This window comes from Pseudoalteromonas sp. SR44-5, assembly GCF_014163675.1.
Taxonomy (GTDB): domain Bacteria; phylum Pseudomonadota; class Gammaproteobacteria; order Enterobacterales; family Alteromonadaceae; genus Pseudoalteromonas; species Pseudoalteromonas rhizosphaerae.
In genome coordinates, this window is sequence record NZ_JACJDT010000002.1 from 1 (window position 1) to 115,343 (window position 115,343).

Here is a 115,343-nt window from a genome sequence, read left to right on the forward strand (position 1 = left end):
GTTCTAGGTTCTAGGTTCTAGGTTCTAGGTTCTTCAAAAATTTATAAACAACTATCTGTGTATCAAACTATTCTTAGAGCCTAGGGCCTATTTCTTCCTAGTACCTTGTCACTTTTGTATGTGACTTAGGCTAAATAAACTCATTAACGCAGCTAAAGCGAACTACACACAGCAGACGTTCACCTAAGTAGTTTAGTCTAAGATAAGGCGGACACTCGACTTATCCCTATGAGCATACGCTCTTGTATGTGATTAGGGTCAGTAACTAAGTGCCAAACTACACATCTGCAAGTGTAGGAGCGCTAGCAAGGCAGTGAGTTTATTTATGCCAAGGAGCATACGTATTTTGTATGTGACTTAGGCTAAATAAACTCATTAACGCAGCTAAAGCGAACTACACGCAGCAGACGTTCACCTAAGTAGTTTAGTCTAAGATAAGGCGGACACTCGACTTATCCCTATGAGCATACGTATTTGTATGTGATTAGGGTCAGTCGAGTGGACAACGCAGTATTAGATTAAAATACGACGGTGATTACATTTGCTCCATGACTTCGATGCCTAAAAGATCTAGGCCCGTTTTCAGCGTATCCGCTACCAAATTACACAGCACTAAACGGCTATCGCGTACACTTGGCTCTACGCCTTCTTTAAGTACTGGGCAAGCTTCGTAGAAGGTCATGTATAGGCTGGCAAGCTCGTATAGGTAACTACATAATACGTGCGGTGTTGCCTCACTGATCATTTGATCAAGTACTTCTTCTAATTGCAGTAGTTTAAGTGCAAGGGTTTTTTCTTGCGGTTCAACAATAGCGACATCTGCGTTTAAGCTTGCTGCGTCTACGCCTGATTTACGGAAAATACTGCGTACACGAGTATAAGCATATTGTAAGTAAGGTGCTGTTGCCCCTTCAAAGCTAAGCATACTGTCCCAGTTGAAAATGTAATCACTGGTTCGGTGCTTAGAAAGGTCTGCATATTTAACTGCGCCAATGCCTACTTTACGGGCAATTTCACTGCGCTCTTCATCAGTTAAGTCAGACTCACGTTCAGCAAGCTTAGCAGCAGCTCGAGTGATTGACTCTTCAAGTAAATCAGCAAGTTTTACCGTGCCACCTGTACGCGTTTTAAATGGTTTGCCGTCTTCACCCATCATGGTGCCAAATGGGCAAAATTCGTAGCTAGTTTCATCGCGTAGTAAACCGGCTTTACGTGCAGTAAGCTCTACTTGATTGAAGTGTAGGCTTTGACGCGCATCAACAAAAATTAAAATGCGGGCTGCGCCTAACTTGTTTGAACGGTAATCACAGGCGGCTAAATCGGTGGTTGCGTATAAGAAACCGCCACCTGATTTTTGCACGATAAACACTGATGGCTCACCATCTTTATTTGCCAGCTCATCTAAAAACACCACCTGTGCGCCTTGTGACTCAACAGCAATATTCTTATCTTGTAATAACTTAATGATATTGTTCAGTTCACTGTTATAAGCACTTTCAGCCATGATGTCGTCTGGTGTAAGCGTTACATTTAAGCGTTTATATACTTCTTCAGAATGCTTTACCGAGGTTGCGATAAACAACTTCCATAGTTTTTCACAATGCGCGTCGCCACCTTGTAGTTTTACTACGTAATCACGCGCTTTATCTGCAAAACCTTGTTCATCATCAAAACGCTTTTTAGCATCGCGGTAGAAGGTTTCTAGATCAGCAAGTGCCACAGAATCTAAATCAACACCTTGGCTGATTTGATCTTCCAGATGCGCAATCAGCATACCAAATTGCGTGCCCCAATCGCCCATGTGGTTTTGACGAATAACTGTATCGCCACGAAACTCCAGTGCGCGTACTACTGCATCGCCAATGATCGTTGAACGTAAATGCCCAACGTGCATTTCTTTAGCAAGATTAGGTGATGAGTAATCAACCACTACTTTTTGCGGTTGTGCATGCTCAGCAACAGCCAGCTTTGCATCTTGGTTTGCCGCTTTTAAGCTTTGCGCTAAAAACTCAGGTTTTAGGTGAATATTGATAAAACCAGGGCCGGCAATTTCTGTTTTGTCTGCGATATCACTTACATCTAAGTGATCAATAATTTGTTGTGCAAGCTCTCGCGGGTTGCTTTTCATTTTTTTAGCAGCGCCCATTGCACCATTAATTTGGTAGTCACCAAATTGTGGGCGGGTACTCTGTGTTACCGCAGGGTTAGTATCTGCAGGTAAGCCAGCGCCAGTCATGGCTGCGATGGCTCTTTCAATTAGTAGGGTACGAATATTCATGTAATTTATTACCTTTACCAACCCGCGTTAGCGGGCTTTAAATTAAAATTTGAGTCTAATTTTCACGCGTGTGGTTAAATGTCACTTCTGGATAGCGCTCAATTGATAAGTTAAGATTTACACGACTCGGCGCTATGTAAGTTAAGTTATCGCCGCCATCAAGCGCTAAGTTGCTTTCGCATTTACGTTTAAAATCTTCAAACTTTTTAACGTCAGTCGAACTTACCCAACGTGCGGTATTTACATTTACGCTTTCGTATAAAGCATCTACGTTATATTCTGCTTTCAAACGCGCTACAACCACATCAAACTGCAATATACCAACCGCGCCTACAATTAAGTCGTTATTAATAAGCGGTCTAAATACTTGTACTGCACCTTCTTCAGATAGCTGCACCAAGCCTTTTAATAATTGCTTTTGTTTAAGTGGATCACGCAGACGAATGCGGCGGAATAATTCCGGCGCAAAGTTTGGAATACCAGTAAATTTAAGCTTTTCACCTTGTGTGAAGGTATCACCTATCTGGATCGTACCGTGGTTATGTAAACCAATAATATCACCTGCAAAAGCATCACCTGCACGCTCACGATCACCCGCCATAAAGGTTACCGCATCAGAAATACTGACTTGTTTACCTATACGCACATGGTTCATTTTCATGCCTTGGCTGTATTTACCCGACACAATACGCATAAACGCAATACGGTCACGGTGCTTAGGGTCCATATTCGCTTGAATTTTAAATACGAAGCCAGTGAAGTTCTCTTCTGTTGCAACAACAGTACGGTCTTCTGTTTCACGCGGTAATGGCGTTGGTGCCCACTCAGTTAGGCCATCAAGCACATGATCAACACCAAAGTTACCAAGCGCAGTACCAAAGTACACTGGTGATAACTCACCCGCTAAAAATAGCTCTAAATCAAATTCGTGCGATGCACCAATAACAAGTTCTAACTCTTCACGCAGTTGCCCAGCAAGCTCATCGCCGATCGCTGCATCAAGCTCAGGATTATCAAGCCCTTTAATACTGCGTACTTCTTGAATAGTATGACCTTGGCCGGTTTTGTATAACAAGGTCTCGCCGCGGTGAATATGATAAACACCTTTAAACTCTTTACCACAGCCAATTGGCCATGTGATCGGTGCACAAGCTATATTTAGCTCTGTTTCAACTTCGTCTAACAACTCCATCGGATCACGAATATCGCGGTCACATTTATTCATAAATGTGACAATTGGCGTGGTACGTAAGCGCGTTACTTCCATTAATTTACGAGTACGATCTTCAACACCTTTAGCCGCATCGATCACCATCAAACATGAATCGACCGCAGTTAAGGTACGATAAGTATCTTCAGAGAAATCTTCATGTCCTGGGGTATCAAGTAGGTTTACTAGCGCTTTATTATATGGGAATTGCATAACAGAGGTCGTGACCGAGATACCACGCTCTTTTTCCATTTCCATCCAGTCAGACTTGGCATGTTGATTAGAGCCACGGCCTTTAACGGTACCCGCTTTTTGAATAGCTTGTCCGAACAACAGTACTTTTTCGGTGATGGTAGTTTTACCAGCATCCGGATGCGAGATGATCGCGAACGTGCGTCGCGTATTGATTTCGTTTAATAAATTAGACATGTAAGCCGCTTTAAGTCATAACAAGGCGCAACCAAAAACAAACCTAAGCACAGGTCTTCGCTACGCACTGTAAATATAAAATAGAATTAGTCACATTATACCTTGTTTGTCTTAGCCAAAAAAGCAACGATTGCAAGTAATTAGCCGATAACTTGGTTTAAAATCAGCTCAACCCGTTTGCTGCAGCGAACGCACTAAACTTGTGTAATTTTACGCTAACGCATACTATTGATAGATTACATGGAGGATATTTTGTTTGGGTATGAGAACAAGTAAGTTAAGTATAAGATTATTATGGTATATCACGCCTTTGGTGATTTTACCGTTATTGTTTTTAGGTGGCTTTACTCTCACCAACGTTACCAGCTCCACACAAAAACAAGCCGAGCTCATTGTTAGCCGTTTTGTTGAACAGCAACAACAAAAAATGTTCAATTACATCGATTCATTTCACTCTACTACAAAGTTACTCTCGGCCTCCCCTGTACTAAGTGACTTTTTAGCAGATGACTTACGCGATAACGGCAATTACACCCGTCGTCTAGGCGCACTAATGGATGTATTTGCAAGCTATTCAGAAGCTTACCCCGATATTGTTAGCGTAAATTTAGTCTCTCCGGATGGTCAAAGCGACGCCTATTACTCCAGTAATTTAAATACCGCACCAACCAGCTATCCATTTTTCTCACAAGTTTTACAAAGTAACTTACGCCAACAACAGTTTATGGTGCAAAAACAAGATGGCACTACCAGTTTGTATTTTATTCAACGTATTTACAGTGCTGATTACTACCTTAAACGTCCGCAACAATTAGGGTTTATTGTGTTGCATGTTGAGCCATCGATTTTAAATACCAGCATTTTAGAAGCGCCCTATAACAATACCTTAAATTTATTACTGACCAGCAATGGCAAAATATTATTTAGCTCAGACTACAATAAGCGCGGTCAATATATTAGCGAATATGAGCTGCAACAAATTCACGACTTAGCCGATCTAGGTAAGCTCTCAACCATAGAGTTATCGAGTATTGATAAAGTTGAACGGATGATTTACGCCATCCAAATGAGCGGCGGTTATTATTATGTCTCGACCATCCCCAAAGCCTTACTGTATCAATCGGGCAAAGCGATCAGTTTGATCACCGCCTTGATTGTGATTATTTCAGTGATCACCCTGCCGATGCTGATTTTTATTGTGGTACGTAATTTACTACTTAACCCAATTGAGTTACTTGGGGCAGCCAGCCATCGAGTAGGTGACGGCGATTTGTCGGTATATTTGCCTGCACATAATAATGATGAGGTGGGGGTATTATTTAATGATTTTAATCACATGGTGAACCAAATTCGTCATTATCAAGACGAACTTGAAGAATATAAACATCACTTAGAAGATAAAGTCGAAAGCCGTACCAAGGCACTTGAAACCATGAATAGTCAACTCGAGGTGGCCATTGCCCAAGCGGAACAAGCGAACCAATTAAAAAGCCGCTTTTTAGCCAATATGAGTCATGAAATACGTACACCACTAACCGCCATCATGGGCTTTACTGAGCAGCTATTACACAGCCAAAATACAACCGGCGACGCTTGGCACCTAAATACTATATTACGTAACTCTAAACACTTACTTGAACTCATCAATAATATTTTAGACTTGTCGAAAATCGAAGCCGAAAAATTAGCTGTTGAAAAAGAACCGCTAGATATTGTGCAGTTAGTTCATGATATTGATTCGATTATTCGTCCTTTATCACAAGAGAAAAAACTTAACTGCAATATCAATTTTCACTTACCATTACCGCGCATAATTAATAGTGATAGCACTCGTTTAAAGCAAATTCTCATTAATATTGCCAGCAATGCAGTGAAGTTTACCGAGCAAGGTTTAATTGAATTAGATATTACCTATAACAGTGATTTACAACTCATAGAATTTGCCATTAAAGATAGCGGTATTGGCATGTCAGAGCGAGAAGTTGAGCGGGTATTCAAACCTTTTGAACAAGCTGATACAACAACAACACGACGCTTTGGCGGCACTGGCTTAGGCTTATGTATTTCTAAAAATTTAGCACAATTGCTCGGTGGTGATGTTTATGTAACAAGCACGCCAGGCCAAGGAAGCTGTTTCTGCGTGCAAATTGCCTGTAACTTACCTGCTGATAAACAACAAACAGTGCCAATGCTGACTGAGTTAAGCCAATTAACTCCCGCTAAGGACTTACAGCTTTCATTCGCAGAAAATAGCTTTGATGCCAATATATTAGTCGCCGAGGATAACCCTGACAACCAAGTACTAATCAAGTTATTACTGCAAACATGGGGGCTTGAGCCTGATATAGCCAACAATGGTGCAGAAGCTGTTGAAATGGCGCTGGTGAATGACTATCAATTAATCATTATGGACATGCAAATGCCGGTAATGGGCGGCTTAGAAGCCACACAAATGCTCCGCCATGCAGCCTACGATGGGCCGATCATTGCACTTACCGCGAATGTTATGAAAGATGACGTAAACACCTATTTGCAAGCCGGTTGCGACGAAGCACTGGCTAAGCCTATCGATAAAGATGCCTTAGAAAGTGTGCTTGTTAGCTATTTAAATATTGAAAAAGACAGCCAGAATAAATGGGATAGCTTGCTAAACAGCGAAAAATTTCAACAGATCAACGACAACTATCGCTTAAAACTGCCAGGTTATTTAACCGACGTTACGCAGCTATACAATAATGGTGAGTGGGAGCAGCTCAGAGCGCTGGCCCATAGTTTAAAAGGCAGTGCTGGTTGTTTTGGTTTTAGTAATATTCACCATGCGGCGGCCACACTTGAAGATAATTTACGTGGCCGTGATCACAACCGCCGTGATTATTTAGCACTGAGCTTAATTGAAGCGATAAAATATACCTTGCAACAAGAACAGTCATTAACCAAAAAGTAATGTCATTCCCATTAAGATAGCATCTTCATGGCCATTTTTTGATGGGTCACTACTTGGGTAGTAATTTTTACGTACCGACATTTCACTAAAGCCTGCCTGCTCATATAAGGCGATGGCACGAGTATTGGTTTCACGTACTTCTAAAAATAAGTTTTCAGCGTGGTGTTTTTCGCCGTATTCAATAAACGCTGCAAGCAATTGTTTGGCAATCCCCTGCCCCTGAAAATCAGGTGCCACGCAGATATCCATTAAAGTAAAATCAGGCCCTGCTTTTTCACCGATATAAAAACCAATAATTTGCTGCTCATTAAACGCAGCTAAATTAAAGTAACGTCCAGCGAGACATGATTGCATAGTGTTTACTGTCCACGGATGAGTGTGACACGCGTTCTCAACACGCATCAGCGCATCAATGGATAATTCAGTAACAGATTCAAAGGTTATCAAGGTGTGTGCTCATCAGCGCCCATAGCGCGCGTTTATTATCAGCATTAAGCTGCTGGGTTGGTAAGCTCAATTGACCATCATGCCATGCAAGCTTATCGCTTTGCACTACTTGGCTAATTTTTAATGGCGCAATAGCGCGATTTAAATCAGCCAATAGCGTTGTACTTAGCTCTATATTTACCTGCGGCGCTGCACTTGGTGCATCAGAACGTTGTTCAGCGACTGGCTGTAATCGGAAATGCTGATTTAGTTCGAGGTTTTCTATACCAAAAATAGCTGCGTATCGTGGATGCATAAAAACTCAGTAGACTTAAACACTGGAACAATATAAGAAGTAATCAAGGCTATGTAAATAAGAAGTGGCAGGGGCGGAGAGACTCGAACTCCCAACCATCGGTTTTGGAGACCGCTGTTCTACCAATTGGAACTACGCCCCTGCAATGACGACGAATTATAGAGAAGTTTCGCTAAAGGTAAAGAAAAAAATCACTCTTTTAGTTTAACTGCTTTTTAAATAAACAAAACGGCGAATTAGTCAACTAATTCGCCGTTTTTATAATTACTTACCTAAACTAGGATAAGCCTTCATATATATCCATGCTCAGCATTTTTTACTTTTTGCTACTCGCAGACGTTTTAGTTCAGCTTTGGCCCAGACTGATGATTCGGCCATATCATAACGAAGCCCGTGTTGCTCTTCTGTAGTAAGCGCGGTTAGATTCAATTCTATTCACTTTTTATACTCAACTTGTTGTCCACTTTTAAAGCGTATCAAAACATGAGCAACCAGCTACATATCAAGTCATACTAAGTGATGCAGACTCTTGTTGTTAAAATTCATAACTCGCTTTTGCCCCAAAGTTATTTAACGCTCGTCGATATAAAAATATCCTTACTATTCTTTTCTTATTGTTTTTTAAACGAAACTTTGTTGTTTATGCATGTACATAAAACCTTTCAGGTTGCTTAATAGCATCGGCAGTACGATCAATGCGAAGGCAATGTTAGATAAAGGGACGGCTAACCAAACACCATCGATACCTAGGTATTTCGGCAAGATGAATAGGAAAGGAAACTGTATCAACATATTGCCGACGGAAACAAACAGGGCTTGTCCGCTTTTACCAACGGCGACGAAGTAGATGGACGCCAAGAATAAGAAGCCATCTAAAAACAATGCCATTAAGTGTAAACGAATACCGTTTTTGCTTGCTTCAAGTAATGCATCATTGCCTGTGGTAAAAATGCTGATAAAGATTTCTGGAAAAATATTAAACAATATTACTAAAGCAATACCGGACCCAACGGTAACAGAAAAAGCCAGTTTTACGGTTTCGCTAATGCGTTTGTATTGCTTGGCGCCTAAGTAGTAACTCACTGGTGGCTGCAATCCGCTGACTAAGCCTTCAGCGAAGAAGTAGTAACAGCTCGCTAAGTAGCCAACAATCGCAAATGCGGCTAACTGCGTGGTGTCCCCGTAGGCCATAAATTGCATGTTATGGAACGCCATGACGAAGCTGAAATAGATAAACATCACTAAGCTTGACGCTCCTAATTGCACGATATGAATGGCGATGGTCTTATCAAGTTGTTTAACCGATAGCTTGGTTTTAGCTTTTGACGACATAAAGTAACGTAAACATAATATACACGTGGCTAATTGAGCAATTAAGGTAGCAATGGCTGCACCTTTTAACCCCATATCAAGATAGCCTAATAAAGCATAGTCCAAGACAATGTTGGTCAAGGCACCAACAATGATGAAGATCGTCGCAAGGTTTGGACTATCGTCATTTCGAACTAACATCGGCATGGCACTGACACCAACCGAAATAAGCGCCCCAAACGACATGATCTGCACATAACCCCAACTCATCTCTAAGGTGACGCCGGTCGCGCCTTGAATATTGAGCAGACTCTGGCCAAAAACGATAAACACAATTGTGGCCAATAAGCCGATCAAAATAATCAAGAAAAGCGCTGTGATGAGTGTTGCTTGAGTGGCTACGAGGTTATTCTCGCCACGATATTTAGATAATACGCTGCCGCCTCCCATACCAACAAGCAAACCAAAACCCATGATTAAACCAAGCAATGGAATTGCCATGTTGATACCTGCTAGTCCGTTTGCACCAACATAGTGACCAACGAAGAAACCATCAATGATCTGATATAAACCACTGACTAACATAGCGACGATGGAAGGAATGGCGAAACGCCAAAACGTGCCTGCGACGGATTGTGACGGTTGAATTTGTGGAGCTGCTTGCATCTTAAATATCCAGAAGGTAATAATGTAATAATGTAATAATGTAGGCATAATATACTGAATTGAGATATCATAAAGTCAGTTACCATCCGCTTTAGAGATGGATTAAAAAGCTTAACTAGCCGCTAAATGGCCGTTTCGGAGATAGGAATGAATTGGACATTGGATCAATTACTGGCTTTTGTTACTGCCGCCGAGCAGGGTTCTTTCTCTGCAGCAGCAAGGCAATTACAAAAGGCACAATCACGAATTAGTAGCGCCATAGCCAATTTAGAATTGGATTTAGGGTTTGAGTTATTTGATCGCAGCTCTAAATACCCCGTATTAACGCCTCTGGGTAAAGAGATGCTTCCCGAAGCGCGAGCCGTGCTTAACCAATGCCTTCGATTAGATTCAAGAGCACTTACAGCTGCGAACAAAGAACCCATTTCGTTACGAATCGCCCTGGATGAAGCCTTACCACTGGAAACCATCCATTCTATTTTTTCTCAAGTAGGCGATTTATTTCCTAACACTCATTTGGTTATTACCAATGGCTCACAAGACGACATTGCCAATGCCATTGCTAATCAAAAAGCCGACATTGGTTTTATGATTAGCAACAGTGCCTTGCCACCCAAGTTAACCTTACAGTCTCTGGGGTATTTTAGAAAAATCCTGATTGTCGGTAACAAGCACGCTCTCGCTAAAGAAGATGTATTGACCCTTGCGCAACTACAACAATATCGTCAGTTCGTACTCTGCAACCGCTCAGGAGAAAACCGCGAAAATGCCCTAAGCCCAGATCATTGGGATTTAGACAGTTATTATTTGATTTGTGAATTGGTAACGCAGAATCAAGGCTGGGCCATCGTGCCTGAGCATATAGCCAAGGCGCATTGGTTTTTTGAACAAATAAAAATAGCTCAAGCCGACTTCTTAACGGATCTATTAATTGAAATAGGCATAGTAAAACGACTCGATAGCCCAAGCAATAAATTAACAGATTGGATTACTGAGCAAATGCGCCACTTAATGAACAATCACGCTATATAAAATCTTCCTGCGCAATCGAAAGGCTCTGATCTTATATTTTGACTTATAGAACAAAGTGTCACAGCATTTTTTCAGTGATGTTCCGAATAAAAAAAGTCCGCAATTACGCGGACTTAATTAAGATTTAATGCCTGTTAGTGCCAGACGTTTCAGGCCTAAAAATTATTCCCACTCGATTGTCGCAGGTGGTTTTCCTGAAATATCGTAAACAACGCGTGAGATACCGTCGATTTCATTAATGATGCGGTTTGAAACCAGACCTAAGAACTCATACGGTAAATGTGACCAACGTGCAGTCATAAAGTCGATAGTTTCTACACAACGAAGACTTACAACCCAATCATACTTACGTGCATCACCCATAACGCCTACAGACTTGACCGGTAAGAATACCGTGAACGCTTGGCTTACTTTATGGTAAAGCTCAGCTTTGTGTAGTTCTTCGATGAAGATAGCGTCAGCACGGCGTAATAAGTCACAGTACTCTTTTTTGATTTCGCCAAGTACACGCACACCTAGACCAGGCCCAGGGAACGGGTGACGATAAAGCATGTCGTACGGTAAACCGAGCTCTAAACCAATTTTACGTACTTCATCTTTAAATAATTCACGCAGTGGCTCAACTAAGCCCATTTCCATGTCATCTGGTAAGCCGCCCACATTATGGTGAGACTTGATCACATGCGCTTTACCAGTTGCAGACGCTGCTGACTCGATAACATCTGGATAGATAGTACCTTGACCTAACCATTTTGCATTTTTAAGCTTTTTAGATTCGCTATCAAATACCTTAATAAATGTATGGCCAATCGCTTTACGCTTGTCTTCTGGGTCTGATTTACCAGCAAGATCCGCTAAGAATAATTCCTCGGCATCCACTTTGATAATGTTTAGGCCAAACTTATTGCCAAACATATCCATTACTTGCTGACCTTCGTTTAAACGCAGTAAACCGTTATCAACAAATACACAGGTTAAACGGTCGCCAATCGCGCGGTGAATAAGCATAGCCACCACTGATGAATCAACACCACCAGATAAACCTAAGATTACTTCGTCATCACCCACAGTATCTTTAATGCGCTCTATGGCGTCATCAATGATTTTTGCAGCAGTCCACAGTTTTTCACAACCACAAATATCAATCGCAAAGCGTTCTAGCAAACGTTGGCCTTGATGAGTGTGGGTTACTTCTGGGTGGAATTGTACGCCGTAAAAACGCTTTTCTTCGTTAGACATTGCCGCATGTGGGCAAGTAGATGTTTTAGCTGTGGTTTTGAAAGTATCTGGAATTTCCATTACTTTATCACCATGGCTCATCCACACGTCTAAAATGCCTTCACCGCCATCGGTAATGCTGTCTTCAATGGCATCAAATAATGCACAGTTACCGACTTTTTCAACTTGCGCGTAACCAAACTCTTTCTTATCAGAGCTATGAACGCTACCGCCAAGCTGAGTAGCCATTGTTTGCATGCCGTAACAAATACCAAGTACAGGTACGCCTGCATTGAATACATACTCAGGGGCACGCGGGCTGTTTTCTAAGGTTGTTGACTCAGGGCCACCAGATAGAATGATACCTTGTGGATTGAACTCACGGATCTGCTCTTCCGTTACGTCCCATGCCCACAGTTCACAGTAAACACCAATTTCTCGCACACGGCGGGCGATCAATTGCGTGTATTGCGAACCAAAGTCTAAAATAAGAATTCGTGAATCGTGAATGTCTTTGCTCATTGAGGGTCTCGTTAGTCAAGAACTAGCACTCAGGTTACCTGAATGACTATAATAAATAAGGGCTAGCGAAGCTAGCCCAGTAATTTTAATAGATTTGAAGCTATTAACCTAAGCGGTAGTTAGGTGCTTCTTTGGTGATTTGCACATCATGAACATGTGACTCACCCATACCTGCTGAAGTAACACGTACAAACTGAGGTTTAGTGTTTAATTCTTCAATCGTTGCACAACCGGTTAAACCCATTGCGCTGCGCAGGCCGCCAACTTGTTGGTGAATGATTGTCGCGATTGGACCTTTATAAGCCACACGACCTTCAATACCTTCTGGCACAAGCTTGTCTGCTTGATTTGATTTTTGGAAATAGCGATCTGATGAACCTTCTTTTTGGTTCATCGCACCAAGCGAGCCCATACCACGGTATGACTTGTAGTAACGGCCTTGGTAAAGCTCGACTTCACCAGGCGCTTCTTCAGTACCCGCTAGCATTGAGCCAACCATCACACATGATGCACCAGCAACAAGTGCTTTTACAATATCACCTGAGAAACGAATACCACCATCAGCAATCACTGGAATGTCACGACCTTTTAGGCCATCAACAGCATCAGAGATAGCTGTGATTTGTGGTACACCACAACCAGTAACAATACGCGTAGTACAGATTGAACCTGGGCCAATTCCTACTTTAACTGCATCAACACCGGCGTCGGCAAGCGCAATCGCACCTTCAGCTGTTGCCACATTGCCTGCTACAATTTGTAGTTCAGGGTAAGTTTGACGAGTTTGTGCAACACGGTCGATAACACCTTGAGAATGACCATGTGAGGTATCAATTAGTAATACATCAACGCCCGCTTCGACTAATGCAGCAATACGCTCATCAGTACCTGGGCCTACACCAACAGCAGCACCTACACGTAAACGACCTTGTTCATCTTTACATGCATGTGGTTTGTCTTGTGCTTTTTGATAATCTTTTACTGTGATCATGCCTTTTAATTTAAACGCATCATCAACAACAAGGATTTTTTCGATACGGTGTTCGTGCATTAATCCTAAGATTTCATCACGCGCAGCACCTTCTTTTACAGTGACTAACTTTTCTTTTTTAGTCATCACTGTTGAAACCGGTTGCTCAAGCTTGGTTTCGAAACGCATATCGCGGCTGGTAACAATACCAACAAGGCCGTTTTCAGCGTCCGTTACCGGAAAACCTGAAAAGCCTTTTTCTTCAGCAAGTACAATTGCATCTGCAATGGTTAAATCCGCTGTCACAGTAACAGGGAAAGAAACAATACCCGCTTCATACGTTTTAACTTTACGTACGTTTTTGGCTTGTTCTTCAATTGTCATGTTTTTGTGGATAAAACCTAAACCGCCCTCTTGCGCTAGCGCAATCGCTAAGCGTGCTTCGGTAACAGTATCCATAGATGCTGAAACTAGCGGCAAGTTAAGTTTGATACCACGCGTTAAGCGAGTTGAAATGTTTGCCGTGTGTGGCAAAACAGTAGAATGACCTGGTACTAAAAGTACGTCATCAAAGGTAAGAGCTTCTTTAGCAATTCTAAGCATTTTGGCAACTTCTCACATGTGGATCTTGTTTAAGGAATTGCGGCCAAATTTTATCAGCGTTGTGGGCACGAGTAAATAAGATTTCACAATTATTTATGATAAAATACCCCCATCATCGCTTTTTAGAGTCGCTTTATGGCCGTAACATCCCAGCAGCAAACGATTTATACCGTTTCTAGGTTAAATAGAGAAATAAGAACCGTACTCGAACAAGGATTCGCATCGTTAAATTTAACCGGCGAAATATCAAATTTCATTACACCAGCCTCTGGTCATTGGTATTTCACGCTCAAAGATGATCGCGCTCAAGTAAAAGCGGCGATGTGGCGAGGCAACAATCGAGGCCAACGCTATCGCCCTGAAAATGGCGCACAAGTGACAGTTCGAGCCCGAGTATCGCTGTATGAACCGCGTGGTGACTATCAGCTGATTGTTGAACACATGGAAGCTGCTGGCGAAGGGCAACTAAAGCAACAGTTTGATGAATTAAAAATGCGCTTAGCCGCCGAAGGTTTATTTAGCTCCGCCCATAAACAACCATTGCCTGGGGTTGTGCATCGTGTTGGTGTTATTACATCAGCCACAGGGGCGGCTATCAAAGATATTTTAACGGTACTTAAGCGTCGAGCGCCACAACTTGAAGTCGTGATCTACCCTGCTATGGTGCAAGGTAAAGACGCGCACCTACAATTAATTGATAAAATCAATATTGCTAATGCCCGCAATGAAGTTGATGTAATTATTTTAGGCCGCGGTGGTGGATCACTAGAAGATTTATGGTGCTTTAACCATGAGCTACTGGCACGCGCTATTTTTGCCAGTAACCTACCAATTATCAGTGCTGTCGGTCATGAAATTGATACCACCATTAGCGATTATGTTGCCGATGTGCGCGCCGCAACGCCAAGCGCGGCTGCAGAGCTTGTTAGCCCCAATAGCAGCGAACTTTATAATCAAATCCAACAACAATTAAATCGCTTAGCCAATGCGTTTAAACATCAGTTATCTGCAAAGCAAAGCGTTGCAACAGCACTTGAGCACCGTTTAACATTATGTCACCCGCGTAATCAGTTAAATCAACAAGCGCAACGTTTAGATGAATTGACAGTAGCATTACAGCAGGCGATACAACATCGGCTCTATCAATATGAGCGCCGCTTAAATAATCTAACGCCGCGACTAATGCAGCGCTCACCAGATCGCAAAATTACTCAGGCAAGTCATCAATTACAGCAACTGCAAGGGCGTTTAACACAAACCATGCAGCAACAATTACACAGTGCCCAAAATACCCTCGCAATGCAGGCTAGCCGATTAGAATCTGTAAGTCCGCTCAATGTACTCGCTCGTGGTTATAGCATCACTAAAAATGAGCAAGGGCAAGTGATTAAGTCTATTAAGCAAGTAACTCAAGGTGATTTAATTGTAACCGAGCTTGCTGATGGCGTAATTCAAGCTCGTGTCAGCTGAGGCTCGTTATTCTGACTCAGTACTTAATAATAATGAAAAATCGCGATCGCTTGATTTTGAAGTACTGACTTTAAATTGCTGCCAAAAGTCTTGTTGTACCAACTTATCGTTGAGTTCGCGCCATTGGGTATGATCAAAATCATCTACATCCTTTGGCGCTGCAAGTTCAAATTTACATACCGAACTTTTACACTGCGCACTAACCAATTCAGGGGTGATGCCAAGATCAGCAATCTGTAAAAAGTCTTTCATGGCAGTCTCGGTACGATAAGCCCACTCTTCATTGCGACTTTGCTCAGTAAACTTGTCTAGCAAAGCTTGTTCAAAATCGGACGGTGCTTGCAATTGTTGTTCGTAAGCTTTTACTAATTTTTGCTGTTGCAGTAACTCACGCTTGAGCTGTTGCACTTGTTGCTCAAGCGGTTGCTCTTCTGCCATTTGCTGTTGTGGTGCAATGGCCATTTTTTTGCTATCAATCGCTTGTGCAAAATTTGCAGCTTGATTAGCAACAGCTGTTTCGTCCGTCGCCATTATATTGCGTTGCTGCTCAACCTCGTGTGTTAGCAGTGTATGAACAGGTGTTGTCTTGCTTGAGGTCAACTGAAAGTAACCCCAAGTTAAAACCACGCCAGCAGCAAACGCCAGCACACGAGAAAACAAACCATTATTACTCATTTATAATTCCATTTATGGTTAATTTTGATTTATAGCATTGCGCTGGTGTGCGATTCGTTTTCAGCTTCAACTTCTAAAAAGTTTTGATTCATGCTTTGCGCTGGACAGGGACAATTTGGTTTACCAACAATTTTAGCTGGCACGCCAACTACCGTGGTGTGAGGTGGTACGGCGCTCAATACCACTGAGCCTGCGCCAATTCGGGCGCCCTCGCCGACCTCAATATTGCCGAGCACTTTAGCCCCAGCACCAATTAAAACACCGGCGCGAATTTTCGGATGACGATCGCCTTTTTCATTACCAGTACCACCTAGAGTAACTGATTGTAAAATAGAGACGTTATCTTCAATAACAGCTGTTTCACCAATCACTATACCAGTTGCATGGTCAAACATAATACCATGGCCGACTTTACAAGCAGGATGGATATCAACGCCAAATACTTCTGAGGTACGGCTTTGAATAAAGCGAGCGAGCTCTTTACGGTTTTGTAACCATAAGCAATGGGCGAGTCGATGTGCTTGAATTGCATGGAAACCTTTTAAATTTAATATCACAGTTAAATATGTATCGGCAGCGGGATCACGATCTTTAACGGCTTTTATATCATGGGCGACATGAGTAAGCATTCGATCACATTCAACAAAAGCCTGATCAAATAACTCCCGGATAGTAAATGCAGATACCACTGCGTCTGCCAGCTTATTAGCAACAATAAAGCTCAACGCAGACCCTAAGCACTCATGATTTAAAATGCATGAATACACATGACTTGCTAACAGAGGTTCACGGGTAACGACTTCATTTGCTTCGGTGCGGAGCTGTTGCCAAATTTCATGACGCATAGGACGGCCTTAGATTAATACGAAGATAAGCTTTTATGCAGTTTAACGGATTTCAAGTCAGATGTGTTAACGCTGCGGTTATTTGTTCTAGTTATTAGATATAACTAAATTTCAAAATCATTCTTTAATAATCTCATTATAGTTTTACATAATGAGTTACGACAGTAGATAAAATTAACGTGTAGCCATAAAAAATATAAAACTTTAAAATTCAATAACTAAACATCAATGACAGTTATACTGTCATATGACAAAATAACAACTGGCGTAAAGCTGACGGCGTAAAAAATAATAATAAACGCTAAATTAGCATCATCAACTTAATAAGGAATACGATGATGAACAATGACATACTCAATACAAAGAAACTAGGCTATAAATTTTACTTTCAAGATGGCGACGATCAAATAGCCTGCTTTGGCAGTTACTTCACCGGTAAGGAAGAAGTCTATATTAATGATGAGCTAGTTAGTGAAAAGCGAAGTATTAATGTCACAAGTAAACACCAATTTGAACTATCAGGTAATACTTTTAATGTTAAGTTTGAAATGCACAATATTTTAACTGGTAGGCTTGAGTGCTCACTGTTTAAAAATAAAAAGTTAGTTAAAAGCTTAGAGCAAACAACTTTATTTAGTAACCCTAAAAAATCAGCTCTTTTTATTGCTGGGTGTTTTGTTGTTGGTTTTACTGTTGGGTATATTATTTCAACATTAGCTTTGGGGAAATAATCATGCAATTAAACCCCAAAACTATAAAAGCATTAAGGCAAAAGCTTGATTGGACTCAACAACAGCTTGCAGATGCCTGTGACGTAAGTTTACGAACTATTCAACGGGTAAAAAAAGAAGGCGCAGCGTCTAAAGAAACCACCATGGCCTTGTGTGCAGTGTTAGAAGTACGTCAAGGTGAGTTAATAAAACTTGAGGAAAATACAGTTTCAGTTGCTCAGACACATACTTTAAATACGCAAAGTATCACAACAATTTTAGCGCTGTCGTCCATTGCCAGCTTTGCGCTTGGCATGATCACCGTGTTTTTAATTATGAAATAAGGAGATTTAAACTATGTCAAAGGAATCGCGAGGACACATCACCTTAGTGCTTATCGTCAGTGCAATTATACTTTTTGGATTAGGTGTAAAAATTGGCGCAATGTTATAAAAATGCCCCAAATTTGGGGCATCTAAATTAAGCTTCTTAGTTATTTAAATGCTCGTTATTCAAACACCTTATCTACAGCAAGTACTTCAATATTTTTCGCTGGTATTGCCAGTTTGTAATCAGCGATTACTTTATCCTCAGCAACTAATTCAGCTGGTTTCTCTGCATTATATACCATAGGGGATGTTTGCTCTGACGCTAGGCGCTTTTGCATATCTTTTCCGTCGCCGGTGATAAACACATACTGAATATCATCCGTTTGTAAGTTCTCTTTTATGACACGATTTACATCAGCTACTGTCAGTTTTTCAAGCTTGCTCGTTACATATTTTACGAAAGTATCGGTGTTGTAAAACTCACTATCTAGCGCATACCCTAATTGACGGTTTTGGCTTGCTACCATTTGCGGCACAAAGTTAATTAAGAAGTTACGCGTTGCGTCAAAGTCTTTTTCTGTCATGCCATTTTTGATTAGCTTATCAAGTTCAAATAAAGCGGTACGCGTTGCAAAATGAGCGTCATTGTTCGAGCGCAGCGGGCGAAGCCATACTTGAAATATTTGCTCAGAGCGGCCTAAGTTTGCATCAGGCTTAGTCTGGAACATACCTCGTGGGAAATACTCAATATACGCGTAATCGCCGTAGTTCATACCGCGGGTTTGACGAATGCGCTCATAAAGATATGAGTTTGAACTGCGGTGCTCGCCAAAGTATGAGCGAACTAACCACAGTGCCGTCCAGTCTTCACTACTACGAATGGTATCAATTGGGAAGCCAAACGATACCGCAGTCGATTGCGCTGATTTTTCTACAATTGTAGCGTGATGACCTTTTAGCGCTGGTGCATCAGGAATCGATAAACGACTTTGCTGACCTTTAGGCAAAGCACTTAAATCGCTAAACATGGTTGCTTTAAGTGATTCAGGTACTGCGCCAATTAAACCGACAGTCAGTTTAGCTTGAGTAAATTCTTTCGCATAAAACGCTTTCACGTCATCAAGTGTTAATGCTTCTAAATCAGATAGATCACCGTAGTTATAGCTCTCATATGGGTGACCTTGATACAGCTTATGATAAAGCACTTCTTTACCTAGCTCTTCGTCATTTGAGGCTTTTAGGCCAGATTTTATACCGTCGATGAGCTCTTTCTTAAGGCGTTTAAAGTCATCTTCTCTAAAGCCAGGATTTAGTAACTGCTCACTAACCAGTGCATACCATTGTGTAGCGTTATCTTTATGGACACGCCCTTGTAGCGAAATCATTTCTTTATCTATCTGATAACCAAAGCTACCTGCCAATGGATAAAGTGCCTGTTTAATGTCGTTGTAGCTCTTCGCCTGTGAACCACCTTGAGCAAGCATGGCCGCAGTGAGTGCAGCTACGCCTTTTTGACCTTTAGGATCAGCCGCAGCACCGGTATGGAATAACCAGTTAATATCAATCAATGGCGAACTATTGGTTTTATCTAGCACTTTAAAATGACGCTGTTGCACAGTTTGCTTGCTAGCAACGAGAGTGTTTAAGTCCACTTCTTGTTCAAAACCAGCCACTTTATCCAGTGCAGACATAGTCACAGTAGTACGACCACTGTCTACAAAATACTTATTAGCAATGTCTTTAATATCTTGCGCGGTGATGCTATCTGCCGTTGCATATAACTGATTGACGACTTCTGGGTCGCGTTCAAAATGCATATAACTGGCAAGGGTTGAACCTATAGCTTGTGATGAGTCTAGGCCGTTAATAAAGCTGTATTTAAGATTGGATTTTAAATCAGCTAACTTTTGGCTATCAACCAACTCAGTGCGAGCTTTTGCGTAGGTGCTATTAATTGCATCACGAGCAACCGCTAAATCAGCCTCATTTTCAACTTTCACAAAAACATGTAATAAGCCGGGATCTTTGGTATCAGGGTTATAGCTAAACATTTGGCTAGCAATTTGTTTATCAACTACTAACTCTTGATAAAGCTCTGAGTTGGTTGAAAAATAAAGCTGTGACAGTAAATCAAGCGCGGCTCTGTCTTTTTGCTTTGGCTGCCAGGCTGTGCCTTTATAAGATACTAATAACCAATGCCCTGGTAAGCCTTCGTTTTGTTCATGTATATATTTCGCCGCTTGCTGTTTTGGTTCGGTTGGTATATCAGCAACGAAATCGCCTTTTTGCCATTGGCCCCAGTGTTTTTTAACCATATCCATAGTTTCAGCTGGATCAACATCGCCTACAATCACTAATGACACATATTCAGGTTTATAAAACTTAGCAAAAAACTCTTTACCGTATGCCATTTGCTCCGGCATGGCTTCAATATCTGCAAAAAAGCCCATGGTGGTATGTTTATAGGTATGTTTTTCAAATGCTTCATTACGTACTGCAGAAAGTAACTTACGAACCGGGCTGGCATTATTTTTAAGGTATTCGCCTTTAACTGTTAATGCTTCGGTACGAAATTGCTCTTCTGAATAAGTCAGGTTTTGAAAAATATCCGCTTCAATTTCAAGTACTTTATCAAGATGTTGCTTTGAAAAGTTTAAGTGATAGTTAGTGTAATCATTGGTTGTATAAGCGCGATTATCAACCCCTGAATTTTTTAGAATATCAGAATACACATCTTGCGGATATTTTTCAGAGCCTTTAAACATCATATGTTCAAAAAAGTGTGCAAAACCGGTTTTACCTGCTTCGACTTCATTACGAGAACCGACAGAGACTGGAATTTGTAGTGATACCACATCAGGGTAATCAGTTTTCACCACCATAACGCGTAAACCGTTATCAAGCTCTTCTAATAAATAATCTTGTGAGAACACCCGATCATTACTACTGGCAACCGTTGACTGCTCAATCTCAACCTCTTTGACCATGTTTGAGCCGCTGTTACTTGCACAACCGCCCAGTGCAAGCGTTACCGCAAGGCTGGTTGCTAATAATTTAAATTTCATTGCTATCCCTTGTTAGTTGAATAAATTTCTTGTTTTTAGTCATCCGATTATGCAACAAAGCAAGTCAATATAAGACCCCTGAGGCAATAAATTATGTAAACAGTTGTGTAACACAGAACTCTTCATTCAGAGCAACATGAATAAAACTCACCTTCGTTGAAAAAGTTTCACTAAAAAAATCTATCTAGACGTCTAAATGGCTGCTATATTATTTGCCATAGACACTAACTTAGCTGGAATGAGGATTATGGCTTTATCACTACAAGAGAAAATTGAAGACACCAATCAGGGTGTGTACTTAATTGGTACCACCCCACCACGTATTGGTACTGATAAAGCGCAGCTTGAAATTATCGCCCAAAAGCTCTTAGCTCGTTTGCATGAAATTGAATACGATGGCGTGATTATTTATGACATTCAAGATGAAAGTAGTCGCACTGAGATGCCTCGCCCTTTTCCGTTCAAGCAAACGGTAGATCCTCGAGAATACAGTAACTTACTACGTAATTTATCGCATCAAGAAGTGATCACTTATAAAAGTGTTGCACAGCGCGGTGTGGCCGAATTTAAACAGTGGTTAAGCGAAACTAAAAACCAGTTTAATTTAAAAAACCTAGTATTAGTCGGTAGTCCATCATCTGACGGGGATATTAAATTAAGCCTGCCTGATGCTTATAAAGTCTTAAGCGAACAGCCTCAAGACTTCTTTTTAGGAGGCGTTACCATTGCCGAGCGCCACGCAAGTAAACGTAATGAACATGAACGCTTACTTGAAAAAACCACGCAAGGCTGTAAATTTTTTATCTCACAAGCTGTGTATAACGCGCAAGCAACCGTGGATTTGATCACCAGTTATGCGCGCAGCTGTAAAGCTCAAGGTATCGAACCTAAACGTATTATTCTAACCTTTACGCCCTGCGGCAGTGAAAAAACCTTAGAGTTTATGCAATGGTTAGGAATTTCCGTACCTGATGCAACTAAATGGCGGATGCTTGATTCGCAAAACCCACTGAGTGAATCTGTACGTATTTGCCGTGAAAACTTAGATTTAATACTAAGAAGTTGCGCGCATTTAGACGTGCCACTGGGGTTAAATATTGAAAGTTTAACCAACCGTAAAGAAGAAATTGATGCATCAATTAATCTTTACCGCTTATTAAAAGCGACAATGGAATTAAATCTTGCTGAAAAACAGATTGCTTAATAGAGTTAAACTTGAGCCTGCCCATTATTTTTAAGTGAACTAGTGTTCATGATTGTTGTTTTTTTAGGTAATTTTAAGTATTCTTGTATGCTAATTAGGTAATACTATTAAAAGGAATTTTAAATGCCATTAAATCCACAGGTGAAATAAGAAGTAATTAAAAACATTATAAAATATGAGAAAAAATTAATCACTTTTATCTAGACTCTCAGGGCTATGTAACCACAGGCGTAGGTCATATGATAAAAAACAAACAAGCTGCAACCCTGCTCCCAATGAATAAAGTAGTTAACAATCAACCGGGTCCTCCTGCAACTCCTCTAGAAAAGCAAAAAGAATTTGAAACAATAGCTAAACAAAAAAGAAATTATAAAGCTGAATGGTATAAGCAATTTACTACACTCATAATTAAAGATGTAGAAATTACACGCCAACTAGACAAACATATGGATTCTTTTTACAGAGAGCTTTCTACTCTATATAAAAAGTCTAATGGTTATTATGATGATTTTGATAAATTAGACAAAAATATACAAGTCGCATTATTTGATATGATTTTTAACTTAGGTGCAGTAAAAATTGTCACGAAGTTTACTGAGTTTGATAAAGCAATCAAAACTGGAGATTGGATTAAAGCAGCTAAAGAAAGCTATCGTCCTCAACTCAGCGCAGAAAGAAATAACTACGTAAGAGCAAAGCTATCTGCGGCTAACAGCATAAAGGTAACGACACCGTGAAAAACTTATCATTAGTATTATCGATATTTATCTGTGTTAGCTGCTCAAAATTATCTGCTAATGAAATAAAACCTAAATTATTTACTAATTATTTTACAGGTTTAGAATCTGAAATTGTGATGGATTACCAGAGCATTAAATTAAATTATGATTTAACTTTACGTTCAGAGAAGAATGTACACTTTTCTACCTGTAAACAAGTAGAAGAAACCGCTTCTGATGATATAGCAGTGAGCGAATTTCATTTGTTACAGATGTTGAAAGCGAACTGTGCCGCATTAAAACAGTACTCCCAAGCTAAAAGTTCAAACGTCAGTTATTTACAGGAAATTCTTGATAAAAAGGATATTAGCAATCTTCCTGCTACAGCTTCCCCTTATGTTAATAAACATGATAAAAGCCAAAGGCGAGGTAAAACACTAAGTGAATACCATAAAAAGTTTAATACATCATTGGACATTAGTGGAGCAATAAAGGTTGAGACAGAAACAGATCAGATGTTTTACTACGTTGTTGCCACAGGCGATTTCAATGCTGATAAAGTTCAAGACGCATTAGTTCGTATTGACTGGCAGGTAATTGATGCATTTGGTAAAGGGTTTAAGCTTATTATGGTTACGAAAAAATCCGCAGATAAACCATATGAAATAACTACACTAAATTGAAGTAAGAACCTTTAGCTGCGATTTTAATTTAAAAATTTATCTTTTTAGAGGGCACTCTAGCTTAGTAAAGTTATATCGCGCTTTATTATTAATACTATTGACTACTGAATTTAGCATATAAAACAATAAAGCTACGGCGCTCGTTTTAGCGCCGTGCTAGAGCTTTACTGACAGCTGATAACTAAAAACTGAAAGCTTTTATTTACGGCGTCTACTAGGTGCTCTTTGCCCTGTAATACGTTTTTTATCTCGGTCTTTTCGCGACTTATTAGAGTTTTTGCGATTATCTTTGGGCTTTTTATTTAGATCCGGTTCATAGCCCGCTAACCACTGCGGCGTTAGACGAGTATCAAGCAACACTTCAATTTCTTCAAGTAACCACTGCTCGTCAAGGCTGACTAATGACATCGCTAAGCCTTGCTCGCCAGCGCGCCCAGTGCGGCCAATACGGTGGACATAATCCTCAGCTATATAAGGTAGTTCAAAGTTAATCACATACTTTAACGACGCTATGTCTAGACCCCGAGCTGCAACATCGGTTGCCACGAGTACACGAGTGGTACCTTCTTTAAAATCTTGCAGTGCTCTATCACGTGCACCTTGAGATTTATCACCATGAATTGACTGTGTTTTTAAGCCATCTTTACACATTTCTTTGGCGAGTTGATCGGCCATTTGCTTTGTGCGAGTAAAGATCAGTACTTGGCGCCAGTTTTTCATGCCAATCATGTGCGAGACAAGCTCACGTTTACGGTCTTCATCAACCGCGTAAATGATTTGCTCAACTTCTACAGCCGCAGAATTACGTTTATTGACTTCAACAAGTTTTGGATCTTTTAATAACTTTTTACTGAGCTCAAATACACTATCGTCAAAGGTCGCTGAAAATAGTAAGGTCTGACGATCACTGGGAACATGGCGCAATATACGTTTAATTTCGTCAATAAAGCCCATATCAAGCATACGGTCTGCTTCATCAAACACCAGTGAATCAACACTAGATAGTTTAATGCTGCCTTTGATTATGTGATCCAGCAATCGCCCTGGCGTTGCCACTACAACTTGTGCATCTTTCATGGCTTTAATTTGCGGGCCAATACTGGCACCACCATAAGCAAGCGCGCCTTTAATATCAGTACCTTGCGCGTATTTTTCAAAGCTAGCAAAGACTTGCTGAGCAAGCTCTCGAGTTGGTGTCAAAATAAGTACTCGAGCAGTACCTGGCTCATCTTTACTTGGTGTATTAAGTAATTTATGTAACAGAGGTAATACAAAAGCAGCTGTTTTACCTGTTCCTGTTTGTGCACTCCCCATAACATCATGACCAGCTAAAATCAGCGGAATAGTTTTTAGCTGTATCGCCGTAGGGGTATGATATTGATTTTGTTCAAGTGCATTAAGCAGTACAGGATCGAGTTTTAACTCAGAGAAAGTAGTCGCAGACATAAGTTTAGCTTTGTGTAACAAATAATGGCGCTATTGTACGCCCAAAGCGAATAACAAAAAAGGCGCTTTGCAGCGCCTTTCTAAGCTTGCTAAATGTTCAAGCTGGTTTGAGGGTTTCTTTTCGTTGGTTATAGAAGGTAATTAGATCATCCACCGTATCTTGGCAATATTGTTGAATACCTGATACCAACATGTGCTTTTCACCACAGCCGACTTTTACACCATTTTCTAACAAGTTAAAGCGCAAAGTGATTTTCCCACGCTTGCCTGTATATTCAAAACTCGGCTCTGCGTATTCTAACGTCGGTGCATGGATCTCTAATGTATCGAGATTAATCAACATTGACTCATAGATAATCATAGGGCGAGCTGGGTTGATCATGACATCTTGATTGCCCATAAGTGGAATAATAACATGCGGAAAAGTTGTACCTGAAAACTCAACATAATTTTTTATTAGACTATCGGTGAGTGTTTGGCACTGGCTAGTTATACCTTCGCGCTTAACCTTCAGCATGACTTTATCGCCACTGGTAATATCAAACTCATCTGCGCCCTCAGGGAAGTTGAGTTTGGTATTCTCATCAACCATGCCGGCAAAGGTAAATTCCATTTTTTCACTGATGCCATAACGACTTAATACCAATGAAAATAATAAATCTCCAGGCACACAAAAACGTTTTGCATCTTTATCATGAAGTGGATTGTAATCATCAGCAACGCACTTTGCGAAACGACACCCTTGTTCACGAGAAATAGAGACATAATCAGCATGTTGCTGATAAAAAGGACTTAACATAGTTGTTCACTGCTTAAACTGCTTATAACCTGCCTATTCTACCAGATAAAATTACAATAGAGGTCGAATCTGTTAAACTTTTGTTTCAGATACAAAAAAGCCGCGATATCGCGACTTTTTTAATGATTTATTATAACTTATAAACCAGCACGTTCTTTAATTGCTGGTATTAATGCAGAACCGCCATGACCATTTGCTTCGGCCCATGCTATATCTGCTCCATCTTCTAAAGAGCTTTTAGATAAGTTTTTCACAATATATTCACCGGTATCTACGGCATTACTGGCAACTGCATGACGTAGCAAGTTAAGACCATTACATTGTACTGCATCATAAATATTACGAATTTTTACACGTGAGCTTTTTAACTTATCACGTAAACGGTTTTTATCGTCCGCAGCTATGTATTCACAGATTGAAACAGCTAACTGATCATCCGCTTTTACTGGCGCGCTAAAAGCAACAGAACCAGAAATAACAGCTGCAGCAATAACGAGTGTTGATAATTTTATCATTGTAGACCCTTGTGTAATACTTTATAACTACCCTAGTTGTTTAATATTGTATCAACCTATAAGCCTAACCGCAATAATGTTACTTAACTTTATCCAATGTGACAAATTTATAACCATAAATATTGTTATCATCCGGTTGATTATACAGCTCTTCTACAACTTGCCAGTTTGCTGATTGTTCGTAATCAGGAAACTGTGTATCTCCTGCAACATCAAGATCAATAAACGTTAAATAAAGTGTATCGGCACTTTTTAAAAATTGTTGATATATATTCCCGCCACCAATCACCATTACTTCATCAGACTCACACACCAATGAAATAGCGGCCTCTGGGGATGCTACAACATCAATTCCAGCTGCAGTGTAGTCAGTGTTTCGGCTAATAACAATGTTGCGTCGACCAGGTAAAGGGCGACCAATTGACTCAAATGTTTTGCGCCCCATAATTACTGGTTTATTCATAGTAACCGCTTTAAAATGCTGTAAATCAGCAGGTAAATGCCATGGCATATTATTATCTTGGCCAATCACTCTATTTTTAGCCATAGCTGCAATCATTGAAATCTTCACATTAAAACCTAATACTTTTTTATTAAACAAGAAAAAAGGAGCACCAGCTCCTTTTAAAATAATTTACTTTAGTCTAACGCTCATAGACAACTTCAACGTCATAATCGTCATCATCCCAACTATCCCAGTCGTCGTCATCATTCTTCTTAGTGGCATCTTTATGATAAGTATCCCATTTGAATTCAACTTCTTCATCTTCAATTGGCACAAATTTTTCTTTTGGCATGCTATCGAGTAGCGTCATGATGTTATGAATTAATGGTTGAGTATTTAGCTTATTAATTGCAGAAATATGATAAATATTTTCAGTCTCGCCTAACTCTTCAGCAATTTGCTCACATAGCGCCTGTGCTTCATCTTCAGGTAATAAGTCTATTTTATTAAATACTAACCAACGTGGTTTTTCAGCCAGCTTAGGACTGTACTGGTGCAACTCATTGATGATTGCAAATGCATTGTCTACTGGGTTTGAACCATCGACAGGCATTACATCGATAATATGCAGTAATACACGGCAACGCTCTAAATGTTTCAAGAAGCGAATACCCAAGCCAGCGCCATCAGAGGCACCTTCGATTAACCCTGGGATATCTGCAATAACAAATGATTTATTTGCTTCTGGACGTACCACACCTAAATTTGGAATCAGCGTAGTAAATGGGTAATCAGCTACTTTTGGTTTCGCTGCCGATACACTACGAATAAAAGTAGACTTACCTGCATTTGGCAAACCTAATAAACCAACATCAGCTAATAATAATAGCTCTAGTTTAAGGTTACGTACTTCACCTGGTGTGCCCAATGTTTTTTGACGAGGCGCTCGGTTAGTACTTGATTTAAAACGCGCATTCCCCAAGCCGTGGAAACCGCCTTTTGCAACCAAAATTCTTTGACCATGTTGAGTTAAATCACCAAGACCTTCTTGGGTATCAACATCCATGATCCGAGTACCTACAGGCACCATCACATATAAGTCATCAGCCTTTTTACCGGTACAGTTACGACTGCGGCCATTAGTACCACGTTCAGCTCTATGAAAACGCTCAAACTGATAATCGATAAGGGTATTTAAGTTTTCATCAGCTTGTAGATAAACACTACCACCATCTCCACCGTCACCGCCGTCTGGTCCACCATCTGGGACATATTTTTCACGACGGAAAGATACGATGCCGCTGCCACCGTCTCCAGCTTCTGCGCGAATTTCTACTTCATCTACAAACTTCATGATTACTCACTTTAGGGATTGGCTTGTTAATTTCACTATTATATACCTAAGCCAAGCTGATTGCAGGCTTGGCTTAGGTATATATTTATTTTCAAAACAAAAAACCCCGCAAAGGCGGGGTTTTTTAAGAACCGATTCTGATTACTCAGATACGATGCTTACGTATTTACGGTTTAAAGGACCTTTTTGTTCAAACTGAACTTTACCATCTGCTTTTGCGAAGATAGTGTGGTCTTTACCGATACCTACGTTTGTGCCAGCATGGAATTTAGTTCCACGTTGACGAACAATGATGCTACCCGCTAGAACTGATTCGCCACCAAAACGCTTAACACCAAGGCGTTTGCTTTCTGAATCGCGACCGTTACGAGTACTACCAGCTGCTTTTTTATGTGCCATTTCTAAGTACCTCTAATTAAGCGCTAATGCCAGTGATTTTAACTTCTGTGAACCATTGACGATGGCCCATTTGCTTACGAGAATGCTTACGGCGTCTAAATTTAACAACCTTAATCTTCTCACCGCGACCATGTGAAACAACCTCAGCTGTTATTTTACCACCGTTTACGAACGGTACACCGATCTCGATTTTCTCACCATCAGCAACTAAAAGTACTGAATCAAATTCAACTGCTGCACCAGTCTCAACGTCTAATTTCTCAAGACGAATTGTTTGACCTTCAGTCACACGGTGCTGTTTACCACCACTTTGGAAAACCGCGTACATAATTAACTCCGTCTGTGCGCCCTCAAATCGACGCAACTAAAATATTATTCAATAGGGCGCGAAGTTTACGCTAATGTGCAAAAACTAGCAAGCCTGTTTTATTAATTAAATGAATAAAAAATAGCTGCATTGAAGGCGATTCAATATTTTCACCTATTTTATATTAAATTGGCATTATGCCAAGCCTTTTTAGCGTTTCATGACAAATAAATTACACCACGAACAAACACGCGCTAAGAATAAAAAACAACCATGTTGAATTACCGTAAATTTTCTCAAATATAAAAGTTATCTTTACTAATTAAGGCTAAATTAAGCTACTTAACCGTGTTTTTTCAGCGAATCGTCACAAACTGTCGAGCAAAGCTGTTTTTTGTTGTACAATCAGCCCCGTATACCCATTAAAATTGGCTCGGAGATCAATGGATATAAAAGCTATCCAGGCGTTAATCGAAAACGATATGAATGACGTCAATCAACTAATTTACGCGCAAATGCGCTCTGATGTAGCATTAGTCAATCAACTAGGCTTATATATAGTAAACAGCGGCGGCAAGCGTGTTCGCCCTATGTTGGCTATTTTAGCGGCTAAAGCACTTGGCTATGAAGGCAAAGATCATGTTACTTTAGCAACTATTGTTGAATTTATTCACACAGCTACATTACTGCATGATGATGTCGTTGATGAATCAAATTTACGCAGAGGAACACCGACAGCAAATGCTGAGTTTGGTAATGCAGCCAGCGTACTTGTTGGTGACTTTATCTACACCCGCTCATTTCAGCTGATGGTTGGTATTGGTAAAATGCAAGTTATGCAAATACTCGCTGATGCAACCAACGTGATTGCCGAAGGTGAAGTGCTGCAATTAATGAACTGTAACGACCCTGATACCACCGAAGATAGCTACATGCAGGTAATTTATTCTAAAACAGCTAAATTATTTGAAGCTGCAACAGGCCTTGCTGCGATTATTACCGAAAAAGACGACTCTACGCTGCAAGCGCTTAATCTTTATGGTATGCATTTAGGAACCGCTTTTCAATTAGTGGATGACGTGCTTGATTACAATGCTGATGCTGAGCAGTTAGGTAAAAACATCGGTGATGATCTGGCCGAAGGCAAACCTACCCTGCCACTTCTTTATGCTATGCGCCACGGTAATGCTGAGCAAGTACAGTTGATCCGTGATGCCATTGAGCACAGTAATGGTATGGACCACTTAGAAGCGATTCTAAGTGCCCTCAATGAAACCAAAGCACTTGAGTTTACGATGAATAAAGCCAACGAAGAAGCTGATAAAGCGATTGCGTGTTTATCTGTATTAGATGAATCACCGTATAAAGAAGCACTCGTTAGCTTGGCTCGTATTGCCGTTGATCGTAATCACTAATAAATACCTAATGTATAAAAATCCTTCGAGCATAAAAAAGCCTGCAAATGCAGGCTTTTTTGTATCAATCGACTTAGCAATTAAGCGTTGATGAAATCAACACCTTCTTGGATGTCTTTTTTCAGCGTATCAAGCATGTCGTTTTTAGCTTGCTCTTCAAATGCGCTTAGTTCACCGTAAGAAAGAATTTCTTCTACGCCGTTTTTACCTAAACGTACTGGGTGTGCAAAGTATGCAGCATCGCCATTTTCAACAGCAACGTAAGCGTAATCTACAACGTCTTCACCTTGTAAGCCTTTAACTAAAGACATACAAAAACGTGCAGCAGCAGCGCCCATTGATAATGTTGCAGAACCACCGCCCGCTTTTGCATTTACTACTTCAGTACCTGCATTTTGGATACGTGGAGTAAGCGCAGCAACTTCTTCATCAGTGAAAGTAACGCCTTCAACTTGAGATAGTAACGGAAGGATTGTTGTGCCTGAGTGACCACCAATTACTGGTACTTTCACAGTTGCAACGTCAACACCTTTAAGTTCAGCTACAAATGCTTCTGAACGGATCACATCAAGAGTGGTAATACCGAAAACACGTTTCGCGTCGTAAGTACCTGCTTTTTTGAATACTTCCGCAACAATTGGCACTGTGCCATTTACTGGGTTAGTGATAATACCAACTAATGCTTTTGGACAGTTAGCAACAATACCTTCTGCTAATGTTTTAATAATGCCAGCATTAACATTAAATAAATCAGCGCGGTCCATACCAGGCTTACGTGGCATACCAGCAGGGATAAGAACGATATCACAACCAGTTAACGCTTGATCTAGTGCATCAACACCAAAGCCTGCAACTTTAACGTCTGTTGGGATATGAGAAAGATCAACAGCAACACCAGGAACAACTGGAGCAACATCATAAAGTGATAATTCAGAACCAGCTGGTAAGCCTGTTTTTAATAATAAAGACAACGCTTGGCCGATACCGCCAGCAGCACCTAATACAGCAACTTTCATTGGAATTCTCCGTAATTTGAGGTAGGAAATATTTGTGGCTCTAAAGATAATGAAATTAACGACTAAAGACAAATTTATCCTGCTTATTTCACATATAATTTAGACCATAGTTGTAAACTTGCTGGTTTACAGCACTAAAATCCATCGCAAAAGCAAACAACTACTGCATAAGTATGCAATATTGTGTACAATTAGCGCATCACTTATGAATAAGAACCTATAATATGCAACCACAAGATAAACAAGAAGCATTAGTAAAGGCCTTTAAGGCACTTTTAAAAGAAGAAAACTTTGGTTCACAAGGTGAGATTGTTGACGCCCTAAAAGAGCAAGGCTTTGATAATATTAGTCAAAGTAAGGTGTCGCGGATGTTAAGCAAGTTTGGCGCGGTACGCACTCGTAATGCCAAACAAGAAATGGTCTATTGTTTGCCTGCTGAAATGGGCGTACCTACAGCGAAAAGCCCATTACGTCAGTTAGTGATTGATATAATGCATAACGAAATGATGATCATTATTCGAACCAGCCCAGGAGCTGCACAATTAATTGCTCGACTATTAGATTCATTAGGTAAAGCAGATGGCGTACTAGGCACCATTGCTGGTGACGATACTATTTTTATCGCTCCAGCTAAAGTATCTGAAATTGATGTAACTCTTGAACGCGTGCGTATTTTATTTGATACGGTATAAGTCTACCGATTCAAACTTTTTATAGCTGCTTTAAAAAGTTAATTGATGGGGCAAAAAACGCAGACCCCATATCGGCTTGAGTAAAATCAAGCCAATGATCGTAGCAATCGCCATCACCTAATCGACTTCGTAATACTTGCTCAAATGCATTTCCCTGTGCTGCATAACTAATCGCTAATATACCCTGTTCGTAAACGTCACCATAAGGCATGTTTTGATTTAATTGCAGTGGTTGCCCTTGCTCATCTTTTAACTCAGTGCGTACAGCATGACTATTTTCAGTCGCTGGCATAATCAAGGTATTATCTAAGCGAGTGCGTCCCATTATTTGTTCTTGCTCACTCAGTGGTAGGTTTTGCCACACACTTAAATCATGCTTATAGCGCTGTATATGTACGTAACTGCCTTGATCTTCAAAATGGTTGGGGTTATTGATTAACGCTGTGATGCGCTTTTGGCGACCATGAGGAGTGTCACCACCGAGTATAAAACCGTTAAAATCGCGACCATCTAAAAATCGAAAGTTTCGCACTTGCTCAACCAATTCAACATCGGGGGCAAATAACTTGAGAATTTGCAAAGCAAATAAATGGTTTACATCTTCCCTATCGGAACGAATTTGGACAAATAAATCAAAAGGCTGAGCCCCCATAATATGATCATTATGAGTAATATTAGGAAAGCTCTGTAATTCACTAGGCAGAAATTCAGGCAGAATGTGCGGCCAGTACTGTGCCCCCACAGCAACTAGGCTGGAGAGCATCGATTCAGAAAACTGATCTGAAAACTCATCTTGGATAGCGCTAACGTATTTTAATTTTTTGCGTAATGACTCATCGTGGCCATCAAATACATTAAAAAACAAATGTAAACCGTGCAAGTTTGCTTCAGCACAAATTCCAGATTGCGCTTGCGCCATGGTATTTCCTTAACTCAAAGTCTCATACACGGCGTTTTTAATGAAATTAAAAATACTAAAACACTTAATCTGCGAAAAAGTTAACCGTGTGTGGTGTTATTTTTATTGTCACCTACTCATTTGCTAAAATGATTGGCCCAACTAAGCAGCAACTTCAATTTATTGTCCATCGAGCATAACCTTATACACAAAATGCAGAACAACAAAACGATGATTTAAAATAGTCACCGTATTTGCACTACAGCCTTGTGATTGAAAAGGTATTAACTCAAGATGGTATGGGCGAACATAAAGTTACCCAACTTGCTTTACTCGACGATAAGTAACTAATGACTCAGCCCCCGTAAGCATTACTATATTCAGTTGCTGTTAATACATCTGCACCTAAGTATATGCCCTGACCAAGAAATTCTGCAACTACCTTTGAGCTTGAAGCGCTAAATAGCGGCTCAAACGTGTCTTGTTGAGCAATTTCCCCACAATTCATAGCCGCTTATTTATCGGCAAGTCGCATTTATTTTAAAGAATTACAAAGCGCCTTAATAGATATTGGTTTTTAATCATTTAAGGGATATATGCAATAAACTTAAACCATATACGATTAGAAATCGTCTAAGCAACACTACAATTACATCCACTATTAAAGGCAACCACGCCCATAATGGAAATCACTTGTGCGATATATCTCACGGTTATGACAGCTATTGAGTATAAAGCATCATAAAAAAAGTCTAAAAACAAACTAACCACATGAAATATAATAACTATTATTAAATTTCAAAATAATGACTGTATTTTCATTACTATTTTTAGCCTATTTTGTTTGCCGATACTCTCTATACTTACTTCATCGGTTAAGCAGTGACGCTTAAATGAGTAAACGGACAAGGAATGATTACTCATAAACCTCGAATTAAAGGTTACGTTAGGAAAAAATGGATTCACGGACAGGCTCAGGATGAGTAGCACTAAGGATAGTAAATATACGGACAGCGTCAAGATGATGCGAAAAGGAATAACAACAGGGCTCGCAAGAGAGTTGTTAAACAGGATGTTATAAAAGCGGACAGATGGACAGGCCCTAAAGGGTATCGCAATGGAACTGTTAACTAAGGGATAGCATCAGGACGATGCGTAAAGGACCGGTAATAGAGATTACCAAAAAGGATCAAAAGGAAGCACATAGGACAGAGGCACGGATAGCCTATATCACGCAGAACGAATAAGTAACAGTGTGATCACATGGATTAGTAAAGTTTAGGAGTTGATTAAGTTCAATTGCAGGATGCAAAAAATTAGAAGATTCCGCAAGCGCGACTAGAGATAGTTCGCGCTTTTCTTTTGCCCAAAAATACCCTCAGCTTAACGACTACTTGCCAATTAACTCGCTCATTAATACTCTCGCGTCTAATCTAATTAGTTATTGATTGTGTATAAGCGATGACTTCTCTAAAATAGCGCGCTCATAAATCATTGAGGTCGGCCGTGTTAATTAACTACAATCCTCCATTAGATCCGTATTTAACCATTTTATTTCAAGATGATGATTTACTGATCGTCAACAAGCCCAGTGAACTTTTGACTGTGCCGGGAAAAGATCCTAAACACGCCGATTGTTTGATAGCTCGCGTTAACCGTGTTTTTCCTACGGCAAAAATAGTTCACCGCTTAGATATGGCAACCTCTGGAATTATTTGTTTAGCAATGCATAAAGCGGCTCATCGTCATTTAAGTATGCAGTTTCAAGAACGCCAAACTGCAAAGCGCTATGTTGCACGAGTGTACGGTAAACTAGAGCCATTAACGGGATCAGTCAATTTGCCGCTGATCTGTGATTGGCCAAACCGCCCTAAGCAAATGGTTGATCATGACAAGGGGAAGCCCTCTTTAACTCATTACACTGTACTGGAGCATGAGCTGCACGCCACTCGTGTGGAACTTACCCCTATTACCGGACGCTCACATCAATTACGTGTGCATATGTTGTCATTGGGACACCCTATTTTAGGCGATAGGCTCTATGCTCCCCCTGATGCCCTGGCTGCTGCCCCGCGCTTGCAATTGCATGCACAAATGCTACAGCTCACTCACCCGGGAACAGCACAAATTATGACTTTTGAAGCTGAGCCAGAGTTTTAATTACGAGCTTAAAATCACACTAAACTTTTTGCTGTACACGCCGATAACAACTTATTGATTCATCGTGGTGGTTTATATGGCTATCGGCAAACAGTTTAAAGTATGGCAATTAATTAGTTTGGTTTACGCGACTTTCTTGGCCATGCCAGCCCAAGCAGCCGACTTTATTGCACCCACACCATGGTCAACAATCAGCAGTAATGATTTATCACGCCTAATGCCGCAAGATGAACTAAAACCGCTACTCGCTGGTGATACTGAGTTTTTAAGTTTATATCGCCAACACATGAGTGCCCAGCAGCGCGGTGTGGTATTGATTATCCCTGATTGGCAACACTTACCTACCAATAACAACGGGCTCAACTTTTTACGCACGCAACTTAACGATTTAGGCTATGCCACAATTGCCATGACGGTACCCGATATTGATTGGCAGGCAGCGCCACCTGCGGATGAAAGTGAAACAACTGAACCTGCAGCGGCTAAGCAAACTACAAGTTCAGACAATGGCGAACCATCAGCTGACACAGCCACTCCTGTTGTACATGTTGATGCTACCGCTCATATAAGCAATGCGATAATAGATAATTATAAACTCAACTTAATTGCACGCTTTAATGCGTTGTATCAAAGTGCATTGGATGAAGATGGGAAAATTGTTGTTATTGCACAAGGTGCCTCTGCGGGAGTATTGCTCGAACACTATGGCGAATATCCAAATACCAACATAGATGCATTTGTCAGCCTTAGCAGTTATTTACCAAACAGTAAACGTAACCAACAACTTAACGCGATTATATCGACTATTAGCCCGCCGTTATTGGATATTTACTACAACATAGATAACCCGGACTTACTGCTGAGTGTGGCGGATAGAAAACGCTGGGTTAAACGTCACAGTAAATATGATTACCGCCAACGTGAGCTGTTTGGTTTGCGCTCTGAGCCTGAGCAACATGAGCGCTTGACCAAAGAAGTAGACGGGTTTTTACGCCGCCTTTTTTAAATATTCGTAAGCGGCTTGAATATCTTGGCTTTTCTTGACTGCCAGTTCCATCATATGTTTAGGTAAACCTTGAGAAACTAATTTATCAGGATGGTGCTGCGCCATTAATTTACGGTACGCTACTTTTACTTCTCGTTCACTCGCCTCATTATTTAGCCCCAGCAAAGCCAGCGCTTGAGTACGGCTCATGCCACTATTTGGCGGTACATGATGCCCTGAGCCTTCACGATAACTGCTGCTTTGCCCTTGTTGACGTTGTTGCTGCTGTTGATAGCGTTGTTGTTGCTGACGAAATGAAAATTCAGCTTGGTAACGTTTAAGTACAAATGCAAAGTGAGTTTTAGAGATCCCTAATAACTTACTTACCTCTTGGAGTAGCTCCTTTTCTTGCGCAGCTAACACCCCATCAGAAAACGCCATTTGGATTTGAATTTCTAAAAACAGTTGTAATAAATCATGGCGACGAGCAAAACGCTCTTTAAAATCGAAAACAGTTTCTTTTAATGAAAAATCAGCGTCTTTTCCCGTTTTAAACGCATCTTGTGCCTCTTTGCGATCATCACCAGTGAGTCCCATTTCATCCATAAATAAACTGGCAGCACGGATGTGGGTTTCGCTTACGCGGCCATTTGACTTAGCAATGTGCCCCATTACTCCAAAACAGCTGGTAAAAAATAACGCTTGGCGCTGATTAATATCATCATCGCCTTTAAATAAGCTTGAAAAGCCGCCGGCTTTATCAAAGTTCTGCTTTAAACTCTTGTCAAACATATGGCCCAGGTATAAGCCTATAAATAAGCCTATAATACGCCCAAACATAAAGCCAAAGCAGGCACCTAAAATTTTACCCCACATGAGGCGCTCCTATTATATGTGAATTACTTAATGAGTTTTTTGTTGCTCTATCAACAACTCATTCAATTGAGCTAATCGTTCTGGAGTTCCGATATCGTCCCAGTTACCTATGTACAGCTCCGTAGAGACAACATGCTCAGCCAATTTACTTTTTAATAATGGCCCTAAGCGATGAGTACCCGCTGTAATTCCTGCAAAAAATTGCTGATGAAAGCGACTAATACCAGAAAATGTATACTTGGGGCTATCTGCGCTTAGATGACGCAACGTAAAGTCACCATTTGGGTTGTGGGCTGGATTTTCAACCAACACAATATGTGCCTCGCCCGCATCTAAGTGAATATGCAGTAATGAACTAACATCATAGTCGGTAAATATATCGCCATTAATAACAATAAATTGCTCACCAAGCAAAGGTAATGCTTGAATAATACCACCTGCAGTTTCTAATCCCTGCTCAGGCTCTTGGCTATACTCAATATGTACTCCAAGCTGGCTACCATCGCCAAAGTAAGCACGGATCTTATCTCCTTGCCAAGCAAGGTTTATAATAAAATCAGTGATCCCTGCTGTTTTTAGTCGCTCAATATGATGCTCGATTAATGGTTTTCCTTGCACCTTTAACATAGGTTTAGGTAATTCTGCGGTAAGTGGCATCATTCGCTGACCGCGACCCGCGGCTAAAATCATCGCTTTCATTATTTAGTTGGCACTTTATTAAGTGCGACTAAGGTAGCAGGAATAATCTTACTGTTGATCCATTTACCCAGCTCCACCAACGATGAATGATCTTGCGCCACATCACTAATGTAGCGCAGTGTCGGTAATACATTATCCATATAACCGAGTTTACCATCGCGTAAATTTAACCGGCAAAAAATACCCGCCGCTTTTAAATGGCGTTGAATACCGGTTAAATCAAACCATTGTTTAAAGGTTGCAAAGCTGATGTTACTGAGCAAGCCCTGTTGCTCAAACTCAGCAAATGCATGCTCAAGTAAGTATTCAAGTTCATCGTGAGGAAGTTTAAAATAACAATCACGCAGTAACGATACCAGGTCATAACATACCGGGCCTTGCACGGCATCTTGATAGTCAATAATTGCCCATTGCTGTTCACTGTGCATAATATTACGGCTATGAAAATCACGGTGTACGGTGACGCTAGGTTGCGCGAGTATATTTTCAATTAATAACTCACAGCTCGTTTGCCATAAATTACGTTCTGCAGCAGTAACTTCTAGCTCTAAAAATCTCTCTACCAACCATTCTAAAAAAATACTTAGTTCTAATTCTAAAAATGCCCGATCAAAATCTTTCATGTGCTCAACAGGCGGCATTTTTGCCCATTGTGCACTAAGTTTTATAAGGTGTTTATAGTGATTGATACGTTCTTTATCATCCAGCATATCAGCAAGATGTGTGTTGCCTAAATCGCTTAATAAGAAGAACCCTTGCTTTTCATCAGCATGTAATATTTTTGGTAGTTTGAAACCATGCTCAGAAAAAACTTTGTTGAGTTCTATATAAGGAGTGTTATCGAGCTTAGCTGGATCTGAGTCCATAACTATATAGCTATCTTGACCGCGATTTAGGCGGAAATAACGACGAAAGCTGGCGTCTCCGGTGATCGCAGCTAGCTGGTATACTTCATCTTCGAAGTGCGGATTTAAAAACTGCTGTAAACTTTTATAACGATTCATTTTACAAGATATCTATTTTTCACTAAGTCAATTACTGTATTTGCCATTGTTTTCCTTTATTATGTCATTCTTACATCCAACGACAGCATATTAAGGTTAATAAATGAGCAAAACCTGGGGCATGATGATGCTAAGTGTGATCAGCGCACCATCGTTCGCCGAAACTGAACTGACACACAACTTTTGTGGCAATTCAATGCAAACCAGAGCTTGGCAACCGCTTGCTGGCCTTGACTTAGGCATGATCGATATCCGTTCAGATGATATTGAACTGCTTGGCACCCAAAGCGCAGAATTTACCGGTAATGTTGATATTAACACCCTTACTATGAGTTTGTCCGCACAAAGTGCGCTAATTGACAAACAGCGTGGGTTACTTAATGCAACTGGCCCTATTACTTACCGTGACACTATCAGTGAAGTAAATAGCTCAGGTCTTAATGCTGATTTAAATAGTTCTGAAATCAGCCTACTTGGTGCCGATTATAAGCTGACGGATCAACAAGCACACGGCGGTGCAGAAAAGCTCACCATTAATAAGTCTGGCTTAGATCTGCTGAACGCAAGCTTTACTACCTGTCCAAGCGATACGCCCGTGTGGGCAATTCAAGCTGAACAAATTTTATTATCCCGTGAAGAAGGCTGGGGCGAAACCCATGATATGGTATTACGTATTATGGATACGCCAGTACTTTATTTACCCTATTTCACTTTCCCAATTGATAATCGAAGAAAATCAGGCTTATTAACACCCAATATTTCCAGTTCAGATCGCTACGGCGTAGAAACTGTTACTCCATATTATTGGAATATTGCACCAAACTTTGATGCCACGATTACACCTCGCTATATGTCTAAAAAAGGCTTACAGCTGCAAACCGAGTTTCGTTATTTAAGTGATATCAATGAAGGTCTCGTAGCACTTGAATACCTTGACAAAGACGACTCCGAACCAGAACTCAAAGAGCGCTTTCTATTTCACTGGCAACAACAAAGTTATTTTGCCGAAAACTGGCGTGCAAATGTTGATATAACCAACGTCAGCGATGATAACTATCTCACTGATTTGGGTTCTAATTACGCAACACGTACTGACACCCAACTGTATCGTACTGGCTCGTTATCACACTTAGGTGATACTTGGCGTACAGATATTAAAGTACAAAACTTTGAAGTGCTCGGTGATCATCTTGAATCGTATGCGGCATGGCCACAAATTAGCTTTTCACAAACAGCACCATTTAGTTTTCAGGATATTGAACTGACCCTAGACGGTGAACTGAGCCACTTTACTAATGATACAGCAATCATAGAAAAAGCCACTCGAGTGCACATCGAACCCAAAGTAAGTTATGGTTATCAAGAGCATGCTTGGTCGTTTTTATCTGAATTTAGCGTACTGCACACTAACTATAAGCAAGAAGGTGATTTAGCTAATACCGATTATGCTAAATCAGTTTCACGTACTTTGCCTAAAGTGCGTTTATACAGCCAATTAAACTTTGAGCGTGATACCACTATCTTCGCTGATGATGGGATTCAAACCTTAGAGCCACAAGTGCAATATTTGTATACACCAAATAAAGATCAATCCGATATAGGTTTATACGATACGACAAAACTACAAGATGATTTTTTTGGTTTATTCCGTGATAGTCGCTTCTCAAGCGTTGATCGTATAGCCGCAGCGAATCAATTTACATTAGGTGCAACCACGCGTTTATTTAATAATAAAAGCGAAGAATTGTTTAATTTTAGTGCTGGTCAAATATTTTATTTAAGTGACTCTGCCAAGCCAACATCACAAGGGTTAAACTCAGATACCAACTATAATGCCTTGTTTGCCGCACAAACCATGTTACATTGGCACCGCCGCTGGTATTTATCAGGCGGAATTCAGTATGACACCGATGGAAAGCAGATTATCCAGTCAAATGTGACTTTAGATTATAAAGGTGACGATAATCAGCTGGTACAATTGAACCATCGCTATGCAAATGATGTCTCAGGCAATACAATCGAACAAGTTGGCTTTTTTACTAGCATTCCGCTCAGTGATCAATGGCAGTTTGTAAGTAGCTATCATCGCGATTTAGAAAGCGGTCGTAGTGTCGAGGTGTTCAGCGGATTGCAATATGAATCCTGCTGTTGGGCCTTTCAAATTACCGGTCGTCGCCAAATCGCAACTGATTTAAATCAAGCGATAGGCCAAGAACAAGCCACTTTTGATTCAAGCATTGGGTTTAATATTGTCTTAAAAGGGTTAGGTAGTAAAAGCCGTTATGATGCACAAAAATTATTACAACAAGGTATTTTTGGCTATCGTAGACCGTATTTTCTTAATAACTAGTATTACCGTACTATTAGCAAGAGTATTAGAAAAAGTATGAATTTAAAAAAATTATTAGCATCAGCATTTTTGACGCTTGGTTTATACCAAAGCGCTTTCGCAGCCCCTGTTGAAATAGACAAGGTGGTTGGTATTGTAAACCAAGGAGTTATTTTACAAAGTGAAGTTGACACCATAGTTAACCGTGTAAAAACCCAAGCCAAAGAGCAAGGACAAGAATTACCTTCGGATGATACGCTACGTATTCAAGCAATGGAGCGCTTAGTAAATCAAGCGCTGATGATGCAATTAGCCGAGCGTATGGGGTTAGAAATCTCTGATAGTCAACTGGATCAAACTTTGGTTAGTATGGCTAAAGAACAAGGCGGAACAATTGCAGACTTGCGCCGTACGATTGAAGCGTCAGGCGAGAGTTTCCAGTCTTATCGTGAAGAAATTCGTAAAGAAATTACTACTCAACAAGTGATGCGCGCAAACGTAGATCGTCGTATTTATATTAGCCCGCAAGAAGTTGATAACCTTTTAAAAATAATGGAAAGCCAAGGTCAAAATACGGAAGAGTATGACATTGGTCATATCCTCATTGATATTCCAAATAATGCCACTGCGGATGAAATTGCTAGCGCAAAAACTCGTGCCGATAAAGTCATCGAATTTTTACGAGAAGGTAAAGAATTCAAACGCATCGCTATTTCATCATCAAGTGGTTCAAAAGCTCTTGAAGGTGGTCAGCTAGGTTATATGAGTATCAATGAAATGCCGTCATTATTTGCTGAAGCAGTGAAAGGCACTAAAAAAGATGCCATTATCGGCCCGCTTCGCTCTGGCGCTGGTTTTCATATCATTAAAGTGCAAGATATTCGTGGTCGCCAGGTTGTTGAAACAACTGAAGTTCGTTCTCGCCATATCCTAATCAAGCCGTCAATTATCTTAAGTGAAGAAAAAGCCCGCAATATGCTAAATGGTTTTGCCAAAGAGTTACGCGCAGGTACAGCTGATTTTGGTGAGCTTGCTAAAGAGTATTCAGAAGATCCAGGCTCTGCACTTAAAGGTGGAGAGTACGATTGGACAGATCCTACAACCTATGTGCCACAGTTTAGAGACGCCCTACTATCACTTGATAAAAATGAGATCAGTGACCCGTTTAGAACCACATTTGGTTGGCATATAGTGCAGCTATTAGACAAACGCATTGCTGATAAAACCGAACTAGCTAAACGTAACCGTGCTCATGGCATGCTCTTTAATCGTAAATTTAAAGAAGAAAGCTTTAACTGGCAGCAAGAAATGCGTGAGCAAGCCCATGTTGAAATTTTCCCAATTGATGAATAACCAATGATTCTACGTATTGCAATTACTCCCGGCGAACCTGCCGGGATCGGCCCAGATTTACTGTTGCAACTTGCACAGCATGATTGGCCTGCGCAGCTGGTTGTGATTGCTGATAAGCAGTTATTACAACAGCGAGCCAAACAGCTTGGTTTAACAATCAATTTAATTCCATTTGATGAAAACGCAGCAGCAGCAATCGCTCCAGCAGGGAGTGTCTATCTGCACCAAGTTGATTTAGGTGCCGAAGTTGAAATGGGTGTATTAAATGATGCCAACGGCCAATACGTACTCGATACTTTACGTATCGCGTGCGAAAAAAATATGAATGGTACGTTTGCTGCGGTTGTAACTGGCCCTGTTAATAAAGGTATTATCAATAAAGCCGGCATTTCATTTAGCGGCCATACCGAATACTTTGCCCAGCAATCAAATACCCCTGATGTGGTGATGTTGTTAGCTACTGAAGGCTTAAGAGTTGCATTAGTGACCACGCACATCCCACTAGCTTATGTATCACGTGCTATTACAAGTGAGCGTTTAAGTAAAGTTGCGGGTATTTTAAACCATGATTTACAAACTAAATTTGGTATCGAAAAACCACGTATTTTAGTCTGTGGGCTTAACCCTCATGCGGGTGAAGATGGCCATTTAGGGCGTGAAGAAATTGACACCATCACCCCAACCATTGAACAGCTCAATAGTGAAGGTATGAATTTAATCGGGCCATTGCCTGCTGATACCTTGTTCCAAGACAAATATCTATCACAAGCTGATGCTGTGCTGGCAATGTATCACGATCAAGGTTTACCTGTGCTAAAATACAAAGGTTTTGGCAAATCGGTTAATATCACCCTTGGTTTGCCGTTTATACGCACCTCAGTTGATCACGGTACGGCGCTCGATTTAGCCGGTACTGGTGATGCTGATGTTGGTAGTTTTGAATTAGCGATCCGCGAAGCAATTAAGCTCGCCCATGAAAAAGCACAAAATCAATGACAGATAAAGTACATTTAGGACACCGCGCCCGCAAACGTTTTGGGCAAAACTTTTTATGTGATGAGATGATCATCGATAAAATCGTCACCGCGATTGATCCTAAACCTGAAGATAATTTAGTTGAAATCGGTCCTGGTCTAGGTGCTATCACTGAACCGGTAAGTGAGCTAAGTGGCCACTTAACGGTTGTTGAGCTAGATAAAGATTTAGCCCAGCGCTTAACTGAGCATCCTTTTTTAGGGCCTAAGCTTACTGTGCATCAAGGTGATGCAATGAAATTTGATTTTTCAAGTTTGATCAAAGCTGACCGCAACAAACTAAAAGTGTTTGGTAATTTACCGTACAATATTTCAACACCGTTACTGTTCCATTTATTCGAGTTTGCCGACAACATTGAGCATATGCATTTTATGCTACAAAAAGAAGTGGTAAAACGCATGGTAGCAGGACCTGGTAGTAAAACATTTGGTCGCTTGAGTGTAATGACACAGTATTACTGTAATGCAATGCCTGTCATCGAAGTACCACCAGAGTGTTTTAAACCAGCACCGAAAGTTGATTCTGCCGTTATTCGTTTAATACCGAAAAAGCCAGAGCAACGTACAGCAAAAAGTACTAAAATTCTTAACACTGTGTGTTTAGAGGCCTTTAATCAGCGCCGCAAAACACTGCGCAACAGCTTAGCTAATTTACTCACCGCAGATGAATTAACTAGCATTGGTATAGATATCACGTTGCGTGCTGAAAGCCTTTCGTTACAACAATTTATTGATATAGCTAATTGGATTTATGACAACAAGCAGTAATTTGGGCTCACCCATCAAAGTATCGGTAGAAACATTTTATGTTGAGGGTCAATCACAACCTGAACTTGATAAATATGTATTTGCTTATTCCGTTACCATTAAAAATCACAGTCTATGCAGCGCAAAGTTAATTAGCCGCTATTGGTTGATCACTGATGCAAATGGTAAAGAAATCGAAGTACAAGGTGAAGGCGTAGTCGGTGAAAAACCAACTATTGGTCCTGGTGAAAGCTATAAATATACCAGTGGTGCAGTGCTAGATACTCCCGTAGGAACGATGCAAGGTTATTACACCTTGAAGAATGAGTTCGGTACAGAGTTTGATGCACCTATTAATGTTTTTCGTTTATCACTGCCTAATATTTTACATTAAATAACCTGAAATCGGGTTAAGATATTTATTAACGCATTGATTTAATGATATAACTAGCCTTTAAGCTGTCCTGTCGGAGATTTTCAGAGATAACAAGGCGAATTTACGCGTCAATAGCTGGCCTATTGCAAGTAGATTCAACGCAGTTAGCGTTGAAAATAGCCACAGGAGATAGATTTATTCTCCCGAATTTAGGTTAAATAATGGCAAATTATGCGATAGGTGATCTACAAGGTTGTTATAAAGAATTTCAAGCTTTGTTGCTGCAAGTTGACTTCAACCCAAGCAAAGATCACCTTTATTTAGTGGGCGATATTGTCGCCCGCGGCCCCGACTCACTTGCCTGCCTAGATTATATATATACACATCAAGATAGCATCACCGTTACCTTGGGTAATCACGACTTACACCTGATTGCCAATTACATGTTAGATAAACCCGCTAATCCTAAAGACAAGCTCACCGCCCTGCTTGATTCCACAAAGCTACCTGCTTATATAGCCATGTTACAGCAGCAACCACTTGCTTTATGGCTTGAAAAAGAACAGGTATTTATTAGCCACGCCGGCCTCAACCCTGCATGGTCAATTGAACAGGCTCTACAACATGCACAATTTGCTGAATCCTGCTATCAAGGTGAGAATGCGCGCGATTTTTTCAAACATATGTATGAGCAGCATCCTAGCCTTTGGAGTGAACAACTCAATGACTTTGAGCGGTTTCGTTATATTGTAAATTACTTTACTCGAATGCGATTTTTAACCCTTGATGAACAATTAGAGTTAAGCTATAAAGGTGGTATTGCTAACGCTACTGCAATGATCCCTTGGTTCAAGCACCCAAAATTTACAACTTTTAAACAACATATTGTTTTTGGTCATTGGGCTGCTCTTGAAGGTGTAACCGATCATGAAAATATCTACGCTTTAGACACTGGTTGTGTGTGGGGTGGAGCTATGACCTTGCTAGAATTAAAAAACAAACAATTATTCAGCATTAATTCAGCTAATTCTATCTAAATAACCTGAAAAAAAACTCATCTTCTGTTAGATTTAAAGTTATAAATGTTAAAAGTAATTAAATTTAATTACTTAACTTATCCGCAATAAAGCCGATAAAGTCTAATTGCTACTCTCTTTATGGAATTTTTATATGAACTTAACTGTCAGCCAGCGTATTTGGGGTGGTTTTATTTGTATCACCTTATTACTTCTTTTAATTGGGGGTAATTCACTGTTCAGAATCGCAAATATTAATAATTCAGCGCAGCAAGTAAATCAATTATCATTGCCTGCACTGGAACAAAGTTCTGAACTTCAGGTTGAGTTTATCTTAATGAGTAAAGCTGCCCAAGCAAGCTTTTATACCACTTCAGCTGCAGAGCTTGCGCCAATTGAAAAATCAGTGTTCGAACAAAAACAACGCTTTGATAAATCTTACTCGCAATTACGACAAGTTGTCAGTGACAATGCTCAACTAAATCAAAGTAGTCAAAGCGTGGAACGAACTTACAAAAGTTTTATTAAATTAGTAGAAGATTTATTAAAAGATAAAAAAACTCAATTAGAACTCAATAAATCATTACGAGCACAGTTAGAAACTATTGAGCTTGCTGCAGAAGATGCTAACTCTGTGGTTTTGGATATTATCGATATTGATGGTTTAGAAAGCAGTGATAGCAGAGCCTATCAAGCAGCTAATAAATTAGAAAATAACTTTTTATCTTTGGTGACTAACAGCACTGACATGCTGACAGTTAAAACCCAAAATACCTTAGATATCGTCAAAAATGAGCAGCTTTATTATTTAGAAGAAATTGAGCGTAGTTTAAAGCTACTCAAACCGGTTGTTGAAGCCGCTGAGCCGGGTTTATACAACGATCTAAACAACTACTTTGTCCCTATTCGCGATAACATTCTCGGCAACAATAGTATTTCAGCTAATAAAAAGCGTTTAATTGATGTGATCGCAATGACTGAAACGGAACTTACTGAGGCAGAGCAAGCTACGGCAACTGCATTAAAACAACTCAACGAATTAGTCGCTCAAGCGAGTAATGTTGCTTTTGAATTACAAAAAGAAGTTAGGATCGACGTCGACTCAGCCAACTTATGGACTTGGGTTGGTATGATAAGTGCTACCTTACTAGCTATAATAGTGGCTTATATAACAGTTAATCGCATTACTAAACCACTTGCAGAAGTTAACCGCATTCTTGATATTGTTGCTAGTGGCGATATGACACAACGTCTTGATGATACGGCTAAAGATGAATTTGGTGAGCTATCGCGTAGTTGTAATACACTTATCGCCAGCTTACGCAGCTTGATCAAAGGCATTATATCTCGTTCCACACAACTTGCTGCGGCCTCAGAAGAAACGTCTGCTATTACCGGTGAATCAAGCCAAGCAATTCGTAATCAACAAGCACAGGTAGAACAAGCGGCAACAGCGACAACAGAAATGAGCAGTACCTCACAAACGGTGAGTAATAGCGCACAACAGGCACTTAAAGAAATCAAAAATGCCGATAAAGAAGCTGAACGAGTTAAGGGTATTTCTAGCCAGAATAAATCGACCATTGAGCAGCTAGCTCGTGAAGTTGAATCAGCCTCACTAGTCATTAATAAGCTTCATCAAGATAGCGCCTCGATTGGTAGTATTCTTGATGTTATTCGTGGTATCGCGGATCAAACTAACTTACTAGCACTTAATGCAGCTATTGAAGCAGCACGTGCCGGTGAACAAGGTCGTGGTTTTGCCGTTGTTGCTGATGAGGTTCGTTCATTGGCTAGTAAAACACAAGCCTCGACTCAAGAAATTCAAGCCATGATCGAATCATTGCAAACAGGCGCTGAAGCAGCCGTAACTGCAATGTCTAAAGGCAAGCAACAAGCTGATTCTTGTGTTGAACAATCAGACCTAGCCAACGCAGCACTGGATTCAATCACCTCAGCGGTTGCTTTAGCACATGATGTGAGTGAAGAAATATCGACCGCAGCACAAGAGCAACAACAAGTCTCACAAGAGATCAGCGAGCGCCTTGAGTCTATCGTAGCCATTGCTGAACAAACCGCTGAAGGAGCTAATCAGACTAATATATCAAGCTCTGAGGTCGCTAAACTTGCCGAAGAGTTACGCTTGTCTGTAGATGAGTTCAAAGTCTAGGGCAAAGCAAATTAAAACAACAAAGCCGTGTTGATTTAAAACACGGCTTTTTTTTCGAAAAAATAAACCACCGATACCCCACTTTTCACTGCTGAGCTAACAAATTGCGTGAGAACAGCCAACTGTTATAATTTCATCGTCCACACACTAGCTTTGCTTGTTGGCAATACTCCATTATTTTTCCACAAAAAAGCCGAACTCCACGTTAATAAAGTTCGGCTTTTAATGATCATCAAGCTTAGCTAGATTACTTTACCTATGCAGCAGGATACTCGCGATACGCACGCTCAATATTCTTCGCTTGCTTTTTAGAGATACCTAAATGCGCAAGTGCTACACGTAAACGTGCGCGCGATAGATCTGAGCCTAATATTTCCATTGCATCAAGTACTGATGTTGAAGACGTTTTGCCAGTAATAGCGACAAATATCGGCTCTAAAAAGTCTTTAATCTTCAGCTCATGGAAAGTAGACACCGCTTTAGCTATAGCAAATATTGCTGATTTTTCCCAGCTTCGTAAGCCCTCAAGCTCCCAGATAAAGAACTGTAAAGCTTGGCGAATTACATCTTCATCGGCTTTACCAGCGGTCAGTAACGCAGGGTCGTAAGTTGGAATGCCACCGACAAAATGACCGGCTAAATCAACCATATCTGATAGGGTATTAATGCGGGCTTTCGCCTCTGGTAATACTTTAGCAAGCATTGCCCCATTAAACTTCCAATCTACAAAGCGCTGAATTAGCTCTTCGTTGCTGAAGTTTTCGCGGATCCACATGCCGTTTAACCAGCTTAGTTTATCAACGTCAAATACTGGGCCACCGAGTGATACACGCTTCATATCAAAATGTTCAATCATTTCAGCAAGCGTGAACTTTTCACGCTCATCCGGCATTGACCAGCCCATGCGTCCAAGGTAGTTAAGTACCGCTTCAGGTAAGTAACCCATTTCTTTATAGTAATTAATAGAAGTTGGATTTTTACGCTTAGATAGCTTTGACTTATCTGGATTACGTAATAGTGGTAAGTGACCAAGCACCGGCGCTTGCCAACCAAAATCTTCATATAATTTTAGCAGCTTAGGCGCAGAGTTGATCCACTCCTCACCACGGAAAATATGGCTAATTTCCATATGGTGGTCATCAACCACGTTAGCTAAAAAGTAAGTTGGGAAACCATCGGCTTTAAGTAACACTTGCATATCAACGTTTTCCCACGGGATCTCAATTTCACCACGTAAGTAATCGTTAAATTTAAAGGTACCTTCGCTTGGAATATTCATACGTATAACGTAAGGCTTACCGGCAGCTAAGTTGGCTTTAATTTCGTCATCCGTAAGGTTTAAACCACGGCCATCGTATTTAGGACGCAGGCCTTCAGCCATTTGCTCTTCACGCATTTGGTCCAGCTCTTCGCTAGTTGCAAAACAATAAAATGCTTTGCCATCATCAACTAACTGATGCGCATATTTTTTATATAAATCGCTACGCTCTGATTGACGATAAGGACCAAACTCACCACCGACATCAGGACCATGATCCCATTCAAGCCCTAACCAACGAAGACTATCCATAATCGCTTGTTCTGATTCTGAAGTGCTACGTACTTGGTCTGTGTCTTCAATACGAAGTACAAATTCGCCACCTTGCTGCTTAGCAAAACAGTAATTAAATAAGGCGATATAAGCGGTACCAAGATGCGGGTCACCGGTTGGTGACGGCGCAACACGTGTACGAATTGTCATGGTTATGTTCTCTTTCAATGGACAATAAAATATGCGCTAAATGCTAACACAGCAAATGCGCTTGAAAAATGAATATTAAGCTGCAGCTTTATTTAAGTAAGCAATGATATCGTTTGATTCATATAACCAAGTGACTTGGTTATCTTTTTCGATACGTAGACACGGTACTTTTATTTTTCCGCCTTGTTCGAGCAATTCTTGACGATACTGTTCATTACTTTTCGCGTCGCGCGTTTCAACTTTTAACCCTTCGCGTTTAATTGCACGGCGCACTTTTACGCAGAATGGGCAAGCTTTGAATTGATATAGTTTAAATTGTGCAGTGAGTTGATCAAGCTGAGCTTGCTCTCCCGCAGGACGTTTTTTACTACGTGGTGTAAAAACAAAATCAAAAAATAAGATCAAACTACCTAATAACCAACGAACTAATTTCATCAACGGGGCCCTGTTTACAACAATTTAAGGGCACAGATTTTAGCACAGTTAAAGCAACTGCAAAAGATTCAAAAAAGCTCTATACCATCATCACTAGCAATATCATCCACTAAGTTTAGATCGCTATAAGCAGTAACTCGGTTACGCCCATTATTTTTCGATTCATACAATGCTAAATCCGCTTTATGTACTAAAGATGCAACCATATCAACATGGCTAAGTTCCAAAAAACCCGCACTGACGGTTAAATTACCTATTTGTGGAAAAGGATATTCAGCAATATTCGCTCGTAATCGATTTAACGTACCACGAGCTGCTGCTTTATCGAAGCTTTGAAATAATACGGCAAATTCCTCACCGCCATAGCGAAATACATAATCTTCCAAGCGAAAATTATTTTTCAGTAATCGCGATACTAATAAAATAACTTCATCACCAATTACATGACCAAAATTATCATTGACCCGTTTAAAGTGATCAATATCGACAATCGCTAAATACCAACTTTTACTTACTGCGAATGCCTCATCTTTGGCCAAAAAGTCTTCTTCTGAGAGTATTTCAATGACTTTTTTATCAAACGTTTGCCGATTAAGTAATTCTGTTAAAGGGTCTAATCGTGATTTATGGATCAAGGCTAATTGATTAGCATAAACATTTAAAATATGTAGTGCCAACACGCCAATGCCTTCGGGCAATTCGTCTTTCGATTTAACCATTAATAGGCCAATGACAGTGCCTAAATAAGACATCGGCACATACATTGTAACACTTTCAAATGCACTGCTTACACGCACTTTATTTTTGCTTACTTTATCTAATAAAAGCATCAGTTCATCGGATCTAAGCGGATCTATTTTGCTATCAACATTCAATAAGGTAGGATGAAGTTGCGGATTGAAATGTTTATTAATATATAGCGCAAATACTTTGAGCTTAGACAGGCCAGAAATAGCTGTAATAAGCGCGGCATCTAAAGCCTGCTCTTCGGTTTGTTGCGTTAAGAATACAATCCATTCATGTCCACAAGGGTTTGCTATCATCTAAACCAACCTAAACAAATACATAACATTTAGTTTAGGTTAGCTTTACAGTTTTACTAAATTATTAGTTTAGAACAACACCAAGTCATCTCGATGGATCACTTCACTACCGCAATCAAAAGCTAGCAACTTTGTAATTTCACTTGAATGACAACCTTTAATAGTGTCGGTTTCAGCTTTACTAAAACGTACTAACCCACGGGCCACTAATTGTTGATCACTGGTGACTAAATCAATCAAATCGCCACGTTCAAACTGCCCGCGCACACCGCGTACGCCTTTGGCTAATAAACTAGCGCCTTGTTGCTGTAAAGCATTTACTGCGCCATCATCAATCACTATTTGGCCACTACTTTTAGGTCCAGCTAACAGCCATTTTTTACGGCCATCTCTTGGCGCTGTTAGCTTTACAAAGCGTGTTCCTGGTAACTGTTCGCTCATGCAATTAAGGATCACATTTTTACCAGCACCTTTGGCTATGATCACTTCCACCCCGGCTCGACGAGCGATATCAGCGGCTTGCAATTTCGTTGCCATACCACCCGTGCCTAGACTAGTTCCACTGCCACCAGCAAGCTGGCGTAACTCATCATCAATATGTGCCACTTCGTCAATTAATTGCGCATTAACATCAGTACGTGGATCACTGGTAAATAAACCTTCTTGGTCGGTTAGTAATAATAATTTGTCGGCATTAGCTAATATAGCGACCAGTGCTGAGAGGTTGTCGTTATCACCTACTTTAATTTCAGCAGTTGCGACCGCATCATTTTCATTAATGATTGGCACCACGTCATAACTTAATAATGCAGTTAAAGTATCGCGGGCATTGAGGTAGCGTTCTCGGTCATCAACGTCAGCGCGAGTCAGTAGCATTTGCCCTACATTCACGCCATATAAAGCAAATAAGCTTTGCCAAATGTGGATAAGCTGACCTTGACCAATCGCGGCAAGCATCTGTTTATCAATCAATGAACGACCGCAGGGTTTTAATAGTTGCTCTCGGCCAGCAGCCACCGCGCCACTTGATACCAGCACAACTTGATGACCTTGCTTTTTTAATTCACAACATTGGCGAACTAATTCAACCATGTGTGCTTTGTCGAGTTTATCGGTTCCACCAGTGAGTACACTCGTTCCCAGCTTAACCACTATTACCTGTGCCCTTTGCATGCTTTTTACTACACAAAAATATTGAAGGATTTATTTATACCAGTTATCAATTTTTGAACAAGTTAAAAATATTCAATCACGGTGCTGACGTGCTAGGATCGTGTTTTAATTCACTTTAAAGCGACCTTCATGCCAGCCAGTTTATGTTTAATAATCGCCACCTTTTTATGGGGTAGTTCTTTTATCGCGCTGAAATACGCGATCGCCATTTATGACCCTGCACTGGTGATTTTTTTACGCATGTTAACCACCTTAGTCATGGCATTGTGCTTATGGCGTTACGTTATTCGCTTTAAATATCATCAAGGTGACTGGAAATATCTGGTGGGGATGTCGCTGGCTGAGCCCTGTTTGTATTTTTTATTTGAAGGCCATGCGATGGAATATACTTCAGCTTCTCAAGCGGGGGTTATTGTATCGTGCTTACCGATTATCGTAGCACTTTTAGCGTTTTTTATGCTCAAAGAGTACATTAGTAAGGCCATTGTTATTGGTTTCACTTTTTGTATTGGCGGCAGTATCTTATTAACTTTAATGTCGCCAAGCTCAGAGCAGGCTCCCAATCCATTGCTGGGTAACTTTTTGGAGTTAATGGCAATGGTCTGCGCTGCATTTTATACTATTTCAGTTAAACATTTAGTTGCTCGCTACTCACCATTAACCTTAATTGCACTGCAAGGTTTTAGCGGTAGTCTGTTCTTTGCGCCATTTTTACTGTTTATTGATTTACCCAGTGAAAATCAACACGACCTTGGCGCATTATTAAGTATTTTATATTTAGGCTCTTGCGTCACCTTAGGCGGCTATGGTTTGTACAATTACGCAATTAGTAAGGTGTCAGTGCTCACTGCCGCAGCCTATTCAAATTTAATACCGATTTTCACCCTAATATTATCAGCAATTATCTTGGGAGAAGTACTTTCTCTTAGCCAATGGCTCAGCATTGGCGTGGTATTTGTAGGTGTAATGATAAGTCAGCGTCATCAAGAATTGGTAGTAGACATAGATAACACCGATGCAGGTGATGGCAATTTATCGGCAGAGACTAATAATCGTAATTCAGTCCCGGAGGCTAAAGAGTCAAACGGATAACAGGTTAATAAATACAAGCCTTTATGCGCTAAAAAATCGTACTGGGACTGATGAATAACCGTAATCCCACGCACTCGATAGCGATCAATTTGGCCATTTTGCGTTTGTAAGCTAAATTGCTCACCTACATTCACTTTTTGTAAGAAAGCAAAGTGAGTGTCATTATGTCCAGCAATTAACACGCCTGCTTGCTCAGAGCCTAGCTCTGCACTAGCTAAAAAGTGACTCGGGGCAAACGCTAAGTTACGGCCACTGGCTCCTGCTAATATTGTTAAGGTTTGCTTTTGGCTTGGCCAATTCAGTTGTGCAGTTACATAACTATCAGCATAGAACCAGGGTTTAACTTGTTGCTCTGGCGTTGTCAGTGCCACTTGCCAAGCCTGCTCTATAAGGCGTTGTGCCAGCCACGCTTTAGCTTGCATATAACTACCATGACCAAGCAACGCCAAGCCAACAATCAACAATATAGCGCCAATCACTGCTTTCATTTTTTCAGTCTCGACACTGCAAATCCAGCCAACAGCATGCAACCGAGTAAAATATGTAGTCTGCTTTGCCCATCAGTTTGTGGCAAACTCATTGCTAGACCCTGAGGTCGTTGATTAACCACTTGCACATTCTGCTCAGCAACAGTGCTCGATGCTGTCTGTTCAATCGCTACAAAGGCGGTAAACGGACTAAGTAATTGATGTTCAAGCGCTAGACTCTCAACCTGTGCTTTAACCTGCTCTTGCTCGTTATAAAGTAATAATGATTTAATTTTTTGCCGTGCCCACAACCTTGCAATTCCATGAGCCGGTCGCCCTTGTTGTGTATTTAACTTTATCGACAACGGTCCTTGCGCCGTTTGCCCCGCTAAAGTAACGCCGGCATTATTATCAAGCTTTATAGCAACCATCACCGGCTCTGAAAAATACAGATCGGGTAACGGCGATGGCCAATATTCAAGAGCTTGATTTGCCAAATCACTGCTTAGCGCAAGTTGAGTAATTGCAGGATGAGCTAACTTATCAAATAGTTGCTGCATTTTTGGTTGCACGTCACTACTGCTGCCAATATAAGTAAACGTTCCGCGCCCAACATCTGCAGCTCGACGCATAAAGTAACTATTAGGCGCACTACCGATACCAATCGTAAACAAACGACTATCACCTAGTTGCGCACTAATATGTTTAAACAATGCATCTTCATTACTGACACTGCCATCGGTTAAAAATACCACTTGACGCACATACCCTAGATGCTCACGAGCATCTAGTACACCATCTAATGCCCCTTTAATATCAGTGCCGCCATCAGCTTGTAAATTATATACAAAGCGCTCAGCACGGCGTAAATTAAAATCATTAGCCGGCACAGGTTTATCGCTCATAGGCATAATTTGATCGTCAAAGCCGACAATATTAAAGCTGTCGTTACTATCAAGTAACGATAACGCATAATGAAGTGCACTTTTGGCTTGCTCCATTGACTGTCCGTGCATAGAGCCGGAAGTGTCGACTACAAAAATCATTTCTCTTGCTAGACGCTGAGTCTGCGTAAAATGATCATCCGGCGGCAGCAACATTAATAATCCATAACGCTCACCATTACTGAGCTGCTCAGTAAAAAATGCGGCTTGCGCTTGCTCTTTTTGCAGCGGTTTAAACTCCAGTAAAAAATCACGATTCACGGCACGTTGTTCATTTAAAGTAACTTGATACTGACCAAATGCCAGATTTTCGGTATTAATACGATGATATTTAGACTGAATATCCACCAGCTCTAGGCCAACATCAATATTAACCGTTAGCTTAAACTCGCCTTGAACCGCGCCTGCATTTTTAGTGGCCATGTAAATCGGTGCTATCCACCCCGTGGCAGCAATACTCGCTGATGATAACTCATTACTCTGCGAGTCAATCATATCCTCTGCTGTTTCATTTAATACCCCATTAATCGGATGGTAACGCGGCGTTATCGTGGTTGGAAATCGTAGTGCAAATGTACCACTGCGATAATCAATCACTTCTTGATATTGCAGCTCTATTTGTACTTCTTCGCCGGGGCCGATGTTTGCCACATTAGTGACAAACATGTTTGCACGCTGCTGGCGCACTAAAGCGGCTTGTTTACCCGCTTGTTGCGCCTGTTGAAAGCGCAGCTCGGCTTGTGCTTTTTTATCAATTTCACCTTTGATCACCCGCTCACCAATGTGCATAGTCATGGCATGAACCGCACTTTCATCGGGCAGCGGAAAGACATAGCGTGCATTAACAGCAAACGGATTTTCATTGCGATAATGTTGAGTTACCACGACATGGTTTATCAATCCGGTGACTGTCATGGTGGCATCACTTTTTAAGATAACGCCAGGCGCTGCCTTTGCACCATTGCTGTCGAACATAGTTAGTTCTGGCGATGTGCTGGCGTTACTCGCACAGCTAACAAACGCGATGAAGGTAAAAAGGCTTCCCCGTAACCATAAATGGCTACGAGTCAGCACTTTGCTTGGTTTACTCAACATAAAAATCACTCCCTTGGCGGCTACTTGGCAAAATGGCGATTAGTTACTCGCGGTTTGGTTATACGGCTGCGTGCTTGGACGAGTTGTTAACGTTACACGGCGGTCAAACATGTTTTCTTCATAATTATCGCTATCTGCCACAGTTTGTTGCTCACCAAATGCGGTAGTCGTTAAGCGGGTATGGCTTATACCTTGCTTTATTAAGTAGCTTTGTACATTTGCGACTCGCTGTTTTGAAAGCACTAAGTTAGCGAGCTCATCACCACGTTGATCGGCAAAGCCATTTAAATCCAACTGCAAGTCTGGCTGGCTTTGTAGTAAATTCACTAGTTGATCAAGTTGGCTGGCAAAGTGCGGGGCAATCTCACTTGAACCGGTTTTAAATTGAATGGTCATTGCCATTAGGTTGTGCATTTTTGCTAATGCAAGGCGTTCGTTATTACTCTCAAGCTTATCTAGCTGCTCACTCATTTGCGCATTTTGAGCAAGTACATGCTGGTAATCATCGGTTTTATCTTGCAGCACAACTAAAGCTCGTTGTTGCTCGGCAATTTTATCTTCTGCCACTTCTTGCTCGCCAATCAAGCCTCCGGCAAATGCACCAACAAAGGCACCGATTGGGCCGCCAACAATACCGCCAACAATTGCCCCCGTACTTAAACCTATCACCGTTTCTTTATGAGTTTCTTTTGCTTTAACTGCAACTGTGTCAGCGTGGGCTAAGTTAGGTGCTGCAAAAATAGTAGCAACAGTGCAAGCGATAATCATTTTTTTCATGGTGTAATCCTTTTTTGCTTAATTACTTAATAGTTGGCAACTCATGGGTTGGTAGCTGCCCGATTTGGTATAACGCCATTAAAGCAAGCTCAAGTGGCAACAAAGGGGAGCAAAAAAGGCAAACTGCTGAGCAATTGTGGCAAAAAAATGGCAATTGCTTTTTCGCCAGTGCGAAAGCAAAAAAATTAGGTATAGTGCAACTAGAATATAAGAAGGTGCTGTAAATGAAGAAGATTGCAATTATTGAAGACGAACCCGCGATCCGCGAAAATTACATGGAAATGCTCAGCGCGCAGGGTTATCTGGTCAGCGGCTATAGCAACCGTCAAAGTGCAGAGCATGCTTTTAATGACGCACTACCAGACTTAGCGATTGTCGATATTGGTTTAGGTCATGAAATTGATGGCGGTTTCTTACTATGCCAAACTCTGCGTTCGCTTTCTAAAACCTTGCCGATTATTTTTTTAACCGCCCGCGACAGCGAAATAGATACAGTGTGTGGCCTACGCATGGGCGCTGATGACTATCTCACTAAAGATATCAGCATGGCGCATTTGGCGGCTCGTATCGGTGCACTGTTTCGACGTATGGAAGCACTCGAGCAACCCGCTGATCAAAATGCTTTACTCAATCGCGGCCCGCTCACGCTTGATACTAAACGCATGCAAGTATTTTGGCAGCAGCAAATAGTCGATTTAACCGTAACTGAATTTTGGATGCTGCATTCACTGGCACAGCGCCCTGGGCATGTAAAAAGCCGTAACGAACTAATGAGTGATGCAAAGATTTACGTTGATGACAGCACTATCACTTCTCATGTTAAACGTATTCGCAAAAAATTTATCGCTTTAGATACTGACTTTGATTGTATAGATACCGTGTACGGTATGGGTTATCGCTGGGAGCAAGTGTAATGCTGCGTTTTGGTTTGCGCAGTAAATTTATATTGCTGTCGTGTTTTTTATTTTTACTGCCTTGGCTTGGCTATGAATACGTGTGGGAAATGGAAAAATTTCTGCGTCAAGGTCAAGAAAAAACCTTAGTCGGCACTACCCGAGCACTCGCCACGGCCCTGCATGAGCGCCCAGCATTATTTGACTCGCAAACCAATTTTTTAGATCAGGTTATAAAAGGCCGTGATCTCTACGCCTATAACCTTAGTAACCCCATTCAACTTGATGGCAAACTGTCGGACTGGCAGCCTTATCAAAGTCTTTTTTGGCATTACGACGAGCGCTATTTACAAACTAATAAACCAGACCATCAGCTTGAGGACTTATCGTTTGAGCATATGGTTGGTAAATATGAAAACTTTTTATATGCAGTATTTAAAGTTACCGATGACTCGGTGGTTTATCGCGCTAAAAACACCCTAAGTTTAACCCGTAATGATCACTTACAGATCATGTTAAAAACCCCACAAGGGGAATTTAAGCACTATATTGTTGCCGCTCGCCAAGATGGCTGGATCAACGCATTTGACGCACAAAGCAAAACCCCAATAACAAAAATTCAAGGATATTTTGTCAGTACAGAGACTGGCTACAACATAGAGTTGCGGTTTCCGCTAACTATGCTTGGCAATAAGCTCGGCTTTGCAATTGAAGATTGGGATCAAGGCAAGCCTGAGCCACAGACTATGTCGACTTCAAACTTACAAAACCCCAATGATATTGGCTCAGTGCTGGTGCCCTCCCCTGAAATAAATCGTATATTAAAAGGTATGGGTCACAGCGGCAGCCGAATTTGGGTGGTTGATAATCATCACCGCGTGTTAGCGCAGTCAGGATCAATTCATCATGCCGACGGCGTTTGGGCTGATGGGCTTAACGACCAGCCAGCAAAAACCTGGTGGCAACGATTTGAGAAAAACTACTTACATCCACTTTACTATAAAGTACTTACCCGCCCTGAAAATGAATTTTTAGATACCTTGCACGATGTCGCAGCGATGCAAGGCACACATATAGGTAAAGCACTCAGTGGCACACCAGCATCGTCTTGGCGACTCACTCCAGATAACAAAGCGGTTATTTTATCAGCCGCATATCCTATTTGGATCCAAGATAAGGTCATTGGTGCTGTAGTGGCCGAAGAGACTACCAATGGTGTTCGCACATTACGCAACAAATCGTTAGAGAAACTATTTAATGTGATTTTAGCAGTGATGCTAATAGGCACAGTAACGTTATTCTTTTTTGCATCAAGGATCTCCAGTCGTATTCGTCGCTTAAGAGATACCGCAGAGCAAGCCATTGATGCTCAAGGGCGAGTAACTGGCACTATTAATTACAGCGATTCAAACGATGAAATTGGCGATTTATCTCGCAGTTTTGCAAATATTGTAAGTCGCTTAGGTGGTTACACTAACTATTTAGAAACCATGTCGTCGCGATTATCTCACGAACTCAGAACACCCGTTGCGGTCGTACGTAGTTCCCTTGAAAACTTACAAATGCAGCCACAAAGTGAGCTGAGCCAAAAATACCTTGATCGTGCCAGTGAAGGAGTCGAGCGTTTAGGTAAAATAATCACCACCATGAGCGAAGCAACTCGCCTTGAGCAAAGTATTCAAAGCGCTGAAGCTGAACCGTTTGATTTGCGAAATGTGATCAATGGTTGTATGCAAGGCTACCAGCTAACCTATGCACAGCAACAATTTAGCCTTAATATTTGTCCGCAACCATTACTACTTAACGGCGCGCCTGAGTTTATTGCTCAGTTGCTAGATAAACTAATCAATAATGCCTTAGAGTTTAGTGTTGAAGATAGCGCTATAAGTGTCAGCCTTGATCAACATGATAATGAAGCCCTGCTATGTGTCAGTAATCTAGGTCCACTTTTACCCGAGGGATTAACAGAGCATATTTTTGATTCAATGGTGTCGGTACGTAGTCAACAACTGCAGCAGCAACCACACTTGGGTTTAGGGCTTTATATAGTACGTTTAGTGTGTGAATACCATAAAGGCACAGTTAGCGCGGCTAATAATCAACAAGCCGATGGTGTGACTTTTACCGTTCGACTGCCTATTAATAATAATTAAGGATTACATTTATACACATTTTGTACGGTTAATGTTCACTTACAATTCAGTCGCGCAGACATATGCTTACTACTTAACTAAGTTGATAAGATAGGAGGCAATATGCAAGCGATACTGAAACGTGAAGAAATTGATTTTATTTTTGATTTATACAGCTATGAAGATAGTGATGAGTTAAACAGTAGCGAACCTAACTCTGATACTGAAAAACATGACATAACGCAATCAAAAGTAATTTATCAGCCTAGTTGTTTGACCTAAAAGCGGTTTGCTCATTACAATGGCGCACCTTGTAAAAGTACTGCCTAATAATGAAAACTCATTCTGCTAAAAAAGAACTTATTTTATTACCGATCTTACTGATTGTTATTTTACTGTGTATTGCGGGGCATTTTTTACTACAAGCCAGCTTTCAAGATAGCAATGTTACCGAGTATATGCTTGCTGCGTTACCTTTTGCTATGTTTGGCTTAGTGATTATCGCTTTTAAAATTGCCAGTAACAGTGAAGACAAAGAGCGTGCAGAACAAAGTGATAACGGCTAACGCTTGCACCACACACACTCTTGATTATTTATAATATATGGTAACCAAACCAATCGGGCTTAATCGCTTGAGATTGCTCACTCGGGGTTAGCTTGATATGTAATTGACTGTCGAGCAAGTCAATTGCAAAGCAATCATCTACATCATGTAAGTCATCTTTATGAATATGACTTAAACCTGCTAGTAAATCCTCTTTTGCTCTTTGTTTAGCTTCGTCGCTACTACTAGCTACATATAACGCAAAGTCATGCTGCTCAGCCAAGCTATCAGCACAATACGCTCCTAAATTTACAAAGTATAACTGCTGCGATTGGGCCACGGGTTCATCAACCACGGTTACTGCAAAGCCATCAATGTGATTTACCGCCATATAGCTGTCCATGTGCACGCTACTTTTATCACCGACCCACTGCGCTTTTAATTTTGAGTAAGTTTGTTCTATCGATTCCCCAACAACAAAACGAACATCATGCATTTCAATATGGCAGCCCTGAATACGCCCACCTAAATACACCATAAATAACTGCATTTTCTCTCCTAACAAATAGTATCAACGTCAATGTTGTGTTTTTTAATCAATTTATAAAAATCTGAGCGATTTCGCTTAGCTAGTTTTGCCCCTTCTGCCACGTTACCGCCAGCCATCTTTAAAGCATTAATCACATAATCACGCTCAAATTCTTTTTTAGCATCGTTAAGTGAAAGCGGCTCAACATTGCTGGTATTACTATTAAGCGCACTTTCAACCAGCTGTGCTGATATTACTTCACCTGGGGTAAGTGCGACAACCTGCTCTACTACATTTTGTAACTGGCGAATATTACCCGGCCAATCGTGACGTACTAATGCATGCATCGCATCATTGGCGAAACGCTTTTCTTTTTGATCCATACGTTTAGCAATGGTAGCGCTAAAATACTGTGCTAATAAACTAACGTCTTCTCTGCGCTCACACAGTGGTGGCAATTTAAGATTCACAACATTTAAGCGATAGTATAAATCTTCGCGAAATTGCTGATTAGCAATCGCATCAGGTAAGTTTTTATGAGTTGCTGATACAATCCGCACATCAATTGGAATTTCTTCTTCAAAGCCCACAGGGCGAATAGTTTTTTCTTGTAATACGCGCAGTAACTTAACTTGTAAATTAAGTGGCATATCACCAATTTCATCTAAAAATAAAGTACCGCCTTGCGCTTGCTGAAATAACCCTTGGTGGTCTTTAATCGCGCCCGTAAAAGCCCCTTTTTTGTGACCGAATAGTTCTGATTCGAGTAATTCACCCGGTACCGCACCACAGTTTATTGCGACAAACGGACCTTCACTAACATGGCTATGTTGATGAATAGCATTAGCTAGTAACTCTTTACCTGTACCACTGGCCCCCGAGATCAACACATTGACCTGAGTCGGACCTAGTAATTTAACTTGCTCAAGTAAATGCAGCATAGCACCACTGCGGGTCACGATATTACTGTTTGATGCACTTTCATCGGCACTGAGACCATGAATTTCAATCGCTTTTGCTAAACTATCAAATAACTCATCTTTATCTACCGGTTTAGTAATAAAGGCAAAAATACCTTGCTTCGTCGCTTCAACAGCATCAGGAATAGACCCATGAGCTGTCATCATCAACACTGGCAGCGCTGGGTAGCGATTTTGTAACTGACGGTGTAATGCCATACCATCCATTTCATCCATGCGTAAGTCTGTAACCACAGCATCAAACACATTATTTTTTAATAACTGTAGCGCAGCGATACCGCTTTCGCAGGTAGTCACTTGATAGCCTTTAGATTCTATGCGAATAGCCAATAGTTTTAATAAACTTGCATCATCATCGACCAGTAAAATTCGCGCGCCTTGGTTTTGCTCTGTTGACATAATTACTGCTCCTTAGTTTCTTCGCGTAGTAATAGTTGCTGCTCGATGGCTGCCAGTGATGACAGGGTTTCTTGCATTTTATTATTCAGCGCTTGCTGCTGTTCTTTAGCGTTGATCTGCTGTTTTATTTGTTGTTTTTGCAGCCATAAATACTGTTTTATATCATCTGGCCAATAATAAGCTTGATCCAGTTTTAGCAGCTGCGTTAATACTTTTTCCGGTGCTAATACATTATTTTTACAACTAAAATCAAAATAATTCTGAAGCTCTTTAGCACCAATATAAACCGTTTTACTCGCTGCCACTTGAAAACCACCACACGACTTTGCATGCCAACCAATAACCGTTTCGGCAGGTGCATACATAGGATCGGTTTTCGGCCTAGGTTTCGGATTCGGTAAACTATCCTCTTGTGGTGTAGTCACCTTACCCGGTTGTTCAGCTTCAGGGTTGCTTTTATTTACTGGCTGCTCAGTTAACTCACACCCTGCGAGCCCTAAGGTTGTAATGCAAACCACTAAAATGGCATTTAAACGCACGCCCATGCTAATTAACTCCTTGGTTTTTATTGGTTGGAGGGATGATTGGGATTTGAATTATAAAACGACAGCCTTGTGGTTCATTATGCTCAACGTGTAAAGTACCCATCAATTGCTCAACAGACTCCTTTACAATGGTAAGCCCTAAGCCACTACCTTGAGCGGTTACATCTTTAGCATTCTTACCTTGATAAAAGGCACTGAATATATGTGATTTCTCTTGCTCTTTAATACCGGTGCCTTGATCGCTCACGCTCATAGTCAAAGTACGACCAGCTAATGACAGAGCAATATTGACCGCCTGTCCTGCTGGTGAAAACTTTAAGCCATTAGAGATCAACTGAATTAAGATCATTTCAACAAGCTCTGCAGCAATTTCCAGTGGTTGCTCGGGTAACTCACAATGCCAACATAAGCTTTGCTTACGCGCCACTAAACGATGTTCAAAATGGCTGTTTATCTTGGTTATTAATTGCGAGAATTCCAGCTCACTTAAATCTTCTTTGCTGCTGCGAATCGCATTGTAACTAAGTAAACTATCGATCATAGCGCGCAAACGCACCATGCTCTGGGTAATTAACGCCAACACCGCTTGCTGCTCTTTGTTAATAGGCCCAACGATTTCATCGGCGAGTAAGTCAGTGCCCTCAACCATTGACGCTAATGGAGTTTTCAATTCATGGGTAACATGGCGTAAAAAAGTATCTTTTTGTTGCTCTAATTGATGCAACTGCTCTTGCACCCATTGTAATTTATTTCCTAGTTCAACCAACTCAGCAGAGCCTTGTACAGCTATTTTTTGTTGCCAATGACCTTGCCCAAGCTTATCAATAACCGACGTTAATCCTTTTAAGCGGCCACTTATACGCCATAGAAAACCACCACCTACTAGTAAAGTTAATGGGATAAGTGCTATTAACCAATTGATAAATGAGCTTTGCAAAGCTTTTAACTGTTGCTGATTTTTAGTTATTTGCAGCTCATTTTGCTCTCTTAGCCACACTGTTTGACGCGCAATTAATTCACTCACAGGAATAAACAATTGCGCATCTTGTTGTCCTTCAGTAACGAGTTGAGTATGCGCTAATTGCAATACCTGTGCGAGTTGCTGCCATTGCTTAATATACTCCCCCGTAGAGCTTATAAAAGTTAGTTCATCAATGCTTTGTAGTGATGATTGCCACTTATCAACAATCAATTCATCGAGTGATTCGCTTTTCAACACCCAGTTTTGTCGCGTTGCGCGCTCTAAGCTATTGAGGTCTTGCTTAAGATTATTAAATGACTTGGTAATTTGATAATTTTCACTGACGATTTGTTGAGTTACTGCTAGCTGTTTATTCAGCGCATTTAAAAATACAATCACTACCAGTGATAATGGCAGCAGCGATAACAAAGTACTAAACAAAAACTGGCCTATTAAATTGGGTCGCCAACTAAGTAATGCACTGTACTTTTTAGCGAATGAGGCCATTATCGCTACTCCTTTAGTTAAATGTCTGATTATGGAAGGTGTTACTTATACACTAGCTGAATCAATAAGAATAATGAATAAGGCGAACTGTGTAGCGCTATATAAAGCGACTGACGCTAAATTGAAACAACTTAACCAACTGTTTTTTAAAAACTTAATCAATACCCGTTAAAAGTTGTTGCAAAAAAGACACACTGCCCAGTCATTTTTTCCCACTTATTATCATGCCAAAACATTAAGTCACTGATATTTTTACAATAAAAAAATTGGCATCGTTCTTGTAACATCCGCATCAACGACTGTTTATAAGGAAATAATATGAAAATATTAACACCGCTGTGCTTATGCATCAGCCTACTGCTTAGCTTTAACAGCTTTGCCATTGATGTCGAGGCCACCTTCGCAGAACTTGATAAAGACAGTAATGGCACATTGAGTGAAGCAGAAGCATCTGAAGATGCGGTATTACACGAAAGTTTTGAGCAAATTGACAAAGATCAAAATGGTCAAATTTCATTTGCTGAGTTTAAACAATTTTTGCAATAATTTTCCCAAAGGAAACACTGCTATGAAACAACTTATCGCCGCTTTTTCACTGATGTTTTTAGTCATTAGCGCCACTGTTTTAGCATCACAATTAAACGTTAAGTTTGCGCAATTAGATACCGACTCTGACGGACAAATTTCATTGCTTGAAGCCAAGCAAAACAACACGCTATTAAAGCAGTTTACTGATCTTGATGATAATAACGACGAGCAATTATCTGAGCAAGAGTTCGCAAAGTTTAAATTTTAAAAGGCTTTAAAGTATTTGCCATAATCCCGGAGGGAATGTGTAAACGGATTTAATGTTGGGATTTAAATTATGGCAAATGCTTTATTCTTTTTGTTGGTAGGATGTAAATAATGAAAAGCATATTAATAATATTAAGTGTGTCGCTAGCCACCAGTTTTAGCGCAATGGCACTGGATGTAAAGCAACGTTTTGATCATTTAGATAGCAATAAAGATGGCTATTTAACGCATAATGAGCTTGAACCACAACCACAATTGTTGAGTAACTTTAAACGTTGGGACAAAAACCAAGACAATAAAATTTCCCTATCTGAATTTAAGCGTTTTTTAACTAATAATCTAGATTAACGAGTTTCCCCAATGAAATTTTGTACACAACTGGGACTAAGTTTGTTATTTGTCAGTAGCTGTTGCAGTTTTGCAACAACTGATAATATAGCAGAACAATTCAAAAACTTAGACCGCGATAAAGACGGTCTTATCACGCGTTCAGAGTCAGCAAAAGATCCTACCCTGTGGTCTCGTTTTAAAAACTATGACAGCGATAAAGATGGTAGATTATCACTGTCTGAATTTACTCTATATGCAAATAAATGAATAGCTAATTCATCAGCATAGTTGAAATGCACAACGATAAATAATTTATTATATTTAATTTGCAGACTCAGTATTCTCTGTTACTGTTTAACTAACAAAAGCAGAAAAAGAATTCTAACAATGAAATGCTTACTCGCCTGTTTAATCACTTTATCTTTACCTGTGCTAGCTGATACCACGGTGATCTACAATGCTAACGGTTACACTCCAACTTACAGTGGCCAATTACAGCAATTTTCTACACTGGTTATTAAAGATGGCAAAGTAGTAAAAGTAGGAGACGATAAACTAAAAGCGAGTTTCCCTAATGCTGCAGTATTTGATGCCGAGCAACAAACCTTATTACCTGGTTTAATTGACGCCCACGGTCATGTGATAGGACTTGGTAATAATTTAGCGCAACTCGATTTACGTGGCAGTATGTCGATTGCAGAAATACAAAAAAAACTTGCTGTATTTGCTAAAAATAACCAGGGCTGGATTATTGGCCGCGGTTGGAATCAAGAACTGTGGCCTAATAAGCAATTTCCTACTGCTGCTGACTTAGATAAAGTTGTCAAAGATGTTCCGGTGGTGCTTTCTCGTGTCGATAGCCACGCGATTTGGGTTAATAGCAAAGCGATGGAGTTAGCCAAATTAACACCCACAGTACAGTCACCAGCAGGTGGTGAAATTATTCGCAACCATGCAGGTCAACCTAGCGGTATTTTTGTCGATAAAGCCGAAAGTTTAATTACTGCACATATTCCAACGCCATCTGATCAAGACGTAAATAATGCCTTAAATCAAGCTGGCCAACATCTGCTCAGCTTAGGTATAACCTCAACCCACGATGCTGGGATTGATAAACAAACATGGCAAGTTTACAAGCAAAGAGCTGAACAAGGCACCTTACCGCTGCGCATTGTTGCAATGCTAAGTGCAACAGATCCGTCCCTTGAAGATATGCTCAGAGCCGGTCGCTATAAAGATCTTAACGATTTCATGTCTATTCGTAGTGTAAAAATATATGCTGATGGTGCGCTAGGAAGCCGTGGCGCCGCACTACTGGCCGATTATGCAGATAGAAAGAATCACCAAGGTTTAATGCTCGAAACTCAACAAAAATTAGAGCAGCTGTACACATTGAGCTTTAACCATGGTTTTAGCGCCAATACCCATGCCATCGGTGATAAAGCAAATCATATTGTGTTAGATGCCTATCAAAATGTATTTAAAAAAACCGGCGGGATTTTACTACGTAACCGTATAGAGCACGCACAGATAGTTGATCCAGCAGATATTCCTCGCTTCAAAGCACTTAAAATCATTCCATCAATGCAACCGGTGCATGCAACTTCTGATATGCATATGGCAGAGCAGCGCCTTAGCGATACACAATTACAAGGTTCATATGCTTGGCAAACGTTTTTAAAGCAAGGCTCAGTAGTAGCTGCAGGCTCAGATTATCCAGTTGAACTGGCCAACCCCTTTGACGGTTTGTATTCAGCAATTACTCGCCAAGATCACAATCAATTACCCGCTAATGGCTGGCGAGTCACTGAAGCACTGAGCAGAGAAGATGCACTCAGAGCATTCACGTTAGGTGCTGCGTATGCCGCACATCAAGAATTTAAATTAGGTAGTTTAGAGCAAGGAAAGTGGGCTGACTTTATTTTAATCAACAAAGACTATTTTAAAGTGCCAGTACAAGAAATTTTTACCATTGTCGTAAATCAAACATGGATTGGCGGTGAATTACGCTACCAAAAAGCACAAATTGATACACAGAGTAAGGCGCAATAAACCACGCTATTATTGTGGTTTTTGTTGTTGACGTTTGAGCTTAATTAAATGATAAATATTTACGAAGGTTAGCAAACCATTGGTGATAGCCACAGGCCATGCAGCAATCGCAATACCGTAAGCAGTGAAAGCAATACAACCGGCAAGATTAAACCAACGAAGTTTGCTCACATCACTCATAGTTAAAGAGGCAATAAGTAAAGCTGAGGCAAAATACCCCAAATATTCCCAACTCATTTGTTCTCTCCGGTACTTTAGGTTAGCATTGCAAATGTTGTAGTTTAGGCAAAGTTATTCCACAATATAGCAATAGTATAAAAAGGCTAACTTACTAAAAACCCAAAGCTGCTAAAAGCACACTTTAATAATCATTACACGGGATATCAGGTATTAAGCTTAATTAACCGAGTTAACTAAGCTAGTAAGTTAGCGTAAATTCTTAGAATCTTAATGCTAACGTCATTAAGATGTAATAAATAGGACAATTGTCCGAAGGGCATTGTTGATGTTTCAATATCATTTTTCTAGTTATCTCGTCGACCAGCTACTAACCTTTGCTGGCAGCCGTTATCAACAATCTAAAAAAGAAGTACTGATCCACCAAGATCAACCTCTTACAAAATTAGTGTTAGTCAGAAGCGGCACCGTATCGTTTAGTTATGATGTCGGTAATGGCCGCCGCTTACTGCTGGGCCAACTTGATTGCAACAACACCTTAATTGGTGAAATTGAAGCGCTAAACAATAATCCCTGCATTTATACAGTTACCTGCTTCAGTGACGTTAGCTACAACCTAATAGAGCTAAAGCACTGGCGTGCCCTGTTACTTGAAAAGCCAGAACTGAGTTTATACACAGCACAAACTATTGCCGCTAAGTTTCAAGAAAACCAAAAAATTAATTTAGATAAACTATTGTTGCCATTGGGTTACAATATCGCCAAAGACTGTTTATTACGTGCCGAAAATAATAACCCCACCCTGCTGCGCGCATACCCAACGGTAAATGCTGAAGCTGAGCGTTTTGCCACCACAGAGCGAGCCTATCGCCGCGTAGTATCGGAACTGGTGGAAAGAGGTTTAGTCGCACGCTCAAATGATGGACTCAAAGCGGTTGATTTAGATAAACTTAGCGATTACGTGGATAGTTTTTCGCAGCTATGAAGTTGACTCACATTAAAATTCAGCCGAAAAAAACAACGTTTAACTGCCTAAAATGCAACTATTTACATTTACAACCGCAGCCTACTACTTTAGCATAGTAAGCTAATAACGAAGCTGCGCTAAATCCGTAAAAATTAAATAAGAGATTTATTACATAACAGGGTAACAATTTTCTTATTTAATTAATAAAAGTATATATAATGTTCACTTGACGTATATATAATGTGCGCTTATCCTTGATGAACAAATTATTGTATTATAGGTGCAAGCCTGACCTGGTGCGCGCTTCGGTACATTTATAGAACTGCAATTAAGTCTGTTTACTTTAAAGAGAAAGGAAAGAAAGGTAACGATTATGGGAAATAATAAATTCAAGCTCACCAAGCTAGCTCTTGCACTTGGTCTGACAGCAACTTTAAGTGGCTGTTTTAGCGATAACGACAACAATGATTATGTAAAGCCACCAGTTCCACCTGAACCAACCGTTGATGTTGCTGTACCACCAGTAGCAATTGAAGCTCAAGCAGGTTCAGTTACTGTTAATATCGTAGATGTAAAGGGTGCTGCTTTAGCTGATACGGTTACAGCAACGATTAGCTTTACTTCTTCTGAAGACGGCCTTTTAACAGCTGCAGGCAACGCTTTAGCTGATACCGACAAATCATCAACAGCTAGTTCGTTTGCATACACAGTAGACTCTATCCCAGCTAATGGTGTTAGCTATGACTATGTTATTTCTGCTGCTGGATATTTAAACAACTCTGGTACTTTAACGTTATCACCAACTGATAACGTTGTAGCACAAGAAGTTCGTTTAACACCACGTACACTTGCAGATTCTGATGTAGCGATTGTTGCTGACACCAAAGAATTAACTGCATTAGTACCTGAAGGTGAAAATACCACTGTGTCGTATGACCCAGCTTCAGGGTTATCAATTTCTGGCGATAAAACAGAGATTACATTACCACAAGCAATTAACAAAGCAGGTGTTGCTGTTGGCGGTTCAACCGTTAAAATCAAAAGCGGCACGCAATTTTTAGATAAAGATAATCAACCGTTAACGACAGTTCCAAAAATGACTGTTGCCTACTTTGCGAATGAAGCAACACGTAATGATGAAGAAGCCGAAACTGCAGCTGCAACCTCGTCGTCATTAGATGCGTTCCCTGGAGGTTTAGCTCTATCTGTAGCTTCTGATCCTAACAGTACTGATCAAGTGCAAGGTTCATTTACTTCAGGTGGCTTTGTTGCTATCGAGCTAGTTGATGATGCTGGTAATAAAGTGAAATCTTTTGGTGCAGGCAATTCAATCACTGTTGCAATGCAGGTCGACAAAAAGACTTCAAACCCTTGTCCTGTAACTTTACCTGCCGGTACTACTGATATCAAAGCATACGCCGAAGCAAATGGCTTCAAAAATGGTGTATGTACTGTTGCAGCTCCTGTAGCTCGTAAAATTGCGGTTGGTGATATCTTCCCAGTTTGGAGTTACGATGAAGAAGCTGGTAAATGGGGATTCGAAAGCTACGGTGAAGTAACTGATAGCGGTAATGCATCAACATTTGATGTATCAGTAGATGTAAATCACCTATCTTACTGGAACCTTGATTACTTCAACAACAATAAATGTTCAAGTGTAAAATTTGATATTTTAGATAGAAATGGTGACGCTAATATAGCTGAAACAACTATTTTACTTGAAATTAATGGCTATAGAAGATCTTTCACTAGCCGTAACGGTAATTATGGATCAGCAACGTTTAACAACCCTCCAGGTTTCCCGGTTAAAGTTAAAGTATTGCGCAATGGTGTTAACGTTTTAGATGGCTTGTCAACTGACACTGATAGCACTGCATCGGCATTATCTGTAAGCAATATCTGTGACTTAAATGATAAAGATCTAACACTTACAATTGCTCCGCCAACAATTGTAACTAAAAAAATAACAACACAGCTAGTGTGTAGCAATACCGGAGATTTTGAAATAGGTACTCCACCGGTTGCAACACCTGCGCTAGTCAGATTGTTTAAAGATGGCAACTTCAAGCAAACTATTTACTCGAAAGGTACTTTCAACCTGAACTTAGAGCAAGGTGGCACTTACTCTGCTAGTTACCTTAACTACAACACTAATGTGTGGACATCTACTCCAGTAGCGGCAAACACAACTGCAGCTACATTTGATATCCCAGTAGTGTGTGAAGTTGATACTGTACCAGTATCTGGTTCTGGTTCTGGTTCTGGTTCTTAATCTGAGGTAGAACTGTACTTCCTAAAGCCGCGCATTTGCGCGGCTTTTGTTTATCTCGTTATTAAGTTATTTTTGGTTTATAGTATTTATAGCTAAAATAATTATCGGGTTTTAAAAGTTTAAAACCTAACTCTAATCTAAATTGGTTAATCACGTGACTTATAATAAAACAACCCTCGCGACACTTTGCGCACTCAGTGCCAGTACCTCCGTTTTTGCTGATCAAAACATTAATCATGGTATTGCATATAATGGATTTACCGGTATTTTCAACACTCCTACCGCTGTTGTAATCGACAAAGGTAATATTGATATAGGTTACAGTAACCAGCTAGAAGCTAGAGGAAAGTACACCGACGGTCATAACTTTACATTTTCAGCTGGACTTTTTGAAGGTTTAGAAGTCAGTGGTAGGATTACCTCATCGTCGATGCACGACATAACATTTAGCTATGAAAATAAAGGCCAAATCCGCGACTTATCATTTAATGCCAAATACCAAATTCCATTCATTCCAAAAGACTGGTTTAGTGTCGCTGTTGGCGCTAAAGATTTCGGTGGCGCAGCCAATCAGTATGAAGCGTTTTATGCTGTTGCTTCTAAACAGTGGTGGGATTTTCGCTTTAGTGCCGGTATTGGCGCATCTGACACGCTTACAGGGCAACTAGACGGCGCGTTTGCTGGTATTGAATATCAACCTTACACTTGGCTTTCAGTACTCGCTGAGCATGATGCAGAAGCATTTAATTTAGGCGCCCGTATTACAGTTCCAAAAGAGTGGCTTTATGATATTGCCACGGTTTCATTTAATAGCCGCTTTTACTCAAATACAGAACTTGCTAGTGATGATACTTATTGGGGTGTCAATATTAGCATGCCGCTCAGTGATGAAGCACAAGATAACTACCACAATCTAAAACCAGCACCTCAACCAGTTGCAGCGGCAAAGTTATCTAAGAGTTCAAATCAGCGTACGAGAGCAACTCTTGCTACATCCCCAAATCAAACGGAAGAGTCTGTTAGTCGAGTAGTATCTGCGGAACCAGTAAAAGTATTAACAGCGACCAAACAAAATCAACAAGTTTCCACTGCACAAAATAACAATCAACAAATTCACAGCTTAAAAAGCAGCTTAGTTAACGATGGTTTTGAAAATATCCGTGTTGGTATTAGCGAGAGCAAACAAATCATTGTTGAATTTGAAAACTCAGTATTTAATCGTAATGAAATTGATGCGTTGGGGCTTGTTTTAGGCCGCATAACTGAAAGCTTTGCTACTGGCAATAATGAATTTATTGTTCGCTTGGCAAAACAAGATATCCCACTGTTACAAGTCAATGGGTATTTAGATAATTACCGTCGCTTTATTGATGAAAATATCACTCCTGATTTAATGGTCAGCACTCAATTTAGTGATAAAGATGCTGTGGGTGTAAAATGGGCCGGAAATACCCAAAGCACGAGCCCTTATTTTGTACCTAGAGTTTCATTTTCACCATCGTTATCATCACGATATGCAACTGAATTAGGTGTTTATGATTACTCGTTAGCTCTACAAGCCGATTTACATGTACCATTATGGCAAGGTGCAGGTGTAAATATTACTGGGCAAGTTAATGTAGCTAATACAGATCACTTTGAAAAAGGTAGTGTATTTAGTAATTCACGCCAAGAAACGGGGATTAAACGTGCCGTTGTATATCAAACATTCGCTTTACCGTTTAACATATATAACCAGACTCAAGTCGGTTTATTCCAAGATTACTTTGATTATACAGGTATTACCAACGAAACTGCATGGCAAAGCCCCGCAGGCCGCCACAAGATACAAGCAAAGTTAGGCTACTTTGAGTATAAAGATTATGACACTGATAAACGCGACTACTCGGTTTATTCATACCGTTATTTATGGGCTGAAAAGGATGTCTCTTTCCATATCTCTGGTGGACAATTCTGGAATGAAGATACCGGCTATAAACTTGAAACTAAGTTCTGGTTTGGTGATGCAAATATAACCGTAATGTATAGCGACACTGACGTAGAAAAAGTGGGGATTGGTTTTAGTATTCCATTATCACCACGCAAAGATATGGATGCAGGTAATTGGCAAGTTACAGGGACTAAAAGCTGGACACATAGCGTAAATACTATAATTAATCAAAAAGTAAATTTGATAAACACCAGTAGTGCGACAATACTCAAATCGTCAATCGACCTCGATAATACTTTCTTAAACCAAGATCGTATGTCAAGCAGTTACGTATATGCTCATTTAGCACGATTAAAAGAAGCGTTTGAAACCTATAAATAATAGTGGTTTAGACAGCTAATTGATAAATAAAAAAAGGCCTAGTTAAGGCCTTTTTTATTTTTACTCGATAGATTTATTTTGCTAATAAAATATCGTGTATTTTTACTAAATCTGTCTTACCAGCGATGATCTCATCAGGTGTTAAACCCGATAATTCATGCGGGAATACTAACCACTCTTCTGATTCATGAATGTAGTAGTCAGGCTTCATATCTACTTTAGAATTTTTTGGTTTGTAATACGGGCATGCAATGCGGATATCTTTAGGTAAGTTTAAACGCATCAATTCCGAAAGCTTTTCTTTCAGCGCAAAAATACTACGCCCTGAATCAAATACATCATCAACAATCAATAACGAGTCACCTGCGTTAGCATTTTCAATAATGTAGTGTAAGCCATGTACTTTAATTTCTTTCGACTGCTTATTAATACCGTAATATGATGAAGTTCGCACCGCGATATGATCTGTCTCTATGCCCTTATAATCATAATACTCTTGCACTGCAATCCCAATTGGGGCACCACCACGCCAAATACCAATAATAAAATCAGGACGAAAACCATCTTGGTATACTTGCGCCGCAACGCGAAATGAATCTTCAAGCAATTGTTGCGCTGTGATGTAGCACTTATCTGACATAATTAGAATTCCCAGTGTGAGTTGATCATTCAAGTATAGTTTATGAATAAGACTTAAATAAAAGCAGCGCTTTTAATGTAAGAAATATAACTTCAAACCTTAATCACTTGAAATGCAAAAGTGGGGCGAGATTTTAGCGCAAATAAACTAAAAAAGCTTGTTTCTGTTTGTAATTACATTTTTATAGCCAACAAAAAAGCGCCTAAAACGGCGCTTTTTTAAACATATTCAAGATTACGCTTTTTCTAGTAAAGTACGTGCAACTGTGCGCATCCCGACTGTTGTCGCACCGGCAGCCCATTGACTCGTGCTACCCATATTAAACGCTGCCGCTAAATCCATATGCACCCAGCCTTTGCCGTCGTTTGGTACAAAGCGTGACAAGAAACCAGCAGCATTTGATGCGCCACCATAACCACCGCCTTTTTGGGCACGGCTGTTAGCTGTATCAGCGTATGGTGAAGGACAGTTTTGTTGATGCCACTTTTCAAGTGGAAGTGGCCACGCGCCTTCCATTTCTTGCCCAGCAAAGCCTTCAACTTCACGTACAAACTCTTTATCAAGTCCAAATAAGGCATTGTACTCTTGACCAACAGCAACTAGCGCAGCGCCTGTTAGTGTCGCCGCATCAATAATTAAAGGTGCACCGGTTTCAGCTGCAGCCATTAAGCCATCAGCAAGTACTAAGCGTCCTTCAGCGTCAGTGTTAACAATCTCAACTGTCGTGCCGTTTTTATAGGTAAGGATATCACCCAGCTTATATGCATGGCCTGAAATAAGGTTCTCAGCACAGCATAAAAACAGTTTAATTCGTTTATTAATACCGCGACTAATAGCCAATGCCAAACCTGCGGTAACCGTTGCAGCACCGCCCATGTCGCACTTCATACCTAACATACCTTCGCTGGCTTTAATTGAATAACCGCCAGAGTCAAAAGTAATCCCCTTACCAACAAGCGCTGCATCTACAGGCGCATTTTCATCGCCAGTTGGATTGTAATCAAGTGCAAGTAATACAGGCGGGCGCTCACTACCGCGACCAACAGCATGGATACCAATCCACTGCTGCTCAAGTAGCGCATCACCTTTGATGATTTGATAGCTCACGTGTTCAGGAGCTAGTGATTGAATAAATTCAGCAGCTTTACCAGCTAAACTTTCAGGGAAGATATCATCCGCCGTGCCATTGATCATTTCACGCGCCCAAGTAGCAGAACGAAGTAATGAAGCAAGCTCTTGGCTATCTGTTTTAGCATTTTCAGCAAATTCAACACCGTGTAATGACTTAGGCGATACAAACCCTTGATAAAAAGCCCACTGTGTTTCTGTACACCAGCAATCACCAGCTAGCACGACATTTTTAACGCCTTGATTGGCAATACTGCGCGCGGCTTTTTGTACATTTACTAATGTTTCTTGTTCAGATAAATGAACCGTTGCACCGTGCTCATTAAAAGATAACGTGGCGGTTTCGCCCCAATGCGATGCAGCACCCTGCTCGCTTAATTGAACAACAAATTTTTCAGACATGTTAGAATACTCTTTGCGCTAAAATAGTGACAATGAGTTTACTATAGCCACAACAACTTCCCAACTGCTTGAGACCAAATAACTAAAATAATGAAATATACAACGCCACTCCAACACGCTACTTTAATCAAACGCTACAAACGTTTTTTAGCCGATTTACGCCTTAGCGATGGCTCAGAGTTTACCGCCCATTGTGCCAACACAGGTAAAATGACTGGTTGCGCGGAGCCTGACTTTGCAGCCTTTTATTCCACCAGTAGCAATCAAAAAAGAAAATATCCTCACTCATTAGAATTGACGCAAAACCAGTTTGGCCATCTGATCTGTGTAAATACGGCAATCGCGAATAAAATCGTTGCAGAAGCACTTCATGCAGCGCTAATCAGCGAGCTTAACGGCTACACTAAAATACAGCCAGAGGTTAAATATGGTGATGAAAATAGCCGTATCGATTTTTTACTTACAGCTCCCCAACGCCCAGACTGCTATGTAGAAGTAAAATCTGTCACTTTACTCAGTCAAAATGCCCCACAAAGTGGCCAAGGTTACTTCCCTGATGCCGAAACTCTTCGCGGTCAAAAGCATATTCGTGAATTAATTGAAATGGTTGCACAAGGCCATCGTGCAGTGCTGCTGTTTGCAGTATTACATCAAGGGATTAAGCAAGTTAGTGCGGCGCGCCATATTGACGAAAAGTACGCCCAACTAGTTGATTTGGCAATTACTAAAGGTGTAGAAGTAGTTGCTTATAAAGCAGATATTTCGAGCGCTGAAATTACACTAATAGAAAAGCTCACTTTTAATTAAAAGCGACTTGTTTTTAAGGTTTTCGCCCATATAACAAGGCAAGTTTTTAAGCACTTATCTATAAGTAATGGGTGTAAAAACCACTTATCGTACCTTTTTTAATTTTATTGATGCGGTTTAAGTAGGACTAATTAATGAAAAATAAATTTGCCTAGGCCATAGGATTCTGTTATTTATAGCCGCCGGCTCATGCTGGGCATTATATTAAGGATTTAGGAGAAAGTTATGCCAGACCAAAAAAAATTAGGGTTATTGGCTCAGGCCGGATTAGAACCATACCAGGAAAAGCCGGGCGAAGAGTATATGAATGATGCACAACGCACTCATTTCAAAACTATTTTGGAAGCATGGCGCAACGATTTACGCAATGAAGTTGACCGAACTAAATCGCATATGCAAGACGAAGCTGCTAACTTCCCTGATCCAGTTGACCGCGCAGCACAAGAAGAAGAGTTCTCTTTAGAACTTCGTACTCGTGACCGTGAACGTAAACTGATCAAAAAAATTGAAAAAACGATCCAATTAATCAAAGAAGATGATTTTGGTTTTTGTGATTCGTGCGGGATTGAAATTGGTATCCGCCGTTTAGAAGCACGTCCTACAGCTGACTTGTGTGTAGACTGTAAAACGCTTGCGGAAATCAAAGAAAAACAATCTGGACGTGGTTAATTACTAGTAATTAATCAATGTCTACCACAGCCGTTACTGCGCCTATGCGCAACTATCGCGGTCGCTTTGCGCCGTCACCTTCTGGACCACTTCATTTTGGTTCTCTTGTGGCGGCTGTGGGCAGCTACCTTGACGCGAAAAGCAACCAAGGCACTTGGTTAGTCCGTATTGAAGATATCGACACAACACGTGTTGTAGACGGCGCCGCTAAAGATATTCTCAATACCTTAGAAGCCTATGGTTTGTACTGGGATGAAGACGTAGTCTATCAAACTCAACGCCATGACTTGTATGCGCATACCATTAATAATCTAAATAACCAGCACCTAATTTATGCTTGCCACTGCTCGCGCAAAGAAATTAAAGCGCTTGGCGGTATTTATCAAGGCCATTGTCGTCATTTAAAGCATAGTCAGAACAGCAGCGCACTGCGGTTAATTCAGCAACATGCTACATGCCAATACCATGATCTCATTCAAGGTGAGATAAATGTAGCTCATGATCTCGCCCACGAAGATTACTTAATAAAGCGCAGTGATGGGCTATTTGCTTATCAACTAGTGGTGGTCGCAGACGATATTGCCCAAGGTATCACTCATGTCGTACGCGGCGCAGACTTGCTTGAACCAACCGCACGCCAATTGAGTTTATTTAAACAATTAGCTGCCACGGCCCCCCATTACGCACATTTACCATTAGCAGTCGCTAAACCTGGGTTTAAATTATCAAAACAAAACTATGCCCCAGCTATTAGCAAAAGTAACCCCAAACCGGCTTTGCTGAGTGCATTCGAATTTTTAGGATTGGCGCCCAAAGATGAATTACTTGAACTAAATATCGAGCAAATGCTAGCTTGGGCAGTCGACAATTACAACTTGCAAAACGTCCCTAAAATGACACAAATTCAAATTTCGCAAAACCCGCACAGCCATACAATCGCCTTTACGCATTTAAACAAATAAAAATTCACTAAAAAAGGCTAATTTTAAGGCCTTCAACTTAATTTTTAAGCTGTGCTGGTATATGATAGCCCACCTTAAATGTGCAATTCATTTAATTAATACCAATTGCGTTAAGGTTGTACACGATTCAGCAGTCAAGTAGCCCAATAACAGGATAATAATTTCCAGCATCGTGATGCTAGAAAATTTTAACCCTAGCAATGACTGTTTAACTGACTAGAATAAACAAGACTCTAATACCATAGGTATTACCAAGTAAACGCAACACATGTGCAGTTAATAGTAAAGTGAGGCTATACTTGGTTTGATTTTTGATGGCGTCCATCAAATAACCGAATTCTGTAGGAGACAGATTATTATTTCCAAGCTTTTTCAATTTTGTCGGCAAATTATTGGCCCAACCGCCTCTGTAACAGCCGAACATACCCAAGTCTCTGCGCAGCCTTTAATAGTTGGACGCAATGAGCATGGTATTTCTCGCAAACAATTTAGCCCAAATGCAATCAAGGTATTATATCGCCTGAAAGACGGAGGCTTTGATGCCTACCTTGTTGGTGGTTGCATTCGTGATATTTTGTTAGGTCAACAACCAAAAGATTTTGATGTGGTCACCAATGCCACTCCTGATCAGGTTAAAAAGCTATTTCGTAATTGCCGCTTAATTGGCCGTCGCTTTCGTTTAGCACACATTGTTTTTGGTCGTGAAATAATCGAAGTGGCCACCATGCGAGGTCATCACGAAGCGCCTGAAGATAAAAACCAAATTAGCCAATCGAGTGACCAAGGACAACTGCTGCGCGATAACGTTTTTGGTAGTATTGAAGAAGATGCTGAACGCCGCGATTTTTCAATCAATGCGTTATATTATTCAATTAATGATTTTTCAATCCATGATTATGCTAATGGCTTAGCCGCTATTAACGCTCGACAAATCGAGATGATTGGTGATCCAGCAACCCGTTACCGCGAAGATCCTGTGCGTATGCTGCGCGCAGTTCGCTTTGCAACCAAACTCGATATGTCGATTGCACCGGCAACCGAGCAACCATTAAATGAATTAGCAAGCCTGTTAGATAATATCCCTGCAGCGCGGTTATTTGAAGAAACACTGAAACTGTTTTTAAATGGCAAGGCCGAAGCAAACTTTTTAATGCTACGTAAATATGGCCTTTTCAAATCATTATTCCCAGCCCTTGATAGTATTTTAGATAGTAATCCTGATGGCTTAGAATTCGCTTTAATTCAACAGATGTTCCGTAATACAGATGAGCGTATTAATGCGGAGAAAAAAGTAACTCCAGCATTTATTTTTGCTGCATTGTTATGGTTCCCATTATTGCAGATCACTAAAGCACTGCAAGAACAAGAGCAACTATCTGAATACGATGCCTTCGCTCAAGGTATGAACAAAGTACTCAGTGATAATGCCCAACATATTGCCGTACCAAAACGCTTTACCCTTGGCGCTCGTGATATCTGGCATATTCAACACCGCTTAGATAAACGCTCAGGACAACGTGCATATCGCCTTACACAGCAACCACGTTTTAAAGCTGCGTATGACTTTTTACTCTTGCGCGTACAGGCCGGTGAAAAACAGCATCAGCAATTAGTTAACTGGTGGACTGAGTATTTAAAACAAGACATCAATGGTCAAAAAGAGCTAGTTAAAGCGTTAGGTACGCAAGGCGCAACAAAAGGCCGTCGTCGTACTCGCCGACGCAGCCCAAAACCAGCGGCTGAATGATCATGGAAACCGTCTACCTTGGTTTAGGGGCTAATTTAAACGCTCCACGTACTCAACTAGATCATGCTGTTGCAGCACTGCGTGCATTGGCTGATTGCGAGTTTATTGGTGTATCGCATTATTACGCGAGTAAACCGATGGGCCCGCAAGATCAACCTGACTACGTTAACGCTGTTGCGGCGCTAAAAACCACGCTATTACCTGAGCAGTTGCTTGATTTAACACAACAGATAGAACTTGAACACGGCCGAGTACGAAAAGCACAGCGCTGGGGGCCACGCACCTTAGATATTGATATTTTATTATTTGGTGATCAAGTCATTAATAGCGAGCGTTTAATTGTGCCACATTATGGTCTAACTGAACGCGAGTTTGTGGTTTACCCGCTACTTGAAATAGCCCCAAATATTACGCTGCCAAATGGTACATTACTTCACAGTATTAGCACTAATTTGGCACTAAACGAATTACAACAATTACCTCTGTAATTAATTTCAGGCTGTTGCCTACGAGGATACTATGTCTAAAATAACCGTTTCTACGCTTAATAAAATGAAAGCAGACCAACAAAAAATCACGGCATTAACGGCCTACGATGCCAGCTTTGCAAAGTTATTTCATGATAACGGCGTAGACGTTATTTTAGTCGGTGATTCCTTAGGCATGGTGTTACAAGGTGGCGACGATACCCTGGCTGTCACCAATCAAGATATTGCCTATCATACTCGCAGCGTACGCGCCGGGAGCCGTGATTTATTCGTCATTGCGGATATGCCATTTATGACCTACTCAAACCCAGCCGAGAGCTGTAAAAATGCAGCAGAATTAATGCGAGCTGGCGCTAACATGGTCAAACTTGAGGGGGGCGAATGGCTGTATGACTCAGTTGTTGCGCTGACTCAACAAGGTATACCGGTATGTGGACATTTAGGCTTAACACCGCAATCAGTACATGTGTTTGGTGGTTTTAAAATCCAAGGCCGTAGTGAACAACAAGCACAAAAAATGATTAGCGATGCTCAGGCGCTTGCCGCGGCAGGCGCACAAATGCTGGTTCTTGAATGTATTCCATCTGAACTTGCCAAATTAATTACTGACGCGGTTAATATTCCTACCATTGGTATTGGTGCAGGTAATCAAACTGATGGCCAAATTCTAGTCATGCATGACTTAGTTGGCATTTCAGCAGGTTACATCCCTAAATTTTCTAAAAACTTTTTACTCGAAACAGGCAATATGCCGGATGCGGTTAAAAAATATTGTAGCGACGTTAAAAGTGGTGCTTTTCCAAGCACGGAACATGAGTTTAAATAATGCAGTCGATCACTGAAATAAAATCATTACGTAGTCAAATTAAAGCATGGCGCCAAGCTGGGCTTAGTGTAGCACTAGTGCCAACTATGGGTAATCTACATCAAGGGCATTTTTCACTCGTTGAGAAAGCCAAAAACATGGCTGATAAAGTCGTGGTTAGTATTTTTGTAAACCCAATGCAATTTGGTGTCAACGAAGATCTTGATAACTACCCGCGCACCCTCATTGCGGATAAACAAGGACTGGCAGAGCTTGATACTGATATTGTATTTACCCCAAGTGTGGAAGCCATTTACCCTAACGGTTTAGATGCGCAAAGCTTTGTCGATGTACCAAATATATCAATGGGTTATTGCGGCGGATCACGTCCAGGTCATTTTCGCGGTGTAGCAACGGTGGTTACTAAATTATTTAACTTAGTACAGCCTGACTATGCGTGCTTTGGTGAAAAAGACTATCAACAGTTGCAAGTGATTAAAACCATGGCTCATGACCTGTCAATTCCAGTAGAAATTATTGGCGTTGCAACCAGCCGTGAAGTGTCAGGGTTGGCGATGAGCTCTCGCAATGGCTACTTATCAGAAGCTCAAAAAGAAACAGCGACAGTGCTATTTAAAACCCTTAATTGGAGCGCAGAACAGTTAAACTCGGGACAACGTGATTTTGACGACATATGCCGACAAGCAAAGCAGCAACTAGAGCAAGCAGGGCTCAAAATTGACTACTTTGAAATAGCTCAGCGCGATACCTTAAAAAAAGCTACACTCAATGATAGTCAACTAGTGATTTTGGCGGCAGCCTTCTTAGGGCCAGTAAGGCTAATAGACAATCTGCTCGTTGATATTACATAACAATAATTGGAATAAGCATGAATTCATTATTAAAATTATCAAGCATTTCGCTGTGTATAGGCATATTAGCTGGGTGTCAAAACCAAATAGAAAACCCAGAAATGCAGCAATGCGCACAACAGAATTATCAATGTGAAGTGAACTGTGAACAGCAAAGTACCGGCGAAGGCATGGCATATAAAGTATGTAGTACCAAATGTATTGAAGCCTACAACCAATGCAAAGCAAATGCCCAAGCATTAGGTAATGTGCAATAACTGATATTAACTTGCCAATTATCATGATTGGCAAGTTTCCTCCCCCTGCGCCTACTTTAGGCAAACTTTCTACATCCAACCATCGTGATTTTTCTGCCATTCACCTTAGAGCAAGGTTTAGTTTAGTAATATCTACTTATATTAGTAAGAAGTAGTCATACATTGCGTGTAATTATTTCCAGCTTACACAAAGAAAGTACACCCTCTACGATACTAATAAACATAAAGTCATTGAAATATATAAGTTTATTTTAGGTTCGTTTTTTGCAAACTTGAATTCAACTAACTAAAGCATTTTAAAATTAACCAGATAACGGCTAAAGGAAAAAACCTCATGGAAACGATAACGCGGGCAGCTCTGTATCCATCATTTAAAAAGAGGGCATTATTAAGTGCATTATTAGCCTTGTGTGCATGTAATGTCAGTGCGGCAGAACAACCAATAACAAAATCTGATGCGGGTACTGCTGATGCTGTACCAACTACACAGCCAACTTTGCTTACAATCCCTTCTGAAAAATTATTTGCGGTGGTAACAGCTAGAGCCAAACAACTGGCTGCAAAAGACTACGTAGCAGCTCCCGTAATTGCTGTTGATGCGTTAAATAATATTAATTATCAGGACTATCGAGCGATTCGTTTTCGTCAAGATCATGCGATCTGGAAAGATGAAAGTTTATATGAGGTACAGTTATTCCATCCAGGTTTTCTCTATAAAAACCCTATCGCGATTAACACAGTTGATGCTGATGCGAAGGTAAAAAATCTACCATTTAAAACTGATTACTACCGCTATGATGGCACCGCAGCACCACTTGAGCAGGAAATTACCACAGCTTTAGGCACCACTCAGTTAGGGCATGCTGGTTTTAGAGTACATTTTCCACTCAATAATAATGAGTACAAAGATGAGGTAGCGGTATTTCAAGGCGCTTCATATTTTCGCATAGTGGGCCCTGATCAAGTGTATGGTATTTCAGCACGCGGCCTGGCGATTGATACAGCACTCAGCTCTGGTGAAGAGTTTCCAGTATTTAAAGAGTTTTGGTTAGTTAAGCCAAAACCTGAAGACACTCACATTGTGTTATATGCATTACTTGATAGTCCTTCTGTTACTGGCGCATATCGTTTTGAGATCAGTCCATCAACAGCAACTGAAGTAACAACTAAAATGCAAATATTCGCCCGCAAAGATATCAAAAAACTAGGTATAGCACCGCTTACAAGCATGTTTTACCACGGCGAAAATAGCACTAAATTCTTTGATGATTACCGACCAGAAGTACATGACTCTGATGGTTTACTAATGCAATCACAAGACAATAAATGGGTGTGGCGTCCGCTAAATAACCCTAAACAGCTTAGTGTAACGTCATTTGGTTATGACAATCCAAAAGGTTTTGGACTAGCACAGCGCGACCGTGAGTTTAATAACTATCTCGATACTGAGGCACATTATCATGCCCGCCCAAGCCTGTGGATTGAACCACAAGGACAATGGGGAAATGGTCGAGTTGAGTTAGTAGAAATACCGACTGATACCGAGACCAATGACAATATCGTTAGCTATTGGGTACCAGAGCAACCACTTAAAGCAGGTGAAACACTTAGTTTTAGTTATAAATTGTCAACATTTAACGCGGCGCTTGCAAGCCAAGATAAAGCCCGAGTTTTACGCACTCGCATTGGCAGTGCTGCATTACCCGGTGAAGAAAATCCACCACCAAAAAGTCATCGCCAATTTACGGTTGACTTCACTGGTGACAATATTAACAACTTGTCAGCCAAACTAAAATTGCTTGCTAATTTGACCCTAAATTCAGGTGAAATAAGCGATAAAACAGTTCAACAATTACCAAATAATGAAGGATGGCGTGTTGCTTTTAAAGTCGCGCCAGAGAGCGGTAAGCCTGTAGACATGCGCTTATCATTAACACTACGTGACAAAGAAGTTAGCGAGGTATGGAGTTATGTCTGGTATCCAAATGACGTCGAGTAACAGTACAATGCCTTTTAAAAAGACTCGTGTATGGCTTTTTTCACTGTTAGTGTTAGCCATCTCAGCTTACGGTATGTGGATCATGTTTGATATTTTAAATTCAAATGGCATGACCCCGCTTGAGTATGCATTACTTGCGCTGTTTTCAATTACCTTCACTTGGATTGTGACCGCATTTTGCAGTGGCTGTATGGGATTTATTTTACAATTATTTAGAATTGACCCGCTGACACTGACGCGCCAAAAAGCAATCGAAATTGATCAGCAAGCATTGAGTAAAACCAGAACTGCTGTCGTTATGCCTATCTACAATGAAGATACGCAGCGAGTTATCGCAGGTTTTGAAGTGAGCTTACGTTCACTGATAAAAACAGGCCAATTTGCGCATTTTGATTTCTACTTATTAAGTGATACACAAGATAAAGAAATAGCTAACAATGAGCTAAAAGCGTGGCATGCCTTGACCGAACGCCTAGGTGATTTTGCCAAACAAACTTTTTACCGCCGCCGTGAAGATAACAAACACCGTAAAGTAGGTAACTTAACTGACTTTTGCGAGCGTTGGGGCAGTAAATACGAGCACATGATTGTACTTGATGCAGATAGCATCATGACGGGTCAGTGTATGCTTGAGCTCACCAGCAGCATGATCAACAATCCACAAGCTGGGCTTATTCAAACGATTCCGATCCCTGTTAGGCAAGATACCTTCTTTGGTCGCTTTCTACAGTTTGCGTCAGTACTTTATAGTCCAATGCTAGCAACCGGTTCAGCTTTTTGGCAGACTAATCACGCTAATTACTGGGGACACAATGCCGTCATTCGGGTTAAAGCGTTTATTGATTGCTGCGGTTTACCGGTGCTCAAAGGTAATGCCCCTTTCGGCGGCGAAATTTTAAGCCATGACTTTGTCGAAGCATCGTTGCTGCATCGTTCTGGCTGGGATGTATTATTACTCAGTGATATACAAGGTAGCTACGAAGAAGTACCGAGTAATATTTTAGATTACGCTATTCGCGACAGGCGTTGGGTGCAAGGCAACATTCAACATTTAGGTTTGTTACCTGCGTCGGGTTTAAAAATAATCAGCAAGCTGCACTTTTTATTAGGTGCAACGGCATATATTTCATCATTAATTTGGTTATCAATGTTAGTGCTAAGTACCATAGATGCGGTCACCCGCGCACTAAACAGTAATGTCTATTTTAATCAGGCGTATCAATTATTTCCGACTTGGCAAATAGCAAAAACAGAATTAATTAACTCGTTGCTTTTTGTCACAATTGTGTTGTTATTATTACCGAAATTAATGGGGATTATTGTCACACTGATCCATCGTAATAAACAATTTGGCGGCTCATTTAAATTAATTTTAGGCTCAATCATTGAAACCGTGTTTGCCATTATTATCGCCCCGCTGATGATGGTTTTTCATAGCTACTTTGTGGTGTGTGTATTTTTAGGTAAAAAAGTAACGTGGGACGCCCAGCCTCGATCAGGCCGCATGGTTCCGTGGCAAGAAGCGATAGGTTACACATTACTATCAACCTTAATCGCCTTAGCTTGGGGCGGTATTGCTTATTACTTTACGCCTGTATTCTTTTGGTGGTTATCGCCGATCTTAGTTGGATTGATCTTAGCAGCCCCAATTGTACGATATTCAAGTAGCATAGGCTTAGGGGTTAAATTACGTAAAATGGGCATATTTATTTGCCCGAGTGAAGTTGATAATAACGACACCCTTGCAGCCTTACGTGTACATGAGCAAGAAATAGCATTACCGAATGATGATGTTGCTAACTTTACAATCCCTACATTGGGGCAAGAGCAACCTAGCGTAATGCCAATTCAGAGCTTTAAGCGCCAAGGTTTAAGTAAACGTAAACGCGTTTTAAATGCCCATCAACAGCTCAAAAAGAAGCTGTTTAACTAACCTGAACCTAGTTGATATAAAAAAACCGCGCAATTTACATTGCGCGGTTTTTTATTAACTCATAGTTGGCGTTAAGTTTAAAGAAGACCTAGCTTCTTAAGTTCGCCCATTGCCATCTTGCCAGAAAGTGGTACATAACCATCTTTCTCTACAATTTTTTGGCCATCTTGTGATAACACCATTTTTAAGAACTCTGCTTCAATAGGTGCAAGCGGTTTATTCGGGTGTTTATTCACATAAACATATAAAAAGCGCGACAGTGGGTATTTACCTGTTGCTACATTTTCAAGTGTTGCATCAACAAAGTTATCGCCTTTTTTCGCCAGTGGTACAGTACGTACGCCTGATGTTTTATAACCGATACCTGAGTAACCAATTGCATTCACTGATGAAGAAATTGATTGCACTACCGATGCTGAACCTGGTTGCTCGTTCACGTTGTTACGGAAGTCACCTTTACATAGCGCTTTGTTTTTAAAGTATCCGTAAGTACCAGATACAGAATTACGGCCATAAAGCTGAATGTCTTTTGCAGCCCAATTCCCCGTTAAACCTACATCACTCCAACGAGTCACATCTGCATCAGCACCACATTTACGAGTTGAAGAGAAAATCGCATCGATTTGGTCGATACGTAAACCTTCAATTGGATTGTCTTTATGAACAAATACTGCCAATGCATCAATCGCTACACGTACTTCAGTAGGTTTATAACCGTAACGTTTTTCAAACGCTTCGATTTCTTTTGATTTCATTCTGCGGCTCATCGGGCCAAAGTTTGCTGTGCCTTCTGTCAATGCCGGTGGCGCAGTAGATGAACCAGCCGCTTGAATTTGGATGTTCACATTTGGGTAAATACGTTTATATTCTTCAGCCCAAAAGGTCATCATGTTGGCTAAAGTATCAGAGCCCACAGATGAAAAATTACCTGAAATACCACTGGTTTTTTGATACTCAGGAATAACTGTATCTACTGCCATTGCTTGTGCAGATACAAATGTTGTTACTGCCACACCCATTGCGGCTACTAGGTTTTTAAATCTCATTAGGTTGCTCCGATTTTGTTCGTCCATTTCTTAACTGTCGTCTACTCTAAAGAGAATAGATGACAGTTAGATTACTCTAAAATGACACTTTTATGACTTTGGCTTTTTGGCTCAATTATTTAATAGCACTGTTTTTTCACGACTAAAAGCAAACGAAAAACATGATCCTTCGCCTAATTTACTTTTAATTATCAATTGGCTATCGTGACGAGTTAATACATGTTTGGTGATGGCTAAACCCAGCCCTGAGCCACCGGTTGTACGACTACGCGCTTTATCAACCCGATAAAAACGCTCAGTTAAACGATTAATATGCTCTGGTGCAATACCATCGCCATTATCAACCACTGAAAAGTACGCTTGATTATCTTTTAGCTGCCAGCTTACGGTTATTTTACCGCCCGCCTTGGTGTAATGAATGGCATTAAACACTAAATTAGAGAAGGCACTGCGCAGCTCCTCTTCAGCGCCTTTTATATCGACGTTAGCATCAATATCAAATATCAACTCATGCCCTTTGTCTTGATTCAATGATTGTGCTTCAGTCCTAATATAGCTAAGTAACTGCGGTACATTGATCGCTTTATCATTATCTTGACGTCGAGCGCCTTCAATACGTGATAACGATAATAGCTGATTTACCAAGCTATCCATGCGTTTACACTGTTCAAGCATAGTACCTTGTGCTTTATTCCACATTGCCGGTGGTGGCACCATATCGCCATCAAACATTTCTAAGTAACCTGTAACAACGGTTAATGGCGTACGTAGCTCATGAGATACATTGGCAACAAAGTCTTTGCGCATTTGCTCAAGTTGCTTCAGTCGCGTGACATCACGCACAACAACCATTAATTGTGAGCTGGCATATGGCATTACCCGAAACTCTAAAACTTGCTCAACACTGTGACCACTTTCAAGTTCTAATGCTTCATCAAACAATTCCGTTTGCATGTATTTCGCAAATTTAGGATCGCGAATAAGGTTGTCAAGCCGTTGACCATGATCCGCTGGCCACTGTAATCCAAGCACTTTTAAAGCTAGTTGATTACACCAAACAATACTTAAATCACGTTGTAGAACAATAACCGCATCAGGCACTGCTTCTGCGCCATCGCGAAAACGACGGATCAAATCAGCTAATTCATTACGTTTTTTACGGTTGCGATGTTGTAAATGGTAGATCCCTTCAAATACTTGCTCCCATGCCCCCTCGCCTTCAGGTGGATTAAAACTACGTTGATTCAATAGCCAATCACTGAGCCGATAGAGTTGATGATAATGCCAAACAAGCAGTGAAAAAGATCCTAAAAATAAAAGCAAAAATGGCGCACCAATAAGCACGCCAATTAATAATAAAGGTAGGAAATAGATAAACAGACGCTTTGCTAACGCCTGCTTATTAACAACTCGATACATACACTCACTTTACCTTAGAGTAAGTAAATTTAAGCCAAAATTAATTATTGGCTTGGTCATCTCCATGACACTTATAATTTACTGGAAAAACGATAGCCTGCACCACGTACAGTTTGTACTAAACGGTCATGACCAAGCGGTGCAATCGCTTTGCGTAAGCGACGAATATGCACGTCTACGGTTCTATCTTCAACATAGACATTAGTCCCCCATACGTTATCTAGTAGCTGTTCACGGCTATAAACACGTTCAGGGTGAGTCATAAAGAAATGCAATAAGCGAAATTCTGTCGGTCCCATATCCAACTCGCTACCTTCAGAGGTAACACGGTGTGAAATAGGATCAAGACGTAAACCATGTACATCAATCGCTTCTTCCAATGAAGTAGGCGACACACGACGAATAACGGCTTTAATACGCGCCATTAATTCTTTTGGTGAAAATGGTTTAGTAACATAATCATCAGCACCGACTTCAAGACCGCGAACTTTATCTTCTTCTTCGCCGCGAGCAGTCAGCATAATAATAGGAATTTGGCGAGTATATTCACTTTGCTTAAACTTTTTAGCAATTTGAATTCCACTACCACCTGGTAGCATCCAATCTAATAACACCATATCTGGATAAGGCTCTACCATCGCTGCAATGGCTGAATCGTAATCTTCCGCTTCAATCGCTTGAAAACCATTTTGCTCTAATACAAAAACCAGCATCTCTCTGATCGGTGCTTCGTCATCGACGACAAGTACTTTACGTGACATTCCAATTTATCTCTTTCGTTATCGAACTAGTTTTCATTATTATGACTAAGTATGACATTTTTATGAAAGTGTAACGTGTAAATCGAAATGCGGGGTAAAAAATGCAAAATAAACCTTTTTAAGGTACATAATTAGCATGCATTATCAAATTTCACATTTAAAAATCATACTTTATAATTGCTACATTACTACTTTGTATTAAATTCCCCTTTCAATAATCAACTATACAGTATCACGATGTAAGCCACGAAAGCATCTTCATACTCTAACTCAATTAAAACGCCTATTAACATCGGCGATCATTAACAGAGATCAAAATCCTACCAAGTTTCATTTCAGGGATCATTCGTTTACCAACCGAGTTAGATCTGGGATCAGTGTTTTACCTAGCCAAAGCCATAAGTTGTTGATCATTTATACAACAAAGCTTTGAAATGGCTATTTTTATAACAAAACCTCTGCCAATCAAGCTGATCCTTAGTAAAAATCTGATCCCAACAAAGTACAGTTAGTAAAGCAATGATCCCAAAGCCCCTGCTTGGTAAAATAATGATCTTTTACGATCAGGCATAAAAAAGCCAGTAGCTTTAACACTACTGGCTGTTTTATAACTTAATAAATTAAATTATTTAATTTTCGGATCTAATTCACCCGTTAAATATTTAAGGTGCATCTCATCAAGTGAGATTGGTTTGATCTTACCTGCTTGACCCGCTGTACCAAATGACTCATAACGTGCAACACAGATCTCTGTCATTGCTTTTGTCGCTTCAGCTAAATACTTACGTGGATCAAAGTTTGCTGGATTAAGCGCAAGATGGCGACGAATAGCCCCTGTAGATGCTAATCGTAAGTCTGTATCGATATTTACTTTACGCACACCAAACTTAATTCCCTCAACGATCTGCTCAACTGGCACACCATAGGTTTCTGGGATCTCACCACCATATTGGTTGATGATCTCAAGCCATTCTTGCGGCACTGATGACGAACCGTGCATAACTAAGTGAGTGTTAGGAATACGTGCGTGGATCGCTTTAATACGATCAATCGCCAAAATATCATCCGTTGGCGGACGTGTAAATTTATACGCGCCGTGTGAAGTACCACACGCAATCGCTAAGGCATCAACATGGGTTTTACTTACAAAATCGGCCGCTTCTTCTGGATCAGTTAGCATTTGATCTGTGGTTAGTTTACCTTCAGCACCAACGCCATCTTCTTCGCCAGCTTCGCCAGTTTCAAGTGAGCCTAGCACACCTAACTCGCCTTCAACAGACACACCACAAGAGTGTGCAAGTTCAACAGTTTTACGCGTTACATCAACGTTATACTCATATGATGATGGTGTTTTACCATCGCTCATTAACGAGCCATCCATCATCACTGATGAAAAACCTAATTGAATTGAACGTTGGCAAACGCCAGGTGAGGTACCGTGATCTTGATGCATTACCACTGGAATATGTGGCCACTCTTCAATCGCAGCTAAAATCATATGACGTATAAATGGGGCACCAGCATAGGCACGAGCGCCAGCTGAACCTTGTACAATTACTGGGCTGTTAGTTTTGTCAGCCGCCATCATAATAGCGCGGATCTGCTCTTGGTTATTAACGTTAAATGCTGGTACGCCATAACCATGTTCAGCTGCATGATCAAGAAGTTGTCGCATACTGATTAAAGCCATTTGGTATTCTCCAAATTGTCGATAGCTGCGCACGCGCAAAACTACCTAGTTCGAACGGAATAGTTGAGTTCGGTGCAATCACTGCACCTCGATAGTATTGGCTCTTGCCAAATCTACCGTTATACAAAACCAGCTATTAAATAAGGGTGAGAGGTATTTAATATCTGATCACACTCAGTGTAGTTAGCAGCCTAAACTAACGATTGCTAACTACATTGAGTAAACGCTAATTACTTAGCGCGTTGTTCAAGCATAGCAACTGCTGGTAATTTTTTCCCTTCTAAAAACTCAAGGAAAGCACCACCGCCAGTTGAAATATACGAAATTTTATCGGCAATGCCGTATTTATCAATCGCTGCTAACGTATCACCGCCACCAGCTATTGAGAACGCATTTGAATTAGCGATTGCTTGAGCAATAGCACGGGTGCCATTACCAAACTGGTCAAATTCAAATACACCTACCGGACCATTCCATACAACAGTACCTGCATTAGTAATAATTTTTGCAAGTTTGCTCGCTGTATCTGGGCCAATATCAAAAATCATATCTGTGTCTGTTACTTCGCTAACATCTTTTAATGTTGCAACGGCTGATTCTGAAAACTCATTGCCAACAACCACATCAGTAGGTACTGGTATTTCACCATTATTACTTTTAGCAGCCGCACTTAGCTTATTTGCTTCATCAATTAGGTCAGCTTCGTATAATGACTTACCAACCGGGTAGCCTGCCGCAGCAATAAAGGTATTTGCAATACCGCCACCAGTGACTAATTGATCAACAATCGTTGAAAGTGAATCAAGTACTGTTAGTTTAGTTGATACTTTAGAGCCGCCCACAATCGCCACTAATGGACGAGCTGGGTTATCAAGTGCTTTACCTAATGCCTCTAATTCAGCCGCCAATAGTGGGCCTGCACAAGCAACATCTGCAAATAAACCAACGCCATGGGTAGACGCTTGAGCACGATGGGCGGTACCAAATGCATCCATTACATACACATCACATAATGCAGCAAGCTTTTTAGATAACGCTTCGTCATCTTTGCTTTCGCCAACATTAAAGCGTACGTTTTCAAAAACGACCACTTCATTATCAGCAATTTCAACGCCATTTAAGTAATCTTTTTCAAGACGTACATTTTGTTCAAGTGCTTCATTAAGGTAATCAACAACTGGCGCTAAAGAAAACGCTTCATCATATTCCCCTTCCGTAGGGCGGCCTAGGTGTGACATAACCATTACTTTAGCGCCTTTTTCAAGGGCTAATTTAATACTCGGTAATGCAGCACGAATACGTGCATCTGAGGTCACTTTACCTGCTTTTACTGGTACATTTAAATCTTCACGAATTAACACGCGTTTGCCGTTTAAATCTAAATCCGCCATATTTATGACCGACATGGACTTCTCCTTAGTTAACGATACTGACTTGAAATATATAGGTTTTATTTTTAGGTTTGAACTTTTATATTAATTACTTGCTGCCATCATCACTCGTGCTGTATCGAGCATTCTATTAGCAAACCCCCACTCATTATCACACCACACTAACAACTTTATCAGTCGTTTATGACTGACTCGTGTCTGTGTGCCATCTATAATACAAGAATGTGGGTCATGATTAAAATCAACCGAGACCAATGGCTCTTCGGTATAACTTAAAATACCTTCTAGGCGGTCTCTCGCTGCTGCTTTTAATACCTTATTCACCGCTTTTAAATCAACATCGGCGTTGACAGTCACACTCAAATCCATCGCAGTAACATTGATAGTAGGTACTCGCACCGAAATAGCTTCAAAGCGGCCATGGAACTTAGGTAAAATACGCTCAATACCGCGAGCTAATTTAGTATCAACGGGAATAATCGACTGACTCGCAGCGCGGGTACGACGTAAATCATGATGATAAGCATCAATTACTTGCTGATCATTCATCGACGCATGAATAGTCGTAATCGCCCCTGATTCTATACCAAAGGCATCATCAAGTACTTTAATCACCGGTACTATACAGTTTGTGGTACATGATCCATTAGAGACAATCGTATGCTCAGCGAGTAGTTCATCATCATTGATACCATAAACAATAGTGGCATCAACATCCGCATCTGCGGGCTGAGAAAATAAGACTTTCTTTGCGCCAGCATCAAGATGTAACTGCGCATGTTCACGAGAGTGATACACACCAGTACATTCTAAAACCACATCAACATCAAGTAACTGCCAAGGTAATTCACGCGGGTTTTGTTCTGCAAATAAAGCAATTGTATCGCCCGCTACCGATAAGGTGTCTTCACCTAAAGTAACTGGAAACGCAAAACGGCCATGAGACGTATCATATTTAAGAAGATGAGCGATCCCTTGAGGATCAGCAAGTTCATTAATCGCAACAATTTTGATCTCGTCGCTTAAGCCCGATTCATAAAGAGCGCGAACAATATTTCGACCAATTCGACCAAAACCATTGATTGCAAGTTTGATTGCCATGAAGAAGAAAATCCACTCTAGTTGCTTGCAGATAAAGGCAACCTGCCTTTTAGATGCGCGTATTGTAATCGACCTTTGTCTTGATTATAAGAGGGAAAGTTAAATAAATGTTTTAAGCCCGCTTTTGATGCTGCAATTTTGGTAATCGACCTTTGTCTTGATTATAAGAGGGAAAGTTAAATAAATGTGTTAAGCCTGCTTTTGATGCTGCAATTTTGGTAATCGACCTTTAATCTGAATATAAAAGGCAAGATTAAATAAATGTTTACTCCCTCTCCTTTCTTCCTGATATCTACTCATAACATAGAATAAAACAGCGCTTATAGGTTCATTTTCACGAGTGAATTTTAGTCAATTTATGCTATTTAGGTTTATTATTATTGAATTATTTTATAATAGCGTTACTTTATTCAAGACAACGAACACTATTCAATCAAAAAACAATTGATGAAACTAAAAGATCATTAATCTAAACATTAGGTTAGAAATAAAATGACAACACACACAAAAATCTTAATTGCAGATGATCACCCGCTGTTTCGACAAGCACTATTACTTATGCTGGAATCAAGCTTTAATAATGCTTGCCTACTTGAAGCCGAAACAATTCCCGAATTAGAGCACAAATTAGCAAACACCACAGATGTTGATCTGATCTTACTCGATCTTGATATTCCGGGTGCACAGGGTTTTAATACGCTGAGTAATATACGTGAGCTGTATCCTGAAATAGGGGTGATTGTAGTATCAGGTTTTGAAGAGCCTGATACCATACGCAAAGCGATGAGCCTGGGTGCAGCAGGCTTTATACCTAAATCAACTCCCGTCCCTGAGATGATAAAAGCAATAGAAGATGTGCTACAAGGCAAACTATGGACACCCACCGATGATCACAATAAAAATACGCCAGAGCAACAGCAAGCAGAAAAGTTAGCAACATTAACGCCCCAACAGCATAAAATATTACACATGTTTGCCGATGGTTTGTTAAATAAACAAATCGCCTACGAACTTAGCTTGTCTGAATCTACAATCAAAAGCCATGCCAGCACAATATACTTAAAACTTGGGGTAAAAAGTCGAACTCAAGCCGTGATTTTATTAAACGAGCAGCAACTGGCACAAGCATCACTTTCACCTTTTCATCGCCATTAACTATTATAATTTTTTTCTAGCTGTTTAGTTAATAAAGCACTCATCAACGCCCGTAATGCGACGGGCTTGATGATTTTCCGCAAATAGCCAATATCGGCTTGCTTTGCCTGTACTTGCACTAACTCATCAGTTGTTGCGGTGATTAAAATCGCAGGTAATGGATACTGGCTGATTGCTCGAATACGCTTGATTAATTCAATGCCATTACAGCCATCAAGATGCTCCGAGTGAGGCTTTTGCTCCTGTCGCTCAGAGTAGTCTACTGTTACAATATGCAAAGGGTTAGCGGGGAACATTGGTTCAGCACTAAGTTGATAATCAACTAAGAGAATATCAATTTCATCTTCATGTGTTTTATAAAGTGCAGACGCCTCAGCTGCGGTTGTCGCGGTAAATACACGACATTTCCAGGCTGTTAAAAGCTCGGTCATACCTGCAATAACATCTTTTTCGTTATCAATACATAGCACCCCAACTCCTTGCAAAGTCATATTCTTAGGGGCAAGTGTCGGCTTTGTTTGCTGTACACGGTTTACAATCGGTACTTCAACGCTAAACAAGCAGCCATGCTCAGGCTCTGATACCAAGCCAACCTTATGCTCAAGAATATTAGCCAGGCTTTGTGCAATATTTAAACCCAACCCCAAGCCTTTAGGGCCAATCATTTGCGTCGATAATTGTGTAAATTGTTCAAATACTTCTTGCTGCTTATCTTCGGGGATGCCAGGTCCGTTATCAATCACTTGAATACTTAAGTAATTGCCCTTACGACGACAACCCAGCAATACTTTACCGTTATTTGCATAGCGAAATGCATTACTTAAAAAGTTTTGCACAATCCGCGTTAGCAAAGTTAGATCTGTGCGGATAAATAATTGACTTGAGTGACAGCGAAAATCAATTTTATAATCTTTACTCAAGGCAGAAAACTCCGAATGCAACATACTAAATACCCGCTCCAGTGCAATGTCATTGAAAACAGGGGCGATATTGCCACTTTCAATCCGCGCAATTTCATTTAAATCAAGTAATAGGTTATTTGCTATCTCTAACGAATTATCAATTTTCTTAATTTGCTCACGCTCTTGTATTGACACTCTAGGGCTCAAACATACCGCAGAAGAAAACAACCGAGCAGCCGACAATGGTTGCAAAAGATCATGACTACAGGCTCTTAAATATTGACTCTTTTTCAAATGAGCCTGCTCTGCTTTTAACCTTGCATCAGCGAGTTCTCGATTGGCTTTTTCAAGCTCTAAGTTTGCTAGTTCTAATTCTGTCGTGCGCGCAAGAACACGACTTTCAAGATCGGTGTTTTCTTCTTTTAAATAATTTTCTGCTCGGCGAAACTCCGTAATATCTGAGAAAATCATCACAAATCCTCCACCAGGTATTGGGTTCCCTTCAATTAACAGCACCTTACCATTGGCTAACTTTCGCTCTGATTTATGCTTACTACCGGCTTTTAAGTACTCAAGACGTTTATTAACCTGCCCCTCAATATTATGTATATAGCGATTTTGATTGCTAAGGTTGAAGCGGATCAACTGGCTAATTGGGCAACCAATATAGATTAAATTTTTAGGGTAATTAAAAATATCTAGATACTGCTTATTCCATGCTACTAAATTCAAATTAGCATCTATCACAGAGATCCCTTCACTGGTATTTTCAATCGCTCCTTGCAATACTGAACGACTAAATTCAAGTTGTTGAGTAGAGTTATCCTCAACAATTTTAGCAACTTGATCAAATGCGATATCACGACCAGCCAAAGCAAAAGAAATCACCAATTTGGCTGATGCCGAGCCCATTACACTCGCTAATGTCTGCTCTGCATGCAGTAATAAAGCCTCATTATAGGTTTTATGCTTTTTAATTTTATGTGATTGATTAAATTCAGCAAAGCACTCGGCTGCTTTGTCTTGACCAATAAAGCGAGCAATTAACAGCTCGAGTTCCTGACGATCTATTTTTGGTTGTTTAGGCAGATGTGAATCTTGTTTATTATCGGTTTCATAGAAATATTTACTCTGCATTTCTTCGCGAATATTTTGCCGAGTAAGCTGTGAAACAATAAACAGCACAATAAGGTTAATAGCCAAGCCAAACAAGGTAGCCACCGTTGTAGCAGGCCAATTTGTATTGCTTAACGGGTGTGCATAAAACCCAAGCTGTGGTAATAAATTAAACAGTGCCCAAATAGAGAAACCACAAAACATGCCCCAAAAAACGCCCTTTTGAGTTGCTCTTCGCCAAAAAAAAGCAGCAACCAATGCAGGCCCTATTTGCGCAATCGCGCCAAACGCAACCTCCCCAAGTGATGCCAGCGTATCAGGGGGAGATACCAGTAACATGCAATAACTAAGTGCAATAACCACCACCACTAATATTTTTCGGATCAATAATAATCGGGATTGAAAGTGTAAAAAGTCGTGGTGCTTACGAGGTGCTAATTTAAAAATTAATGGAAAAACAATTTCATTACTGAGCATAGTACTCAAAGCAATGGTCGATACAATTACCATTGAACTTGCCGCAGAAACCGCTCCTAAAAATGCAAATAGCGACAACCACTCTTGGCCGTTATAAGCGGGCAAAAATAAAACATACGCGTCAGGGTCTAAAGAGTGTCCATAATTTAATGTGCCAGCAAGGCCTATAGGGCCTGCAAAAAATGCGAATACCAAGATATAAATAGGCAATAACCAACGTGCTAAATTACTGGTTTTTTGCTCTTTAATTTCAACAAACATAACTTGAAATTGCCTTGGTAAACATAAAAAAGCTGACATAACGATGATCAATAAACCCACCATACCTACTAGGTTATAGCTTTCAAACTGCTGCGATAAGGACACGTAATCTTGTGACTTTTGCCAAATATCAGCGGGGGAATCATAAATAACAAATGATACAAATAAGCCAACAAGTAAAAAAGCGATCAGTTTAACTAACGATTCAAAGGCAATCGCTATCATGACGCCGGGATGACGCTCTGTTACATCGATAGTTCGAATGCCAAAGATAATGGTGAATCCAGCTAAAATCAGGCTAACGATTAAACCTAATTGCCAAATCGGAAAATCTTGGCTTTGCTGTAAAATTTTATAAGAGTAAACAATCGCTTTAAGCTGCAAAGCAATATAAGGCAAGGTGCCAATCATGGCCACTAACGTTACCAACAAGGCTAAGCTTTGTGATTTACCAAACCGAGCCGAAAGTAAATCAGCAATGGAAGTACTTTTGAGTTTGAGGCAGGTTTTTATGATCCGCTGAATAAAAGGCCAAGCAAATATAAATAATAAAATAGGGGCTAAATAAACCGAAATATAAGAAAAAGAGCTATTTGCCGCCTGCGCTGAAGTACCTAGAAACCCCCAAGACGTACAGTAAACCCCTAATGATAAGGCATAAATAATAGCATGCTGTTTGGCAACTAGCTTATGTCGATACTTGCCCCCAAGGTGGGCAATTAGAAATAACAAACTAATGTAACCAATACTTACACTAACCAACAACCAATTAGAAAACATCGCGCTCTTCTTTGTATCAAATTGTATTTATTATTATTTTCAATGCTTACTTTGCCCGTAAAACACAGCATATAACATTGGACTAAAGGACTAAGCGCAAGGTACTAGCCCTTATTTACAATTGTTGATTTTTTCGACTCACCTAGTATGAATCACACATAATAACAAAGGAATTTGGTCGATGTTCAACACACAATATAAAAAATTACTGCTTACATCTGCTTTTCTTACTGCCAGTACATCCGCACTGGCAGGCTACGAGATCAACATAACTGAAAACGATAAATTAACCTTCGGTGGCTACATTAAAATTGATGCACGATACGTTGACGGTGACATTGCCTATCGTGATTACTGGATTGGTGATGGCATTGCTTTAGAAGAAGACGCATCCCAGTTTCGTATCTTTGCTAACGAAACCCGTTTCAATACTAAATACCAACACGGCGAGATAACAGGCTTCATCGAAATGGATTTTTGGGGCGGCGGCGGTAATGAAATTGTCTCTAACTCAGCTAACCCGCGCATCCGACATGCTTTTATAAACTACAAAGATCTCACTGTTGGCCAAACTTGGTCAACCTTTATGAATACTAGCGCAATTCCTGAAACTGCCGATTTTGCTGGCGCAACAACAGGTCTAGTATTTATTCGTCAAGGACAAGTACGTTATAACATGGGCAACTTCCAAGTATCCATTGAAAATCCTGAGAGCTGGGGGGGCGATACCGCAAACGATAATATTCCTGATTTAATCGCACGCTATAACATCAAAGGTGATTGGGGCAATGTCTCTATTTCTGGCTTAGCACGGCAATTACATACCTTATCAGGTAACACTGAAAGCGCCTTTGGCGCATCTGTTGCGGCACGAATTAAAACAACAGGAAAAGATGACTTACGCCTACAAATTCATAAAGGTGATTTAGGCCGCTATGTAGGGGCTGCGGCTGTTAAAGATCTCTATGGTGAAGAAGTTGAAGATATTACCTCTGTATTAGTTGCCTATCGTCATTTTTGGAATGATTCACTGCGTTCAAGCGTGCTGTACGGCAAAGTTGATGGAGATGTATCCAATCGTGAGCGTACGCAATGGGGTATAAACCTCTTTCAAAACTTAACTAAAGAACTCGAAGTGGGTATTGAAGTCGGTAACTTTTCAATTGATGAGTTAGATAAAGATTCAAATTACCTACAAGCCACAATGAGATACATCCTCTAGCTGACAGAACACTTTCTAATGTTTGTTGTGTGTAATAACGACCCCAACCGTTAATACATTTTAAAGAGGGTTCACCCCCTCTTATTTTTCAACGCATTCGTTATTCATTTTTATTCTCAGTTAAATTTAGGAGTATGAGTATGACAACATCGATACTCAATATAGAGCAAATATCGCTAGCCTTTGGTGGTGTTAAAGCCTTAACAGATGTTAGTTTTTCGGTGACTAAAGGCTCTGTATTTTCAATTATTGGCCCAAATGGGGCTGGTAAAACATCAATGCTCAATTGCATTTCTGGCCGCTATCAACCTAACAGTGGAAAAATCACCTTTGCAGATCAAGATGTTACCCACTTAAAACCCAATGACCGCGCAGACTTAGGTATGGGCCGTACTTTTCAAAACTTAGCCTTATTTGGCCATATGTCAGTGCTCGATAATATTATGGTTGGTCGCCATCACTTATTAAAAAACAATTGGTTAACAGGGCCGTTATATTGGGCTTCTGGGGCGCAAAAAGAAGAACTCGCTCACCGTAGAAAAGTAGAAGAAGTGATCGACTTCCTTGAGATCTCTCATATCAGAAAATCCATCGCTGGCACCTTGTCTTACGGGCTTCGTAAACGCGTTGAATTAGCTCGTGCAATGGCTCTAAACCCAAAACTGATTTTACTTGACGAACCAATGGCTGGAATGAATCTGGAAGAAAAAGAAGACATGGCCAGATACATCCTCGATTTAAATGAAGAATTCGGTATTACGGTCGTTATGATTGAACATGATATGGGAGTTGTAATGGATATTTCTCATGAAGTTATGGTGCTGGATTTTGGTAAAAAATTAATTTCTGGTTTACCACACGAAGTCATGGCTGACCCCTATGTTAAACGTGCCTACCTTGGTCTTGAAGACGACGCAGAGCCAGCCACCTTAGAGGAGGTAAGTTAATGACTAGCCAAATCAATCAAGATTTTGAGATGGGTGAACTGAATACCTTCCCCAAAATTCTACAACACAATGCCACGCATTGGCCTGATATGGTGGCGATGCGAGAAAAAGAGTTTGGTATTTGGAACGAGTTCAGCTGGGCCGAATATAACAATAAAGTAAAGTGGTTGTCGCTCGCGTTGAGTAACAAAGGCGTGAATACAGATGATACCATTGCCTTACTTGGTGATAACCGCCCAGAATGGATATGGGGCGAAATTGCTGCTCACGCTTTACGTTGCCATTCATTAGGTATTTATCAAGATTCAATGCATGACGAAGTAATCTATTTACTCGCTAGCAGTGGCGCAACCGTTGTGATTGCTGAAAACGAAGAGCAATGCGATAAATTACTTGATTTAGGTGATGGCATAGAGCAAGTAAAATTCATTGTTTATTGCGACCCAAGAGGTATGCGCAAATACAACGACTCGCGACTTATAGATATCAATACCCTATACACACTGGGCCAAGAACTCGAACAAGCATACCCTGATCGTTATCAAGCCATGATAGATGCCTCAGCCCCTGACGACATTGCTATTTACTGCACCACTTCAGGTACCACATCAAAACCCAAAATTGCCCTACTCAATGGTGGCAATTTTATTAAGCACTGTAGTTCATATTTACGTGCTGACCCGCGTCAAGCTGGCGACAACTATGTATCTGTATTGCCCTTACCTTGGATCATGGAGCAAGTCTATGCAATTGGCCAAGCACTGATCGCCCGTCAAATTGTAAATTTTGTTGAAGAACAAGAAACACTCATGGCTGACCTACGAGAAATTGGCCCCAGCTTTGTACTATTAGCACCACGGGTATGGGAAGGCATTTTAGCTGACGTACAAACCCGTATGATGGATTCAACACCTTTTAAAAGAAAGCTATTTAATTTTGCCATGAAGCTGGCTGAGCAAAGCCAAGTAACAGGCAAAAAATCATGGCTAGCTGAAATTCTACTGCTAAAAGCACTTCGTGATCGACTCGGTTTTTCATTCTTAAAATCGGCTGCCACCGGCGGAGCTGCGATGGGGCCTGACACCTTTAAGTTTTTCCAAACCATTGGTGTGCCTTTACGCCAACTCTACGGCCAAACAGAAATGTGCGGAGCTTACACCATCCATCATGAAGCCGATGTTGACTACGACAGTGTTGGCGTCGCGTTTGATAATGCACAAATTAAAGTCATTAATCCCGATAAAGCCGGTATTGGCGAAGTTATTGCTAAAACAGTCGGAATGTTTAGTGGCTACCTTAATAATCAACAAGCCTATGATGAAGACGTGATTGACGGCTGGATGCAAACAGGTGATGCCGGTTACTTTAAACCGTCTGGCCATTTAGTGGTGATTGATCGGATCAAAGATCTCGCTTGCACCAGCGACGGCGCACAATATTCTCCTCAATATATAGAAAACAAACTTAAGTTTTCTTCATTTATTGGCGAAGCCGTTATTTTAGGTAAAGCAAAGCCTTATCTATCAGCCATCATTTGTATTCGTTTTAGTATTGTTGCGAAATGGGCTGAGCAACAAGGGCTGTCGTTTACCAACTACACCAACTTATCAACCCTGCCTGAAGTGTACGAAAAAATTGGCGAAGAAATAATGCGCGTCAATGAGTCACTTCCTGAATCACAAAAAATCCATAAATTTTTATTACTTTACAAAGAACTTGATGCCGATGATGGCGAATTAACACGAACCCGTAAAGTTCGCCGTAGTGTTATTGCGGATAAATATGGCGACATTATTTCATCCATTTATGACAACAAGGAAAATGTTGATATTGATACCATGGTGGTATTTCAAGATGGTACTAAAACCCGTATTCAAACCCAGCTTAAAGTCACTTCGCTGATCGAAACAGCCTGCACGGCTGCTGATAACACTATCAACATAACACGGAGAGTCTCATGAATTTTGAATTGCTAATTCAACTAATCGTCAATGGTTTAATTGTCGGCTTACTCTATGGCGTCGTTGGGATGTGCTTTGTATTAGTGTACAAATCAACGCAAATTGTAAACTTTGCCCAAGGTGAGTTTTTATTAGTGGGTGCCTGGGTATGCTGGGCAGTACTGATTTATTTAGAGCTGCCTTTTGTAGTGGGCTTTTTACTGACAATGGCCTTTATGGCAATCTTTGGTGTGCTGCTGCAAATGATTGTTTTACGCCCGATGATAGGTGAACCTATTATCTCAGTGATCATGATCACCATTGGCTTATCAATCTTTTTTCAAGCCTTGATGAAATGGATTTTTGGTGTTTCAGCGCAAAGTTACCCGCAAGTATTTACCACTAATAGCATCCAAATATTTGGCTTGAACATTGAAGCCGCTTACTTAATGAGCACCGTAATCGCCTTAATAATTATGGTTGCCTTCTATCTATTCTTTAAACATTCAAAATACGGTTTAGCAATGCGAGCCACAGCCTTTGATCAACAGATTGCACAAAGCTTAGGTATTTCGGTAAAACAAGTTTTTGCTATGAGCTGGGGTATTGCTGCTACGGTTTCAGCCACAGCTGGCATTGTTATTGGCATGGTAAACGGGGTTTCAAATTCACTGTCATTAATTGGTATCAAAGTTTTCCCTGCAGTTATTCTTGGCGGTTTAGATTCTATCATCGGCGCTATTGTCGGTGGTTTGATCATTGGTGTATTAGAGAATGTCGCTGAGTTTTTCGACAGCCAATATCTGCATGTTGGCAATATGTATGACATCGCACCATTTTACGTGTTGCTCGTCATCCTTTGGTTCAAACCATACGGTTTGTTCGGCACAAAAGATATTGAACGTATTTAAACAAGCCGATTTAGGTGCATCAATAGCGCCTAACAAGTGCAGATAAAGGTAAATTTTAGGAGTTTATTATGTCCAGTTTAACCATGAGACCCTGCGGCGATTTCCGCACCAGTTATAAACAAGATAATACAATTTTTGAAACAACAACCATCAAAAATGTGGCAATTTTCGCAATTGCCCTATTATGTGCAGCGCCATACTTAGTCGATGCATATTACCTAACCCTATTTATTCAAATTTCATATTTAGGGATAGCCGCACTAGGGCTCAATATTTTGGTCGGTTACACCGGACAAATTTCATTAGGTCATGGCGCATTTTTTGGCTTTGGTGCTTTTGCATCAGCATGGCTCAATATCTCCTTTGGTATTCCTGTATTGCTGTGTATTCCACTGGCTGGTTTTTTAACAATGGCTGTAGGCATGATGTTTGGTTTACCGGCCTCAAGAATTAAAGGCTTGTACTTAGCTATAGCCACACTGGCTGCGCAGTTTATTTTAGAAGACTTCTTTGCCCGTGCTGACTGGTTTTCTGGTGGTTCTGCTGGCTCATCTGCCGACCCAATTAGTATATTTGGCTTTGTTTTTAATAGCGATGAAAGTTTCTTTTATATCGCCTTAGCAGCCTTAGTTATTATGTATATTTGGGGCTGTAATCTGATGCGCAGTCGTGATGGTCGCGCCTTTGTTGCAGTACGTGACCATTATCTATCAGCTGAGATCATGGGCATCAAGCTCAATAAATATCGCTTACTCTCTTTTGGTATATCGTCTTTTTATGCCGGTATTGGCGGTGCCTTATATGCCCATTACTTAGGCTATGTGTCTGCTGAAGGGTTCACTTTATTTATGTCGATCCAATTCTTAGCCATGATCATCATCGGCGGTTTAGGCTCAATTAAAGGCACCTTAATGGGTGTGGTGTTTATGGTGTTTCTACCAGAAGTACTCGAAAGCGGCGTAGGTTTAATGAAAATGACCGACTGGGGCAATATTCCAATGGTGGTTGATGGCCTGGCCTATATCAAAGAAATGGCCATTGGCTTAGTGATTATCTTATTCCTTATTTTTGAGCCGCAAGGCATGGCACACCGCTGGGCACAAATTAAAAACTATTGGAAGTTTTACCCGTTCTCGTACTAATCAATAGACACTAACTTAAGCATATACAACACACATGAGCATCATTAATGCGTAAATAATTGGCAATCTAGCCATAAAAAGAAAAAGGAAATAGTTATGCACAATCATAAGGCAAAATTAACGTCTCTATTAATAGTAAGCGCGCTGTGCACCAGCCAACAAACATTCGCTGAAGACTCAGTCTTTGTTGGTCATCTAGCTGATATGAGTGGCCCGACAGCTTTTGTTGGTAAAAATTACGCTGACGGCGTGCGTGATTCCCTAGCTTACATTAACGAAAATGGTGGCATCAATGGCACTAAACTCGAATATGAAACAATTGATTACGCTTACAAAGTGCCGCAAGCGATTGCCGCTTATAAAAAGTGGCATTCGCGTAAAAACATGGTTGCCATGCAAGGCTGGGGCACCGCTGATACCGAAGCACTGATCTCATTTGTAGCCAAAGATAAACTACCAGTATTTTCAGCGTCTTACTCTGGCCACTTAACGGATCCTATGGGTAAAAACCCACATACAAAGAAACCAGCTCCTTATAACTTTTTTTACGGCGCATCCTATTCAGATGCGTGCCGCGGTTTAGTCCAGTGGGCAGCTGAGGACTGGCAAAAAAAGGGGGGCAAAGGCAAACCTAAGTTTACTCATATTGGTGCAAATCACCCCTTCCCTAATGCACCGAAAGAAGCCTGTGCAGAGTACGCCACCGAATTAGGCTTTGATGTACAACCTGCGGTTGTTATTTCGATGAAACCAGGTGATTTTAAAGCGCAATGTTTAAGCTTAAAAAGCTCAGGCTCAAATTACGGATATATAGGCAATCTAGGTGGTTCAGTATTGTCTTTAGTTAAATCATGTAACACCGTTGGTACCGATATTCAGTTTATGTCGAATATATGGGGGGGCGATAAAAAAATATTCCAAGCTGCGGGCGAAGGCATTAAAGATTATGTATTTCCAGCTATGACGCCGTTTTGGACTGATCAAGTACCTGGCATGAAACTCGTTAGGGAGATTTCAAAACAATCAGACCCTTCAGGCCAAGAAGAGCGTGTTCATCATTACATTCGTGGCGTGTGCTCAACATTCTTTATGAAAGAGGCTATGGAATGGGCAAAAGATAACGGCGGAATAACCGGTGAAAATATTAAAAAAGCCATGTATGCCCGTAAAGATTGGGTACCAGCAGGACTTGAAGGCGTATGCCTTGCGGGCAACTGGAGTGAACAAGATCACCGTGGCACTAACCAAGTTTACATTTACAAAGGCAACTATAACGAAGGCAATGTCGTCGTTGAAGAGTTATCACTGGTAACCATTGAGCGCCGTGATGCGTGGTTAGGTTTTTAATAGCTCGTTAAACATAGCAGCGGATGAAGCATCTCGTTATTTTCATCCGCTGATAAATTATTAATTTTTCACGGAGTTAGCTATGTCACAAGCAGCTATAAAAATACAACCTGCATCACCAATTCTAAGCGTTAACAATATTGAAGTTGTTTACGATGAAGTCATCCAAGTTTTACGTGGTGTTAGTTTAGATGTGCCAGAGGGTGAAATAGTCACCCTACTTGGGCCAAATGGCGCAGGAAAATCAACCACCTTAAAAGCCATTTCTGGCTTATTAAAAACTGAAAATGGCGAAGTCACTAAAGGCGACATTACCTTTATGGGCGAACGAATAGACAATAAAAATGCCGAAGATGTGGTGCGCAGTGGATTGTTTCAGGTTATGGAAGGGCGTCGTATCATCGAAGATATGACCTCTCTAGAAAACTTAAAACTCGGCGCCTTTACCCGCAAAGACGCACAAATAAATCAAGACATTGAAATGGTGTACCACTATTTCCCTCGCTTAAAAGAACGCACAGGCTTAGCTGGATATTTATCAGGTGGCGAACAACAAATGCTGGCAATTGGCCGTGCATTAATGGCACGTCCAAAGATGATTTGCCTCGATGAGCCATCGATGGGGTTATCGCCATTATTGGTTAAAGAAGTGTTCGGAATCATAAAAAAGATTAACCAAGATCAAGGTATTACTATGCTGTTGGTAGAACAAAATGCCAACTATGCACTGAGAGCGGCTAATTATGGTTACATCATTGAATCAGGGAAAGTTGTATTAGATGGCACACAAGAGCAGCTTTTAAACAACGAAGATGTAAAAGAGTTTTACCTCGGTGGAGGTAACGAAGAACGTAAAAGCTTTAAAGATCTTAAGTCATATAAACGTCGCAAACGCTGGTTGTAATCAACCTATCTATCTCTCTACTTTTTCTATGTTACTGGAGCTATTATGAGCCATTTTTATCATGCCAATGAACATCAACACTCTGAAACCAGAGAACAAAATTTATTGTCCCGTTTAGCTGACTTTATTACCTATGCAAAAAATAACAGCCCCTATTATCAGGCTATATTAGCGAACATTGATGCCACGAATATCACTACTCGCTCACAACTAGCGACTTTGCCGATCACCAGAAAATCTGACCTTTTAGACATACAAAAGCAACAGCCTCCGCTTGGCGGTCTCGCATCTAAAAGTGGCCATATAAATCGAATTTTTCAATCACCGGGGCCTATTTATGACCCTGAAAATTGCCAGCAAGATTGGTGGCGAATGGGCCAAGCCTTTCATGCTGCGGGGTTTAGAGCAGGTGAGTTAGTACAAAATTGTTTGTCATACCATTTGACTCCTGGCGGTTTTATTCTTGATTCAGGGGCGCGTGCGTGTGGCTGTGTGGTTATACCCGCAGGCCCAGGGCAAACAGATCAACAACTTGACGTAATAGAAGATTTACACCCGCAAGGTTATTGTGGCACTCCCTCTTTTTTAAAAATATTACTGGATAAAGCGCAGGCAACTAAACGTGACGTTAGCAGCCTCAAAAAAGCACTGGTGACTGGAGAGGCATTATCTCATGAACTGCGCGAGTCGTTTAAACAACAAGGTATCAACACCTTACAGGCTTACGCAAGTGCCGATGTAGGCTTAATTGGCTATGAAACCATTGCTGACGATGGGTTAATTATCGCTGAAGATTTAATTGTCGAAATTGTGCGCCCAGGCAGCCTCACTCCAGTCGCAGATGGTGAGATTGGTGAAGTGGTTATTACAAGTTTCAATACTGATTATCCGTTAATCCGTTTTGCAACCGGTGACTTATCGGCTATCAAGCCAGGGCAAAGTGCGTGTGGTCGGACTAACATGCGCATTCAAGGTTGGTTAGGTAGAGCCGATCAAACCACGAAAATAAAAGGTATGTTTGTTCATCCTCAACAAATAGAGCGAATTAGACTCAGTGTTAAGGGGATAAAGAAAATGCGCTTAGTGGTCAAGCTACAAGATCATCAAGACAAAATGCAGCTATTGTGTGAATACGATCAAGACCAATCAGAGCTAACTAAACTGGAACTCACCGGCGTATTGCTAGATAACTTAAAACAATACACAAAATTAAATGGCAGTGTTGAGTTGGTCGAGCTAGGCAGCTTAGCTGATGATGGCAAAGTGATTGATGATCAACGAGTCACCGGATAACCCAATTAGAACTAGGAGTTTTAATGAACAATATAGCCTTTCAAGATTATTACCCCGATGAGCTCAGCCATTGTTATGGCTGTGGCAAAAACAATGAGCAGGGTCACCAATTAAAAAGTTATTGGTATCAGGATGAGCAAAATCAAGGCAATATCGATAAAACTATCGCCCACTTTACGCCGCAACCTTGCCATACAGCAATCCCTGGCTTTGTTTATGGTGGGCTGCTTGCGTCCCTGATTGACTGCCATGGTACAGGCAGTGCCGCTGCTATAGCTTATCGATATGCAGAGCGAGAGATGGGGACTCAACCTGCATTTCGTTTTGTTACAGGGGCTTTAAATGTTAACTTTTTAGCGCCGACTCCAATGGGGGTAGAGCTGCAGCTAATAGGTAGCTTCATTGAAGTAAAACCCAACAAAGTGATTGTCGACATCACGCTATCAGCGAACAACGTGATCTGTGTTAAAGGCAGCGTAATTGCTGTGAAAATGCCAGCGAGCTTTATCAGTTAGCATTCAAAGTTAAGAGCGAACTGCCGTGTTCGCTCTTCAATTCAAAACTTAGCGCTTACCTAGCTTTTTCAGCAGTACACTGACTGATAGCGACAAAGCCATAATCACCACACCATAAATAACTAACATACCTGACGGTGTAGCAAGTTCTATTATTTGCTCGTTTGCGCCCACGCATAAGTTTGTTTTATGATTAATAGCTCCACCACTGTCTAAACAGCGGTCAACCAATAAAAACCCATGTAGCCACCATACAACAAACAAGCTTACTAAAACGCCAGCTAAAGATGGCAGTAAATTATTTTTCATAGATAAAAAACCAAACGAGAAAGTAAAATAACAGCCTCCTATAATAGCAAGCACAGTACCGAATAACCGCACTATAAGAGCCTATTTTTGAAAATAAAAATTAATACTTATGAGTTGATTTAGATACTAATTATAGCAGTCATTCAGCTACGATAAATTACGACAATACTCAAGCTAGCATCACTTTAAACCAGCGCAGCCAATTTCAACTTCTTACCGCAGCTTATTTGATGACATTGTGCCAACAACAATTCTGCGGTAGCCATGGCATCGGTAAGTGCATGATGGCAACCATAATGAGGTAGCTCATAACGCGCCCGACAAGCACCAAGGGTTAAATCATCCAAGCCGATTTCATGGCCTTGTTGGTGCAAGCGCTTTTTTTCAATCTGAAAAGTATCAATGATCAATAAAGGCTGCACATCAATATTATGTGCTTGAAATGCCTGCTTTAAAAATCCCCAATCTAAAGTCGCATTGTGAAATACCAAAATAGCGTCCGAAAAATGAGCGCTTAGCTTAGCTAAAATGGCCGCTAAGCTTTGCCCTGTTGCGACATCTTGCTGGGCAATTCCATGATAAACAGGGCTTTGCTCAAGACGCTGTACATCTTTATTAATTATATGCTGTGCATGACTTAATTTAATGCATTGCTTTTCTATCAACACCCACGCAATCGAGACAATCTCATGCTGTTTTGGATCAAGCCCAGTCAGCTCTAAATCAATTACTATATAGCGCTGTACTAGTGCATTTTGAGCAAGTAATTGCTTACGCGCAAAATAGCGACTCAACCAACGTTTAACCACTTAGCTTGTCACCTTATTCATAGCAAAACACATATTTATAAACTTCCACGAGCAAACTTAAATGCCGCAGCTTGTTGTGCGAGCTTGAGTAAATAGAAGGCTTCTTTTAATTGATGACGTTCAAGGGAGTTTAGTTTATCTGGGTTAATACAGTTACTCGGTAGCCCTTCTTCGTTTATTTGCGTGCGCAAACGTAACTGAGTTAAAAATCGCCAGCAGTCTTTCAAATTATATACATCGTGATTACTTAACAATGAATGTTTCAGTAATGCATCTAAGCGCTCTTGGGTGTTCGCTCGGCGTATGCCTGCTTTTAACGCATATAGACGAACAATATCGTTAATGATCACCACGCCACGTTTTTTCAAATCGATGTATTTGTGCTGTTTCGCATCTTTTTCGAGTTTAAACTGATTAAATAAACCAATTGGTACTGAGTTAGATTTAATATCGGTTGCCATTGCCGCGTAAAATAATTCGTTACGAGAAATACGAGTTAGCTGCTCACAAAATGCGGTGTAAAGCGCTGTAGAGCCTTCAATAAAGCGTAAGTCAAAAAATATTTTACAGTTCAGCATAGCCTGCGGCGTTGGGCTTTTTATCCAAGCAAAAAACTTTTCACACCAATCAGATATACTCATTCTGCACAATTCACTGCTGGCCATAATGTTACCAGGACAACGCCTGATACCGCACTCGACCAACTGCTCACAAACAAACTCACCCATCCGGCGGTAGTAATCTTGATGTTGCTCGCTTAAGTCATCAGGCAGTAATAAGCCGTTATCTTGATCAGAATGCAGGGTTTGCTCTTCACGCGCTTGAGAGCCAAAACAAATAAAACTAAAGCTAGTAGGAGCGGCACCGCACTCTTCTTGGAATAAATATATTAGCCGTGAAGTTAACGCATCAGTTAAACCACTGAGTAATTTACCTATCAACGATATATCATCAATATTATGAGAAAAGCTCCGCAATAATTTAGGTACTTCTGCCGCATAACGCTTTAAATCTGCGACACTATGAGCTTTATAAATACGGCCAATCAATTGAACGGGATCGCTCTTTTGCTGACGTAATAAGTCAGTGCTGGTGATCATGCCCAACGCTTTATGGTGTTCATCCAACACTGGTAAATGGTGAATATTATGTTTGAGCATTAAATGCAGCGCTGAAAAAACACGGTTATTTTCAAAAATAAACTTGGGTTTGACACTCATGATAGTGCTAACCGCTTGTTTGGGATCGATTTCATCGGCTAATACCCGGTTGCGTAAATCGCGATCTGTAACCACACCAACCAAGCGTTCAAATTCTGTCACCATAATCGACGAAACGCCGTGCTCTTTCATTTTTTTAGCTGCTTGGCGAATACTTGCATCAGGCGACAAAGTGACCGCTTTACGTGACATCAGTTCAGATATCTTACGTTCAGACCAACTATCGTTTTGGCTTTTATAATGTGAAGAAAGCAGCCGATTTGCATGCGCGCGAACAAAATACTGCTCAAACGTTTTATATTCACGGCGTAAGTAGTCGAAAGCATCTTGGTTGAGCATATAAACTATGCCCTCTTTTTGCACTTCTAAACGGTTTTGAATTGCCTCGCCGGTCAGCAGTGAAGGAAAGCCAAAATAATCGCCTTGTGCTAAACGAGTGATCACATCGCCTTTTGCATCCACTAAGTCATACAAACCAGAGCGAATTAAAAACAGCTTAGGTGAGGCTGATTGCAGCCATTGCGTTTGGTTTTCACGGGTTAGATAAATAACATCGAGATGTTTTATAAAGTAATCTGTTGCGCTGCTATCAAGGTCGCTAAATGGCATTTGTGCTAGCACAAACTGGGCGACTTCCTGTTGCTCATTATTCATTTGTCTACTCGCAAAAAACAATCGTACAATCACTGTACTGCTATCAACGATAAATAAAAAGCCCGACTTAAGTCGGGCTTTTGGATCTATCAATATTAATTAATAGAGTATCAGCGTTGTTAGTGAGCGTGAGCTTCACTAGACCCTTTAGGATTACGAATGCCTTCAACCATTTCTTGAATTTCAAGCGGTGTATCAGCGGTAAACTTAACCACGATTGCAGCAACTGCAAAGTTAATAAGCATACCAACTAGACCAATACCTTCTGGTGAAATACCTAAGAACCAATGCTCAGGGCTATTTAGTTCTGGGCTGATGAACTTGAAGAAGATGATATATGCCGCAGTAAAGGTAATACCTGTAACCATACCTAGAACCGCACCTTCTTTATTCATCTTCTTAGAGAAGATACCCATAATGATCGCCGGGAAGAAACTTGCTGCGGCCAAGCCGAATGCAAATGCCACCACCGACGCCACGAATCCAGGCGGATTAATACCAAAGTAAGCGGAGATAACAATCGCAACCATGGCTGCCAACCTCGCTGCGAGTAACTCTTGTTTATCGCTAATGTCTGGTTTTAAGGTCCGCTTAAGTAAATCATGCGATACCGAAGTCGAAATAACTAATAATAAGCCTGCGGTTGTTGATAGTGCCGCAGCAATACCACCGGCGGCCACAAGTGCCACGACCCATGCTGGTAAGTTAGCAATTTCAGGGTTAGCAAGTACCATGATGTCGCGGTCAACGTTAACTTCGTTAGCGCTGTTTGGATCATCAATTTTACCTGCTGTGTAGAACATTTTGCCATCACCGTTTTTATCATTAAAAGTGATTAAGCCCGTTCTTTCCCAATTTTTTACCCATACTGGTGCTTCAGCGTATTCAGTACCACTTCCGTCTTTACCATTTATGGTATCAATCATGTTAACACGGGCAAATGCTGCAACCGCTGGTGCTGTTGTGTAAACTATCGCAATGAATACTAAAGTCCATGCCGCTGAAATACGCGTATCTTTAACGCGAGGTACAGTGAAAAAGCGTACGATTACATGAGGAAGACCGGCAGTACCAACCATTAAGGCACCAGTAATAGCAAACACATCAATCATGCTCTTAGAGCCTTCAGTGTATTGTGCAAAGCCAAGTTCAGCACTTAAACCGTCCAGTTTATCAAGTACGTATACACCATCGCTGCCAATTAATGTCGCGCCAAAGCCTGTTTGTGGGAAGAAGTGACCCGTCATCATCATAGAGATAAAGATGGCAGGAACAAGGTAAGCAAATACCAGTACACAGTACTGTGCTACTTGGGTATAAGTAATGCCCTTCATACCACCGAGTACCGCATAGAAGAAGACAATAACCATACCAATGTAAACGCCAGTTTCAATTTCAACTTCTAAGAAACGTGAGAATACAACGCCTACACCACGCATTTGCCCTGCAATGTACGTAAAACAAATGAAGATGGCACATAAGATTGCCACTAAACGCGCGGTGCGTGAATAGTAACGGTCGCCGATAAAGTCTGGCACAGTAAACTTGCCGAATTTACGTAAGTAAGGTGCTAAACACATAGCAAGTAGTACATAACCACCGGTCCACCCCATTAAGTAAACGCCGCCATCATACCCTGCAAAAGAGATGATACCCGCCATTGAGATAAATGACGCAGCACTCATCCAGTCAGCGGCTGTTGCCATACCATTAGCCAGAGGCGGAACACCACCACCTGCTACATAAAACTCTTTTGTTGAGCCTGCTCGGGCCCAAATTGCAATGCCGATATAAAGCGCGAAGCTCAACCCGACAATTATAAACGTGAGTGTTTGAACATCCATTGCTTAGCTCCTATTCGTCTACGCCGTATTTTTTATCTAACGTATTCATTTTGAAAACGTACACAAAAATCAAAGCCACAAAGGTATAAATCGCGCCTTGCTGGGAGAACCAGAAGCCAAGTTTAAACCCAAAGAAACGCACTTCATTAAGTACATCAACCAGTAATATGCCAAAGCCAAACGACACGACAAACCAAACTGCTAATAATTTAAACAGCAGTGAAATGTTTTCCGCCCAATAAGCTTTTGCTTGTTCTTCATCTTTAAAAGCCATTTTTTATTTCCTCTTTAACATCTGTAAAAAGTGATGTGTTCGATTTATTCTCGGCTATAAACTTAGCAATGCCTGAACAATATTGAATTGAGACCATAGTCGTAACAACAAGTTAACGTTTACGTAAACTGTACTAAAGCGCTTGTTACAAAAAAGTAAAAAACGTTTTCTATCATAATGTTAAGTCTTTCCACTCGGTGATTTTAACTATTCATCCAGGTTATATTGCACACTTGCGACATTAGTCTAATACATCAATAAAACATTAAATTTCTCATATATATCAAATAAATATGTTTATTTTCAGAATACTCACAAAAATTGACAGCTCAAAATAGTGAAAACTTCTGGTATGGTGTGCAATAACATAATAAAAATTGAATAAAAACATGACTGCTGCACTAATTTTTGTCGCTTTAGCGTACATTGGCATATTGTTTTGGCTAGCAAACTGGGGCGATAAAACCACACCGCTGGCAAAACGAATTAGCCATCACCCTTTTGTTTACTCCTTTTCGCTGGGTATTTACTGTACTTCGTGGACTTATTACGGCTCTGTTGGTACTGCAGCTACCAGCAGTTGGAGTTATTTACCCATTCTACTTGGTCCTGCACTGTTGTTTTTTTTCGGACAAGGATTTTTGCGCAAACTGGTACTAGTGAGTAAAAAACAAAATATCACCACCATAGCCGATTTTATCTCTGCCCGTTATGGTAAGCGTCAAACCACCGCCATTATGGTGACTATGATTGCGCTACTAGCAACTATTCCTTATATCGCCTTACAGTTAAAGGCACTGAGCAACAGCTTCTTACTACTACAAAGTGACAATAAAATATCGGGTTCAATGGTCGCGCTTTCTGCCACCCTGATCATGGCAATGTTCGCAATATTTTTTGGCACCCGTAAAGTTGATGTAACCGAATACCGTTCAGGATTAATGCTCGCAGTCGCATTTGAATCAATGATAAAACTACTGGCATTAGTAGCAGTGGCGGCTTTGGCGGTGTACACTTTGTATAATTTACCCACTGCTAATGAAGGACAAATAAAAGAATCTTTATGGCAACATTGGAATAATTTTAACTTTTTAAGCTTTAACTTTATTGGCCAATCACTGATGGCCGCTGCTGCAATCATCTGTTTGCCACGACAATTTCACGTTACTGTGGTTGATAACCAAGACAAACGTCACCTATTTACCGCTCGTTGGGCATTTCCACTGTATTTACTGCTGACTGCAGCAATGATTTTACCAATAGCCACCGCAGCTATTCATCCACAGATCGGCAATAGCTTCTCTCCTGATAGTTTTGTATTGGCACTGCCATTAATGAATGACAATGCATTGCTTACCACGTTTGTGTTTATTGGCGGAATATCTGCGGCGACTGCGATGATTGTGGTTGCCACTTTGACCCTAAGTACTATGATCTCAAATGATGTGGTATTACCGCTGATGCTGCGACGTAAATTCAAACGCAACCTGATCACCAGCAGTTATAAGCCACAAATATTACTGGTAAGGCGTTTTACCATCGCCGGTATTTTGATCTTATCGTATTTTTATCAGCAATGGTTTGGTCACGGCAAAGCACTTGCCAGCATGGGATTAGTGGCATTTTCTTTGGTAACGCAATTATTACCGGCCATTGTGGGCGGCCTATACTGGCGCAAAGGTCATGCCTACGGTGTTTATGCTGGTTTATTAGCAGGATTGATTTGTTGGATATTATTTTTAATGTTACCTATTTTAGATGCAGGTAATACACTTGACACCGAACTACAACAAACCCTTATTACCCGCGGCACACTGATCGCTTTATTTGCCAATATTGGCTGTTATATTAGTTTTTCACTGGGAGCTGATGAGCGGTTAATTGATAAAATTCAAGCAGCAGCATTCGTTAATCCCAAGGAGCAAGCAGTACTTGCAAGACGTTTAAACAAAAACGTAAAAGCCACGGTATACGATTTTAAAGTACTGTTACAAACCTTTTTAGGAGTCCAGCGTAGCCAACAAGTATTGACGCATTTTTCACTAACTCACCAACTCGGAGACAATAACACTCACCCCGATCCTGAGTTTATAGCTTACTGCGAACGCGCCTTGACTGGTGTATTAGGCGCCTCTTCAGCGCAAGCTTTGATCCACACGGTAGCATCGGGCAAGCGAATGGCATTTGAAGAAGTGGTTAACTTTTTTGATGAAACAACGCAAGCACTACAGTTTAACCAAAACCTGTTGTTCACCTCTTTAGAGAATCTCAGTCATGGTATTTCAGTTGTTGATAAAGAGCTTAATCTTGTTGCGTGGAATAAGCGCTACGCAGAAATGTTTAATTACCCAACAGGATTTTTAGAAGTAGGACAACCGATTG

101 protein-coding genes and 1 tRNA gene (1 of these 102 running past the window's edge) are annotated in these 115,343 nt (G+C 40.7%); 53 read left to right on the top strand and 49 right to left on the bottom strand.

The genetic code is table 11. The features are described 5' to 3' along the window. Positions 1-535: 535 nt before the first annotated feature. The gene (argS, locus tag H5154_RS01155; protein ID WP_182717136.1) at positions 536-2,278 is read right to left on the bottom strand and encodes an arginine--tRNA ligase; all 1,743 of its coding nucleotides are present in this window, start codon (positions 2,276-2,278) and stop codon (positions 536-538) included. Between the two features lie 55 nt (positions 2,279-2,333). Further along, positions 2,334-3,917 carry a peptide chain release factor 3 gene (gene prfC / locus H5154_RS01160; protein WP_145235504.1) on the bottom strand — a complete coding sequence of 528 codons (1,584 nt, stop codon included), beginning with the start codon at positions 3,915-3,917 and terminating at the stop codon, positions 2,334-2,336. Between the two features lie 262 nt (positions 3,918-4,179). Between prfC and H5154_RS01165 the strand changes: the two genes are divergently transcribed. After that, positions 4,180-6,861, top strand: coding sequence for a hybrid sensor histidine kinase/response regulator (locus H5154_RS01165; protein ID WP_182717137.1), 2,682 nt, complete (start codon positions 4,180-4,182; stop codon positions 6,859-6,861). On the opposite strand, the gene rimI is transcribed toward H5154_RS01165, so the two are convergent. The 4 genes from rimI to H5154_RS01185 form a co-directional block, all read right to left on the bottom strand. Continuing rightward, positions 6,847-7,308 (bottom strand): ribosomal protein S18-alanine N-acetyltransferase, encoded by a 462-nt coding sequence (rimI, locus tag H5154_RS01170; protein WP_182717138.1) that lies wholly within the window; start codon positions 7,306-7,308, stop codon positions 6,847-6,849. The two genes, H5154_RS01165 and rimI, sit on opposite strands and share 15 nt — an antisense overlap. Then, positions 7,295-7,603, bottom strand: a complete 309-nt coding sequence (locus tag H5154_RS01175) for a hypothetical protein (protein ID WP_145235500.1) — start codon at positions 7,601-7,603, stop codon at positions 7,295-7,297. The genes rimI and H5154_RS01175 overlap by 14 nt, the downstream gene beginning before the upstream one ends. Before the next feature lie 65 nt (positions 7,604-7,668). Further along, positions 7,669-7,745, bottom strand: a tRNA-Trp gene (locus H5154_RS01180). 479 nt (positions 7,746-8,224) lie between these two features. Then, positions 8,225-9,580 (bottom strand): MATE family efflux transporter, encoded by a 1,356-nt coding sequence (locus H5154_RS01185; RefSeq protein ID WP_182717139.1) that lies wholly within the window; start codon positions 9,578-9,580, stop codon positions 8,225-8,227. A gap of 147 nt (positions 9,581-9,727) precedes the next feature. Here H5154_RS01185 and H5154_RS01190 point away from each other — a divergent pair, with 147 nt between their 5' ends. Then, positions 9,728-10,612, top strand: a complete 885-nt coding sequence (locus tag H5154_RS01190) for a LysR family transcriptional regulator (RefSeq protein ID WP_182717140.1) — start codon at positions 9,728-9,730, stop codon at positions 10,610-10,612. Between the two features lie 162 nt (positions 10,613-10,774). Here the strand turns inward: H5154_RS01190 and guaA are convergent, their stop codons facing one another. After that, positions 10,775-12,352: a glutamine-hydrolyzing GMP synthase gene (gene guaA, locus H5154_RS01195; RefSeq protein ID WP_145235498.1), complete on the bottom strand. Its 1,578-nt coding sequence runs from the start codon at positions 12,350-12,352 to the stop codon at positions 10,775-10,777. A 103-nt stretch (positions 12,353-12,455) separates the two neighbouring features. Beyond that, positions 12,456-13,925 carry an IMP dehydrogenase gene (guaB, locus tag H5154_RS01200; protein ID WP_149982073.1) on the bottom strand — a complete coding sequence of 490 codons (1,470 nt, stop codon included), beginning with the start codon at positions 13,923-13,925 and terminating at the stop codon, positions 12,456-12,458. A 135-nt stretch (positions 13,926-14,060) separates the two neighbouring features. Here guaB and xseA point away from each other — a divergent pair, with 135 nt between their 5' ends. Continuing rightward, positions 14,061-15,395, top strand: coding sequence for an exodeoxyribonuclease VII large subunit (gene xseA / locus H5154_RS01205; RefSeq protein WP_182717141.1), 1,335 nt, complete (start codon positions 14,061-14,063; stop codon positions 15,393-15,395). Positions 15,396-15,401: 6 nt separating this feature from the next. Here xseA and H5154_RS01210 read toward each other — a convergent pair whose 3' ends face one another. Together H5154_RS01210 and cysE are read right to left on the bottom strand one after the other, a co-directional pair. Beyond that, the gene (locus H5154_RS01210; protein WP_182717142.1) at positions 15,402-16,070 is read right to left on the bottom strand and encodes a hypothetical protein; all 669 of its coding nucleotides are present in this window, start codon (positions 16,068-16,070) and stop codon (positions 15,402-15,404) included. Between the two features lie 29 nt (positions 16,071-16,099). Continuing rightward, on the bottom strand, positions 16,100-16,915 hold the full coding sequence (gene cysE / locus H5154_RS01215) for a serine O-acetyltransferase (protein WP_149982076.1): 816 nt from the start codon (positions 16,913-16,915) through the stop codon (positions 16,100-16,102). A 338-nt stretch (positions 16,916-17,253) separates the two neighbouring features. On the opposite strand from cysE, the gene H5154_RS01220 reads away from it, so the two are divergent. After that, positions 17,254-17,646 (top strand): hypothetical protein, encoded by a 393-nt coding sequence (locus tag H5154_RS01220; RefSeq protein WP_182717228.1) that lies wholly within the window; start codon positions 17,254-17,256, stop codon positions 17,644-17,646. 2 nt (positions 17,647-17,648) lie between these two features. Beyond that, positions 17,649-17,969 carry a helix-turn-helix domain-containing protein gene (locus H5154_RS01225; protein WP_182717143.1) on the top strand — a complete coding sequence of 107 codons (321 nt, stop codon included), beginning with the start codon at positions 17,649-17,651 and terminating at the stop codon, positions 17,967-17,969. Positions 17,970-18,133: 164 nt separating this feature from the next. On the opposite strand, the gene H5154_RS01230 is transcribed toward H5154_RS01225, so the two are convergent. Next, positions 18,134-21,019 (bottom strand): pitrilysin family protein, encoded by a 2,886-nt coding sequence (locus H5154_RS01230; RefSeq protein WP_182717144.1) that lies wholly within the window; start codon positions 21,017-21,019, stop codon positions 18,134-18,136. A 247-nt stretch (positions 21,020-21,266) separates the two neighbouring features. Between H5154_RS01230 and H5154_RS01235 the strand changes: the two genes are divergently transcribed. The 3 genes from H5154_RS01235 to H5154_RS01245 all read left to right on the top strand — a co-directional run bounded on the left by H5154_RS01235 (position 21,267) and on the right by H5154_RS01245 (position 23,625). Further along, complete coding sequence (locus H5154_RS01235) at positions 21,267-22,223, top strand: methylenetetrahydrofolate reductase (RefSeq protein ID WP_145235486.1); 957 nt, start codon at positions 21,267-21,269, stop codon at positions 22,221-22,223. A 239-nt stretch (positions 22,224-22,462) separates the two neighbouring features. Next, positions 22,463-22,960, top strand: coding sequence for a hypothetical protein (locus H5154_RS01240; protein ID WP_064665912.1), 498 nt, complete (start codon positions 22,463-22,465; stop codon positions 22,958-22,960). Then, on the top strand, positions 22,957-23,625 hold the full coding sequence (locus tag H5154_RS01245) for a hypothetical protein (RefSeq protein WP_182717145.1): 669 nt from the start codon (positions 22,957-22,959) through the stop codon (positions 23,623-23,625). Before H5154_RS01240 ends, H5154_RS01245 begins: the two co-directional genes overlap by 4 nt. Positions 23,626-23,823: 198 nt before the next feature. Here H5154_RS01245 and H5154_RS01250 read toward each other — a convergent pair whose 3' ends face one another. The 7 genes from H5154_RS01250 to rplU all read right to left on the bottom strand — a co-directional run bounded on the left by H5154_RS01250 (position 23,824) and on the right by rplU (position 28,911). Continuing rightward, positions 23,824-25,071 carry a DEAD/DEAH box helicase gene (locus H5154_RS01250; RefSeq protein WP_182717146.1) on the bottom strand — a complete coding sequence of 416 codons (1,248 nt, stop codon included), beginning with the start codon at positions 25,069-25,071 and terminating at the stop codon, positions 23,824-23,826. 97 nt (positions 25,072-25,168) lie between these two features. After that, positions 25,169-25,870 carry a DUF3581 family protein gene (locus H5154_RS01255; RefSeq protein WP_182717147.1) on the bottom strand — a complete coding sequence of 234 codons (702 nt, stop codon included), beginning with the start codon at positions 25,868-25,870 and terminating at the stop codon, positions 25,169-25,171. A gap of 137 nt (positions 25,871-26,007) precedes the next feature. Then, positions 26,008-26,385, bottom strand: a complete 378-nt coding sequence (locus H5154_RS01260; protein ID WP_145235479.1) for a DUF3718 domain-containing protein — start codon at positions 26,383-26,385, stop codon at positions 26,008-26,010. Positions 26,386-26,464: 79 nt separating this feature from the next. Continuing rightward, positions 26,465-26,944: a type 3 dihydrofolate reductase gene (gene folA / locus H5154_RS01265; protein WP_220491262.1), complete on the bottom strand. Its 480-nt coding sequence runs from the start codon at positions 26,942-26,944 to the stop codon at positions 26,465-26,467. 85 nt (positions 26,945-27,029) lie between these two features. After that, positions 27,030-28,184 carry an Obg family GTPase CgtA gene (gene cgtA, locus H5154_RS01270; RefSeq protein ID WP_149982083.1) on the bottom strand — a complete coding sequence of 385 codons (1,155 nt, stop codon included), beginning with the start codon at positions 28,182-28,184 and terminating at the stop codon, positions 27,030-27,032. A 141-nt stretch (positions 28,185-28,325) separates the two neighbouring features. Continuing rightward, positions 28,326-28,583 (bottom strand): 50S ribosomal protein L27, encoded by a 258-nt coding sequence (rpmA, locus tag H5154_RS01275; RefSeq protein ID WP_064665557.1) that lies wholly within the window; start codon positions 28,581-28,583, stop codon positions 28,326-28,328. Between the two features lie 16 nt (positions 28,584-28,599). Next, the gene (rplU, locus tag H5154_RS01280; protein WP_006794538.1) at positions 28,600-28,911 is read right to left on the bottom strand and encodes a 50S ribosomal protein L21; all 312 of its coding nucleotides are present in this window, start codon (positions 28,909-28,911) and stop codon (positions 28,600-28,602) included. A 422-nt stretch (positions 28,912-29,333) separates the two neighbouring features. Between rplU and ispB the strand changes: the two genes are divergently transcribed. Further along, the gene (gene ispB, locus H5154_RS01285) at positions 29,334-30,305 is read left to right on the top strand and encodes an octaprenyl diphosphate synthase (RefSeq protein ID WP_145235474.1); all 972 of its coding nucleotides are present in this window, start codon (positions 29,334-29,336) and stop codon (positions 30,303-30,305) included. Positions 30,306-30,385: 80 nt separating this feature from the next. On the opposite strand, the gene mdh is transcribed toward ispB, so the two are convergent. Next, positions 30,386-31,321, bottom strand: a complete 936-nt coding sequence (gene mdh, locus H5154_RS01290) for a malate dehydrogenase (RefSeq protein ID WP_145235472.1) — start codon at positions 31,319-31,321, stop codon at positions 30,386-30,388. 224 nt (positions 31,322-31,545) lie between these two features. Here mdh and argR point away from each other — a divergent pair, with 224 nt between their 5' ends. Beyond that, positions 31,546-32,013 carry a transcriptional regulator ArgR gene (argR, locus tag H5154_RS01295; protein ID WP_145235470.1) on the top strand — a complete coding sequence of 156 codons (468 nt, stop codon included), beginning with the start codon at positions 31,546-31,548 and terminating at the stop codon, positions 32,011-32,013. A 19-nt stretch (positions 32,014-32,032) separates the two neighbouring features. On the opposite strand, the gene H5154_RS01300 is transcribed toward argR, so the two are convergent. Beyond that, positions 32,033-32,932 carry a Dyp-type peroxidase gene (locus H5154_RS01300; RefSeq protein ID WP_182717149.1) on the bottom strand — a complete coding sequence of 300 codons (900 nt, stop codon included), beginning with the start codon at positions 32,930-32,932 and terminating at the stop codon, positions 32,033-32,035. 1,485 nt (positions 32,933-34,417) lie between these two features. On the opposite strand from H5154_RS01300, the gene rluA reads away from it, so the two are divergent. Together rluA and H5154_RS01310 are read left to right on the top strand one after the other, a co-directional pair. Continuing rightward, positions 34,418-35,071, top strand: a complete 654-nt coding sequence (gene rluA / locus H5154_RS01305) for a bifunctional tRNA pseudouridine(32) synthase/23S rRNA pseudouridine(746) synthase RluA (RefSeq protein WP_182717150.1) — start codon at positions 34,418-34,420, stop codon at positions 35,069-35,071. Between the two features lie 76 nt (positions 35,072-35,147). After that, the gene (locus tag H5154_RS01310) at positions 35,148-36,077 is read left to right on the top strand and encodes a DUF3530 family protein (RefSeq protein WP_182717151.1); all 930 of its coding nucleotides are present in this window, start codon (positions 35,148-35,150) and stop codon (positions 36,075-36,077) included. Here the strand turns inward: H5154_RS01310 and djlA are convergent. Genes djlA through H5154_RS01325 form a run of 3 tightly spaced genes read right to left on the bottom strand, consistent with a single transcriptional unit; the run spans position 36,060 to position 38,635 of the window. After that, entirely contained in the window at positions 36,060-36,932 is an 873-nt protein-coding gene (gene djlA / locus H5154_RS01315) for a co-chaperone DjlA (RefSeq protein ID WP_182717152.1), read from the bottom strand. The two genes, H5154_RS01310 and djlA, sit on opposite strands and share 18 nt — an antisense overlap. A gap of 27 nt (positions 36,933-36,959) precedes the next feature. Beyond that, positions 36,960-37,631 (bottom strand): N-acetylmuramate alpha-1-phosphate uridylyltransferase MurU, encoded by a 672-nt coding sequence (gene murU, locus H5154_RS01320; protein ID WP_182717153.1) that lies wholly within the window; start codon positions 37,629-37,631, stop codon positions 36,960-36,962. Next, the gene (locus tag H5154_RS01325) at positions 37,631-38,635 is read right to left on the bottom strand and encodes an aminoglycoside phosphotransferase family protein (RefSeq protein WP_182717154.1); all 1,005 of its coding nucleotides are present in this window, start codon (positions 38,633-38,635) and stop codon (positions 37,631-37,633) included. The genes murU and H5154_RS01325 overlap by 1 nt, the downstream gene beginning before the upstream one ends. 103 nt (positions 38,636-38,738) lie before the next feature. Between H5154_RS01325 and lptD the strand changes: the two genes are divergently transcribed. The 7 genes from lptD to H5154_RS01360 all read left to right on the top strand — a co-directional run bounded on the left by lptD (position 38,739) and on the right by H5154_RS01360 (position 47,660). Beyond that, positions 38,739-40,985 carry an LPS assembly protein LptD gene (gene lptD, locus H5154_RS01330; protein ID WP_182717155.1) on the top strand — a complete coding sequence of 749 codons (2,247 nt, stop codon included), beginning with the start codon at positions 38,739-38,741 and terminating at the stop codon, positions 40,983-40,985. A gap of 36 nt (positions 40,986-41,021) precedes the next feature. After that, positions 41,022-42,317 (top strand): peptidylprolyl isomerase SurA, encoded by a 1,296-nt coding sequence (gene surA, locus H5154_RS01335; RefSeq protein ID WP_149982092.1) that lies wholly within the window; start codon positions 41,022-41,024, stop codon positions 42,315-42,317. A gap of 3 nt (positions 42,318-42,320) precedes the next feature. After that, positions 42,321-43,313, top strand: a complete 993-nt coding sequence (gene pdxA, locus H5154_RS01340) for a 4-hydroxythreonine-4-phosphate dehydrogenase PdxA (protein WP_182717156.1) — start codon at positions 42,321-42,323, stop codon at positions 43,311-43,313. Continuing rightward, on the top strand, positions 43,310-44,119 hold the full coding sequence (gene rsmA, locus H5154_RS01345; protein WP_145235444.1) for a 16S rRNA (adenine(1518)-N(6)/adenine(1519)-N(6))-dimethyltransferase RsmA: 810 nt from the start codon (positions 43,310-43,312) through the stop codon (positions 44,117-44,119). Before pdxA ends, rsmA begins: the two co-directional genes overlap by 4 nt. After that, the gene (gene apaG, locus H5154_RS01350; RefSeq protein WP_145235442.1) at positions 44,103-44,492 is read left to right on the top strand and encodes a Co2+/Mg2+ efflux protein ApaG; all 390 of its coding nucleotides are present in this window, start codon (positions 44,103-44,105) and stop codon (positions 44,490-44,492) included. Before rsmA ends, apaG begins: the two co-directional genes overlap by 17 nt. A gap of 203 nt (positions 44,493-44,695) precedes the next feature. Further along, the gene (locus tag H5154_RS01355; RefSeq protein ID WP_182717157.1) at positions 44,696-45,511 is read left to right on the top strand and encodes a symmetrical bis(5'-nucleosyl)-tetraphosphatase; all 816 of its coding nucleotides are present in this window, start codon (positions 44,696-44,698) and stop codon (positions 45,509-45,511) included. Positions 45,512-45,644: 133 nt separating this feature from the next. Beyond that, positions 45,645-47,660 carry a methyl-accepting chemotaxis protein gene (locus H5154_RS01360; RefSeq protein ID WP_182717158.1) on the top strand — a complete coding sequence of 672 codons (2,016 nt, stop codon included), beginning with the start codon at positions 45,645-45,647 and terminating at the stop codon, positions 47,658-47,660. 256 nt (positions 47,661-47,916) lie between these two features. Here H5154_RS01360 and gltX read toward each other — a convergent pair whose 3' ends face one another. The 4 genes from gltX to proB all read right to left on the bottom strand — a co-directional run bounded on the left by gltX (position 47,917) and on the right by proB (position 52,052). Further along, positions 47,917-49,401, bottom strand: coding sequence for a glutamate--tRNA ligase (gene gltX / locus H5154_RS01365; RefSeq protein ID WP_182717159.1), 1,485 nt, complete (start codon positions 49,399-49,401; stop codon positions 47,917-47,919). Positions 49,402-49,476: 75 nt separating this feature from the next. Continuing rightward, positions 49,477-49,836: a glutathione S-transferase N-terminal domain-containing protein gene (locus tag H5154_RS01370; protein WP_145235432.1), complete on the bottom strand. Its 360-nt coding sequence runs from the start codon at positions 49,834-49,836 to the stop codon at positions 49,477-49,479. A 68-nt stretch (positions 49,837-49,904) separates the two neighbouring features. Further along, positions 49,905-50,879: a GGDEF domain-containing protein gene (locus H5154_RS01375; RefSeq protein WP_182717160.1), complete on the bottom strand. Its 975-nt coding sequence runs from the start codon at positions 50,877-50,879 to the stop codon at positions 49,905-49,907. A 69-nt stretch (positions 50,880-50,948) separates the two neighbouring features. Beyond that, positions 50,949-52,052 carry a glutamate 5-kinase gene (gene proB / locus H5154_RS01380; protein WP_145235430.1) on the bottom strand — a complete coding sequence of 368 codons (1,104 nt, stop codon included), beginning with the start codon at positions 52,050-52,052 and terminating at the stop codon, positions 50,949-50,951. Positions 52,053-52,181: 129 nt separating this feature from the next. Here proB and H5154_RS01385 point away from each other — a divergent pair, with 129 nt between their 5' ends. Next, positions 52,182-53,144 (top strand): DMT family transporter, encoded by a 963-nt coding sequence (locus H5154_RS01385; protein WP_145235428.1) that lies wholly within the window; start codon positions 52,182-52,184, stop codon positions 53,142-53,144. On the opposite strand, the gene H5154_RS01390 is transcribed toward H5154_RS01385, so the two are convergent. From H5154_RS01390 to pdsO, 3 genes are read right to left on the bottom strand one after another with little or no spacing between them, the layout of a single operon-like run. Continuing rightward, positions 53,036-53,632 carry a class GN sortase gene (locus H5154_RS01390; RefSeq protein WP_182717161.1) on the bottom strand — a complete coding sequence of 199 codons (597 nt, stop codon included), beginning with the start codon at positions 53,630-53,632 and terminating at the stop codon, positions 53,036-53,038. The two genes, H5154_RS01385 and H5154_RS01390, sit on opposite strands and share 109 nt — an antisense overlap. Next, positions 53,629-55,650: a marine proteobacterial sortase target protein gene (locus H5154_RS01395; RefSeq protein WP_182717162.1), complete on the bottom strand. Its 2,022-nt coding sequence runs from the start codon at positions 55,648-55,650 to the stop codon at positions 53,629-53,631. Before H5154_RS01395 ends, H5154_RS01390 begins: the two co-directional genes overlap by 4 nt. 39 nt (positions 55,651-55,689) lie before the next feature. Beyond that, complete coding sequence (pdsO, locus tag H5154_RS01400; RefSeq protein ID WP_149982100.1) at positions 55,690-56,427, bottom strand: sortase-associated OmpA-like protein PdsO; 738 nt, start codon at positions 56,425-56,427, stop codon at positions 55,690-55,692. Between the two features lie 224 nt (positions 56,428-56,651). Between pdsO and pdsR the strand changes: the two genes are divergently transcribed. The 4 genes from pdsR to H5154_RS01420 all read left to right on the top strand — a co-directional run bounded on the left by pdsR (position 56,652) and on the right by H5154_RS01420 (position 60,018). Next, entirely contained in the window at positions 56,652-57,341 is a 690-nt protein-coding gene (gene pdsR / locus H5154_RS01405) for a proteobacterial dedicated sortase system response regulator (RefSeq protein WP_145235419.1), read from the top strand. Beyond that, positions 57,341-59,473 (top strand): proteobacterial dedicated sortase system histidine kinase, encoded by a 2,133-nt coding sequence (pdsS, locus tag H5154_RS01410; RefSeq protein ID WP_182717163.1) that lies wholly within the window; start codon positions 57,341-57,343, stop codon positions 59,471-59,473. Before pdsR ends, pdsS begins: the two co-directional genes overlap by 1 nt. Before the next feature lie 102 nt (positions 59,474-59,575). Then, a complete protein-coding gene (locus H5154_RS01415; protein ID WP_179959192.1) occupies positions 59,576-59,734 on the top strand; it encodes a hypothetical protein in 159 nt (52 codons plus the stop codon). Positions 59,735-59,784: 50 nt separating this feature from the next. Then, a complete protein-coding gene (locus H5154_RS01420; RefSeq protein WP_145235415.1) occupies positions 59,785-60,018 on the top strand; it encodes a hypothetical protein in 234 nt (77 codons plus the stop codon). Positions 60,019-60,046: 28 nt separating this feature from the next. Here H5154_RS01420 and H5154_RS01425 read toward each other — a convergent pair whose 3' ends face one another. The 4 genes from H5154_RS01425 to H5154_RS01440 are packed head-to-tail and all read right to left on the bottom strand — an operon-like array spanning position 60,047 to position 63,921. Further along, positions 60,047-60,547, bottom strand: a complete 501-nt coding sequence (locus H5154_RS01425) for a DUF1543 domain-containing protein (RefSeq protein ID WP_182717164.1) — start codon at positions 60,545-60,547, stop codon at positions 60,047-60,049. Positions 60,548-60,555: 8 nt separating this feature from the next. Then, complete coding sequence (locus H5154_RS01430) at positions 60,556-61,905, bottom strand: sigma 54-interacting transcriptional regulator (protein ID WP_182717165.1); 1,350 nt, start codon at positions 61,903-61,905, stop codon at positions 60,556-60,558. Positions 61,906-61,907: 2 nt separating this feature from the next. Further along, complete coding sequence (locus H5154_RS01435; protein WP_182717166.1) at positions 61,908-62,450, bottom strand: hypothetical protein; 543 nt, start codon at positions 62,448-62,450, stop codon at positions 61,908-61,910. Position 62,451: 1 nt separating this feature from the next. Continuing rightward, entirely contained in the window at positions 62,452-63,921 is a 1,470-nt protein-coding gene (locus H5154_RS01440) for a HAMP domain-containing sensor histidine kinase (RefSeq protein WP_182717229.1), read from the bottom strand. A gap of 315 nt (positions 63,922-64,236) precedes the next feature. Between H5154_RS01440 and H5154_RS01445 the strand changes: the two genes are divergently transcribed. The 5 genes from H5154_RS01445 to H5154_RS01465 all read left to right on the top strand — a co-directional run bounded on the left by H5154_RS01445 (position 64,237) and on the right by H5154_RS01465 (position 67,095). Beyond that, positions 64,237-64,464 carry an EF-hand domain-containing protein gene (locus tag H5154_RS01445; protein WP_145235406.1) on the top strand — a complete coding sequence of 76 codons (228 nt, stop codon included), beginning with the start codon at positions 64,237-64,239 and terminating at the stop codon, positions 64,462-64,464. 22 nt (positions 64,465-64,486) lie between these two features. Further along, positions 64,487-64,714, top strand: a complete 228-nt coding sequence (locus H5154_RS01450; protein ID WP_145235404.1) for a hypothetical protein — start codon at positions 64,487-64,489, stop codon at positions 64,712-64,714. Between the two features lie 110 nt (positions 64,715-64,824). Further along, positions 64,825-65,061 carry an EF-hand domain-containing protein gene (locus tag H5154_RS01455; protein ID WP_149982106.1) on the top strand — a complete coding sequence of 79 codons (237 nt, stop codon included), beginning with the start codon at positions 64,825-64,827 and terminating at the stop codon, positions 65,059-65,061. A 12-nt stretch (positions 65,062-65,073) separates the two neighbouring features. Beyond that, on the top strand, positions 65,074-65,310 hold the full coding sequence (locus H5154_RS01460) for an EF-hand domain-containing protein (RefSeq protein ID WP_182717167.1): 237 nt from the start codon (positions 65,074-65,076) through the stop codon (positions 65,308-65,310). Positions 65,311-65,430: 120 nt separating this feature from the next. Further along, entirely contained in the window at positions 65,431-67,095 is a 1,665-nt protein-coding gene (locus H5154_RS01465) for an amidohydrolase (RefSeq protein ID WP_182717168.1), read from the top strand. A gap of 9 nt (positions 67,096-67,104) precedes the next feature. Here H5154_RS01465 and H5154_RS01470 read toward each other — a convergent pair whose 3' ends face one another. Continuing rightward, a complete protein-coding gene (locus H5154_RS01470; protein WP_145235395.1) occupies positions 67,105-67,332 on the bottom strand; it encodes a YgjV family protein in 228 nt (75 codons plus the stop codon). A 268-nt stretch (positions 67,333-67,600) separates the two neighbouring features. On the opposite strand from H5154_RS01470, the gene H5154_RS01475 reads away from it, so the two are divergent. From H5154_RS01475 to H5154_RS01485, 3 genes are all read left to right on the top strand, one after another. After that, a complete protein-coding gene (locus tag H5154_RS01475) occupies positions 67,601-68,257 on the top strand; it encodes a Crp/Fnr family transcriptional regulator (protein WP_145235393.1) in 657 nt (218 codons plus the stop codon). Positions 68,258-68,612: 355 nt separating this feature from the next. After that, positions 68,613-70,511: a hypothetical protein gene (locus H5154_RS01480; RefSeq protein WP_182717169.1), complete on the top strand. Its 1,899-nt coding sequence runs from the start codon at positions 68,613-68,615 to the stop codon at positions 70,509-70,511. A gap of 154 nt (positions 70,512-70,665) precedes the next feature. After that, positions 70,666-72,822 (top strand): YjbH domain-containing protein, encoded by a 2,157-nt coding sequence (locus H5154_RS01485; protein ID WP_182717170.1) that lies wholly within the window; start codon positions 70,666-70,668, stop codon positions 72,820-72,822. A gap of 73 nt (positions 72,823-72,895) precedes the next feature. Here H5154_RS01485 and H5154_RS01490 read toward each other — a convergent pair whose 3' ends face one another. Both H5154_RS01490 and pepB read right to left on the bottom strand, forming a co-directional pair. After that, positions 72,896-73,462, bottom strand: a complete 567-nt coding sequence (locus tag H5154_RS01490; protein ID WP_145235390.1) for a phosphoribosyltransferase — start codon at positions 73,460-73,462, stop codon at positions 72,896-72,898. A gap of 234 nt (positions 73,463-73,696) precedes the next feature. Continuing rightward, positions 73,697-74,992, bottom strand: coding sequence for an aminopeptidase PepB (gene pepB, locus H5154_RS01495; protein WP_145235388.1), 1,296 nt, complete (start codon positions 74,990-74,992; stop codon positions 73,697-73,699). 90 nt (positions 74,993-75,082) lie between these two features. Here pepB and sfsA point away from each other — a divergent pair, with 90 nt between their 5' ends. From sfsA to mdoH, 10 genes are all read left to right on the top strand, one after another. Next, complete coding sequence (sfsA, locus tag H5154_RS01500) at positions 75,083-75,799, top strand: DNA/RNA nuclease SfsA (protein ID WP_182717171.1); 717 nt, start codon at positions 75,083-75,085, stop codon at positions 75,797-75,799. Positions 75,800-76,024: 225 nt separating this feature from the next. After that, positions 76,025-76,468, top strand: coding sequence for an RNA polymerase-binding protein DksA (gene dksA / locus H5154_RS01505; RefSeq protein WP_145235383.1), 444 nt, complete (start codon positions 76,025-76,027; stop codon positions 76,466-76,468). 17 nt (positions 76,469-76,485) lie between these two features. After that, positions 76,486-77,430: a tRNA glutamyl-Q(34) synthetase GluQRS gene (gene gluQRS, locus H5154_RS01510; RefSeq protein ID WP_182717172.1), complete on the top strand. Its 945-nt coding sequence runs from the start codon at positions 76,486-76,488 to the stop codon at positions 77,428-77,430. A gap of 304 nt (positions 77,431-77,734) precedes the next feature. Further along, complete coding sequence (gene pcnB / locus H5154_RS01515; protein WP_220491261.1) at positions 77,735-79,177, top strand: polynucleotide adenylyltransferase PcnB; 1,443 nt, start codon at positions 77,735-77,737, stop codon at positions 79,175-79,177. Between the two features lie 2 nt (positions 79,178-79,179). Next, positions 79,180-79,665, top strand: coding sequence for a 2-amino-4-hydroxy-6-hydroxymethyldihydropteridine diphosphokinase (gene folK, locus H5154_RS01520; protein WP_149982114.1), 486 nt, complete (start codon positions 79,180-79,182; stop codon positions 79,663-79,665). Positions 79,666-79,696: 31 nt separating this feature from the next. Then, on the top strand, positions 79,697-80,491 hold the full coding sequence (gene panB, locus H5154_RS01525; protein ID WP_145235375.1) for a 3-methyl-2-oxobutanoate hydroxymethyltransferase: 795 nt from the start codon (positions 79,697-79,699) through the stop codon (positions 80,489-80,491). Further along, entirely contained in the window at positions 80,491-81,342 is an 852-nt protein-coding gene (gene panC / locus H5154_RS01530) for a pantoate--beta-alanine ligase (RefSeq protein ID WP_182717173.1), read from the top strand. Before panB ends, panC begins: the two co-directional genes overlap by 1 nt. A 17-nt stretch (positions 81,343-81,359) precedes the next feature. Continuing rightward, entirely contained in the window at positions 81,360-81,599 is a 240-nt protein-coding gene (locus H5154_RS01535) for a hypothetical protein (RefSeq protein ID WP_182717174.1), read from the top strand. A 334-nt stretch (positions 81,600-81,933) separates the two neighbouring features. Further along, the gene (locus H5154_RS01540; protein WP_259398432.1) at positions 81,934-83,598 is read left to right on the top strand and encodes a glucan biosynthesis protein; all 1,665 of its coding nucleotides are present in this window, start codon (positions 81,934-81,936) and stop codon (positions 83,596-83,598) included. Beyond that, a complete protein-coding gene (gene mdoH, locus H5154_RS01545) occupies positions 83,570-85,531 on the top strand; it encodes a glucans biosynthesis glucosyltransferase MdoH (protein ID WP_145235370.1) in 1,962 nt (653 codons plus the stop codon). The genes H5154_RS01540 and mdoH overlap by 29 nt, the downstream gene beginning before the upstream one ends. Positions 85,532-85,608: 77 nt before the next feature. Here the strand turns inward: mdoH and H5154_RS01550 are convergent, their stop codons facing one another. The 6 genes from H5154_RS01550 to epd all read right to left on the bottom strand — a co-directional run bounded on the left by H5154_RS01550 (position 85,609) and on the right by epd (position 92,939). Then, positions 85,609-86,577, bottom strand: coding sequence for a PstS family phosphate ABC transporter substrate-binding protein (locus H5154_RS01550; protein WP_145235368.1), 969 nt, complete (start codon positions 86,575-86,577; stop codon positions 85,609-85,611). 111 nt (positions 86,578-86,688) lie between these two features. After that, positions 86,689-87,996 (bottom strand): phosphate regulon sensor histidine kinase PhoR, encoded by a 1,308-nt coding sequence (gene phoR, locus H5154_RS01555; RefSeq protein ID WP_149982118.1) that lies wholly within the window; start codon positions 87,994-87,996, stop codon positions 86,689-86,691. Positions 87,997-88,067: 71 nt separating this feature from the next. Continuing rightward, on the bottom strand, positions 88,068-88,757 hold the full coding sequence (gene phoB, locus H5154_RS01560; protein WP_145235364.1) for a phosphate regulon transcriptional regulator PhoB: 690 nt from the start codon (positions 88,755-88,757) through the stop codon (positions 88,068-88,070). A gap of 625 nt (positions 88,758-89,382) precedes the next feature. Continuing rightward, positions 89,383-90,447: a class II fructose-bisphosphate aldolase gene (gene fba / locus H5154_RS01565; protein ID WP_145235361.1), complete on the bottom strand. Its 1,065-nt coding sequence runs from the start codon at positions 90,445-90,447 to the stop codon at positions 89,383-89,385. Positions 90,448-90,677: 230 nt separating this feature from the next. Continuing rightward, entirely contained in the window at positions 90,678-91,853 is a 1,176-nt protein-coding gene (locus H5154_RS01570; protein ID WP_182717175.1) for a phosphoglycerate kinase, read from the bottom strand. 69 nt (positions 91,854-91,922) lie between these two features. Next, positions 91,923-92,939, bottom strand: a complete 1,017-nt coding sequence (gene epd, locus H5154_RS01575; protein WP_145235357.1) for an erythrose-4-phosphate dehydrogenase — start codon at positions 92,937-92,939, stop codon at positions 91,923-91,925. Positions 92,940-93,431: 492 nt separating this feature from the next. On the opposite strand from epd, the gene H5154_RS01580 reads away from it, so the two are divergent. Further along, positions 93,432-94,094 (top strand): response regulator transcription factor, encoded by a 663-nt coding sequence (locus tag H5154_RS01580; protein ID WP_145235355.1) that lies wholly within the window; start codon positions 93,432-93,434, stop codon positions 94,092-94,094. Here H5154_RS01580 and H5154_RS01585 read toward each other — a convergent pair. Further along, the gene (locus H5154_RS01585) at positions 94,091-97,630 is read right to left on the bottom strand and encodes a PAS-domain containing protein (protein ID WP_182717176.1); all 3,540 of its coding nucleotides are present in this window, start codon (positions 97,628-97,630) and stop codon (positions 94,091-94,093) included. The two genes, H5154_RS01580 and H5154_RS01585, sit on opposite strands and share 4 nt — an antisense overlap. A 181-nt stretch (positions 97,631-97,811) precedes the next feature. On the opposite strand from H5154_RS01585, the gene H5154_RS01590 reads away from it, so the two are divergent. The 9 genes from H5154_RS01590 (at position 97,812) to H5154_RS01630 (ending at position 107,851) form a co-directional block, all read left to right on the top strand. After that, positions 97,812-98,852 (top strand): DcaP family trimeric outer membrane transporter, encoded by a 1,041-nt coding sequence (locus tag H5154_RS01590; RefSeq protein WP_145235348.1) that lies wholly within the window; start codon positions 97,812-97,814, stop codon positions 98,850-98,852. 140 nt (positions 98,853-98,992) lie between these two features. Continuing rightward, positions 98,993-99,799 (top strand): ABC transporter ATP-binding protein, encoded by an 807-nt coding sequence (locus tag H5154_RS01595; RefSeq protein ID WP_182717177.1) that lies wholly within the window; start codon positions 98,993-98,995, stop codon positions 99,797-99,799. Next, on the top strand, positions 99,799-101,760 hold the full coding sequence (locus H5154_RS01600) for a long-chain fatty acid--CoA ligase (protein ID WP_145235344.1): 1,962 nt from the start codon (positions 99,799-99,801) through the stop codon (positions 101,758-101,760). Before H5154_RS01595 ends, H5154_RS01600 begins: the two co-directional genes overlap by 1 nt. After that, positions 101,757-102,650, top strand: a complete 894-nt coding sequence (locus H5154_RS01605; protein ID WP_145235342.1) for a branched-chain amino acid ABC transporter permease — start codon at positions 101,757-101,759, stop codon at positions 102,648-102,650. Before H5154_RS01600 ends, H5154_RS01605 begins: the two co-directional genes overlap by 4 nt. Positions 102,651-102,718: 68 nt before the next feature. Continuing rightward, complete coding sequence (locus tag H5154_RS01610) at positions 102,719-103,792, top strand: branched-chain amino acid ABC transporter permease (RefSeq protein ID WP_149982122.1); 1,074 nt, start codon at positions 102,719-102,721, stop codon at positions 103,790-103,792. Between the two features lie 96 nt (positions 103,793-103,888). Continuing rightward, positions 103,889-105,139, top strand: coding sequence for an ABC transporter substrate-binding protein (locus H5154_RS01615; RefSeq protein WP_145235338.1), 1,251 nt, complete (start codon positions 103,889-103,891; stop codon positions 105,137-105,139). A gap of 82 nt (positions 105,140-105,221) precedes the next feature. Continuing rightward, complete coding sequence (locus H5154_RS01620; RefSeq protein WP_145235336.1) at positions 105,222-106,043, top strand: ABC transporter ATP-binding protein; 822 nt, start codon at positions 105,222-105,224, stop codon at positions 106,041-106,043. 45 nt (positions 106,044-106,088) lie between these two features. Further along, positions 106,089-107,336, top strand: a complete 1,248-nt coding sequence (locus H5154_RS01625; protein ID WP_182717178.1) for a phenylacetate--CoA ligase family protein — start codon at positions 106,089-106,091, stop codon at positions 107,334-107,336. A 23-nt stretch (positions 107,337-107,359) separates the two neighbouring features. Beyond that, positions 107,360-107,851, top strand: coding sequence for a PaaI family thioesterase (locus tag H5154_RS01630; protein ID WP_145235331.1), 492 nt, complete (start codon positions 107,360-107,362; stop codon positions 107,849-107,851). A gap of 48 nt (positions 107,852-107,899) precedes the next feature. Here the strand turns inward: H5154_RS01630 and H5154_RS01635 are convergent, their stop codons facing one another. From H5154_RS01635 to H5154_RS01655, 5 genes are all read right to left on the bottom strand, one after another. Then, a complete protein-coding gene (locus tag H5154_RS01635; protein ID WP_149982125.1) occupies positions 107,900-108,160 on the bottom strand; it encodes a hypothetical protein in 261 nt (86 codons plus the stop codon). A 185-nt stretch (positions 108,161-108,345) separates the two neighbouring features. Continuing rightward, complete coding sequence (locus H5154_RS01640) at positions 108,346-108,969, bottom strand: 3'-5' exonuclease (RefSeq protein WP_182717179.1); 624 nt, start codon at positions 108,967-108,969, stop codon at positions 108,346-108,348. A gap of 35 nt (positions 108,970-109,004) precedes the next feature. After that, positions 109,005-110,843: a DUF294 nucleotidyltransferase-like domain-containing protein gene (locus tag H5154_RS01645; RefSeq protein ID WP_149982127.1), complete on the bottom strand. Its 1,839-nt coding sequence runs from the start codon at positions 110,841-110,843 to the stop codon at positions 109,005-109,007. A gap of 119 nt (positions 110,844-110,962) precedes the next feature. Beyond that, positions 110,963-112,687: a sodium:solute symporter family protein gene (locus tag H5154_RS01650; protein WP_149982128.1), complete on the bottom strand. Its 1,725-nt coding sequence runs from the start codon at positions 112,685-112,687 to the stop codon at positions 110,963-110,965. Between the two features lie 10 nt (positions 112,688-112,697). Further along, positions 112,698-112,961 carry a DUF4212 domain-containing protein gene (locus H5154_RS01655; RefSeq protein WP_004586074.1) on the bottom strand — a complete coding sequence of 88 codons (264 nt, stop codon included), beginning with the start codon at positions 112,959-112,961 and terminating at the stop codon, positions 112,698-112,700. 389 nt (positions 112,962-113,350) lie between these two features. On the opposite strand from H5154_RS01655, the gene H5154_RS01660 reads away from it, so the two are divergent. Further along, on the top strand, positions 113,351-115,343 hold the 5' portion of the coding sequence (locus H5154_RS01660; protein WP_182717180.1) for a PAS-domain containing protein. Its footprint extends 1,448 nt past the window's final position; 1,993 of the gene's 3,441 nt are visible here — the first part of the coding sequence; the start codon lies at positions 113,351-113,353; its stop codon lies off the right edge, out of view.

Bases quoted from the DNA above. Each gene is read 5' to 3' on its own strand.
- pdsR (WP_145235419.1), top strand. From the start codon at position 56,652: ATGAAGAAGATTGCAATTATTGAAGACGAACCCGCGATCCGCGAAAAT.
- H5154_RS01625 (WP_182717178.1), top strand. From the start codon at position 106,089: ATGAGCCATTTTTATCATGCCAATGAACATCAACACTCTGAAACCAGA.
- rpmA (WP_064665557.1), bottom strand. From the start codon at position 28,583: ATGGCACATAAAAAAGCAGCTGGTAGTACTCGTAACGGTCGCGATTCA.
- H5154_RS01455 (WP_149982106.1), top strand. From the start codon at position 64,825: ATGAAAAGCATATTAATAATATTAAGTGTGTCGCTAGCCACCAGTTTT.
- H5154_RS01450 (WP_145235404.1), top strand. From the start codon at position 64,487: ATGAAACAACTTATCGCCGCTTTTTCACTGATGTTTTTAGTCATTAGC.
- epd (WP_145235357.1), bottom strand. From the start codon at position 92,939: ATGGCAATCAAACTTGCAATCAATGGTTTTGGTCGAATTGGTCGAAAT.
- H5154_RS01655 (WP_004586074.1), bottom strand. From the start codon at position 112,961: ATGGCTTTTAAAGATGAAGAACAAGCAAAAGCTTATTGGGCGGAAAAC.
- H5154_RS01425 (WP_182717164.1), bottom strand. From the start codon at position 60,547: ATGCAGTTATTTATGGTGTATTTAGGTGGGCGTATTCAGGGCTGCCAT.
- folA (WP_220491262.1), bottom strand. From the start codon at position 26,944: ATGATTGCAGCTATGGCTAAAAATAGAGTGATTGGCCAAGATAATAAT.
- H5154_RS01390 (WP_182717161.1), bottom strand. From the start codon at position 53,632: ATGAAAGCAGTGATTGGCGCTATATTGTTGATTGTTGGCTTGGCGTTG.
- H5154_RS01590 (WP_145235348.1), top strand. From the start codon at position 97,812: ATGTTCAACACACAATATAAAAAATTACTGCTTACATCTGCTTTTCTT.
- H5154_RS01250 (WP_182717146.1), bottom strand. From the start codon at position 25,071: ATGTCTGCGACTACTTTCTCTGAGTTAAAACTCGATCCTGTACTGCTT.
- xseA (WP_182717141.1), top strand. From the start codon at position 14,061: ATGGCCGTAACATCCCAGCAGCAAACGATTTATACCGTTTCTAGGTTA.
- H5154_RS01415 (WP_179959192.1), top strand. From the start codon at position 59,576: ATGCAAGCGATACTGAAACGTGAAGAAATTGATTTTATTTTTGATTTA.
- H5154_RS01225 (WP_182717143.1), top strand. From the start codon at position 17,649: ATGCAATTAAACCCCAAAACTATAAAAGCATTAAGGCAAAAGCTTGAT.
- H5154_RS01465 (WP_182717168.1), top strand. From the start codon at position 65,431: ATGAAATGCTTACTCGCCTGTTTAATCACTTTATCTTTACCTGTGCTA.
- H5154_RS01475 (WP_145235393.1), top strand. From the start codon at position 67,601: ATGTTTCAATATCATTTTTCTAGTTATCTCGTCGACCAGCTACTAACC.
- H5154_RS01490 (WP_145235390.1), bottom strand. From the start codon at position 73,462: ATGTCAGATAAGTGCTACATCACAGCGCAACAATTGCTTGAAGATTCA.
- rsmA (WP_145235444.1), top strand. From the start codon at position 43,310: ATGACAGATAAAGTACATTTAGGACACCGCGCCCGCAAACGTTTTGGG.
- H5154_RS01460 (WP_182717167.1), top strand. From the start codon at position 65,074: ATGAAATTTTGTACACAACTGGGACTAAGTTTGTTATTTGTCAGTAGC.
- H5154_RS01235 (WP_145235486.1), top strand. From the start codon at position 21,267: ATGGCTTTATCACTACAAGAGAAAATTGAAGACACCAATCAGGGTGTG.
- H5154_RS01585 (WP_182717176.1), bottom strand. From the start codon at position 97,630: ATGTTTTCTAATTGGTTGTTGGTTAGTGTAAGTATTGGTTACATTAGT.
- H5154_RS01445 (WP_145235406.1), top strand. From the start codon at position 64,237: ATGAAAATATTAACACCGCTGTGCTTATGCATCAGCCTACTGCTTAGC.
- mdoH (WP_145235370.1), top strand. From the start codon at position 83,570: ATGTCTGGTATCCAAATGACGTCGAGTAACAGTACAATGCCTTTTAAA.
- H5154_RS01645 (WP_149982127.1), bottom strand. From the start codon at position 110,843: ATGAATAATGAGCAACAGGAAGTCGCCCAGTTTGTGCTAGCACAAATG.
- H5154_RS01255 (WP_182717147.1), bottom strand. From the start codon at position 25,870: ATGTTAAGTCCTTTTTATCAGCAACATGCTGATTATGTCTCTATTTCT.
- pdxA (WP_182717156.1), top strand. From the start codon at position 42,321: ATGATTCTACGTATTGCAATTACTCCCGGCGAACCTGCCGGGATCGGC.
- H5154_RS01430 (WP_182717165.1), bottom strand. From the start codon at position 61,905: ATGTCAACAGAGCAAAACCAAGGCGCGCGAATTTTACTGGTCGATGAT.
- phoR (WP_149982118.1), bottom strand. From the start codon at position 87,996: ATGTATCGAGTTGTTAATAAGCAGGCGTTAGCAAAGCGTCTGTTTATC.
- H5154_RS01360 (WP_182717158.1), top strand. From the start codon at position 45,645: ATGAACTTAACTGTCAGCCAGCGTATTTGGGGTGGTTTTATTTGTATC.
- H5154_RS01375 (WP_182717160.1), bottom strand. From the start codon at position 50,879: ATGATAGCAAACCCTTGTGGACATGAATGGATTGTATTCTTAACGCAA.
- cgtA (WP_149982083.1), bottom strand. From the start codon at position 28,184: ATGAAGTTTGTAGATGAAGTAGAAATTCGCGCAGAAGCTGGAGACGGT.
- H5154_RS01355 (WP_182717157.1), top strand. From the start codon at position 44,696: ATGGCAAATTATGCGATAGGTGATCTACAAGGTTGTTATAAAGAATTT.
- H5154_RS01600 (WP_145235344.1), top strand. From the start codon at position 99,799: ATGACTAGCCAAATCAATCAAGATTTTGAGATGGGTGAACTGAATACC.
- H5154_RS01615 (WP_145235338.1), top strand. From the start codon at position 103,889: ATGCACAATCATAAGGCAAAATTAACGTCTCTATTAATAGTAAGCGCG.
- H5154_RS01540 (WP_259398432.1), top strand. From the start codon at position 81,934: ATGGAAACGATAACGCGGGCAGCTCTGTATCCATCATTTAAAAAGAGG.
- mdh (WP_145235472.1), bottom strand. From the start codon at position 31,321: ATGAAAGTTGCTGTATTAGGTGCTGCTGGCGGTATCGGCCAAGCGTTG.
- H5154_RS01635 (WP_149982125.1), bottom strand. From the start codon at position 108,160: ATGAAAAATAATTTACTGCCATCTTTAGCTGGCGTTTTAGTAAGCTTG.
- H5154_RS01220 (WP_182717228.1), top strand. From the start codon at position 17,254: ATGAACAATGACATACTCAATACAAAGAAACTAGGCTATAAATTTTAC.
- H5154_RS01385 (WP_145235428.1), top strand. From the start codon at position 52,182: ATGCCAGCCAGTTTATGTTTAATAATCGCCACCTTTTTATGGGGTAGT.
- murU (WP_182717153.1), bottom strand. From the start codon at position 37,631: ATGAAAGCGATGATTTTAGCCGCGGGTCGCGGTCAGCGAATGATGCCA.
- H5154_RS01165 (WP_182717137.1), top strand. From the start codon at position 4,180: ATGAGAACAAGTAAGTTAAGTATAAGATTATTATGGTATATCACGCCT.
- H5154_RS01325 (WP_182717154.1), bottom strand. From the start codon at position 38,635: ATGAATCGTTATAAAAGTTTACAGCAGTTTTTAAATCCGCACTTCGAA.
- argR (WP_145235470.1), top strand. From the start codon at position 31,546: ATGCAACCACAAGATAAACAAGAAGCATTAGTAAAGGCCTTTAAGGCA.
- H5154_RS01395 (WP_182717162.1), bottom strand. From the start codon at position 55,650: ATGTTGAGTAAACCAAGCAAAGTGCTGACTCGTAGCCATTTATGGTTA.
- sfsA (WP_182717171.1), top strand. From the start codon at position 75,083: ATGAAATATACAACGCCACTCCAACACGCTACTTTAATCAAACGCTAC.
- H5154_RS01310 (WP_182717151.1), top strand. From the start codon at position 35,148: ATGGCTATCGGCAAACAGTTTAAAGTATGGCAATTAATTAGTTTGGTT.
- folK (WP_149982114.1), top strand. From the start codon at position 79,180: ATGGAAACCGTCTACCTTGGTTTAGGGGCTAATTTAAACGCTCCACGT.
- surA (WP_149982092.1), top strand. From the start codon at position 41,022: ATGAATTTAAAAAAATTATTAGCATCAGCATTTTTGACGCTTGGTTTA.
- lptD (WP_182717155.1), top strand. From the start codon at position 38,739: ATGAGCAAAACCTGGGGCATGATGATGCTAAGTGTGATCAGCGCACCA.
- gluQRS (WP_182717172.1), top strand. From the start codon at position 76,486: ATGTCTACCACAGCCGTTACTGCGCCTATGCGCAACTATCGCGGTCGC.
- H5154_RS01650 (WP_149982128.1), bottom strand. From the start codon at position 112,687: ATGGATGTTCAAACACTCACGTTTATAATTGTCGGGTTGAGCTTCGCG.
- H5154_RS01300 (WP_182717149.1), bottom strand. From the start codon at position 32,932: ATGGCGCAAGCGCAATCTGGAATTTGTGCTGAAGCAAACTTGCACGGT.
- H5154_RS01175 (WP_145235500.1), bottom strand. From the start codon at position 7,603: ATGCATCCACGATACGCAGCTATTTTTGGTATAGAAAACCTCGAACTA.
- H5154_RS01435 (WP_182717166.1), bottom strand. From the start codon at position 62,450: ATGGGCGTGCGTTTAAATGCCATTTTAGTGGTTTGCATTACAACCTTA.
- proB (WP_145235430.1), bottom strand. From the start codon at position 52,052: ATGCAAAGGGCACAGGTAATAGTGGTTAAGCTGGGAACGAGTGTACTC.
- fba (WP_145235361.1), bottom strand. From the start codon at position 90,447: ATGGCTTTAATCAGTATGCGACAACTTCTTGATCATGCAGCTGAACAT.
- gltX (WP_182717159.1), bottom strand. From the start codon at position 49,401: ATGACAATTCGTACACGTGTTGCGCCGTCACCAACCGGTGACCCGCAT.
- H5154_RS01595 (WP_182717177.1), top strand. From the start codon at position 98,993: ATGACAACATCGATACTCAATATAGAGCAAATATCGCTAGCCTTTGGT.
- argS (WP_182717136.1), bottom strand. From the start codon at position 2,278: ATGAATATTCGTACCCTACTAATTGAAAGAGCCATCGCAGCCATGACT.
- phoB (WP_145235364.1), bottom strand. From the start codon at position 88,757: ATGTCACGTAAAGTACTTGTCGTCGATGACGAAGCACCGATCAGAGAG.
- panC (WP_182717173.1), top strand. From the start codon at position 80,491: ATGCAGTCGATCACTGAAATAAAATCATTACGTAGTCAAATTAAAGCA.
- pdsS (WP_182717163.1), top strand. From the start codon at position 57,341: ATGCTGCGTTTTGGTTTGCGCAGTAAATTTATATTGCTGTCGTGTTTT.
- H5154_RS01240 (WP_064665912.1), top strand. From the start codon at position 22,463: ATGATAAAAAACAAACAAGCTGCAACCCTGCTCCCAATGAATAAAGTA.
- H5154_RS01190 (WP_182717140.1), top strand. From the start codon at position 9,728: ATGAATTGGACATTGGATCAATTACTGGCTTTTGTTACTGCCGCCGAG.
- H5154_RS01210 (WP_182717142.1), bottom strand. From the start codon at position 16,070: ATGAGTAATAATGGTTTGTTTTCTCGTGTGCTGGCGTTTGCTGCTGGC.
- H5154_RS01535 (WP_182717174.1), top strand. From the start codon at position 81,360: ATGAATTCATTATTAAAATTATCAAGCATTTCGCTGTGTATAGGCATA.
- panB (WP_145235375.1), top strand. From the start codon at position 79,697: ATGTCTAAAATAACCGTTTCTACGCTTAATAAAATGAAAGCAGACCAA.
- pepB (WP_145235388.1), bottom strand. From the start codon at position 74,992: ATGTCTGAAAAATTTGTTGTTCAATTAAGCGAGCAGGGTGCTGCATCG.
- apaG (WP_145235442.1), top strand. From the start codon at position 44,103: ATGACAACAAGCAGTAATTTGGGCTCACCCATCAAAGTATCGGTAGAA.
- H5154_RS01480 (WP_182717169.1), top strand. From the start codon at position 68,613: ATGGGAAATAATAAATTCAAGCTCACCAAGCTAGCTCTTGCACTTGGT.
- ispB (WP_145235474.1), top strand. From the start codon at position 29,334: ATGGATATAAAAGCTATCCAGGCGTTAATCGAAAACGATATGAATGAC.
- guaB (WP_149982073.1), bottom strand. From the start codon at position 13,925: ATGCTTAGAATTGCTAAAGAAGCTCTTACCTTTGATGACGTACTTTTA.
- H5154_RS01370 (WP_145235432.1), bottom strand. From the start codon at position 49,836: ATGAAATTAGTTCGTTGGTTATTAGGTAGTTTGATCTTATTTTTTGAT.
- H5154_RS01610 (WP_149982122.1), top strand. From the start codon at position 102,719: ATGTCCAGTTTAACCATGAGACCCTGCGGCGATTTCCGCACCAGTTAT.
- H5154_RS01470 (WP_145235395.1), bottom strand. From the start codon at position 67,332: ATGAGTTGGGAATATTTGGGGTATTTTGCCTCAGCTTTACTTATTGCC.
- rplU (WP_006794538.1), bottom strand. From the start codon at position 28,911: ATGTACGCGGTTTTCCAAAGTGGTGGTAAACAGCACCGTGTGACTGAA.
- H5154_RS01605 (WP_145235342.1), top strand. From the start codon at position 101,757: ATGAATTTTGAATTGCTAATTCAACTAATCGTCAATGGTTTAATTGTC.
- H5154_RS01420 (WP_145235415.1), top strand. From the start codon at position 59,785: ATGAAAACTCATTCTGCTAAAAAAGAACTTATTTTATTACCGATCTTA.
- H5154_RS01630 (WP_145235331.1), top strand. From the start codon at position 107,360: ATGAACAATATAGCCTTTCAAGATTATTACCCCGATGAGCTCAGCCAT.
- cysE (WP_149982076.1), bottom strand. From the start codon at position 16,915: ATGCGTCATGAAATTTGGCAACAGCTCCGCACCGAAGCAAATGAAGTC.
- djlA (WP_182717152.1), bottom strand. From the start codon at position 36,932: ATGTGGGGTAAAATTTTAGGTGCCTGCTTTGGCTTTATGTTTGGGCGT.
- H5154_RS01185 (WP_182717139.1), bottom strand. From the start codon at position 9,580: ATGCAAGCAGCTCCACAAATTCAACCGTCACAATCCGTCGCAGGCACG.
- H5154_RS01620 (WP_145235336.1), top strand. From the start codon at position 105,222: ATGTCACAAGCAGCTATAAAAATACAACCTGCATCACCAATTCTAAGC.
- pdsO (WP_149982100.1), bottom strand. From the start codon at position 56,427: ATGAAAAAAATGATTATCGCTTGCACTGTTGCTACTATTTTTGCAGCA.
- dksA (WP_145235383.1), top strand. From the start codon at position 76,025: ATGCCAGACCAAAAAAAATTAGGGTTATTGGCTCAGGCCGGATTAGAA.
- H5154_RS01570 (WP_182717175.1), bottom strand. From the start codon at position 91,853: ATGTCGGTCATAAATATGGCGGATTTAGATTTAAACGGCAAACGCGTG.
- H5154_RS01230 (WP_182717144.1), bottom strand. From the start codon at position 21,019: ATGAAATTTAAATTATTAGCAACCAGCCTTGCGGTAACGCTTGCACTG.
- H5154_RS01260 (WP_145235479.1), bottom strand. From the start codon at position 26,385: ATGATAAAATTATCAACACTCGTTATTGCTGCAGCTGTTATTTCTGGT.
- H5154_RS01580 (WP_145235355.1), top strand. From the start codon at position 93,432: ATGACAACACACACAAAAATCTTAATTGCAGATGATCACCCGCTGTTT.
- guaA (WP_145235498.1), bottom strand. From the start codon at position 12,352: ATGAGCAAAGACATTCACGATTCACGAATTCTTATTTTAGACTTTGGT.
- prfC (WP_145235504.1), bottom strand. From the start codon at position 3,917: ATGTCTAATTTATTAAACGAAATCAATACGCGACGCACGTTCGCGATC.
- H5154_RS01550 (WP_145235368.1), bottom strand. From the start codon at position 86,577: ATGAGATTTAAAAACCTAGTAGCCGCAATGGGTGTGGCAGTAACAACA.